90 protein-coding genes, 1 tRNA gene, 1 other RNA gene and 6 pseudogenes are annotated in these 109,185 nt (G+C 45.1%); 39 read left to right on the forward strand and 59 right to left on the reverse strand.

Features of this window, described 5'->3' with window-relative positions; all coding sequences use genetic code 11:
- Window positions 1–75: 75 nt before the first annotated feature.
- From PN466_RS17890 to PN466_RS17895, 3 genes are all read right to left on the reverse strand, one after another.
- Window positions 76–942 (reverse strand): hypothetical protein, encoded by an 867-nt coding sequence (locus PN466_RS17890; RefSeq protein WP_313898644.1) that lies wholly within the window; start codon window positions 940–942, stop codon window positions 76–78.
- Complete coding sequence (locus PN466_RS26035) at window positions 912–1,064, reverse strand: hypothetical protein (protein WP_313898645.1); 153 nt, start codon at window positions 1,062–1,064, stop codon at window positions 912–914. Before PN466_RS26035 ends, PN466_RS17890 begins: the two co-directional genes overlap by 31 nt.
- A gap of 1,217 nt (window positions 1,065–2,281) precedes the next feature.
- A complete protein-coding gene (locus PN466_RS17895) occupies window positions 2,282–3,181 on the reverse strand; it encodes a lipid kinase (protein ID WP_271941863.1) in 900 nt (299 codons plus the stop codon).
- A gap of 177 nt (window positions 3,182–3,358) precedes the next feature.
- Here PN466_RS17895 and PN466_RS17900 point away from each other — a divergent pair, with 177 nt between their 5' ends.
- The 6 genes from PN466_RS17900 (at window position 3,359) to infB (ending at window position 12,473) form a co-directional block, all read left to right on the forward strand.
- Complete coding sequence (locus PN466_RS17900) at window positions 3,359–5,038, forward strand: transglutaminase domain-containing protein (protein WP_271941866.1); 1,680 nt, start codon at window positions 3,359–3,361, stop codon at window positions 5,036–5,038.
- Window positions 5,039–5,053: 15 nt separating this feature from the next.
- Complete coding sequence (locus PN466_RS17905) at window positions 5,054–6,538, forward strand: hypothetical protein (RefSeq protein ID WP_271941869.1); 1,485 nt, start codon at window positions 5,054–5,056, stop codon at window positions 6,536–6,538.
- Between the two features lie 357 nt (window positions 6,539–6,895).
- Window positions 6,896–7,348 carry a ribosome maturation factor RimP gene (rimP, locus tag PN466_RS17910; protein ID WP_271941872.1) on the forward strand — a complete coding sequence of 151 codons (453 nt, stop codon included), beginning with the start codon at window positions 6,896–6,898 and terminating at the stop codon, window positions 7,346–7,348.
- 65 nt (window positions 7,349–7,413) lie between these two features.
- On the forward strand, window positions 7,414–8,742 hold the full coding sequence (nusA, locus tag PN466_RS17915) for a transcription termination factor NusA (protein WP_271941874.1): 1,329 nt from the start codon (window positions 7,414–7,416) through the stop codon (window positions 8,740–8,742).
- A gap of 50 nt (window positions 8,743–8,792) precedes the next feature.
- Complete coding sequence (locus PN466_RS17920; protein WP_271941877.1) at window positions 8,793–9,080, forward strand: YlxR family protein; 288 nt, start codon at window positions 8,793–8,795, stop codon at window positions 9,078–9,080.
- 201 nt (window positions 9,081–9,281) lie between these two features.
- The gene (gene infB, locus PN466_RS17925; protein ID WP_271941879.1) at window positions 9,282–12,473 is read left to right on the forward strand and encodes a translation initiation factor IF-2; all 3,192 of its coding nucleotides are present in this window, start codon (window positions 9,282–9,284) and stop codon (window positions 12,471–12,473) included.
- A 137-nt stretch (window positions 12,474–12,610) separates the two neighbouring features.
- Here the strand turns inward: infB and PN466_RS17930 are convergent, their stop codons facing one another.
- A complete protein-coding gene (locus PN466_RS17930) occupies window positions 12,611–13,510 on the reverse strand; it encodes a LysR family transcriptional regulator (RefSeq protein ID WP_271941881.1) in 900 nt (299 codons plus the stop codon).
- A 407-nt stretch (window positions 13,511–13,917) separates the two neighbouring features.
- Window positions 13,918–15,006: a hypothetical protein gene (locus PN466_RS17935; protein ID WP_271941883.1), complete on the reverse strand. Its 1,089-nt coding sequence runs from the start codon at window positions 15,004–15,006 to the stop codon at window positions 13,918–13,920.
- A 154-nt stretch (window positions 15,007–15,160) separates the two neighbouring features.
- Between PN466_RS17935 and PN466_RS26435 the strand changes: the two are divergent.
- From PN466_RS26435 to PN466_RS17950, 4 genes and pseudogenes are all read left to right on the forward strand, one after another.
- Window positions 15,161–15,328: pseudogene (locus PN466_RS26435) on the forward strand (cation:proton antiporter); the annotation flags it as partial.
- Window positions 15,329–16,069: 741 nt separating this feature from the next.
- Window positions 16,070–16,180 (forward strand): annotated as a pseudogene (locus PN466_RS26640) (IS4 family transposase); the annotation flags it as partial.
- Between the two features lie 211 nt (window positions 16,181–16,391).
- On the forward strand, window positions 16,392–18,752 hold the full coding sequence (gene metE / locus PN466_RS17945) for a 5-methyltetrahydropteroyltriglutamate--homocysteine S-methyltransferase (protein ID WP_271941888.1): 2,361 nt from the start codon (window positions 16,392–16,394) through the stop codon (window positions 18,750–18,752).
- A 118-nt stretch (window positions 18,753–18,870) separates the two neighbouring features.
- Window positions 18,871–19,137 (forward strand): annotated as a pseudogene (locus PN466_RS17950) (hypothetical protein); the annotation flags it as partial.
- A 145-nt stretch (window positions 19,138–19,282) separates the two neighbouring features.
- On the opposite strand, the gene PN466_RS17955 reads toward PN466_RS17950, so the two are convergent.
- Window positions 19,283–20,251, reverse strand: coding sequence for a polyprenyl synthetase family protein (locus tag PN466_RS17955; RefSeq protein WP_271941894.1), 969 nt, complete (start codon window positions 20,249–20,251; stop codon window positions 19,283–19,285).
- Between the two features lie 26 nt (window positions 20,252–20,277).
- Window positions 20,278–21,780 carry an eCIS core domain-containing protein gene (locus PN466_RS17960; protein WP_271941897.1) on the reverse strand — a complete coding sequence of 501 codons (1,503 nt, stop codon included), beginning with the start codon at window positions 21,778–21,780 and terminating at the stop codon, window positions 20,278–20,280.
- 33 nt (window positions 21,781–21,813) lie between these two features.
- Between PN466_RS17960 and PN466_RS26445 the strand changes: the two are divergent.
- Window positions 21,814–21,981: pseudogene (locus PN466_RS26445) on the forward strand (NAD(P)/FAD-dependent oxidoreductase); the annotation flags it as partial.
- Between the two features lie 214 nt (window positions 21,982–22,195).
- On the opposite strand, the gene PN466_RS17965 reads toward PN466_RS26445, so the two are convergent.
- Window positions 22,196–22,570, reverse strand: a complete 375-nt coding sequence (locus PN466_RS17965; RefSeq protein WP_271941899.1) for a type II toxin-antitoxin system PemK/MazF family toxin — start codon at window positions 22,568–22,570, stop codon at window positions 22,196–22,198.
- Entirely contained in the window at window positions 22,563–22,787 is a 225-nt protein-coding gene (gene mazE / locus PN466_RS26450) for a type II toxin-antitoxin system MazE family antitoxin (protein ID WP_278003137.1), read from the reverse strand. Before mazE ends, PN466_RS17965 begins: the two co-directional genes overlap by 8 nt.
- A 72-nt stretch (window positions 22,788–22,859) precedes the next feature.
- Here mazE and PN466_RS17970 point away from each other — a divergent pair, with 72 nt between their 5' ends.
- Window positions 22,860–23,021, forward strand: coding sequence for a hypothetical protein (locus PN466_RS17970; RefSeq protein ID WP_271941902.1), 162 nt, complete (start codon window positions 22,860–22,862; stop codon window positions 23,019–23,021).
- Between the two features lie 52 nt (window positions 23,022–23,073).
- Here PN466_RS17970 and prfC read toward each other — a convergent pair whose 3' ends face one another.
- The 3 genes from prfC to ppk2 all read right to left on the reverse strand — a co-directional run bounded on the left by prfC (window position 23,074) and on the right by ppk2 (window position 26,166).
- Window positions 23,074–24,690 (reverse strand): peptide chain release factor 3, encoded by a 1,617-nt coding sequence (gene prfC, locus PN466_RS17975; RefSeq protein WP_271941905.1) that lies wholly within the window; start codon window positions 24,688–24,690, stop codon window positions 23,074–23,076.
- Between the two features lie 66 nt (window positions 24,691–24,756).
- Window positions 24,757–25,275: a DUF1993 domain-containing protein gene (locus PN466_RS17980; RefSeq protein ID WP_278003138.1), complete on the reverse strand. Its 519-nt coding sequence runs from the start codon at window positions 25,273–25,275 to the stop codon at window positions 24,757–24,759.
- A 75-nt stretch (window positions 25,276–25,350) separates the two neighbouring features.
- Window positions 25,351–26,166, reverse strand: coding sequence for a polyphosphate kinase 2 (ppk2, locus tag PN466_RS17985; protein WP_271941911.1), 816 nt, complete (start codon window positions 26,164–26,166; stop codon window positions 25,351–25,353).
- Window positions 26,167–26,391: 225 nt separating this feature from the next.
- On the opposite strand from ppk2, the gene msrA reads away from it, so the two are divergent.
- Entirely contained in the window at window positions 26,392–27,060 is a 669-nt protein-coding gene (msrA, locus tag PN466_RS17990) for a peptide-methionine (S)-S-oxide reductase MsrA (RefSeq protein WP_271941913.1), read from the forward strand.
- A gap of 155 nt (window positions 27,061–27,215) precedes the next feature.
- Here msrA and PN466_RS17995 read toward each other — a convergent pair.
- The 6 genes from PN466_RS17995 to PN466_RS18020 all read right to left on the reverse strand — a co-directional run bounded on the left by PN466_RS17995 (window position 27,216) and on the right by PN466_RS18020 (window position 32,593).
- Window positions 27,216–27,289 (reverse strand) — tRNA-Asp (locus tag PN466_RS17995).
- A gap of 131 nt (window positions 27,290–27,420) precedes the next feature.
- The gene (gene sipA / locus PN466_RS18000; protein ID WP_271941916.1) at window positions 27,421–27,645 is read right to left on the reverse strand and encodes a regulatory protein SipA; all 225 of its coding nucleotides are present in this window, start codon (window positions 27,643–27,645) and stop codon (window positions 27,421–27,423) included.
- The gene (locus tag PN466_RS18005) at window positions 27,642–28,610 is read right to left on the reverse strand and encodes a sirohydrochlorin chelatase (protein WP_390890032.1); all 969 of its coding nucleotides are present in this window, start codon (window positions 28,608–28,610) and stop codon (window positions 27,642–27,644) included. The genes sipA and PN466_RS18005 overlap by 4 nt, the downstream gene beginning before the upstream one ends.
- 134 nt (window positions 28,611–28,744) lie before the next feature.
- Window positions 28,745–30,007 (reverse strand): dihydrolipoamide acetyltransferase family protein, encoded by a 1,263-nt coding sequence (locus tag PN466_RS18010; RefSeq protein WP_271941922.1) that lies wholly within the window; start codon window positions 30,005–30,007, stop codon window positions 28,745–28,747.
- Between the two features lie 116 nt (window positions 30,008–30,123).
- On the reverse strand, window positions 30,124–30,543 hold the full coding sequence (locus PN466_RS18015) for a YlqD family protein (RefSeq protein WP_271941925.1): 420 nt from the start codon (window positions 30,541–30,543) through the stop codon (window positions 30,124–30,126).
- 73 nt (window positions 30,544–30,616) lie between these two features.
- Window positions 30,617–32,593 carry an AMP-dependent synthetase/ligase gene (locus PN466_RS18020; RefSeq protein WP_271941928.1) on the reverse strand — a complete coding sequence of 659 codons (1,977 nt, stop codon included), beginning with the start codon at window positions 32,591–32,593 and terminating at the stop codon, window positions 30,617–30,619.
- A gap of 554 nt (window positions 32,594–33,147) precedes the next feature.
- On the opposite strand from PN466_RS18020, the gene psbV reads away from it, so the two are divergent.
- From psbV to PN466_RS18055, 7 genes are all read left to right on the forward strand, one after another.
- On the forward strand, window positions 33,148–33,639 hold the full coding sequence (gene psbV / locus PN466_RS18025) for a photosystem II cytochrome c-550 (protein WP_271941932.1): 492 nt from the start codon (window positions 33,148–33,150) through the stop codon (window positions 33,637–33,639).
- A 108-nt stretch (window positions 33,640–33,747) separates the two neighbouring features.
- Window positions 33,748–34,296: a photosystem II cytochrome PsbV2 gene (psbV2, locus tag PN466_RS18030; RefSeq protein ID WP_271941935.1), complete on the forward strand. Its 549-nt coding sequence runs from the start codon at window positions 33,748–33,750 to the stop codon at window positions 34,294–34,296.
- A gap of 15 nt (window positions 34,297–34,311) precedes the next feature.
- Window positions 34,312–35,172, forward strand: a complete 861-nt coding sequence (rsmH, locus tag PN466_RS18035; RefSeq protein ID WP_271941938.1) for a 16S rRNA (cytosine(1402)-N(4))-methyltransferase RsmH — start codon at window positions 34,312–34,314, stop codon at window positions 35,170–35,172.
- Window positions 35,173–35,486: 314 nt separating this feature from the next.
- Entirely contained in the window at window positions 35,487–35,879 is a 393-nt protein-coding gene (locus tag PN466_RS18040) for a response regulator (RefSeq protein ID WP_271941941.1), read from the forward strand.
- Between the two features lie 332 nt (window positions 35,880–36,211).
- Window positions 36,212–36,901 (forward strand): zinc metallopeptidase, encoded by a 690-nt coding sequence (locus PN466_RS18045; protein ID WP_278003139.1) that lies wholly within the window; start codon window positions 36,212–36,214, stop codon window positions 36,899–36,901.
- Window positions 36,902–37,073: 172 nt separating this feature from the next.
- Window positions 37,074–39,785: a hybrid sensor histidine kinase/response regulator gene (locus tag PN466_RS18050; RefSeq protein WP_271941947.1), complete on the forward strand. Its 2,712-nt coding sequence runs from the start codon at window positions 37,074–37,076 to the stop codon at window positions 39,783–39,785.
- Window positions 39,786–39,809: 24 nt separating this feature from the next.
- Complete coding sequence (locus PN466_RS18055; RefSeq protein WP_271941950.1) at window positions 39,810–40,472, forward strand: class I SAM-dependent methyltransferase; 663 nt, start codon at window positions 39,810–39,812, stop codon at window positions 40,470–40,472.
- A gap of 76 nt (window positions 40,473–40,548) precedes the next feature.
- Here PN466_RS18055 and PN466_RS18060 read toward each other — a convergent pair whose 3' ends face one another.
- The 3 genes from PN466_RS18060 to PN466_RS18070 form a co-directional block, all read right to left on the reverse strand.
- Window positions 40,549–42,879, reverse strand: a complete 2,331-nt coding sequence (locus PN466_RS18060; RefSeq protein WP_271941953.1) for a GUN4 domain-containing protein — start codon at window positions 42,877–42,879, stop codon at window positions 40,549–40,551.
- A 68-nt stretch (window positions 42,880–42,947) separates the two neighbouring features.
- Window positions 42,948–43,664, reverse strand: coding sequence for a circadian clock KaiB family protein (locus tag PN466_RS18065; RefSeq protein WP_271941956.1), 717 nt, complete (start codon window positions 43,662–43,664; stop codon window positions 42,948–42,950).
- Window positions 43,665–43,678: 14 nt separating this feature from the next.
- Window positions 43,679–44,962 carry a type IV pilus twitching motility protein PilT gene (locus PN466_RS18070; protein ID WP_271941958.1) on the reverse strand — a complete coding sequence of 428 codons (1,284 nt, stop codon included), beginning with the start codon at window positions 44,960–44,962 and terminating at the stop codon, window positions 43,679–43,681.
- A gap of 239 nt (window positions 44,963–45,201) precedes the next feature.
- On the opposite strand from PN466_RS18070, the gene wecB reads away from it, so the two are divergent.
- Window positions 45,202–46,314: a non-hydrolyzing UDP-N-acetylglucosamine 2-epimerase gene (wecB, locus tag PN466_RS18075; protein ID WP_271941961.1), complete on the forward strand. Its 1,113-nt coding sequence runs from the start codon at window positions 45,202–45,204 to the stop codon at window positions 46,312–46,314.
- Here the strand turns inward: wecB and PN466_RS18080 are convergent.
- From PN466_RS18080 to ssrS, 6 genes are all read right to left on the reverse strand, one after another.
- Window positions 46,311–49,235, reverse strand: coding sequence for a sensor domain-containing protein (locus PN466_RS18080; RefSeq protein ID WP_271941964.1), 2,925 nt, complete (start codon window positions 49,233–49,235; stop codon window positions 46,311–46,313). The two genes, wecB and PN466_RS18080, sit on opposite strands and share 4 nt — an antisense overlap.
- Window positions 49,236–49,287: 52 nt before the next feature.
- Complete coding sequence (locus PN466_RS18085) at window positions 49,288–49,866, reverse strand: CPBP family intramembrane glutamic endopeptidase (protein ID WP_271941967.1); 579 nt, start codon at window positions 49,864–49,866, stop codon at window positions 49,288–49,290.
- A gap of 132 nt (window positions 49,867–49,998) precedes the next feature.
- The gene (locus tag PN466_RS18090) at window positions 49,999–51,051 is read right to left on the reverse strand and encodes a DUF3326 domain-containing protein (protein WP_271941970.1); all 1,053 of its coding nucleotides are present in this window, start codon (window positions 51,049–51,051) and stop codon (window positions 49,999–50,001) included.
- Complete coding sequence (locus tag PN466_RS18095) at window positions 51,048–51,224, reverse strand: hypothetical protein (protein ID WP_271941973.1); 177 nt, start codon at window positions 51,222–51,224, stop codon at window positions 51,048–51,050. Before PN466_RS18095 ends, PN466_RS18090 begins: the two co-directional genes overlap by 4 nt.
- A 50-nt stretch (window positions 51,225–51,274) precedes the next feature.
- Window positions 51,275–51,640 (reverse strand): 2Fe-2S iron-sulfur cluster-binding protein, encoded by a 366-nt coding sequence (locus PN466_RS18100; RefSeq protein ID WP_271941975.1) that lies wholly within the window; start codon window positions 51,638–51,640, stop codon window positions 51,275–51,277.
- Window positions 51,641–51,774: 134 nt separating this feature from the next.
- Window positions 51,775–51,960: non-coding RNA, 6S RNA (gene ssrS, locus PN466_RS18105), on the reverse strand.
- A gap of 182 nt (window positions 51,961–52,142) precedes the next feature.
- Between ssrS and PN466_RS26455 the strand changes: the two are divergent.
- Window positions 52,143–52,660, forward strand: a pseudogene (locus PN466_RS26455) (helix-turn-helix domain-containing protein).
- Between the two features lie 38 nt (window positions 52,661–52,698).
- Here the strand turns inward: PN466_RS26455 and PN466_RS18115 are convergent.
- Window positions 52,699–53,838: a 5-(carboxyamino)imidazole ribonucleotide synthase gene (locus PN466_RS18115; protein WP_271941978.1), complete on the reverse strand. Its 1,140-nt coding sequence runs from the start codon at window positions 53,836–53,838 to the stop codon at window positions 52,699–52,701.
- Window positions 53,839–54,095: 257 nt separating this feature from the next.
- On the opposite strand from PN466_RS18115, the gene PN466_RS18120 reads away from it, so the two are divergent.
- On the forward strand, window positions 54,096–55,829 hold the full coding sequence (locus tag PN466_RS18120) for a diflavin flavoprotein (protein WP_271941980.1): 1,734 nt from the start codon (window positions 54,096–54,098) through the stop codon (window positions 55,827–55,829).
- 308 nt (window positions 55,830–56,137) lie between these two features.
- Here the strand turns inward: PN466_RS18120 and PN466_RS18125 are convergent, their stop codons facing one another.
- A complete protein-coding gene (locus tag PN466_RS18125; RefSeq protein ID WP_271941982.1) occupies window positions 56,138–56,584 on the reverse strand; it encodes a hypothetical protein in 447 nt (148 codons plus the stop codon).
- A 162-nt stretch (window positions 56,585–56,746) separates the two neighbouring features.
- On the reverse strand, window positions 56,747–57,298 hold the full coding sequence (locus PN466_RS18130) for a phycobiliprotein lyase (RefSeq protein ID WP_313898647.1): 552 nt from the start codon (window positions 57,296–57,298) through the stop codon (window positions 56,747–56,749).
- Between the two features lie 191 nt (window positions 57,299–57,489).
- Here PN466_RS18130 and PN466_RS18135 point away from each other — a divergent pair, with 191 nt between their 5' ends.
- Window positions 57,490–59,397, forward strand: coding sequence for an ArsA family ATPase (locus PN466_RS18135; RefSeq protein ID WP_271941985.1), 1,908 nt, complete (start codon window positions 57,490–57,492; stop codon window positions 59,395–59,397).
- Here the strand turns inward: PN466_RS18135 and PN466_RS18140 are convergent.
- Together PN466_RS18140 and PN466_RS18145 are read right to left on the reverse strand one after the other, a co-directional pair.
- On the reverse strand, window positions 59,394–59,693 hold the full coding sequence (locus tag PN466_RS18140; RefSeq protein WP_271941987.1) for a hypothetical protein: 300 nt from the start codon (window positions 59,691–59,693) through the stop codon (window positions 59,394–59,396). The two genes, PN466_RS18135 and PN466_RS18140, sit on opposite strands and share 4 nt — an antisense overlap.
- A gap of 475 nt (window positions 59,694–60,168) precedes the next feature.
- A complete protein-coding gene (locus PN466_RS18145) occupies window positions 60,169–60,561 on the reverse strand; it encodes a winged helix-turn-helix transcriptional regulator (RefSeq protein ID WP_271941990.1) in 393 nt (130 codons plus the stop codon).
- Between the two features lie 400 nt (window positions 60,562–60,961).
- Here PN466_RS18145 and ppsA point away from each other — a divergent pair, with 400 nt between their 5' ends.
- Window positions 60,962–63,463: a phosphoenolpyruvate synthase gene (ppsA, locus tag PN466_RS18150; protein WP_271941992.1), complete on the forward strand. Its 2,502-nt coding sequence runs from the start codon at window positions 60,962–60,964 to the stop codon at window positions 63,461–63,463.
- Window positions 63,464–63,609: 146 nt separating this feature from the next.
- Here the strand turns inward: ppsA and larB are convergent, their stop codons facing one another.
- From larB to hpsL, 9 genes are all read right to left on the reverse strand, one after another.
- Window positions 63,610–64,380: a nickel pincer cofactor biosynthesis protein LarB gene (larB, locus tag PN466_RS18155; protein ID WP_271941995.1), complete on the reverse strand. Its 771-nt coding sequence runs from the start codon at window positions 64,378–64,380 to the stop codon at window positions 63,610–63,612.
- Window positions 64,381–64,386: 6 nt separating this feature from the next.
- Complete coding sequence (locus tag PN466_RS18160; RefSeq protein WP_271941998.1) at window positions 64,387–66,153, reverse strand: ABC transporter substrate-binding protein; 1,767 nt, start codon at window positions 66,151–66,153, stop codon at window positions 64,387–64,389.
- Window positions 66,154–66,239: 86 nt separating this feature from the next.
- On the reverse strand, window positions 66,240–66,818 hold the full coding sequence (locus tag PN466_RS18165; protein ID WP_271942000.1) for a DUF3122 domain-containing protein: 579 nt from the start codon (window positions 66,816–66,818) through the stop codon (window positions 66,240–66,242).
- Window positions 66,815–67,411, reverse strand: a complete 597-nt coding sequence (locus tag PN466_RS18170) for a Tll0287-like domain-containing protein (protein WP_271942003.1) — start codon at window positions 67,409–67,411, stop codon at window positions 66,815–66,817. Before PN466_RS18170 ends, PN466_RS18165 begins: the two co-directional genes overlap by 4 nt.
- A 178-nt stretch (window positions 67,412–67,589) precedes the next feature.
- On the reverse strand, window positions 67,590–67,814 hold the full coding sequence (locus tag PN466_RS18175) for a hypothetical protein (RefSeq protein WP_271942005.1): 225 nt from the start codon (window positions 67,812–67,814) through the stop codon (window positions 67,590–67,592).
- A 435-nt stretch (window positions 67,815–68,249) separates the two neighbouring features.
- Window positions 68,250–69,431, reverse strand: coding sequence for a hormogonium polysaccharide biosynthesis glycosyltransferase HpsP (gene hpsP, locus PN466_RS18180; protein WP_271942008.1), 1,182 nt, complete (start codon window positions 69,429–69,431; stop codon window positions 68,250–68,252).
- A 96-nt stretch (window positions 69,432–69,527) separates the two neighbouring features.
- Complete coding sequence (gene hpsO, locus PN466_RS18185; RefSeq protein ID WP_271942010.1) at window positions 69,528–70,694, reverse strand: hormogonium polysaccharide biosynthesis glycosyltransferase HpsO; 1,167 nt, start codon at window positions 70,692–70,694, stop codon at window positions 69,528–69,530.
- 25 nt (window positions 70,695–70,719) lie between these two features.
- Window positions 70,720–71,712 carry a hormogonium polysaccharide biosynthesis glycosyltransferase HpsN gene (gene hpsN, locus PN466_RS18190; RefSeq protein ID WP_271942013.1) on the reverse strand — a complete coding sequence of 331 codons (993 nt, stop codon included), beginning with the start codon at window positions 71,710–71,712 and terminating at the stop codon, window positions 70,720–70,722.
- A gap of 33 nt (window positions 71,713–71,745) precedes the next feature.
- Window positions 71,746–73,440 (reverse strand): hormogonium polysaccharide biosynthesis protein HpsL, encoded by a 1,695-nt coding sequence (gene hpsL / locus PN466_RS18195; protein ID WP_271942016.1) that lies wholly within the window; start codon window positions 73,438–73,440, stop codon window positions 71,746–71,748.
- A 139-nt stretch (window positions 73,441–73,579) separates the two neighbouring features.
- On the opposite strand from hpsL, the gene ndhM reads away from it, so the two are divergent.
- Window positions 73,580–73,921, forward strand: a complete 342-nt coding sequence (gene ndhM, locus PN466_RS18200; RefSeq protein WP_271942019.1) for an NAD(P)H-quinone oxidoreductase subunit M — start codon at window positions 73,580–73,582, stop codon at window positions 73,919–73,921.
- 12 nt (window positions 73,922–73,933) lie between these two features.
- Here ndhM and PN466_RS18205 read toward each other — a convergent pair whose 3' ends face one another.
- Window positions 73,934–74,296: a hypothetical protein gene (locus tag PN466_RS18205; RefSeq protein ID WP_313898648.1), complete on the reverse strand. Its 363-nt coding sequence runs from the start codon at window positions 74,294–74,296 to the stop codon at window positions 73,934–73,936.
- A 106-nt stretch (window positions 74,297–74,402) separates the two neighbouring features.
- Here PN466_RS18205 and PN466_RS18210 point away from each other — a divergent pair, with 106 nt between their 5' ends.
- The 3 genes from PN466_RS18210 to PN466_RS18220 are packed head-to-tail and all read left to right on the forward strand — an operon-like array spanning window position 74,403 to window position 77,214.
- Window positions 74,403–75,812, forward strand: a complete 1,410-nt coding sequence (locus PN466_RS18210; protein WP_271942020.1) for a NupC/NupG family nucleoside CNT transporter — start codon at window positions 74,403–74,405, stop codon at window positions 75,810–75,812.
- 41 nt (window positions 75,813–75,853) lie between these two features.
- On the forward strand, window positions 75,854–76,639 hold the full coding sequence (locus tag PN466_RS18215) for a hypothetical protein (RefSeq protein WP_271942023.1): 786 nt from the start codon (window positions 75,854–75,856) through the stop codon (window positions 76,637–76,639).
- Window positions 76,639–77,214 (forward strand): DUF3318 domain-containing protein, encoded by a 576-nt coding sequence (locus tag PN466_RS18220; protein ID WP_271942027.1) that lies wholly within the window; start codon window positions 76,639–76,641, stop codon window positions 77,212–77,214. Before PN466_RS18215 ends, PN466_RS18220 begins: the two co-directional genes overlap by 1 nt.
- A gap of 150 nt (window positions 77,215–77,364) precedes the next feature.
- On the opposite strand, the gene PN466_RS18225 is transcribed toward PN466_RS18220, so the two are convergent.
- From PN466_RS18225 to crtH, 3 genes are all read right to left on the reverse strand, one after another.
- Window positions 77,365–77,667, reverse strand: a complete 303-nt coding sequence (locus PN466_RS18225; RefSeq protein WP_271942031.1) for a hypothetical protein — start codon at window positions 77,665–77,667, stop codon at window positions 77,365–77,367.
- Between the two features lie 262 nt (window positions 77,668–77,929).
- A complete protein-coding gene (locus PN466_RS18230) occupies window positions 77,930–79,789 on the reverse strand; it encodes a tetratricopeptide repeat protein (RefSeq protein WP_271942034.1) in 1,860 nt (619 codons plus the stop codon).
- A gap of 70 nt (window positions 79,790–79,859) precedes the next feature.
- Window positions 79,860–81,386, reverse strand: coding sequence for a carotenoid isomerase (crtH, locus tag PN466_RS18235; RefSeq protein ID WP_271942037.1), 1,527 nt, complete (start codon window positions 81,384–81,386; stop codon window positions 79,860–79,862).
- A gap of 78 nt (window positions 81,387–81,464) precedes the next feature.
- Between crtH and upp the strand changes: the two genes are divergently transcribed.
- The 3 genes from upp (at window position 81,465) to PN466_RS18250 (ending at window position 82,996) form a co-directional block, all read left to right on the forward strand.
- Window positions 81,465–82,115, forward strand: coding sequence for a uracil phosphoribosyltransferase (gene upp, locus PN466_RS18240; protein ID WP_271942040.1), 651 nt, complete (start codon window positions 81,465–81,467; stop codon window positions 82,113–82,115).
- Between the two features lie 83 nt (window positions 82,116–82,198).
- Entirely contained in the window at window positions 82,199–82,513 is a 315-nt protein-coding gene (locus PN466_RS18245; protein WP_271942043.1) for a hypothetical protein, read from the forward strand.
- Between the two features lie 198 nt (window positions 82,514–82,711).
- On the forward strand, window positions 82,712–82,996 hold the full coding sequence (locus PN466_RS18250) for a YggT family protein (RefSeq protein ID WP_271942045.1): 285 nt from the start codon (window positions 82,712–82,714) through the stop codon (window positions 82,994–82,996).
- Here PN466_RS18250 and PN466_RS18255 read toward each other — a convergent pair.
- Window positions 82,993–83,439, reverse strand: a complete 447-nt coding sequence (locus PN466_RS18255; RefSeq protein ID WP_271942048.1) for a hypothetical protein — start codon at window positions 83,437–83,439, stop codon at window positions 82,993–82,995. The genes PN466_RS18250 and PN466_RS18255 overlap by 4 nt on opposite strands.
- Window positions 83,440–83,619: 180 nt before the next feature.
- Between PN466_RS18255 and PN466_RS18260 the strand changes: the two genes are divergently transcribed.
- The 7 genes from PN466_RS18260 to PN466_RS18290 all read left to right on the forward strand — a co-directional run bounded on the left by PN466_RS18260 (window position 83,620) and on the right by PN466_RS18290 (window position 94,386).
- Window positions 83,620–87,198 (forward strand): EAL domain-containing protein, encoded by a 3,579-nt coding sequence (locus PN466_RS18260; protein WP_271942051.1) that lies wholly within the window; start codon window positions 83,620–83,622, stop codon window positions 87,196–87,198.
- 193 nt (window positions 87,199–87,391) lie between these two features.
- Window positions 87,392–88,645 (forward strand): chemotaxis protein, encoded by a 1,254-nt coding sequence (locus tag PN466_RS18265; protein ID WP_271942053.1) that lies wholly within the window; start codon window positions 87,392–87,394, stop codon window positions 88,643–88,645.
- A gap of 25 nt (window positions 88,646–88,670) precedes the next feature.
- On the forward strand, window positions 88,671–89,138 hold the full coding sequence (locus PN466_RS18270) for a hypothetical protein (RefSeq protein ID WP_271942055.1): 468 nt from the start codon (window positions 88,671–88,673) through the stop codon (window positions 89,136–89,138).
- 43 nt (window positions 89,139–89,181) lie between these two features.
- Window positions 89,182–91,428, forward strand: a complete 2,247-nt coding sequence (locus tag PN466_RS18275) for a cation:proton antiporter domain-containing protein (RefSeq protein ID WP_271942057.1) — start codon at window positions 89,182–89,184, stop codon at window positions 91,426–91,428.
- Window positions 91,429–91,454: 26 nt separating this feature from the next.
- Window positions 91,455–92,081, forward strand: a complete 627-nt coding sequence (locus tag PN466_RS18280; RefSeq protein WP_271942060.1) for an alpha/beta hydrolase — start codon at window positions 91,455–91,457, stop codon at window positions 92,079–92,081.
- Window positions 92,082–92,244: 163 nt separating this feature from the next.
- Window positions 92,245–92,730, forward strand: a complete 486-nt coding sequence (locus PN466_RS18285) for a DUF4168 domain-containing protein (protein ID WP_271942064.1) — start codon at window positions 92,245–92,247, stop codon at window positions 92,728–92,730.
- Window positions 92,731–93,060: 330 nt separating this feature from the next.
- A complete protein-coding gene (locus PN466_RS18290; RefSeq protein ID WP_271942066.1) occupies window positions 93,061–94,386 on the forward strand; it encodes an AAA-like domain-containing protein in 1,326 nt (441 codons plus the stop codon).
- On the opposite strand, the gene PN466_RS18295 is transcribed toward PN466_RS18290, so the two are convergent.
- From PN466_RS18295 to PN466_RS26645, 13 genes and pseudogenes are all read right to left on the reverse strand, one after another.
- Entirely contained in the window at window positions 94,375–100,086 is a 5,712-nt protein-coding gene (locus PN466_RS18295; protein WP_271942068.1) for an AAA family ATPase, read from the reverse strand. The genes PN466_RS18290 and PN466_RS18295 overlap by 12 nt on opposite strands.
- A 221-nt stretch (window positions 100,087–100,307) precedes the next feature.
- On the reverse strand, window positions 100,308–100,661 hold the full coding sequence (locus PN466_RS18300) for a hypothetical protein (RefSeq protein WP_271942069.1): 354 nt from the start codon (window positions 100,659–100,661) through the stop codon (window positions 100,308–100,310).
- Between the two features lie 52 nt (window positions 100,662–100,713).
- A complete protein-coding gene (locus tag PN466_RS18305) occupies window positions 100,714–101,481 on the reverse strand; it encodes a tetratricopeptide repeat protein (protein WP_271942072.1) in 768 nt (255 codons plus the stop codon).
- Between the two features lie 57 nt (window positions 101,482–101,538).
- Window positions 101,539–102,450 carry a tetratricopeptide repeat protein gene (locus PN466_RS18310; protein ID WP_313898649.1) on the reverse strand — a complete coding sequence of 304 codons (912 nt, stop codon included), beginning with the start codon at window positions 102,448–102,450 and terminating at the stop codon, window positions 101,539–101,541.
- 23 nt (window positions 102,451–102,473) lie between these two features.
- Window positions 102,474–103,256, reverse strand: a complete 783-nt coding sequence (locus tag PN466_RS18315; protein ID WP_271942075.1) for an SAM-dependent methyltransferase — start codon at window positions 103,254–103,256, stop codon at window positions 102,474–102,476.
- A 1-nt stretch (window position 103,257) separates the two neighbouring features.
- Complete coding sequence (locus PN466_RS18320) at window positions 103,258–103,515, reverse strand: hypothetical protein (RefSeq protein ID WP_271942076.1); 258 nt, start codon at window positions 103,513–103,515, stop codon at window positions 103,258–103,260.
- Window position 103,516: 1 nt separating this feature from the next.
- Window positions 103,517–104,293, reverse strand: a complete 777-nt coding sequence (locus PN466_RS18325; RefSeq protein WP_271942079.1) for an SAM-dependent methyltransferase — start codon at window positions 104,291–104,293, stop codon at window positions 103,517–103,519.
- 536 nt (window positions 104,294–104,829) lie between these two features.
- Window positions 104,830–105,699 (reverse strand): S8 family peptidase, encoded by an 870-nt coding sequence (locus tag PN466_RS18330; protein WP_271942083.1) that lies wholly within the window; start codon window positions 105,697–105,699, stop codon window positions 104,830–104,832.
- A 205-nt stretch (window positions 105,700–105,904) separates the two neighbouring features.
- On the reverse strand, window positions 105,905–106,729 hold the full coding sequence (locus PN466_RS18335; RefSeq protein ID WP_271942085.1) for an RNA polymerase sigma factor: 825 nt from the start codon (window positions 106,727–106,729) through the stop codon (window positions 105,905–105,907).
- Window positions 106,730–107,359: 630 nt separating this feature from the next.
- Window positions 107,360–108,436, reverse strand: a complete 1,077-nt coding sequence (locus PN466_RS18340; protein ID WP_271942087.1) for an NAD(P)/FAD-dependent oxidoreductase — start codon at window positions 108,434–108,436, stop codon at window positions 107,360–107,362.
- Window positions 108,437–108,551: 115 nt separating this feature from the next.
- Entirely contained in the window at window positions 108,552–108,893 is a 342-nt protein-coding gene (locus PN466_RS18345; RefSeq protein ID WP_271942090.1) for a type II toxin-antitoxin system PemK/MazF family toxin, read from the reverse strand.
- On the reverse strand, window positions 108,883–109,026 hold the full coding sequence (locus PN466_RS18350; protein ID WP_271942093.1) for a hypothetical protein: 144 nt from the start codon (window positions 109,024–109,026) through the stop codon (window positions 108,883–108,885). The genes PN466_RS18345 and PN466_RS18350 overlap by 11 nt, the downstream gene beginning before the upstream one ends.
- Before the next feature lie 38 nt (window positions 109,027–109,064).
- Window positions 109,065–109,185 (reverse strand): annotated as a pseudogene (locus PN466_RS26645) (IS4 family transposase); the annotation flags it as partial.

Consider the following 109,185-nt stretch of genomic DNA (forward strand, 5'->3'; position numbering starts at 1 on the left):
ACTGGCAAGAAGAAAGAAATCGGGAAAAAGTGAAAATCCAATGGCAATTCACGACGGACGATGCTCGCATTAAACTTAACCACCTTTACCCACAATTTTAAGCTTGCCAGTCCAGTAGCGATCGAGTAGCTCTTGCCGAGACAACTTCATAATGGCTTCTGTTCTCTCTAAAGGCGATCGCTCCATCAAAGGATCGATAATTTGGGCTAGGCGATCGTCAATTTCCCCAAACTTCACTTGCAACATGCTCTCTACCATCATCCGCTCTACTCGTTGAGTAGTCTGTTCAGTAGCCTGTTGAGTAGCCTGTGTAACAGCTTGTTCAACAGCTTGTTCAACAGCCTGTTGAGTAGCAGCTTCTACGTCCCTTTCTAATCGTTGTAAAAAAACGGTTGTTAGATCCATTATTAACTCCCGATCGCTGCGATCTAAATCTTGACGTTTTTCTAATAGTGTCAATAACCCGTAGAGCAATTCTAGCGTCTTTCCTCTAAAAGGATGAACGTCCGGCAAAGCTTTAAGTTCTGCGATCGCCTCTTTCTGAACGCTCCCTCTTCCTAACAATCTTAACCACAAGGTTTCTGGAATCTTGTCGAGTTGATGAATGACCACAATTCCCGCTTTGAACCCTGATGCCAAGGGATAGATCCCTGGGGGATAATTTTCCGGTGCAGGGAAAGCAGCAAAGCTCCTTAAGAGATCTTCCGAAGCTGTTGGAGATAAAATCCATAATTGAGGAATCTGGCGATCGCTAAATTTCGCCTCTTCCCGGTTCGCTTTGCGCTTCAGTTGAGCCTCTAAATCCCAAGCTTTCCCTAGACAACTACGGATATCCTCTGCTTGAACTGGATTCCGAAAAGTTTCAAACACCGTTGGCGCTTGGCTTAGAGTTGCCAATAGTCCCAATTGAGCTATTCCTTCGGGATTCGGAGAAGATGGCATAAAAACACATCTATTTCGCGAACCTCTGAGACCACATCTAAACTGATCTTCACTTCTCCAAAAGGTTTGAGCAACTCTTGGAGATATTCTTTAGCAAACTGGTCATGGGCAAAACGAGTCATAATTTGCTCTTAAAAATTGTGAAACCCAGTATAGTGTAGGGGTGATTCATGAATCACTCCTACATGGCGATCGCCCTACGACTAACTTTAAAAACCGGAAATCCCCTTTTCTACCCTTTTTTTCAGCTACACGACTCTCCATTGAAGCGCATCAGAAATTGCCATAACCTTTATCTAATCTTTCTTTCACCCCCAAGACGATTGGGGTTCTATCCTCCATTTCATCCTCTAGACTTCTTCAGTTTCTCTGTTTTCCCTATTTTTCTGCCTTGGGGTGCGCGGAGGGATTTTTTGGCTTGGATTAGCAAGACATTATGGGCTTGTTTCCCTTACACAGCAAGAGTTATAGAGCAGAGAATGTCGAGTTACTCTTCGATCCGCGCACCTCGACGAATCGTCCAAACCCCTATTCTCTCGTTGACCTGCGTGGAAGCCTTATGGGGTAACGATTTCAGGTGTTTTGTTGCGCTCCGTGCAAAGACAATTTATAGTGTTTCTTGGGGGTGCGTGAAATCAGCGCTTGAAACCCTTACCCCGTCTGACCTCTCAGACGAACACCCTACCGATTGGGTTAAATCGGATTAGTTGGAAACTTTAAGAGATGGTTTTACCAAATCAGGGGCAATCTGGAGGTAACCCTACCGATTGGATTAAATCGGATTAGTTGGAAACTTAAAGATGTCCACGGAAATTTTGTACGCGGTGCCCCCTACCGATTGGGTTAAATCGGATCAGTTGGAAACAGCCCCGCATCTCCTCACAGAATTGCACCCGCTTGGGTGTGTTGGCCCTACCGATTGGGTTAAATCGGATTAGTTGGAAACATCTCTATATACCGTCCTAGTAAGGTAGGCGGTAACCCTACCGATTGGGTTAAATCGGATTAGTTGGAAACACCAGTGACGATACGTTCCCTTCCAGTCACTTCAACCCTACCGATTGGGTTAAATCGGATTAGTTGGAAACCAGACATGATTTTTTCCTCGAGTAATTTTCTGTCTCTAGCCCTACCGATTGGGTTAAATCGGATTAGTTGGAAACCGGGGTGCCGGACACAGTAATGTCAAAAGTAGCCCCTACCGATTGGGTTGAATCGGGTTAGTTTGAAAAAAGCCACGTAACAGTGGCTTTCTTAATGGCTTATTTACTTCGAGAGATGGGTTCAATAGGATCAGTTTCGTTACCTTTCAATTACCCATAACCCATTACCCACCAACCTAAACTTGGTGAGTCAGTTGTGGTTTCGGCCCGGGAATAAAAATCGATAAAGCTTTAGGAATGACGCGGAAGTGAGCGGGGGTAGTAGTCGTAATTTCGCCATCCGTATTGATGGGGAGAGGATGGCGGGTGTAAACCTGCATTTCTGTACCATTGAGGGATAATATCCCCGGCAAAGTATGATAGCGACCTTGGCGAAGAGCAGGGAAAATAGCTAGAATTTGCCACCAATGTTCTAATCCTAAACTGTAGAGATCGAGGCGTTGATCGTCGATCGCCGCATCATGAGCGATCGCCATTCCTCCTCCATAATAGCGACCATTACCAATCGCAATTTGAATCGTTTTCACCTTATGGGACTCTTCCCCCGCTCGAATTTCGGCATCAAATAAACGAGATTGAGTCAACACTTTCAGAGCAGACATCGCATAGGCTAAAATTCCCCAACGTCCCTTAGATTGTTTACTGAGACCCCCCGTAATCTTCACACTTAATCCCAAACTAGCCACATTAAAGAAATACTTGCCATTCACCCAGCCTAAATCAATTTGATGGAGTTTTCCCGTAGCGATCGCCCGACAAGCCGCCGGAATTGACAATGGTATCTGTAACGTTCGCGCCAGATCGTTAGCCGTTCCCATCGGTAAAATACCTAAAGGTCGTTGGATCTCCACCAGAGCATCCACCGCCCCATTCAGAGTACCATCGCCTCCGCCAATAATCACCAAATCCATTTGGGGGCCATACTTGCGAATCACCTGGGGTAATTCTTGATAATTTGAAGGAGAAACTGCGAATAACTCAAATCCATGATGTTCCAAATAGGTCATTGCCTCCTCGCGAGAATGCCTCCCCCGTCGTGAATGAGTATTGACCAAAAATAGCGCTTGCCTAGTCATAAATTTCCCTTACAACCAGAATATAGTATTTTTAATTGATTCCTGTTCAAGTCCACCTCTGCCTAAATCTCTCTCCCACGGAAGAGGGACTTCTACTCCCCTTCTCCCACCGGAGAAGCGCCGCGCTGCTTGTCCTGAGCGTAGCCGAAGGGGGCTAGTGGATGAAGACAACCCTTGATGACTCATGTAAAACTCGATTACCGCAGCATAATCACTATGATTCACCGCACGATTCGACCCATAGGAGTTTACGATCTCCGAGGATTAACCTCTTATCAGTCTAAGTTACTTTCCCTAGACTCCATACGCGGTTATCTTCTCCACATTGATGCCAAAAATGATAATACAACGATCCTCAACCCCAATGAACTCCCTGAAATCAAATATGCTAATGGTTTAGCCATTTGGGAGAACACCCTCTGGTTTACCCGCGATCATAGTGTCTATGCGTGTTCCCTAGACGATTTTCGTCCCCGCTTATTTGCCACTTTGCCCTTCCGCGCTGAAGGAATTGCCGTTTGGGGAACAACCATTTATGTTTCCTGTAAGGAAGGCTGTTATATCCAAGTGTTTAACGATAAAGGGCGGATGATTACCCAGTTGCGTCCCCCAGGCGTTGGAGTAGAAAGTCTAACAATCCGCCATGAGGAGCTTTGGGTAGCGGACAAGGAAGAACAGACCGTTTATTGTATGGATCGGGCAACTGGCGAGATTCAATTTAGCTTCTTAACGCCCTTTGATAGTCCCACGGGACTGGTGTTTTATCAAGATCCAGCCACCTCAGAAGAATTACTCTATGTTTCCTATGCCAGTGAAAAACCCTTTATCCGCGATGACCCCAATTCCGATCCGCCCCTAGAATTAGCTTGGCGCGATCGCACCTTTATTCATCCCCTCTACTATTCCTATAATCCCGACGGCTATTATAGTCTCTCCAATGGTTATCTGATCGAGATGTCCTATGTCGAAGAACTCTCTCCCCTCGATGCCATTGAATTGAAGAATTTACAATGGCGAATTGCTCTGCCTTCAGAAACAGCGCGGCAAAAAGTACGCTCCATAGAAGCGATCGGTTTAGAGTTTACCGAAGAAATTCAAGAAGGGCAAAACGTTGCTGTTTTTAACTTTGACCACCTGAAACCTTACGAAAAACGAATTTTTGGTTGGAAAGCCTTAATCGAAGTTTACAGCATCAAATATAGCCTTGTACCTTTGGATGTAGAAAAAATCCCCACCTTAGAGCCAGACTTACAACAGCGCTACCTGATTGATGATGATAATCTAGCCATGGATACGGCGATCGTCCGGGAAGCCGCTCAACAAGCAGTCAGTGGAGAAACTAACTTTTTACGGCGCATGATTTCGTTGCGCAATTATGCTTACGATCGCCTCTCCTATCGACTAACCACCAAAATAGAAACCCCCGACGTTGTTCTCTCCAGAGGTGCGGGATCTTGTGGTGAATATGTCGGCGTTTTACTCGCTCTCGCACGCTTAAATGGCATTGCCTGCCGTACCATTGGTCGCTATAAATGCCCCGCTAGTCCTGAATACAAAAACGTTCCCCTAGAGCCAGATTATAACCATGTTTGGTTAGAGTTTTATATTCCCAGTATCGGCTGGGTTCCCATGGAATCCAATCCCGATGATATGGAAGATGGTAATCACTTGTCCCGTTTTTTTATGGGGTTAGCCTGGTATCATATTGAAATCGGCAAAGGAATTCCCTTTGAGCGCATCCGCTTAGATGGAAAACCTGTAGACCGAGAACAGCTCTCTGTGGGAGATTTAGCGTTAAATCATGTCCGGTTTACGATTCTGGAAGAAATAGCGCCTCCTGAGTTGAGTAACCGGTAGTAGAACCCTTCAGTTATGAATCCTCTGGAACGGTTAGCACGAAAAAAACGGGGAGCGATCGCTCTGTGGTATGAACGAATCATGGTCGCGATCGCCACCGTTAATTTAGCCTTGGTTGCCTTCGACCTCAGTTATATCCAACTGCGAAACTTTTGGTTGCAAGGAACCATTCAAGTTCCCTTCGTCGGATTTATCATTAAAGTCCCCATTCTCTCCGATTCAATCGATTCTTCTCCCGTTACGGCTTGGTACGATCCCATCAAAGGAATTCAAGGCAACCGCGATACCGAAAACTACTTGCGAGTGGTTCGTGAGCTAGAAAAACAGGCTCAGAAAACCGGTTATAGCTCTCCTCTCTCTAAACAACTTTTAGCTCAATTGCGAGAATTGAGTGAAGAAATGATTAATCAAAATCCGTTCCAGGGAGCTGGGAAAAGCGGAACCTTGGAAAAAATCAAAAACCGAATGCGAGATCATATGGAGGACGACTCTGCTAAGGATGCATTTAATCAGTTTTGGACAGCAGAAAATCTATTATTTAGCTCAGAAGATCAAGTTGAGCTATTTAATGCTACAATCGCTCCATTAATGGCTAGCAACTATTATCGTTCCATTGATGAAACTGGAGGATATACGAATTTATTTGCTGCCATCGATTTCCCCTTTGCTCTTCTATTTTTAGTTGAATTTTTGGCTCGCAGCCTATACATCAGTCAGAAACACGATACCATTACCTTGACCGATGCCATGCTCTGGAGATGGTATGACATTTTCCTGTTTTTACCCCTCTTTCGGTGGTTGCGTATTATTTCCGTTACTATCCGTCTCCATCAAGCTAAACTAATTAATTTAGAACCCATTCGTATCCAACTGAGTCGAGGATTTGTTGCTACGATTGCGGGTGAGCTGACTGAAGTCATTATTATTCGAGTGATTAATCAGTTGGAAAATGAAATTCGGAGTGGTTCCCTAGCGCGACAACTCTTTGAAGGAGCCAACCGTGAATATATCGATCTGAATGATATTAATGAAATTGAAGCCATTACCCATCGATTAACCGAAGTGGTAATCTGCCAAGTCTTACCCACACTGCAACCGCAAATCCAAGACATTATCAACCACAATATTGAGCAAGTGGCTGAAGCGACTCCCTTCTATCAAAACATCAAAAATATTCCCCCACTCGCCCAATTGCCTAGCCAATTTAGTCAACAGGTCTCCGAGCAACTTTCCCGCTTGATTGCTGAAGGCTCCCAAAATCTGTATCAAGCCATTAGAAATGATACGGTAGGCGCAGAATTAATGAGTCAATTGGCAGAAAGTTTTGGTAAATCTCTCAGTGCCGAATTGCAACAAAAACATACCACCCAAGAACTGGAGTCTCTAGTAACAGCCTTCTTGGAAGAATTTAAGATTAACTATGTGCAACGCCTAGCTGAAGAAGACATTGAGAAAATTTTAGAGGAAACCAAACGTCTGGAAAAAAGCAAGAAACGTTAAGCCGCTCTCCAAAATTTGCACAATCTTGAGCGAATCGATTGCCTATTCCCTATTCCCTAGCGTATAGCGCTATAATAGAGTTTGACCGTGCTTGATGGGGAAAGTACACTCTTTTCTCTGCAATCTAGAGTCAAGTGATTTCTTTGAACGTTCAGCTTGGTATTGAAGAAAGTCTATCTTTTCTCCTCAACCCCTGAACCCTAATCCCAGGGAGAGAAAAGAGATCCCTCACCATTAGGTGAGGCAACCTCCAGTCTATGGCTAAGGGCGATCGCCACAACGATCCCTCCCTAAACCAATCTCAGACGCTTGAGTGGGAACTAACCCGCTTTTTTTTATGGCAGTACATGGTGTATTATGGTTCATCCTTTAATCCCACAACTCCTAGAGTTAGCCGCCCCAGTCGCTCAAAAACTGGGGTTGGAAGTCGTTGGTGCTACCTTCCAAACCAACCAAAATCCACCGGTATTACGGGTTGATATTCGGAACCCGGATCAAGATACGGGTTTAGATGAGTGTGAACAAATGAGTCACTTCCTAGAAGCCGCTCTAGAGGACAGTCAACTGATTACCCAATCCTATGTCTTGGAAATCTCCAGTCCGGGTATTTCCAAACGCCTCATCACGGACCGCGACTTTATTGCCTTTAAGGGATTTCCTGCGATCGTTATGACTGATCCCCCCTATAAGGACAAATCCCAATGGGAAGGTACACTCAATAGTCGCGATGAAACCACAGTGTATCTGAACCAAAAAGGCCGCAATATTGCCATCCCTCGTGATGTCATTCGTTGGGTAGAGTTTTGCTGACGGTGAACTCGCTCCCTAGAGGGTAATCTCAAATTTACACTTAGAACAAAGGAAAATAATTAACAATGTCAATGGTTGACTTGCCTGGACTCAAAAATTTAATTGAGAGTATCAGCAAAGAACGAAACTTACCCAAAACGGCTGTTCAAGCTGCCCTGAGAGAAGCTCTGATGAAGGGGTATGAACGCTATCGTAGAGCCGCTCACCTGAAAAGCTTTGAAGAAGATTATTTTGATAATTTTGAGGTGGAACTCGATCTCGATGAAGAAGGGTTTCGGATTCTCTGCACTAAGGTGATCATGGAAGAAGTAAGTAATTTCGACCATCAGATTTCCCTCAAAGAAGTGCAAGAAGTAGTGGATGAAGCCCAAATCGGTGAAACAGTTGTCTTGGATGTTACTCCCGATCAGGGCGACTTTGGTCGCATGGCCGCCATTCAAACCAAGCAGGTCTTGGCGCAAAAATTACGAGATCAGCAGCGTAAACTGATTCAAGAGGAATTTCAAGACCTTGAAGGAGAAGTATTACAGGCGCGGGTACTACGCTTTGAGCGCCAATCGGTGGTTCTAGCCGTTAGCAGTGGCTATGGACAGCCAGAAGTGGAGGCTGAGTTACCCAAACGGGAACAGTTGCCTAATGATAATTACCGAGCGAATGCCACATTTAAGGTTTATCTGAAAAAGGTGGGATCGGGTTCCCATCGCGGCCCCCAGTTGATGGTCTCCCGTGCCGATGCCGGGTTGGTCGTCTATTTGTTTGAAAATGAAGTGCCGGAAATTGAAGATGAGGTGGTACGGATTGTGGCCGTCGCGCGGGAAGCCAATCCCCCCTCTCGTTATGTGGGGCCGCGAACCAAGATTGCGGTGGATACCTTGGAACGGGATGTAGACCCAGTAGGCGCTTGTATTGGGGCGCGAGGATCGCGTATCCAGGTGGTAGTTAATGAACTGCGAGGCGAAAAAATTGATGTGATCCGGTGGTCTCCCGATCCAGCAACCTATATTGCTAATGCTCTAAGTCCAGCCCAGGTGGATGCGGTCTATTTAATTGACCCTGAAGTGCGACAAGCCCATGTATTAGTAGCCGAAGATCAGTTAAGTTTAGCGATTGGTAAGGAGGGACAAAATGTACGTTTAGCGGCTCGATTAACGGGCTGGAAAATTGATATTAAAGATGGAGCGCTCTATGATGCCACGGCTGAACATCAGAAGATAGCCGCGATTATTGAGGCTCGCCATGGAGCAGAGGAGATGGATGAGCCATTAGAGGCATCCTCAGAGGAAGAAGAGACAGTAGTCGCCCCAGAAGACTCGACTTTAGACTTCCAGGAAGAGCGCTCAGAAGACTCAGAATTAGTAGAATTAGAGGAGGACGATCCAATGACACAAGAATAGAGGAGAATAAGAAACCCTAGGGGTCAATAAGATGAGATGAGGGAGAGGGAATGGAGCCGAATCAACGGCGTTGTGTAAGTTGCCGAAAAGTCGATCGAAAAGAAGCCTTTTGGCGAATTGTCCGGGTTTATCCAGATAGTAAAATCCAATTGGATCGGGGAATGGGGCGATCGGCTTATTTATGTCCACAAGCCGACTGTTTAAAAGCAGCTCAAAAAAAGAATCGATTAGGGCGATCGCTCAGAGCTTCTGTTGCGCCATCGGTTTATGAAGCTCTATGGTCTCGCTTACAGGCAGTGGATAACCCCCCGCCATCTCTCCCCAAATCTGAGCCATAAAACCCGGTTTTTGAACTCATTGGGTAGCGAGATTTCTAAAAATCCTAACAATCCCTCCAGTTGGTTAACAATTTGTGCAAGATTAAATAAAGAAGTATTGATCGACCGAGTGGCGATCGATTTCTTCTGTCCCTGTAGTTGTCGTCGAAAGGCAGGCCACTATGTAAAAACCAGTAGATATCACAGACGAGGCAAGTGTGGATGAACAACGGCAAAGTCAGAATATACGAGCTATCCAAGGAATTGAATTTGGACAATCATTACGTTTTAAATCTTTGCGATCAATTGAATATCACCTACAAAAGTCATAGCAGCACCATATCCGAATCGGAAGCCGAGCGGATTCGCGCTTGGGCTGAAAAACATCCCCCCAGCGAAACACCAGCGGGAAAACCGACTCATCATCGCTCCAAATCCCAGGGGAGTGAAAAACCGATTAAGAAAAAACAGCAAATTTTAGAAATTCGGAGACATCCTTCTGAGGGAGACAAACCTAGTGGCTCGACACCAGAGGCACCCCGCAGTTCCTCAGAAGATGCTGTATCCCTGCAATCTCCTCCATCGCGACCTTCACCTTCACCTGTATCTGAAGTGTCTAAACCGACGACTCTACCCGTTGCCCCTGAGCAGAACGCTGAGGAACAGTCCGTTGCCTCCCGTCCCCCTGAACAACCCGCAGCCGAAAAGAGTGCTGAACCCTCTCCCCATTCACCCTCTAAGGACGTGACCCCGCCCCCATCCATGCCTGATGCAGATCAAAAAACTCAATTGATGGGCCCTCCGGTTCGCCCGTCCCAACCCACTAAGCCCTCAAAAGTTGAGGCAAAAACAGCTCCAGTAACGACGGAGGGAATGGTGAGCGCTCCCTCTGCGCCAGCCAAGCCAGCTAAACCGAATCGATCGCCGAAACCGCCTCGACTCAAACGCTCTGGAAATGAGGCGAAACCAGAGACTGGAGAGGTGAAAAAACCTCAAGGAACCAAATCGATTATCCTCAAAGACAGAGAGGCTGGGAAATCGGAAAAACTCAATGGTGGTAAAAAACGCCCCTCAGGATCGGGAGAAGCTACTGCCACTAGTTCTAAACCGAGGAAGCCCGCGAAACCTGAGGCGATCGCCGATAAAGACAAAGATAAAGCATCCGATCCTCTGCGTCCGCGTCCAGTACGACCGGGAGCATCCACGAAAGGTAAGACTGAGGAGATGGATGATGAGGATCTGGTAACTACTCCTCTAGATAACGCAGAACCAGAGGAAACACTGGAATTAGAATTAAGACGGCCCATGCCTCGACCCACCAAAAAGGTGAAAAAACGGTCAGAGGAAGAGGATGAGGATGACCGCCAAAAGGCCAATGCTAAAGCCGGTAAAGGGGTAACCAAAAAACGCCGTCCTCAGATTATTGAGGATGATTTGGATGACGATCTCGATGACGATCTCGATGATGATAACGCCACCGAAGTGAGTCTCTCTCTCGTGCGTCCAGCTAAACCGAAAGGATTATCGGCTCCTGCGGCTAAACCCACAGGAGTACCCGCCGCCAAGAAGCGATCGTCTAATCGGGATCACAGAGGACGACGGATGGCCAATAAAGGGCCAGAGAAAGTTGAGAAACCGGAAAAAATTACCCTCAAGGGTGAATTAATGGTGCGCGATTTAGCGGCCTTGCTGGTGGTTCCCGAAACTGAGGTGGTTAAACGCTTATTTACTAAGGGAATTGCGGCCACGGTGACTCAAACCTTAGATCTGGAAACGGCGATCTGGGTGACTGAAGATTTGGGCGTAGAAGTGGAAACGGTGGCTGCCCAATCAGAAGCGACAAAAACCCAGATGCTGGAAGAAGAGGACTTAGAACACCTCCATCGCCGTCCTCCAGTGGTGACGATTATGGGCCATGTGGATCATGGAAAAACGACGCTTCTGGATGCCATTCGCCAAACTAAGGTCGTTGATTCAGAAGCTGGTGGGATTACCCAACATATCGGGGCTTACCATGTGGATGTGGAGCACGATGACAATAGTCAGCAAATCGTATTTTTAGATACTCCTGGACATGAGGCGTTTACTGCCATGCGGGCTAGAGGAGCAAAAGTTACCGATATTGCCATTCTCGTGGTGGCGGCGGATGACGGGGTTCGTCCTCAAACCATTGAAGCCATTAGCCACGCCAAAGCCGCTCAGGTTCCGATTGTGGTTGCCATTAACAAGATTGATAAGGAAGGAGCTTCTCCCGATCGCGTCAAACAAGAGTTGATGGAACATGGCTTAGTTCCGGAAGAGTGGGGCGGAGATACGATTATGGTTCCCGTGAGCGCCATTCAGGGGGAAAACTTAGATGGCCTGTTGGAAATGTTGATCTTGGTCTCCGAGGTGGAAGAACTGTCCGCTAATCCCGATCGCCTAGCGAAAGGAACCATTATTGAAGCCCATTTGGATAAGGCCAGAGGCCCGGTAGCCACCTTGCTGGTCCAGAATGGAACCCTGCGAGTCGGCGATGCGGTAGTGGCTGGAGCAACCATGGGTAAAGTTCGAGCAATGATCGATGACCGAGGCGATCGGGTGGAAGAAGCACTTCCGTCCTTTGCCGTCGAGGTCTTGGGTCTCAATGAACTGCCCTCAGCCGGAGATGAGTTTGAATGTATGGCGGATGAAAAAGAAGCGCGGGCGATCGCCAATTCCCGTGCAGATGCCCAACGGGAAACCCGCCTTCAACAAGCCCTCGCCTCCCGTCGAGTTACCCTCAGTTCTCTGAGCGCCCAAGTCAAAGAAGGCGAACTTAAGGAACTCAACCTACTCTTGAAAGCCGATGTTCAAGGGTCTGTAGAAGCCATTCTCGGCTCCTTGCAACAATTGCCTCAAAATGAAGTGCAACTGCGGATTCTCCTAGCTGCGGCAGGTGAAGTCACCGAAACTGACGTAGATCTCGCTGCTGCCTCCAATGCTGTGATTATTTCCTTCAATACCACCTTTGCCAGTGGCGCTCGTGCAGCTGCCGATCAAACCGGTGTCGATGTTCGCGAATACGACATTATCTATAAACTCCTAGATGATATTCAAGGGGCAATGGAAGGTCTGCTCGACCCGGAACTGGTGGAAGAAGATCTTGGCCAGGTCGAAGTCCGGGCTGTATTTACCATTGGTAAAGGAGCAGTGGCTGGATGTTATGTACTCTCGGGTAAAGCCATTCGTAACTGTAACTTGCGGGTAATGCGCGGCCAAAACCTAATTTATGAAGGCTTCCTAGATTCCCTGCGTCGGGAACGGGATGATGTCAAAGAGGTCAATTCTGGTTTTGAATGCGGAATTGGGGTTGATAAGTTTACCACTTGGGAAGTCGGTGATGTGATTGAAACCTATCGCATGGTGACCAAACGGCGGACGTTATCAAGTTAATGGAGGATAGGTAGGGGCGAAAAACTTTTCGCCCCTACCTATACCGTTACCGTTATTGTAGACAGATTAGAGTGTCTCAGTGTTAATTGAATCAACTATAGTTACCCGTCTGTTTCTCATCAACAATCTGCATCGATTCAAGGATGCTCACTGTAATTACGAGCCAGTTCCATAAATGCATTGAGATAATCAACTTCGAGATCGGTGCGACGGACACCCAAGAAGATTTGCTTTTGGATACCCCTGGAACCTAGTCGCACTGCACGCACAGGATATTTTTCAGAGAATTCCTCGACCAGCCAGCGGGGTAGAGCCGCCACTCCGCGTCCGCAGGCAACCATTTGCAGCATGATGTCCGTACTCTCGACCACTTTCTGTTTTCTGACTGTCCTGCCCGCGGGAGCGAGGAAGCCGGTGTAGATATCTAGGCGATCGCGAGAAACCGGATAGGTAAAAAGTACTTCCTCGCCAAGCTGCCGGGGCATGACGTGATCCTTCTCGACCAGTGGATGATCCGAAGAGACCACCAGAACCTGCTCGTAGTCAAAGACTGGCTCAAAATGCAGTGACTTTTTTTGCAGTGGATCGGGTGTCACCAACAAGTCGATCTCGCGATCGAAGAGTGCCCCAATTCCCCCGAATTGAAACTTCTGTTTGACCTCAAAATCCACCAACGGCCAGGCGCGCAAGTAGGGGGCGATGATTTTCTGTAGCCACTGATAGCAGGGGTAGCACTCCATACCAATTCGTAAGGTTCCCCGCTCGCCACGAGCGAACTGTCCTAATTGTTCTTCTGTGTGGACGAACTGCGGAATCAGGCGGTTAGCCGTGGCCAGCAAGTGGGTTCCCGCCGGAGTGAGGCGAAGGCTGCGTCCTTCCCGATACCAAAGCTTTACCCCTATCCGATCTTCGAGCTTACGCATACTGTGGCTCAGGGCCGATTGTGTCAGGTGTAGCGCATTTGCGGCGGCGGTCATAGTCCCATGCAGTTCAACTGCGCGGACGATCTCAAGGTGGCTGCGTTCGAGAAATGCCATCAGCTTTTCATGAGTTTAGTTCATTATTTCATGAGTAAATACCATTTTTCTTCATCGGTCAAGGCTGGTATGATAATTTTCATGCCAATAAGCAACAAGGAAAACAGCAAATTTCTTTTGCTGAAATACCCTCACATCGGAGCCAAGTTCTATGAGTAAAAGCCATATCAAAACATATTCGCTGGGATACCCTTGCATTGGAGCCAAGCATGAATTGAAGACAAGGTAGCTCAAAGGTCGCTATGGCGACCTTTTTCGGTGGTATTTTGCTGAAAACATCAACTCAATGGTCGCGATCGCATAACCATAGCATCAGTTTAGAGAGTTACTTGCCCAAAAAATCGCTGAGATTTTTTGGGCATCTTAAAGGCTCAAAGCCAAGCGTAGCCTTAGATTAACGCCTGTTGTCATCCTCTGAGTAGTTTTTGGTTTACCGTATGGATTGCTTGATCAAAACTATTCGGTTTGTTTTCTTTTCCATTAAATTCCTCGAACTGATACAGGAAATATTGTTGTACAAAAGTATTTTGTACATATTTTTGTACAAGAGACCATGGTGTTTCTTCTGACATTTTACTCTCTCTATTAATTACCTCATGAGTGACTTTATCCAGACCAGAACGGCTAGCGTTGGGATGAGTTAGCACAATAAACTGTTCATTCTGTTGTGTAATATCGTTCCCACAATAAAGTGATTCAGGTCCGTGTTGTGTAACGTGAGTATAAATAGGTATTTGTTGAGCTTTTATGCAGTCCAGAAGCCATTGGGGAATAATTTGATACATATTCGATCCAGCTTCTTGATGCTTTACTACATTAAAAACTCCAATCTTATCCTGTCTTATACTTTGTTTTGTAACCCCCACCAGAACAAGATCCCAATCGGCTAAGTACGGGCAAGATGTATTTCCAAGGAAAGTGCATAATGTTTTCCCGTTAGGATTCATCGTATTTTCCCATGAAAATTGACGATCTGTATTTCCACAACATAAGTATGATTTTACATTTCCTGAACTTGTGTCTGTTTTGACAATTCTGTACGCTCCCTCTTGATTTGTTAGAGCAATACATGAAGGATCATCTTCCTTGCCTTTTTTTCCAAGTTTTTTTTGAATAGGAACCAATCCAGTTAAACGATTAAAATCATCATTGCCTTGAATTATTGCAGGATCAATGCTTTTCTCTTTTACAGTAAGAGGCTTGGATGCAAACCCACCTAATCCATGCTGCAATCCACCAATCGCTACTCCTCGGTAAATAAAGAAAATACCAGGAAATCGAGTTCCTATCACTGTTGTTTTTATGTAATTTGTACATGCTTCAACAAGTTTTTTTGCATCAACCAATCGCTGATTACCGTCTCCAATACCTGAAAAAGTTGGTTCCTCAACATTCCCACCAATAGGTAGTAATTTTACCGTTATAGGATTAGGTTCGTTAGGTTCAATAGGGGGCTGGCCGAACTTTTGGTGTGGCTCAATGAATATCTCAATCATATTTAAGTCTCCAATTACTCATTTAAGTTGACTGTAATCTTTAGACGATTTTCCAGAGAGAATTCTGAACTTTTAGAGTTAGATATTTTTTCCTAAATTTATATCCTATAATCCAACTCGATCGGAAAACAGAGTATCTTGATAGAGAGAAAACGCCACTCAATCCATATTATTCACAGCACCCTTAGGAGCTTGGGCAATACCTACGTTTGCACCTAAACTCTTACAAACAGAAGAAGTCGATCCGACAAAAGTAGCGATCGCTCGTCCTATTGTTTTATTAGCTGTCGTTGATACTTCACTCCTTGGTGGATATGTTGTTAAAAGTTATCGACACACCTTATAGTGATCCACAAATTTCTAGCGATATATTCTGAATGAAGAAGCTCTTGATAGAAGTCAAATAAACTTCTGGCGCAACACTTCCAATATCGAGCGATTGCTCCAATACAGCCTTTCCATCCCACACCCTGCATAAAACTCTGCCAAAAAACAGAAAGTCTGGACATGGGTCTCTACTAACATTAACAACACCAGTAATATTTAAACAAACCATCGCCTTTAATATCATCTCCAGTTGAATAATTATCAATAAGGGAGCGGGTAAAGGAGAAAATAGAGAGATTTCTCCTGTGTAACGAAGATCTGTTTCTTCATCACTAATTATCCGTACTCGATCTAACTCTTCTGAGCTATCAACAGTCTCTGACTTCTCTACCTCTGGTTGTGATGGAGAAATAGGGCGATCGCCTGATGGATTAATGGAATGGCAACTAAATTCGGTTAAAATTCATCATCTTGAGACAGCAACGATAAAGCTGGTCTCGACTTTCTTGCCATTGCTACCAAAACTGAGAGATTAGATGGGAGTGATCGTTCTCTGTTCCCGCATTATCTATTAAGTTTTGTTCTGTATTTGCTGTTCTGGAAGCCATAAAAAAATGAAGGCAGAAAATTATGGAGTGGACTAGTATTACAGCTTTAAAACGATCTCAAAACTCCATTTCTGAATTTTTAGAGTTAAAAGTTTTTTTCCTAACTTGATGCATTCCACCACACATAGGGTAACTCGAACAGCGACGAGCGCATGGACTTGCTCGACCGTTTCGAGAGACTCTTCAGTCACGTCAAGGTTGATTGCCTGACCGCAGAGCGAGATTTCATCGGTGAGGATTGTTCTCGTGCCTGCTCCTTTCGCGCCTCTCTTTCCGTGGCTGCGTTCGAGAAATGCCATCAGCTTTCCATGAATTGTGTTCATTATTCCATGAGTAAATACCATTTTTCTTCATCGGTTAAGGCTGATACCATAATTTTCATGCCAATAAGCAACCAGGAAAACAGCAAAAGAAATTTGCTGAAATACCCTCACATCGGAGCTAAGTTCTATGAGTAACAGCCATAAGACCCCTATCAAAACACATTCGCTGGGATACCCTCGTATTGGAGCCAAGCGTGAATTAAAAAAGGCTACGGAAGCTTATTGGAAAGGCAACCTACCTCTTTCCGAGCTGATTGCCACGGGCAAGACCTTGCGCGAAACCAATTGGAAAAAGCAGCAGGCCGCCGGAATCGATCTGATCCCGGTCAACGACTTCTCCTTTTACGACCAAATACTCGACATGAGCTGCCTGCTTGGCAATGTGCCGTCGCGCTTCCAGTGGCAAGGCGGGCAGACGGATATCAACACCGTTTTCACCATCGCTCGTGGTACGGAGGGCGGCGCTTCTTTGGTTGAAGACGAGAAGGACTGCCAAATCAACAAAATTTCCACTTTCGCCAGCGAGATGACCAAGTGGTTCGATACGAATTACCACTTCATCGTGCCTGAGTTTCGGGCGGACACGAAGTTTTCCCTGAGCAGCACCAAAGTCTTCGATGAGTTCGCGGAAGCTAAGGAGCTGGGGATGAATGGGAAGCCGGTACTCATTGGCCCCGTAACTTACCTCTCCCTAGGCAAGGTACTCGATTCTAGCAACCCAGATTTCGATCCGTTGACTCTCCTCAATCGCCTTCTCTGCATTTATGAAGAGATTATCAACAAGCTTGCAGCCGCCGGAGCGCAATGGATACAGCTCGATGAGCCGATTGTTTCCACCGATCTTAGCGATCTCCAGCGCGACGCTTTGAAAGCAGCATACGATCGCCTCTCCAAGGCCAAAGGTTCCGCTAAGTTGCTCGTCACCACCTATTTCGGTGGTGTGAGAGATAATCTTGATAACTACCTCGCGTTGCCCGTTGATGCCTTGCACTTTGATTTCGTCAGGGGTTCGGAAGACATCGACGCTGTTTTGGCCACCTTCCCAGAGAACAAAATTCTCTCCGCCGGAATCGTCGAAGGTCGTAATATCTGGAAGAACAATTACGATGCTTCACTAGAAGTTTTGAAGAAGGCCAAGGCCGCTGTTGGTGCAGATCGGCTCTGGGTCGCACCGAGCTGCTCGCTGATGCATTCGCCCGTTACCCTGCAAAACGAACAAAAGCTTGATGACGAGCTAAAAAGCTGGCTAGCCTTTGCCGACGAGAAACTGACAGAAGTCAGTGAACTCCGGCAGCTTCTCGATCAAGTCGGCACTGTGGAGAAAGCTCTGGAAGCCAACCGTGCCGCCGCTGCTTCCCGGAAGTCCAGCAAGCGCATCCACAATGATGCCGTGCAAAAGCGCCTTGCTGCGGTTAAACCCAGCGATTTCGATCGCGCCTCGACCTTCGTCGAACGCCAACCCAAGCAACATGCCAAGCTGAATCTGCCGGAATTCCCGACCACAACCATCGGCTCATTCCCTCAAACAAAAGAAGTGCGTTATGCACGCGCTCAGTGGAAAAAAGGGAAGCTCAGTGATGCCGACTACGACCAGTTCCTGAAGGACGAAATCGCTAAATGCGTTGCTTTCCAGGATGAGATCGGAGTCGATATGCCCGTCCATGGCGAGTTTGAGCGCAATGACATGGTGGAATACTTTGGTGAAAATCTCGAAGGCTTTGCCTTTACCAGCACTGGCTGGGTACAAAGCTTTGGTACTCGCTACGTGAAGCCACCGATTATTTTTGGTGATGTCAACCGTCCCAACCCGATGACGGTCTACTGGTCTGAGTATGCTCAGTCGCTCACCGATCGCCCGATGAAGGGAATGCTCACCGGCCCGGTTACAATCCTTCAGTGGAGCTTCGTGCGCGACGACCAGCCGCGCTCTGTCACCACGCATCAGATCGCCCTAGCCATTCGCGATGAAGTGGTAGACCTCGAAGCCGCCGGAATTGCTGCCATCCAGATCGATGAACCGGCTTTCCGCGAAGGCTTGCCGTTACGCCACAGCGAGTGGGATAACTATCTCGACTGGGCGGTTAAGGCTTTTCACCTCAGTGCCTGTGGCGTGAAGGATGATACCCAGATCCACACTCACATGTGCTACTCCGAGTTCAACGACATCATCGACTCGATCGCCGCTATGGATGCCGATGTGATCACGATTGAGACCTCGCGCTCAAATATGGAGCTGCTCGATGCCTTCGTGGACTTCAAGTATCCTAATGAGATCGGTCCAGGTGTCTATGACATCCACTCGCCACGAGTACCCCCCACCAATGAGATGAGCAACCTCATGTCAAAAGCGGAAGCTGTGATCCCGCGTAAAAACCTCTGGGTCAACCCAGATTGTGGCCTCAAGACCCGTCAATGGTCGGAAGTGAAGCCTTCGCTCATCAACATGGTCGAGACTGCATCAAAACTTCGTGCTACGGCCTCCAAATAGGTTGTTGCTCCTAAAGTAGCGAAGCTGCGATTTGGGGCAATTTAGCATAATTTCCGATCAAACCCCTATTGTAATCTTTGATTCAATAGGGGTTTGATCGGATAAAAAGAGATCTCTAATGAGTGAAACCAACGATAGATCGAATTGGCATCAAGATTTTATTGCCAGTCATTTGCTGGTCATTGGCTATAATGCTTGGGCTGGTCATCTCAGTCAGAAGCGCGGCGCGATCGTTTGTAGCACAAATTCTCCAACAGTGGGGATTGGCGGAGAATCTTTCAAAACCCATTTTGTCGGACTCTCTCGCCTGGCGCCGTTCCTGAATGCCTGGGCAGCGACTCTCACTGCAATTTTGCCCCATCACTTTATGAATGCTCATACCATTCTGCATTTCTGTATGAAGATACGCTTTATTGCTTTCTACCGACGTTGTAGGGGCGATGCGCGAATCGCCCCTACATATGTTAGGCCGTGAAAGTTGCAGTTTCATAAAGAATTGGTCTCAGTCATCGTCTGTTGTCACTTGTTTTCTATGGACTAACACTATCGGGTTCAATGGGTTGCAATAACCGTTCTCCCTGACCCAAATACCAATCAATCCAAATTTGTAAGATTGCTTTTCCTTCTGAATTGGGTAAATTCTCAAGAGATTTAAGGGCTTCATCTCGATGATTTAGTGCTGAATGAATTAAGCGAGTCCGAATATCCATTTCATCCAGCAATGTGCAGATTGTCTTCCTGTGGTATTGTTTTTGGTGAAACATCTTTTCTAAACGTTTTGCGTTAGGATAATCGAGGGATAAACCCAAAAGAACTGGAAATGTTTTTTTTTCGATTTCTCGTTGATTTTCCACAGTGGGAAACCAAATCGATTCAATATCATCTAACATTTGGGTCATCCATCCTAAATGTTGACCACATTCAGCAGCAGCATTCAGTTGTTGGGGGTCAGCAGCAGCTACACAAGTACCGATAACGGTGGCAAATTGATAAGCAGGTAGGGTTTTGAGTTTAATCAGGTCTTGATACTCTTGCAAGGAGTTGACATTGGTTTTTAAATCTCGATCTTGTCCTTGGCAAACTTGCAGGAATGATTGAAAATAATATGGGATTAAGTCACTGGAACTGGGTTGCGCGATCGCAAAATTCAATAATTCCTGGGTGGCGATCGCATTGATTGCCATTGCATAATGAATTGCCCGACCCATACCCACCTGACAATCCAAAGAAGTCGGATCGTCGCGATCCGCGCAATCATCCATAATTCTAAAAGAGATATCCAACAACGTCACCACAGCAGCAGTGCGAGTCAGTTCCTCTCGTTTCCCATGACATCCTATCCCAGTCACCATAGGAAGCAGAAAAAAGGGGTTAAGGGGGTTGGGCAGAAATTTGTCGATCGCATCCCCCAATTCCTGCCACTCTTGTTGCGCGATCTCTATAGCATAATGACGAATTTCCGCCAAAATCTCCTTTAAATCCACAGAAAGTTGATTCATCTTTGACTAAAATTCTCCCACCCTCTTTACATTCCTTTTTTATCTTTCTTTTTCTGTTTCTTTCGAAGTCTTGCCAGTGTTAGTGCGTCCCGTGAATCATTTGGATCCCACTCAAAGGGACGACCCTCCTTAATTCTTTTCTCTAGAGGCATATATCCTTCAAAACTATAAGTATCAGCGAATTCTGTTATATTCGTTAACTTAGCTGTTGTTCTGACAGCACTGGTCATATCTGGATCTCGAACAAAGAGAATATCTGGAGTAATAGTGACTGCCAAAACTGTCATTTTTCCATCGTAACCCCCGAAAAAGTTCTGAGCCACCTGTTTAGCGGTCGACATATTGTGGCCTAAATAAATATAATGCGGTGCATTGGCCTCTCCTGCTGTTCCCACCGCTCCCTCTTTACCGCCAAAGCTTGGATCTAAACCTTTAGACAGAATAGAATCGACATACTCTTTTTTTGTTGTGTGATAGACGACAGTTTCTGATTTCGGTCGATAGACAACAGTCGGTACATCTTTTTTCTCGAAGTGTGTCCCTAAGTCAAACCAAGTGGTCACTTCTTCCGTAGCAACAGGTTCGAGATTGAAGCATTCTACAGTCTTTGAGGGCATCTCTGCACCTTTGGGGTCTTTCTCCACTTTATCGATCAATTTACTGTAACCGGATGGAAATTTTTGCCCGTCCCGGTCTATATCAAATTCTCTTTTCTTTGGTGGTCCGCTTTCTGTGCCACTGCTGCTACTACCCCCATTTTTAAATTGTTTCACAGGTTGAGCTTGGATCGGTGACGGTTGTCCTAGCTTTTCCCGACTCAATTCTACTTGATTACGATCGGGTAAACGAGAAACGACATTGGAAAGACGAGCCGCTTTTGCTCCCATGACATCGGCTTCTTGCTCTAACTTAGAATCTACATTGGCTTTAATCCCTTTCAGTTGTACAGAAGGTTTGACCCTCGCTTGCTTTTGTTGTACAACGTGCCAGGCTTCGTGAGCAAGGTGTTTTTCCTGTTTTGGGGCTACATGAATGTCTGTACCTTCTGTATAGGCAGCAGCCTGTAATTTAGCAGGTTCAGGGGAATTATAATGCACTTTGACATCATCCATAGAGATGCCAGAAAGTGTTTCTACCCCAGCTTTCAAGCGATTGGGTAATCCGGTTTTATTTTCTGGTGGTTCTTGGCTTTCTTTGCGTTGCAGTAGGGATTTCATCTGCAAATTATTTTCCTGTGTTTCCTGGGGTGCATCAGAAACAGGCGAATTAATCCGCTGTACTACATCTTTGGCTACTGCATCTGCTTGTTGTTCATACTGATCGTTAGGTTGACCGATGGTCAACTTAGCTTGCGCAACTTTGCTGTCAATCAGCCGTTGCAGAGGACTTACGGCACCACTCCCCCCGGGTTTCCACTCTGGAAGTTCTGGTTTCCTCTTCTTCGTTGCTTTCGGCTGAATGACAGGAGGTGCAGCAAACTGGGGTTTTGCCTTGTGAGCGGAAGTCTTTGGTTGATGTTGGCGACTCATGGCAGGTTTTGGCAAGCATCCCCTTAATTGTAAGGTAAGGGGCGATCGTTATGGATACAAGATTTACGTAACTATGCGGGACTCGATCCCGATACCCCCGGTCGAAATATTCTTAATCATGGAAGCAAACAGGCGATCGACTGGGGTGCGGATCATCTCCGAGGCTTTGTTGAAGAGGTGACAGATGAAGGAGACACCTTGATTTGGAGGCCCTAACACAAGGTCAATGCTAAGAGCAAGTCCGTAAGACTTGGGATGAATTCTAGCCAATATTTTGCCCTTATCGAAGATTGCCGATGAACATCAACCGATCTGCATCGCCTACTCCAAATGACTTATAGTCCTAAGGTTCATCTCCGTTGGGTTTAACGATAGTTTAACAACCCGTTCCGCGTGCAGCCGCTTGTTAGGCAAGCTACAAAGACCTAAATGCTAAACTAAAACCAAGCTCAATACATACTGCTTTCTCAATCTCTTCCCAGTAAATCTCCTCTAAATCACCCTGTTTATTTTTAATTCTCTGGGCATCCACAGCTCTCATTTGACTTAAGTTGATGTGTCGATCGTTATCTAATCCATTCTTGGCAGTCGGTGTAACATTCACAACAAACGGATAAGTCCTTGCCCCAGGCAACAATGGAGCAACTATTGTCGTTGCCCCATTTTGGTTGCCAATATCATTTTGCAAAATCAGACAAGGTCGCTTTTTATCAGTCTCATGACCAACAACAGGGTGTAGATCGACCCACCATATCTCCCCTCGCTTGTAGGTTAAGTGTCCGTTAGGCATTTAAACCATCGCCCACTGTAACATCCCATACGGAAATTTCTTGTTGCAACTCTGGGTCATTAGCCTGATCTTTGTAAGCATCTTCTAGCTCCTTCATAAAAATCCTCCTCTTTTCTTGCCAGAGAATATCATTTATGAAACTGCTACGATTGCTTGCTAACCGATCTACAAACTCTAGAATTTCGTCATCCAAGGTTATGCTGACTTTCTTACTCATGGCTGCAAATCGTATACGACGAATTGGTATGACTACACTATCATACTGGCTAATCCTACGCTAATTGTCAAGATGGTACTGTTTCGCCTACCACCTGAAGCTGCTGCCCAACAACTTCAAGAACAAAGCTTTCGGGCAGAGGTTGACGCGAGAGGCGATCGCATCCGTAATGAATTGCAGGCAGTGGGTGTTACCTTTAACCTAAATCTCAACTGGATTTACTTTCATACATAGAGATCTTTAAAACGAAGTCGGGTTTGCTGAATTCATAGATGAGAGTGAATTGTTAATTCATTCCAGAGGATAAGGGCGCGATCGCACTCAATCTCAGATCTTGATGATCTCCCTGCACTTGCTGAAAATTCCACTCATTCTTAAACAGCAACACCGGTCGATCCCAATTATCCTTGACTGTCATCGTATTAAATAAGCGGCCAATCTTGTCCAAAATTTCCCAGCCATTGAGTACCCATCTAGCGACAGAATAAGGTAATAACTCCGTCCGAGTTTCCACCCCATATTCATTCAGCAGTCGAAATTGCACCACCTCAAATTGCAACTGTCCCACAGCAGCTAAAATCGGGTCGCGCTTGGACTCATCACTCGAATACATAATCTGTACCGCTCCCTCTTCCCGCAATTGGGTTACCCCTTTATGGAATTGCTTAAACTTGGAGGGATTGGGATTTCTCAAATAGGCAAATAATTCTGGCGAAAAACAGGGAATGCCTTCATATTCCAACTTTTTACCTGTATAAATCGTATCTCCGATCGCGAACACGCCGGGATTATTCAAGCCAATCACATCCCCGGGATAAGCCACATCGACCGATCCTCGGTCTTGAGCAAACAGCTTTTGCGGGCGCGAGAGGCGTACCGTTTTCCCAGTGCGAGCATGACTGACTGTCATATCCTTTTCAAACTTACCCGTACAAACGCGCACAAATGCCACGCGATCGCGATGTTTCGGGTCCATATTCGCCTGTAACTTAAACACAAACCCCGTAAACTCTGGATACTCTGGGGACATCAAACCCTGAGTACTCTTGCGATCGCCTGGTTTGAGCGCATAATCTAAAAATGCATCTAAAAACAACTGAACGCCAAAATTAGTCATAGCGCTGCCAAAAAACACAGGGGTCAGCTCTCCCGCATGGATTTCATCTAAGTCAAACTCTGACCCCAATCCATCCAACAATTCCAAATCTTCCTTAAGCTGATAATACAAATCCTGGTCTAACAACTCCTCAATGCGCGGATCGCCCAAGCGAATCATGGTATCCTTTGCCGCTTGTTTACCATGGGCATTGCGTTCAAACAAATGGATTTCCTGAGTACGACGATCGTACACCCCTTGGAAGCGATCGCCCGTACCAATCGGCCAATTAACCGGATACGTTTTTAACCCCAACTCCTGCTCAATTTCGTCCAACAATTCTAGAGGTTCGCGGGTGGGACGATCCATCTTATTAAAAAACGTAAAAATTGGAATTTTTCGCATTCGACAGACTTCAAACAACTTGCGGGTTTGTGGCTCCAAGCCTTTCGCCGCATCCTCCAGCATCACCGCATTATCCGCAGCCGCCAACGTGCGATAAGTATCCTCACTAAAATCCTGGTGTCCCGGAGTATCCAACAAATTAATCTGACAGTCCTGATACTCAAACTGCAACACCGTTGAGGTAATCGAAATTCCCCGTTGTTGCTCCATTGCCATCCAATCTGAAGTTGCTCGGCGCTGACTTGCCCTTGCCTTTACCGCCCCCGCTTCATGAATTGCCCCTCCATAGAGGAGTAATTTTTCCGTTAACGTGGTTTTACCCGCATCAGGGTGAGAAATAATTGCAAAATTACGCCGGCCATCAACCGCATTTTGTATTTCTGTAGATAGATCAGTAGACATTAGGGATATAGCGCTTCGCGCTGGTAATGGGTAAAATAATGGAGTCAAGGGGTAAGCACTGCCACCCTACTGGCTTGGCAACTTGATCAGTGGAACTAAGTGCATCATGTAATTCTGCTTGCCAATGGGTACACCAGCCATGCGAAGAATATCGTAAGCTGTCACCAGATGAAAGTAAAAGTTTGGCATGAGAAAGTCGTTCACATAGGCATCACCCGACAGCTCGATGTAACGACCCTCATTGAGATCGATGCGCGCCAACTCACTTAGCTTTTGATCTTCAACGTTAATGCCAGAAACAAGTCTCTGGGTATTTGCTATATGTTCGTATGCCTGTGCCAGAGAGATAACGTCTGGATCGAGATTATCCATCGGTTTGCCCTCACACCATAAGGCAAAGTTCCGGGGTTGATTGCAGGTGAAAGCAACTTGTGTACTGAAGGGAAGCATATCCGTTGCAATCCGCTTGTGAAGAAACGACTCACTGCCACTAAAATGATCCGATGCTGACTTTAGGAGGTGTTCGAGAGTGGTTAGGCGACTTTGGAAGATCGTTTTGATCGAATCTATATTCTGACTAGGCATTTGGCGCTCCTTTAAGGCTGAATGAGTTGCGTTTCGTTGCTCAACCCAACTAAGAGATCCATCATAAGCCATCATCTAGAAGTTTTGAGGAATAAACCTTCTACCCTTCAAGGATAAATGATCGTCATATTGATGGCTCAGATCTCGCTTGCCCAGTTTCACCGGTTTAATCGGCAACTCTTCATAGGGAATCAAACTGAGGAAATGGGAAATACAATTGAGGCGGGCCCGTTTCTTGTCATCAGCCGGCACAATATACCAAGGAGCAAAATCGGTATCTGTTGCCCTTAACATTTTATCCCTAGCCTGGGAATAATCATACCAGCGTCGATAGGATTCTACATCCATGGTGCTTAATTTCCAGATTTTACGCGGATCGTCAATTCGGTCTTGAAATCGACGCTCTTGTTCTGCCCTGCTTGTATCCAACCAATACTTGATCAGTTGAATTCCGGCATCGACAATCATCTGTTCAAACGTTGGGGTATAGTGCAAGAAACGCTGATATTCCTTATCGGTGCAAAACCCCATCACTCGTTCAACTCCAGCGCGATTGTACCAACTGCGATCAAAAATGACGACTTCTCCGGCTGCGGGAAAATGTTGAATATAACGCTGTAGATATAATTGGGTTTTTTCCCGTTCTGAAGGAGTGGGTAAGGCAACGATGCGAAATACCCTAGGACTGACGCGATCGACTATGCGCTTAATAATACCGCCTTTTCCGGCTGCATCTCGACCTTCAAAGACAACAATAATCCTTAGCCCTTTGGCTTGTACCCAATATTGCAACTTGACCAATTCAGCATGAAGCTGAGTTAATTCAGATTCATATTTTTTCTTGGAGAGTTTACACGGTTTTTGTCCACTCGCTTTCTTCTTTTTTCCCATGCATTTACTCATGGCAATCTACTTCCCTAGCCTATCATCCTGAACGAATTAATCAGTATCAGCAATGAGTCATACCTCATGAGTTGAGGCGAGTCTATCTCTGAGTCTGGAGTGTCTTCGTTTCCCTACATCTTCCTGTCTTCACCATATTCTCAACTCCGCATCATGCCAACTTCACAAAGTTTTGTAACAATAGAAGCAGTCCCTTAATGTCAGAATTGATCTATGTTTCTATTTGGATTAGGCAAGAAAACCACCCTCCCCACTCCTGAAGAAGCCTTACCAGGGCGTAAAACCCCCATGCCTGTACCTGACACACACTTTGTTAACGGTAACCCCCTTCAACCTCCCTACCCAGAGGGATTAGAAATGGCGGTGTTTGGCCTAGGCTGTTTTTGGGGAGCAGAACGCTGTTTCTGGAAACAACCAGGAGTCTTTAGCACTGCTGTGGGTTATGCAGGTGGATATACCCCCAATCCCAACTACCATGAAGTGTGTACGGGTAAAACGGGTCATAACGAAGTCGTGCTAGTGGTTTTTGACCCTCAGCAAATTAGTTATGAAAGTCTCCTCAAAGTCTTCTGGGAAAGCCATGATCCTACCCAAGGAATGCGCCAAGGGAATGACGTGGGAACCCAATACCGTTCTGGGATTTATGTCTATTCTGAAGCTCAGAAAGAACGGGCTGAAAAATCCCGCCAAGTCTACCAAGAGGCGCTTAAGAAAGCTGGATATGACGAAATTACGACGGAAATTCTTGACGCGCCTGAGTTTTATTATGCTGAAGACTATCACCAACAGTATCTAGCCAAAAATCCTGGTGGCTATTGTGGGTTAGGAGGAACGAAGGTTTCTTGTCCAGGGGTAACGATGGGTGAGGGAATAGGGAATTAGGGAATAGGGCATGGGCAGGAGAAGGCTGCAATATGCATTCACATTCCACCAACGATATCCTGCCCACCCTATCGGTTATGTGAGACTTAAAAACTCCTAGACATTTTGCCGGGCAGTGAGTCTAGGAGAAACGTTTTTCTATTCAGAGGGGTTAACGGGACTGACGGGGCTCGAACCCGCAACTTCCGCCGTGACAGGGCGGTGCTCTAACCAATTGAACTACAGTCCCTTAATCAAGCCAATATCCATAGTTACATGAATTTTTAGGTTTGTCAAGAGAATTGAGAATTTTTTTTGGGGAATGGAGAAGATTGGGAAGATTGGGCTGTCTCCCGATCTTCCCAATCTTCCTCATCCCTGTCAGGAGACGACTTCGATGTATTGGCTATCCATCAGAAATGCGCCCCCAGTAAAGCGAACGCCCCAATAGCCTCCGGGACGACAGTCGAGAATTGTGCCTTCTTCACCGAGTTGAATGACATCGGGAGGGCGAAGCATGGGCATGGGTTCGGCAGTTTTGACGTAGGGCGGAAGGGCAACCACGCGCACGCGATCGCCAACTTGAAAGGTTTTTGATTCACTCATGGGACTTGCCAAATGCGTTGATGATAGGCTTGAGGATCGGCATAGGGATCGACTGGGGGATGGTCGTGATCGTGATGATGATGGTGATGATGACTGTGATCGTGGGAATGATCGCCATCACCGAGAGCAGCTAACCGGAATTTGCATAACTCACAGTTCATCTGCACTTGTCCCAATTGGGTTTCAATTTCGCGATCGCGCACCAGATGCATTAAATGAGGATCGATTCCCATCTCAGATAAGCACACATGGTTAATCTCTGGAAACTGTTCCTGTTGCTCGGCAGTGATATCGGCAATTTTCTTCACCAATACCCCAGTGAATAAGAAATAGGGTAACACGATAATTCGCTTCGGCTGATAGAGGCGAGCGCGACGAAACCCTTCTTCTAGGCGAGGATGGGTAATACCGATGAAACAGGTTTCGACGGTTTGATAACCGCTTCCTTCCCACACCATACGGGCTAACTTGTAAACATCTCCATTGGCATCTGGATCGCTCGATCCGCGCCCCACAAAGAGGAGTACGGTGTCAGCGCGGGGATACTCTGGGGTATCCAGGGCAGTTAGGCGATCGCCCCATAACTCTAAAATACTGGGCGTAATCCCAAAATGCCGACCATAGTGAAATTTCACCTGCGGATACTCTAACCGCGCTGCATCCAAGGCATTGGTGACATCAAACTTATTATGGCGGGCAGCAAATAACAAAATCGGCAGCGCAGATACTTCCGTATATCCTTGCTCTATACAGCGTTTAACGCCTTCTAGAATGGTGGGTTCTGTTAACTCCAAAAAACAAGGAATTACCGGTCGAGAAGGGTCTAGAGCTTCATAGGCAGCCGCAAAATCGATAAATGCCTCTCGCCCCTCGCGATCGCGGCTCCCATGGCCAATCATCAACAACGGACGGTTGATGGGCAAGGGAGATAATTGAATTGAAGACGGTTTAAGTTGAAGTTGCATGATAGCTCGTAAGATACGATAACCCTCTGGCATAGTACGTTAATCCTATGGCAGAGGGCTATGCAGGGATGGGGGATAAGGTCGAGTTATTCTAGGTGTAGACGTTCCCTCGCGATCTAGAGGGAATCGCCCTCCTACAGGGTTAAAGATTCGGGATTATTTTCAATTAAATCGGCTAAATCTTTAAGGAATGCGGCTGCATCTGCACCGTAGATAATACGATGATCGCAGGTAATATTCACTGTCATTTGTCGGCGCACACCCATTAAACCATTGTCCATGGCTACTACTTGGGGTTTAGAGGCACCAATGGCGAGAATTGAACCTTGACCCGGGGGTAAAATAGCGTCAAATTGATCCACACCAAACATCCCCAAATTGGAGAGGGTGAAGGTTCCGCTATTGTATTCTACTGGTTGTAACTGCTTGGAGCGAGAACGAGCAACCAAATCTTTCCAGGTGCGCGAGAGGGAATAAATATCGAGTTGATCGGCATTTTGTAGTACTGGAGTAATTAAGCCGCCATCATCCATGGCAACAGCGATCGCTACATTAATATTGGAGGGATATTGGATGCCTTCTTCGGTATAACCGGCATTAACGATGGGATGTTTAGCCAGAACCACAGCCACTGCTTTAGCTAGCAAAGCGGTCATGGTAACGCCCTTAGACTTAATCTGTTTATAGAGCCGATCCAGGTTATCAGTGGTAATGCTGTAAGCAACATGGAACGTGGGCACTGCTAAACTCGCCACCATGTTGCGGACAACAGCCTGTTGCAACGTATTGAAGCGTACCACCTGACCGGGGGTAACTGCGGGTTTCGGAGCTGGAGCTGGAGCAGCCACAGGTTTGGGAGCGGCAACAGGGGCAGGAGCAGCAATAGGCGCTACACTGGGGGCCACACCAGCCGCACTTTCGACATCTTGGGCTACGATGCGTCCATGGGGGCCACTTCCGACTAAAGTCGCTAAATCCACCTTTAAGTCTTTAGCCAATTTCCGGGCGCGAGGAGAAGCAATGGTACGGCCATTGCTGCGAGCCGTTGCGGCAACAGGAGCGGGTGCGGCAGCAACAGGAGCTGGCGCAGGGGCTGGGGCTGGGGTAGCAGCGGCAGGAGCGCTTTTGGCTTGTTGTTTAGCAGTTTCAATTTCAGCTTCGGTTTCGGCAATGAAGGCGATCGCTTCTCCTACCGGTGCAACCCCACCTGCATCTACAATAATGGTGGCAAGATAGCCTTCATAGAAGGATTCCACATCCATGTCTGCCTTATCGGACTCGACAATAACGACGGTTTCTCCTTTCTCAATTTTGTCCCCTAGGGACTTTTCCCAAGAAACAATTTTGCCTTCAGTCATGGTAGAACTGAGGGCAGGCATGAACACTTCATGAATCATGGCACTGTTATCCTTAAAATTTAATTGGGTAATAGGGAATAGGAAAAACCAGTGGCTCCCTATTTCCTTTTGCTTTTTGCCTTTTGCCTGACTTCTTCCAGAAGTCTATATTTCGGCTAAATCTGACCTCGAATTTCTTCGACCACCCCATCTCGGAGGACAATTTCCACCTGCATTTTCTGGATCAAGTTTTCTCCTGGGGTAATGGTAAAGAAGCTATCCATTTGACCTTGATCGACTTCCTTATCTAACTCTAGGGTTTGTACCTGATTCAGTTGGTTTAGAAGTTGATTTTTTTGTTGCAGCAACTCGTTTTTCTTCTGATTCAACTGGGCTTGAATCTGGGTAACCTGTTGGGGATTTTGGGTTTGCATATTGGTAATCATGCTCTGGCCCTGCATCTCTACCTGTTGAATTTGTGTATCCATTTGGTTGAGTTGATTTTGGAGTTGTTCTTGAACTTCTTCCTTCCATCGAGAAGTCACAATGACTTTAATCCGAACGGGTCGTTTGAGCAGCAGGTTTTGGGTATCCATGTTTAGCAAATTCACGCTGTGTAAGTCCAGTGCAATTGAGGGTCAAAACAGGCGATCCTGTTTCTGAAGATGATTAAGTGAACATCCCGTTAATCATATCGCGATACTGTTCTCTCACAATGGGACGTTTGATTTTCAAGGTTTGGGTCATCATGCCATTGTTAATGGAGAAGGGTTCAGTAATCAAACGGAAGGGGCCAATGCGGTCATCGGGGCGATACCCTGGGCGATTTTTGACTTCCCGGTTGAGTTCGGCTCGGAACAGCTCTTGAATGGCTTCATGATCGAAGTTGAGCTGCAAGGTGCTATCCTCAAGGGTTTGGGCAATTGCCCGATCGCCAGGATGATGTTGTTTGACCCAGGTCTCTAGGGCTTCGACATTGGGCACAATTAAGGCTCCGAGCGATCGCTGATCTTGCCCCACAAGCATCATTTGATCGATATACGGACTGCGGGTACAAGCATCTTCAATGGGTTGGGGTTCGATATTTTCCCCATTGGTTAAAACAATGGTATCTTTAGCTCTTCCGGTAATCACCAGTTGTCCCTCTGGGGTGAGGAAACCTAAATCTCCGGTGTCAAACCATCCGTCAGAGTCAATGGCCTTAGCCGTGGCTTGAATATTCCCATAATAGCCTTGCATAATTTGGGGGCCTCTAGCCACAATTAATCCCCGATCGCCTTGGGGCAGGGGTTGACGTGTGTTTGGATCGACAATTCGCACTTCAGTACCCGGTAGGGGTGTACCGGACGATCCGCGTAAATTGCGATCGCACCGCCGAGCCGTGAGTACTGGAGCCGTTTCGGTTAAACCATAGCCGACTAAAATCTCAAAGTTAATCATTTCAAAGAATTTATCAATATGCTTGGCTAAGGAACCGCCTCCACTAATGACTTGTTTCATCTGTCCACCTGTGGCTTGGCGAACTTTTTGATAAATCAGGCGATCGCCTAAATAATGTAAAGGAGCCAGCAGCGCCGCCTTAATGGTAGCCGAGGTGCGTTCTGAAGCAGATGGGGTGAGATTCTCTAACTCTAGTTGTTCCTTTATCCGTTTGGCGGAAACATACTGGTCAGAAAAGTCTAGAAAGATTTGGATTAATTTTTGCCGACTTGGGGACTGTTCCCGAAATTCTTTCTGAATGCCTTCATAAATGGATTCCCACAACCGAGGGACACCTACCATGTAATGGGGTTTATAGTTCTTCAGGTCTTGTTTGAAGTTGCGGATATTGGTGTATCGCTGGGAACAACCTTGGGAGAGCAGATAGTATTCAATCGTGCGCTCGTACACATGCCAAGAGGGAAGAATGCTCAAGACGCGATCGCCCGGATTGGGAGCCACCACGACTGCCAAGGTATTGACTTGATAGAGCAAATTACTATGGGAGAGCATTGCACCCTTGGGTTTTCCCGTGGTTCCAGACGTATAAATTAGGGTTGCTAACTGCTTGGGGTTGTGTTCTACCGGTTGGTAGGATTCTCCCTGGGCACGGTCGCATAATTGCCCAAAATTAAGATATAGAGGAGCCTCACCAGAAGAAACGGGGGGGTCTTCATCACTGAGGAGGATAATCGCTTGTAGGGTCATCGAGTTTAAGCGAGGAGCCAGTTTATCGAGGGTTTTGAGGTTTTCCACAATCAGAAAACTGCATCCGCTATCTTGGAGGATATAGAGCAGCTCGTCGATATCTGCTTGGGAACTTCGCACCGCATTGGCGGCTCCAGCCATCTTAATTCCTTGGTCAACCATAAACCATCGGGGGCTGTTATCGGCAAACAGGGCAATGCGATCGCCCGGATTAACCCCAATTTGTTGCAGAGCGATCGCCACCTGTTGCATTTGCTCGTACATCTGGCTATAGGTTAGGCTGACCTTCTGTTGGCTATGGATATCTTCGAGGGCGACAATATCGCCAAACTTTTGGGCGGCGATCGGCCAAATTTGGGCGATCGATCCTAAGTGACTATAATTCACGGCATGACTTAAATTCGCCTTTTCTAGCACTGACAGATTCGGATAATCAGATGCCACAAACCCATTACTCATCTTTTTTCTAATCCCACACTCAATTTGTTCCAGTTTATAAGACAGTGGGGAGTCGGCAGTCGGGAATCCGGAATAGGAAAAACCGCGCGATCAAAGGCTCAAACCCTGGGTAGGAGCTTGCCTATTTTTCGCCCCTACTGCCTACGCCCTATCTATTGACAAAATATCTAGACTATGCATTAACCTATTTTCGTTTAATGTTGGTGAAAATCTGACAGGAGAGTTGGTCTAAAGACCCCGCAGTGGCATGATATTCATATTGCGCTTTTGGCGGTGGGACACACCGTTTCAGCCTGTGGAGCGAATGTCAGACTCGAAAGGCATTGTGCCCTAGAAAGCTGTTGCGAAAAACCCGCAAGGGACAGAAGCAGGAACCCAAATCGTGAGGTTTGGGAATCACCGTCCTTCCAGGGCGGTGAGGATGTCAAAATGAAGATCGACATAGAAGGTAACAATCCCAAGTCCAGTAGGTACTTTAACTACTCATGGGTCTTGGGTAGGCCAAAGTGTTGAAAATTCCAATAACAAAATGTCATAGTCTTTGAGGGAGAACCATGCTGAAACGATACATTGTGCTGATATTAGCCACTGTATTTCTGGCCCTGAACGTTGTTGTCGGGAGTGCGACGGCTGCCAATATTTCGGAAAAGAACCGCACTATTCCCGTTGATCAAGCAGGCGAGACCACAACAATTACTCAAGATGAGTATGTGTTAGGGAAGAGACTGTTTGTGGATACCTGTTCCCAGTGTCATGGAACAGGGATGACCAAAACCAACCCGAATGTGGGATTGGGTGTTGAGGCGATGGCTGGAGCAGAACCCCCCCGTGATAATCTAGCGGCTTTAGTTGACTATATGCAGAATCCCACCACCTATGATGGAGAGATTGAAATTTATGAACTCCATCCGAGTACCCGGAGTGCGGATATTTTCCCAGAAATGAGAAACCTTAGTGATGAGGATTTAAAAGCGATCGGCTCTTATATTCTGGTGGAAATGAATGTGCGTCCGAATCAGTGGGGAGCGGGTAAAAATACTCGTTAATTCTCAAAAGAGTCCCTCCGACTCCTGGGGATAGGAGTGGCACTTTTTCCAATTCAATAGCAGCAGTCTTGAGTACTGCTGCTCTTAATGTTGATTTATCTAAAGTTCATGATTAATTTCCCTCGATTCAAATTCGGTTTAAACGTTTTTTTGGCTGAGAGTGGGCGACAATGGAGGTGTTGGCTGCGTCCAGTGATGGCGATCGCCTTAACCATCGGTTTACTCTGGACTCTAGCCACCCCTTCAGCTTTCGCTTCAGATCGCTATGTAATCCGTTTCCTAAAAGCCTTAGAGCCGGTAGAAATTCCCTTAGATACGGCAGGTAATACGAAAACAGTGACCCCGGATCAGTTATCAGAAGGCAAAACTCTATTTAACAAAAATTGTGAAAATTGTCATTTAGGGGGCACAACCCTGCTGAGTGACTATGAGTCTTTGTCTTTAGAGTCTCTGCACAATTCTACTCCTCCCTTGGATAACATCAATAACATGGTGGGTTATCTACGTGCTCCTTTAAAACAAAAAGGGGACTATCAAAAATATGCCTGCCGTGAAGTGAGTCCAGAGTGGATGTCTTCTGAAGAACTGGAAGATTTATCGGCTTTTCTGATTCGTGCCGCTCAAAAAGTGGAAGGTTGGGGAGCTGGAGAGTTTTAGATTAGGGAATAGGTCATGGGGCATGAGTTTGTACATATTCCTGTTTTAGGGTCGGAGTTAATTGAAGGTCTAGACGTGCGTCCAGGGGGCAAATATCTGGACGCGACGGTGGGAGGAGGAGGCCATAGCTTGCTGCTGTTTGACCAATGTCGAGATATCTGGGTAACTGCCATTGACCAAGATACGCAGGCACTAGATGCGGCTAAACTGACGTTATCGGAGTATGGCGATCGCCTAACATTTTGGCATGGCAATTTTGTTGATTATCCGGGTAATGCTGAACAATTTGATGGCATTATCGCCGATTTAGGAGTTAGTTCTGCCCAATTTGATATCCCAGAACGGGGATTTAGTTTTCGCCATAGTGCCCCCTTGGATATGCGGATGAATCAACAGCAATCCCTGACGGCTGCGGATTTGATTAATCATGGGGATGAGAAGGAATTAGCCGATATCTTTTATCAATATGGTGAGGAGCGCTTGTCCCGGCGTATTGCTCGCTCTATTGTGGCCAAACGTCCCTTTAACACGACGACTGAGTTGGCCCAGGCGATCGCCTCCTGTTATCCCCCTCGCGCCCGTCATGGGCGGATTCATCCCGCTACACGAGTGTTTCAAGCCCTACGCATTGCAGTTAATCAAGAGTTAACCGTTTTGCCCCAGTTTCTGGATCTCGCTTCACACTGGTTAAAGCCTGGGGGAATCATTGGGGTGATTAGTTTTCATTCCCTAGAAGACCGATGCGTTAAACATTACTTTAAGGACTCCGCAGAACTTACCGTTTTGACCAAAAAACCGATAATTCCTCACGCAGAAGAAATCCAAAACAATCCCCGTGCGCGATCGGCAAAATTGAGATTGGCAAAACGTCTATAGTTCTACGTACGGGTAATGGGGAATGAGTTCATTATTGTGCCCTATACCCTCGATCGAGTCCCTTAAGCTGTTTCAACTTTCGATGTAATTCTTTATAAAACTTAGAATAGTTGTAAGTTTTTCTCTTGTAAGCATCTTAGTAAATGTTTATGATTGAATTTTCGCGGGGTAAAACCGAAAAAAACTGGAAATTATGGGGGATCGATCGAGATCCTCTGAAATGATAGGGTCAGAGGATCAATTACATATCTATCTCAAGAGAATCGGAACCGTTAGCAGCTCTTGAGCCACCAGTTATGGGATTTAACGGGAATATGGAAACTTTAAAAAATAATGTTTTAGTCTTAGGGCAAGAGTTAGACGATTTCAACCTCTTGCAATCGCTGCTCAATCATGTCCCTTGTCGAGTCGCGATCGCCAAATCACCCGAACAAGCAGTGACTCTATCGAGTCAAACCCTTCCGTCCTTAGTCATTCTATCAGGAAATTGCCATCAATGGTCGGCTGATTTTGTAAATCAATTACGAAGGCAAGCCCAAAAATGTGGTGTGACTATTATTGCCCTAACCGATTGTCATGCTCCCAGTTGGCTACATCAAGAATCCCATCTAGGGGTAGATGGATATTTGGTCAAACCGGTAGCTACAGATATTCTCATGTCAGTAGTAGAATCCGCTAGACTACGGCAGTTTTGTTGTTTTCAATAACAGCTAGAGGGGCGGTTTCTCACTAGATCTTTCCTTTAGCATTCCGCTTTTAATCGGTGATTCGGTTCACACTCCAGAAAACCGTATCTACCTTACAATGCTGTTTTCAAACGTTCAAGACTATACTAGATTCAATAGCCATTCTGAGATTGAGGCACTCAAACCCTTACAGCAGTTTCTGTTGTAGCTCTCTCCCTTCGACTGCGCTCAAGGCGAGGAGGGAAAGCCTTAGAAACGGGGGGTTTTAAGGTAAAAATGGGTTTCCCATGATCGATTCCTCCTTACCAGTTCGTCGTGCTATTACTTTGAGCATTTTGGAGATTGATTCTTGTATGTCTTACTATAGCTCCTATCTAATCCTGATCCCAGGAATACTCTTAATGTTCTGGGCGCAAAACCAAATCCGTAGCACCTATCAGCGTTATGCCCAAATTCCCTCTAGTATGGGAATGACTGGTGCAGAAGTGGCTCAAACCATTCTCTATCAAATGGGAATTACAGATATTAGTATTGAACCGGTTGCTGGAGAATTAACCGACCATTATGACCCTAATGCGAAAGCGGTACGCCTTTCTCAAGGGATCTATAATTCTTCTTCTTTAGCTGCTGCTGCGGTGGCTGCCCATGAATGTGGTCATGTGCTACAAGATAAGAAGGGTTATAGTTTTATGAATCTGAGGGCGAATTTAGTGCCCGTGGCTAATTTAGGCTCTCAGTTTGGCCCGATGCTCGTGATTTTAGGGTTATTTTTGAGCAGTTTAGGTACAATTTCTAGCTTAGTCATTAATTTAGGAATCGGATTATTTGTCGGCGCGATCGCCTTTCATGTGGTTACTCTACCGGTAGAATTTGATGCCTCTAGTCGCGCCCTGAAGTTAATTGATAATCTAGGGATTCTGCAAGGAGAAGAAAATCGAGGCGCTAAGGCGGTTCTACAAGCTGCCGCTTGGACTTATGTGGCCACAGCCTTATATGCAGTGTTGCAACTAGCACAGTTGCTACTGATTAGCCGCAATCGCTAATCAGAATTTAGGAGAGTTGATAGAATGCAACTCTCCTAATTGAACTTGAATAAAGAAAAATCTAACCGACTTGAGTCGTAATCTAGATAACATTTACAATCCCCCCTATAAAGTTAGTATACTTGAGTAAATATCTATAATTAAGTTATTACTAAAAACTGGAGACCAACCCATGAGCGATTCTAAAGCCTCACCATCGCTTCCTCTTCGTCTGGTTCTGGTTGTTCCTTTCCTGATACAGATTTTTGCAGCAGTTGGACTAACCGGTTATTTTTCTTTAAAAAATGGAAAAAAAGCAGTGAATAATGTCGCCTCTCAACTGCGAACTGAAATCACTGGGCGCGTTCAGAGCTATCTCGACAACTATTTAGCCATTCCTCATCAAATTAATGCAGCCAATGCTCATGCCATTCAACAAGGATGGCTAGATTTGAATAATATTGAAGCTTTAAATCGCCAATTTTTAAATCAAAGCTATGCCTTTGGTCAAAATTATCCCCTTTACATTTATGTAGGAAACAAAGTTGGAGGATTTGTAGGTGCTGGTCGGTATGAGATCAACGATGCTTTTGTTTGGGAATTTACGGAAAATCTGGAACCTGGAGAATTGATCAGTTATCCAGCCAATTCTGAAGGTAACTTAACAGATGTACTGACCACCTACAATTTTTTTGATGCCACTACACGACCCTGGTATCAAAAAGCAGTTAAAGAAAATAGCCAAATTTGGAGTGAGGTCTATACCTACGCTGATAATATTTTAGGCGTTACGGCTGCTCAACCTATTTTTGATCTAGAGGATCAATTCATCGGTGTTGCTGGTGTAGATATTCCCTTAGATGTAATTAACCAGTTTTTAGCCTCGATTAAAGTAGGGCAATCCGGTCAAGTTGTGATTATAGAAAGATCCGGCTATGTGATTGGATCTTCAACCCAAGAATCTCCTTATCTTAAAGATGAGATAAACCAAGAACTGAAGCGATTAGAAGCCAGCGAAAGCTCAAGGGTATCCATTCGCGAAGCCAGCCAATTTTTAGAAGCAAAGTTTTTACAACTGAGTCAAATCGATCAAACCCAACAATTAGAGTTTTGGATCGATCGAGAAAAGTATTTTTTACAAGTTACTCCATTAGGGAATGAGCAGGGATTAGATTGGTTGATTTTGGTGGTGATTCCTGAATCAGATTTTATGGCTGAAATTGATGCTAATACAGTGAGAACGATATGGCTGTGTTTAGCTGCATTAGGAGTTGCTATAACCCTGGGAATTTATACATCTCGTTGGATTCTTCAACCTATTTTAGCTCTTGTTCAATCTTCAGAATTAATGTCTCATGGCGATTTAAATCAACAGGTTAAAAATGGGAATATTACGGAACTGCAAACCTTAGCGAATGCGTTTAATCGCATGGCGAGTCAACTGAAAGCCTATTGTACAGATTTGGAACAACGGGTACAAGAGCGCACAGCAGAATTGGCGGAAGCGAAAAAAGTGGCTGATAGTGCAAACCAAGCTAAAAGTGAATTTTTAGCTAATATGAGCCATGAGTTGCGTACTCCCTTAAATGGCATTCTCGGTTATGCTCAAATTATGGATCGTGCTCAGAATCTTAATAACCATCGTAAGGGAGTGACGATTATTCACCAAGCAGGGTCTCACTTATTGAACTTAATTAATGATATTTTAGATCTGGCTAAAATTGAAGCTAGGAAAATGAATTTGGTGAACAGTGATTTTCATTTTCCATCTTTTTTGATAGCTGTAGCAGAAATGGCAAAAGTAAAAGCAACCACCAAAGGGCTTGATCTCAAGATATTGATCGATGATTGCTTACCAGTCGGAGTAAAAGCAGATGAAAAGCGTCTACGACAAGTGTTATTGAATTTATTAGGCAATGCGATTAAATTTACCGATGGAGGTGCGGTGACGTTTAAGGTCGATGTGTGTGAGCACGATCTAGAGTCTCATCAGGTTAGAATTTGCTTTGGGATTGAAGATACGGGTATTGGCATGACTCCTGAACAATTGGGGCAGATTTTTTTGCCGTTTGAACAAGTGGGATCTCAGTCTAAGAAGTCACAGGGAACGGGTTTGGGGTTAACTATTTGTCGGCAAATTGTGACGATGATGGGAAGTAACCTTGAAGTAGAAAGTGAATTTGGGCGGGGGAGTAAGTTTGGCTTTGAAGTAGAGCTAGAGGTTTCTGATGAATGGGTGAGCCGCGCTACGATTTTAGAACAAGGTAAAATTATCGGTTATCAAGGGGAACCGAAAAAGATTCTGGTGGTTGACGATCAAACCCTGAACCGAACCGTTGTTTATGAAATTTTAACTCCCTTAGGGTTTGTGATATCAGAGGCTAAAAATGGACGAGAAGGATTAGAAAAATTGGTGAAAGTAGCTCCTGATTTAGTGATGACGGATATTATGATGCCAGAGATGGATGGCTATGAATTTGCTAAAGGGATTCGTGAATCCTATTCACAAGATCTGCCGGTATTGGCGGTAAGTGCAAGTGTGTCTTTAGGAGATCAGAATTTGGCGATCGCGGCTGGATGTAATGAATTTCTAGATAAGCCGTTGGATATGGAAAAGTTGTTTACTGTTTTAAAGCGCTATCTCCACTTACAATGGATTTATGAAGAGCAGCCATCATCGCTTTCCTCTGATCCGTCTCCGATAATTGTGCCGAAGCCAGAATATTTACAACCCCTCTATAAAGCGCTGAAAATCGGAGATATTGATGCGATTGAGGAGACAGCTTATCGGCTCAAAGAGGAGGAAAGCGAATATGAAGCGTTTAGCGATCGCCTCTTGGAGTTAACGGCTGAGTTTGATGAGCGTGGTATTCTAGAGTTTCTGGAGAGCCAGTCTAAAGTCTAAAGTTCTTAAAGTGATGATTTTGGTATGTCCCTAAAGTCGTTAAATCTAACCCCTGAATTGTATGATTATCTACAAAAAGTTTCCCTAAGAGAACCGGAAATTTTAGCCCAACTGCGAGCAGAAACGGCTGCTAATCCTAGGGGAGGGATGCAAATTGCCCCAGAACAAGGTCAGTTTATGGCGTTTCTAGTGCGGTTGATGGGGGCGAAAAAAACCTTAGAGATTGGGGTGTTTACGGGATATAGTAGCTTAGTTGTAGCCTTAGCATTGCCTCCAGAGGGTCGGATTGTGGCTTGTGATGTGGATGCAGAAGTAACGAATATAGCGCGTCGCTATTGGCAAAAGGCAGGAGTTAGCGATCGCATCGACTTACGCCTTGCTCCCGCTCTAAACACCCTAGATCAACTCATAGCGAACGGAGAAGAACATACGTTTGATTTTACCTTTATTGATGCGGATAAACGCAACTACATCAATTATTACGAAAAAGCCTTAACCTTGGTGCGTCCAGGAGGAATGATTGCCATTGATAATGTGTTATGGTCTGGAAAAGTCGCCGATCCGCAAGTGAATGATCCGCGTACCGAATCCCTTCGAGCGTTTAATCAAAGTCTACAGAAAGATGAGCGCATCGAGTTAAGTTTAGTCCCTATTGGCGATGGGTTAACTTTAGCCTGGAAACGCTAAATTTATAGTGTGAGCATCTTGCTCGCTTTGAACCTCTCGCGAGCGAGATGCTCGCACTCACTGAATCCCTTATGTACTAAAGTTTAGAGAACAGAAAAGAGGCAACTATGCCCTCAATTCCACCTACACATACCCCTACCAACCTTGGGAGGTGTCCTTGTAGCCCTTTTGTATTAAAAGTGTAACCATTAGGATACCTCAACCATCTGTTCTCTTTTATCCAACCGATACGATTGCCAAATTCCTTCCACATATTGTCATCATATACTCCTAATTTTCCTCCTAAGTCCAGCCAAATTTGCTTTTGCACACTGAAGCCAAATTTACCCTTGCTATACTTTACCCACAACTGGTCTATCCCTCGTAATTCATCGCGAGGAAATTTTCGTAAATCATTACTATCTAAATAACCTTTATTTTCATCATCGCCTAGCTGCAACATTAAACGAGTCGTTTCCTCATCTGCTTTTTGCCATTCTCCATTGCGGAGATAACGTTGCAAATCTTGAAACAATAAATTACTAACATTCGCTTCTAGCTCTTGTAACTCTTTTTCTATTTCCGGATTAATTTTACGAGGTGTTTCTTTGATGCAATCATAAGCCAAAGCTACGGCATCTGCTGTTCCTATATTAATTAAAGCTTTCAAAAATTGATTGGGATTCACTTGTGCCGCATACAATAATATAGTTTCTCTCCACAAAGACGCTTGCCAATTTTGGATTAACAACTCCTCTTGCTTAGTGCGAATAATTTCTCTCGCTGCTAAATAACCCTGAAAACTTAAATGAGCAAACTGATAATCATCATCTCGTTTTACCAATAGTTCACTTACTTCAACTATTTGTTGAATCAATATCATCACATCCACTGAACAATCAAATCTGGCCACTGGATCTTTGATGCAATTATATAATAAATAGTAATCAATTTCTGGCTTGTTTTTTTGCACCATATATAAAGCAAATTCTTGTAAAATATGCTCCGCTTCATCCGCAGGCAACAGCAAAGACAGATTTCTAGCTAAAGGGCGATTGACTAATTGTAAGTTGATCACTTGTCGATATAAATCACTGCGCCTTCTGGGTAATTGTTCACTGGGATAAGTTCGATGAACATTGACAATTAAATTTAACAAGAGGGAAATTTTAGCTAAGTCATCTAGTTCCGGACGGCTCTTTAACTGTTCTAATAAATTATCCGCTTTTGTTCTTGCTTCAGCTTTTACTTTTGGAGTATTTCTTCCTCCTCTCGCATATCTCTCTTGATGCCAATACCAATTCTGAACAAATCTCTCTTGCTGATGGCGATTAAACGGCTGAATAAATAATTCACCCTTGAGTTTATATTTATAAGCAAATAATTTATAACCTGATGGACGGGAGGTAACAATAAAATAAGCTTCTGGATACTGTTTCATTTCTTTTCCAAGCCATTTACTTATCGTTATCCTCCAGATTTCATTGACCTCATCAAAACCATCAATCATTACCAAGATATTGCCATTTTCTAGATGTTTTTTTGCCCAATTATGTGGCAACTTCAATTGATCATAACCTGGAAGACTAGGGATGTGATGATTTTCAATTAGTTGAGGCAAAGTTAAGTTTTTTTTATTAACAATTAGTGATTGCCATTGACGCAGTAATAATAAAACAGGTAATACTTTAGGCGCTCGATATCTTCCTTCTTTCTTCTGAGTATAAATATAAGTAATGTGTCGCAGTAGTGTCGTTTTTCCATATCCTCCCCAGGAAATAATTGCTAACCGGCGATAGGCTTTGATTTTATTAGCTTTTCTTAAAATATCCCAAATATCTAAACTTTTTTTTTGAATTATTTCAAGTTTCTTTCGATCCCACTTCATTCCCGGAAAAAGAGGTAAAGATTCTCCTGCTAAATTCTGAATAAAAGAATTACTTAAACCCAATGAAACAAAGACTTCATTTAATAATGGAGTATAAGTACCTAATGCCGGATTAAAACCTTCCATTTCAAAGTCTGGCCACATATTCCCTTGCAACGTTAAGCATTTGTCCTCAACTCCCGCCAACTGCCATTGAATTGCAGAAGGAATTCTTTGATTTGTCTGGTCTATCCAGGCAATTAAACCTTTCGCGTCTTCTGTTCCTCTCTCTTCGTAGATCTCGGCTAGGGTTCTCAAAAAACTCTTAGAATAAGCAGCCCAAACGACACTAACCGCATTCACTGGCAAGAGTAACAGCGCTATCAACCACTCTTGTTGAAACAGGAAGGCAATAAATGCGCCGCCACTCCCCCCTAATGGCATCCACCGCACAAACGTCAACAGCGGTCCGCGAATCCATTGGCGAGCGGATGCGTTATCAATTGTTACTGATTCCGATCGCTGTTCTTCTTGTTGCTCTTCTCGCGTTTCCTCTGTCATAGCTCAACCTCAGAAACTCACCCCTATTATATTTAGTATTATATCTAGCTCTCCCTATTCCCCATTCCCTAATGAATCAAGCGAAATAGTTGCTCCTGATATTCAATTTCTCCGACCACGCGACGCATGGGTTGGGGCCAAACCCGGAGTAGGGTGGGAGTCGCTAAGACCTGATCTTGTTCGGCGAGATCGGGATGTTTGAGAATATCAATCACTTTTAGGGTGTAGGGTTGAGAAAGACTTTGTTCTAAAAACAAATGAACTTTGTGTAACAGTCGCTCTGTTGTGTTGTGATTTCCAGAGACAAATAAGCGAAAAATATAGCCGTGGGGATTAAATTCTTCTAGGGATAAGTCCGGTTGCATCTCTTCTATAGAGCGATGTTGGACTCGCACCACCCAATCATGATCTTCCCAGAGTTGGGGAAATTGCTCGTAATAGGAGGCGATCGCGATCGGATCGCACAGCTCAGTATCACAAGATACTCGTTTCCACTCAACCTCTAAGCCAAATAGGGCATTTAACAGCGGTGCATAATCAAACACCAGGGGGTAAGCTTCAGCCACACAATGGATTTGCTGAGTGTAGGGATCAATCCATCGATCTAGGGTTGCCGTATAACAGGGGACTAAAAAATGGGGGGGGGCACAGAGATCCAAAAGGGTTTGTAATTTAGCACACAGATCGATATGCCATCGATTCCGTTTACTTGGATCGATACAGTAAACAATATCCCCCCCAGGAGTGAACAGGGCGATCGCTTTGAATGACTCAGAACCCATCATTCCCTTGGTCTAAATTAAATCCGACCTCGGAGGAATTGAGCCATTTCATTTGGCGTTGGCGATTTCTCTAGGGCTGTTTCTTCCGTGATCCGACCTTCTTGATAGAGATTATACAGAGCCTTATTCATCGTCGTCATCCCTTCAAACTCTGACCGAAGCATGATTTGGGTAATGGCCTCCAAGTCATTTTTGATCACATACTCCTTCACCGCATCTGTAGCAATCATGATGTCATGGAATGCTGCCCGCTTACCATCCGTTGTTTTACATAGACCTTGAGCAACAATACAGACTAAAGATTCCGCCAAGGACACTCGCAGAGCGGGCTGTTCTGCCGGGGGAAACATCCCCATGATCCGCTCAATGGTTTTTACCGCACTATTGGTGTGCAGGGTTCCCATAACCAAGTGACCGGTAGAGGCAGCTTTGAGAGCAATTCCCATCGTTTCCTTATCCCGAATCTCTCCCACTAGCATCAAATCGGGGTCTTCCCGCAGAGCCGCTTTCAGGGCATTTTTAAATTCGCGGGTATGGCGGCCAACTTCCCGGTGTTTCACCAAAGCTTTTTGACTCACATGGACAAATTCCACCGGGTCTTCAATCGTAATAATATGGTGGGCCATGTTCCGATTGATATAGTCAATCATCGCCGCCATGGTGGTCGATTTCCCAGAACCCGTGGGCCCTGTCACCAGAATCAGCCCCTTGTGATAGTGACAGATATCCTTGAACACTTCTGGAGATTTCAACTGTTCCATCGTCAAAATATTCGATGGAATCAAGCGCAACACCATAGCTGGCCCGGCTAAGGAATCAAAGACATTAATCCGAATTCGCACAAAGCCAAAATCAAACGCACCGTCAAAATCGAGGTGGTCTTGGAATTGACGAATTTCTTCATCCGTCATACATTCTCGCAACCAGCTCATGAAGGTATTCAGGTCAGTTTTGGGATATTCCAAACTGGTAATATCACCCCGTTTCCGAAAACGGGGAATCTCATTGACCCCTACATGGATATCGGAGACCCCTTCTTCATCGGCTCGTTTAACAATTTCTTGGAGGGTGGGATTACCGGGACTCGGCCCTGCTTTGGCCGCTGACCGCTTGGCGGCTTTGGGCACTGCTCCTGGAGGGGGAGCTGCCTTCGCCTTCGCCTTCGCTGCCTGCGGATTCATGGGCATGGTTCTGGCCGGCATTTGTTGGGTGGCTCCATCCGCACTAGCGGCTGCACGCGGAGGAGGAGCTGGGGGACGAGGGGGAGGAGAGGGGGGTTTTTTCTGGGGAGATTGGGTCATAGCTAAGTCCTGTACAATACATCAGTATAGAAAAAGCATCAAGCTTCGGGCATCGGCGATCGATGCATCAAAAGGTTAAGCTGTAAGATGGCATCCAAGGGGTTCTGGACCGAAGAACGGTTGGACTTATTGTACTCTTTATTTTCAGGTTTACTGTCTCCTGGATTAGCCCAAGAGAGAGCAAGCAATTTGTATTGTACTTATTGTACTCCCCTTTTTCTGTTTTATTTGTATAAAGTATGTCTAAAGTTTGGCGAATTGGGATTATTATGGGCACTCGCCCAGAGGCGATTAAGTTAGCGCCTGCGATCGCACAGTTTAGAGCGGCTCCAGAGTTTGAAACTGAAGTGATTTTAACGGGTCAACATCAAGAGATGGTCGCCCAAGTGATGGAGTTATTTGGGCTAACGGCTGACCATAATTTGCAGATTATGCAGCCGAAACAGACACTTACGGATATTACGTGTCGCAGTTTGCAGGGTTTAGAAGCTCTGTTTATGGAGTTGGGGTTAGATTTGGTCATTGTACAGGGAGATACGACCACGGCATTTTCAGCGACGTTAGCGGCATTTTACCAGAAAATCCCAGTTGCCCATGTGGAGGCTGGATTACGGACGGATCAGCTTTGGAATCCCTATCCAGAAGAGGCGAATCGACGCTTGATTTCCCAGTTGGCCCATTTACATTTTGCCCCGACGGAGTTGGCAGTGGAGAATTTACAGCGCTCTGGAGTGGTGGGAGAGATTCATCAAACGGGAAATACAGTGATTGATGCGCTCTTGAAGGTGGCTGAATCTCAGAGTGGGTGTGAGATTGGGGGGTTAGACTGGTCTAAATATCGGGTGTTATTGGCGACGGTGCATCGGCGGGAAAATTGGGGCAGTCCGTTAGAGGCGATCGCCGATGGATTCCGACAAATCTTAGCCGAATTCCCGGATACCGCCCTAGTTTTGCCCTTACACCGTAATCCCACAGTGCGCGAACCCTTACAGCGAATCCTCGGCAACCACGATCGCATCTTTTTAACGGAACCCTTAGATTATGCCCAGTTAGTGGGGGCGATCGCCGCTTGTCATTTTGTGTTAACCGACTCTGGAGGACTTCAGGAAGAAGCCCCCTCGTTAGGCAAACCCGTATTAGTGCTACGGGAGACCACAGAACGTCCAGAGGCGATCGCCGCTGGCACTGCTCGCTTAGTCGGTACAGAGTCTCGCTCTATCTTGAATGCTGCCTCTGAACTGCTCTCTCAAACCGACCTCTATCAGCGCATGGCAACCGCTATTAACCCCTTTGGAGATGGTCACGCTTCCGAACGCATCTTAGAACAAGTCAGAAGATTCCTGAACGCTTAGAAAACGGGATTTTGCTGTAACAACTCTCTCACCGCCTCCTGTGTCAAGGGTTTCGCAAACAGATACCCTTGTCCATAATCACACCCCAATTCCGTCAACTTCTGTTGCTGTTCCACTGTTTCCACCCCCTCAGCCACCACATGCATCGACAAACTATGGCCCAAATTCACAATCGATTTCACCAACTCCCAATCTTTTTCCACCTCAGAATTTAAGGGAATAAACGACTGATCGATTTTCAGGGTATCAATAGGAAACAACTGGAGGCGACTTAAACTCGAATGTCCCGTGCCAAAATCATCAATACAAAGATTGACCCCTAACTCTTGCAGTTGGCATAATTGCTTCACCACAGAGTCCAAATTTTCCATCATTAACCCTTCCGTAATTTCCACTTGGAAATAATTGGGGGGTAATTGATGTCGCTGCAAAGATTGCATAATAATATCGACCAAGCCCGCTTGAGAAAACTGGCGACCGGCCACATTCACATTCACATAGAAGGGATCGAATAACAAGCCATCGATTTCCCACTGCTTAATTTGTCTACAAGCCTCATCAATCACCCATTCTCCTATGGTCACAATCAAACCCGTTACTTCCGCTAAAGGAATAAACCGACCCGGACTAACCACTTGATTTTCCTGGGTTTTCCACCGAATTAACGATTCAAATCCACTAATTTTTCCGGTATGTAAAGAAATAATCGGTTGATAGTACAGACAAAACTCCTGTCGTTCGATCGCCCGACGCAAATCCATTTCTAGCTGAAACTGACATTCATCGACCGATCGCATGGTACTATCAAACAATTGATGATGATTTTTACCCTTGCGTTTGGCATGATGAATCGCCGTATCTGCATCTTTGAGTAAACGTTCGGCATTCTCATAAACCAATCCGGTAGATGCATGATGGGATAAAACAATGCCTATACTAGCACTGAGAAACACTTCATGACCTTGCACCCAAAACGGCTCATGGGCGAGTGCTTCTTCCATACAATCTGCTAATTCCATAATTTCCTCATAATTCTGGATTTCTGGAATCAGAACGGCAAAATCATCCCCATTCAATCGAGATACAATTCCGCAATTAGCCACATAGGTTTCTAATCGTCTCGCCACGCTAATTAAGAGTTGATCTCCTACAAAGTGACCTAAACTATCATTAATGATCTTAAAGCGATTGAGATCGATCATTAAAACCGTAAAAAAATGTCCTGTTTGTCCCCGTACTTGAGTTAAACACTCTTCAATTTTACCCACTAATGCTGAACGATTACACAGGCCAGTTAATGGGTCATGAAATGCATGGTACTCTAGTATATCTTGGGCTTTCTTGCGCTCCGTAATATCTTCAATTGTACCTTCAAAGTATAGTAAATGACCTTTGTTACTTCGCACGGCATGACAATTTTCCGAAATCCAGATTTGGCTCCCGTCAATACGATAAACTTGAGATTCAAATCCTAAGACTTCTCCCTTTTCCTCAATGAGGTTAATCAAGCGATCGCGCTGTTGTGAATCCACATACACTTGTTGTTGAATACTCTCAATGATTTGTATCAGATTTTCCGGTGAGGCATACCCTAAAATCTTGGCAAATGCAGGATTAACATTAATAAAGGCACCATCTAGAGTGGATTGAAAAATACCTTCAATGGCATTTTCAAAGATACTATGATATTTCTTCTCCGCTTTAATCAAGGCTTCTTCAGTCGCTTTAAATTCGGTAATATCAGTCCCTGTCCCCATTAACTGAATAGCTTGATTTTGCTCATTTCTTTGCACACTTCCGCGCAACAGAAACCAACGAATAGTCCCATTTTTATGGACGAGTCTTTGCGTAATTTCGTAGTGTTTAATTTCTCCATTAATAACTCGATGAATTTGTTGAACTAAGGTTCTTTTATCTTCGCTATAAATTCGTTTTGACCAGTCTTTTAACTCCGGCTGCTCATCTTCAGTCTGATACCCTAATAACTGTTGCAAACTAGCATCTAATTTAAAGGTGTTTTCGATAAAATCCCATTCCCAAATGCCCATTCTACCTGCTTGAGTTGCCAATTCATAGCGTTTTTGACTTTTTTGCAGAGCTTCTAAAATACTGTGACGCTCAGTAATATCTAAACTCACGGATTGAGTGCCAACAATATCCCCATGGGCATTGTGTATGGGTGTTTTAATGACATGAAAATAATGGGGGCGATCGCTAGGGGGAAAGCATTGAGAATCAATCCGATCTAACACCTTTCCTGTATCTTGAACCCATTGATCTTCACTCATAAATTTTTGGGCTAACTCTGGAGGGTAAACTTGGTCTAAGCGTTTATTAATAATCTCTGTTTCTTCATGACCCAGGGTTCTTAAAAAGGCTTGATTGACAAAGGTTAACTTTCCTTCGCAATCGACCCGATAGATAATTTGGGGTAAAATATCAGCTAAAGATTGATAGTAAACATGGCTTTCCCGGAGTAGCTCTTGAAGCAGAATATTATAGCTCGTGAGTCTATCTAAACTTTTGTCTAAGGAATTTTGGGTATTTTGAAGCTTGCCGATCAATGATTTATTTTGATCCTGGGTATGACCGATGAAAAGGGCAAGACTAAACATGAGGAACCCCGATAAACCCAATTCCAAAGGGGTATAGGGGAAAAAAAGGCGATCGCCAGGAATAAAATGATTATAGATAAGAACGAGATTCGCTACTATAGCACTCCCTAACCCTACTTTCAATCCTCCCCAGTAGGAGAGGAGCATCAGAGATAGTAGAATGGTAATTAAAGGATAAATCTGCTGTAAGCTGTTGACACCCTCTAAAGGTGCAAACACTAACCCAAACAAAAGTAGGCAACTCCATAAACCTAAGGCTGTTAGAGCTACCCTAATCTGATGGGGGTTGTATGGGTACGGTTTCACCTGAACCTCCTAGCTGAATTCAAAAAGCTGGAGTGAGTAGAAGATTAACTGCTTAAGTTGGATTGCCCATTTTCCAGGTGAAACTAGAGACTAGATTCGTGAGAATATGGGCTAAAATCGGAACCAGTAAGTTACCGGTGGCTAAAGCACTATATCCTAGGGCTAGTCCGACTAGGGTCGCCCAAATGACATACGGCCATTGATTGCTACCACTCAAGTGTAAAACACCAAAACAGAGGCTTGATAAGATCAAACCAGTAAAGTTCAATCCTAGGGCAGGGAGCATCACCCCTCGAAAGAGAAATTCTTCGCTTAAACCCGGCAGTAAGCCTAACCAGAGAATATCAGGATAGGTTAAGGGTTTGAGAACAAGACCGAGGTAAACATCGGCACTTTGGCGATAGGCTGGCCATACACTATAAACTAGGGCACTAGCAGCAGTAATCCCTAGACCAAGCAAGATACCGATCGCCAGTTTACCTAGTTCCCATTGAGCGCGAAGATGCACGATCGAACCGATCGCCAACCACAGTTTAGCGATAATCAGTAGAATAACGGCAGTCACTCCCATGGCAATCAGGATTTGCGATCGGGTCATGGGTTCCAAGTCTGGATTATGTTGGTCACTCACAGGCGTTTAGGTGAAGAAAGGTCAATTTTGGGGTCGCTTATCCCTTCCCCTATATAGCGCTTCGCGCTAGGCAAAAGCTTGCCTTGCTTAGGCTCTAAGCCTTTACGCTGTACTCCATAGAAGAGCGAATTGCTATAAAGGCAACAGGTTCGGCCCAAGAGATTCTAGGCTTACCCCAGACCGATGGGCGACTAAGACTCCAAGGGCTTCTAAATAAGAGTTTACTCGCACCACTGGGATTTTGAGTAGTTCTGGAGGCGATCGCATCTCGGTTGTATTCTCACTCACGGCAATGATGCAAGTCGAGGTTTGACTTAATTTTAAGATAGCACTCCCGCCACAGGCTGTTGCGGGAATCACCACTGCATCGACTTGATCGGCCCAAATATCGGTTGGTTGGGGGGAATAGGGAGCCAGGGGAGTCAGGAGTTGGGGGGCATGACTGAGTCCGACTAAAACACAGGGCAAAAAAGTATATCCAAGTTCCTCAGCCGCAGAACGGGGCGAGAGCTGAGGGTTGAGGGGGAGGGGTTGTAGGGCAGGAGCATGGGCACAGGGGATGCCCAAGGTGCGAACCACCAGATGGGAGATAATGGCTTCTAGGCCAGCAATGGGGTCTACACCTTGCCCTTGGCGATAATCGTGTAAGGCTTCACTGTCGGTATCGTCGGGAAACCTGGCAATGACGGCGATCGCCTCTGCTCCCTGTTCCTCTTTCAGTTTTTCCGCCGCTCTGAGTAAGCTATCCGGGTTGCCGAGGGTTCCCCAACTGGCATGACTTTCTCCCTGGGTTAACTGCACTTCTAAGGGGAGATCGGTAATGACATATCCAGTAATGTTTAATCCCAAGGTTGCCCGTGCTGCATCCGCTACTTGTAGATGACGAGTGCGCAACTCTGGCTCGATCGCCCGATCTAACAGTAAGCCAATGCGGTTACTGTTTACGGGGCGCAGTCCCCAGTCTTGGGCGGCAAACCGGTCTAGGGCATAGCCTTCCACATACAAGCCATTGGGGATATTCCAATAGAGAGATGCGCCATTCAGGACATTGGGATGGGAAATGAGGCGATCGCTGATGGAGGCGATCGCTTTAGCTACAGGTAGGGCATCTCCTGCATAGCCCCCGATGGCTGCACCAATGCCCGTCGGGATAATTAAAACAACCGTATAGGGACGATGATTCACGCCTCTTGGATCACCACCGCTTCTACCGTCGCCTTTTGCTGCTCTTCATCCACAGCAGTCACTGCCCAACGCAAAGGTTCCCCCCGCTTTTCGAGTTCTGCTTCAATGTCTTGATGCAGTTGGTTGGGCGTAGCTTGTAAATCAATTTCGGCTGTAATAAAGTGAGTCGTCATATCTTTATGGCGCTTCGCGCTGGTAATGGGTCATTGGTGTTGAGACTTTACTATTTCACAAATTGGAGGTCATAGACTTCATCCTCTTTCTCTGTCACCAATTTAATATCCGATTGAGGGTAAGCGGAACACAACAGAGCATATCCTTTCTCGCGCAACTCAGGACTCAACCCCATTGCATCATTCTCATCGCCATAGCGTACTGTTCCTTCTGTCAGTAATACAGCGCAGGTTTCGCAGACTCCAGCTAAACAAGACTGAGGGAGTTCGGGGCACTTTTCTTCTTCTTTTTTGTCAGAATTTTTGTCTTTTTCATAATATTCATTCGCCACTTCCAGAATTTTTCGATCTTCAGGAACTTCAATCGTATAGCTTGTTCCTTGGTGATTAATTTCAACAGTAAAGGTTTTCGTCATAGGAATTGCAGTAGAGAAAAATACAAGTGCGCTCCTTTCCAGAGCATCCTTGATTTTATCATCACTCAAGTCCCTTGTGGCGTTAATTTTCTTAATTCCCTATTGCCTATTGCCTATTGCCTAATTTCCCGGTGAGATAGACCGCAACGCCGTCTTGCCTCAGCTTTTGACCTGGGGTTACCAGGTGGGTACTGAAGTCCCCGCATTCGTTTCCGAGTACTGGCTCGGTTTACTGCTGCTAGGATCTCGGTTCAGTTCCCTTATTAAGTCAAGCATAGATCATAAAACGTTATTGGCAGTCACCAACGCCGCAGCCTATCTTGAGAGCTATTGTAAGCCAATTTTCAGGGGGCGGCTAGGGGAGATTAAAGATTCTTATAAGAGATATGCCGAAAACCCCGGTAATTCGTTCCGGGGATTCTGGCTGAGGGTAAGTTTTAACTTGCCCGTCTTACACCCAACTGGCTATAATGCCAACCCCAGGGTCATTAAATCCTTACCTATGGAGAAAGCCTTTAACTACCGATTTTACCCCACCCGCGAGCAAGAATCCCTCTTGCGGAGGACTTTGGGGTGCGTAAGATTAGTTTACAATAGAGCGCTCCACGAAAGGACTCAGGCTTGGTATGAACGACAAGAAAAAGTGAGCTATGGGCAAACCTCTTTCCTGCTAACCAGGTGGAAAAAACAAGAAGAATTAGATTTCTTGAATCAAGTCAGCAGCGTTCCCTTACAGCAAGGTTTAAGACACTTACATAGATAGATGGTTCCCTAGCTCTAAACGGTGTAGTAACTGTGGGTATATTGTGGAAAAAATGCCGTTAAATATTCGGCAATGGGATTGTCCGAAGTGCCAATCTCACCACGTTAGCGAAGCTTTCCGGAGGAATCGCGATATAAATGCAAGTAAGAACATTTTGGCCGCAGGACTTGCGGTGTCAGTCTGTGGAGCGAGTGTAAGACCGGAGCCTTTGTAAATCGGCGAAGGCAACTGCTATGAAGCAGAAACCTAAATTGTGAGGTTTAGGAATCCCCGTGTCTTTAGACCGGGGAGGATGTCAACCTGGATACCAAATCGATTCAATTTTTTCGGCGATCGCTACCAACGCCTCCCGTTCTGTGCTATCGGTACAGACGGTAACATGACCTAACTTGCGTCCCGGTCTCACTTCAGGTTTGCCATACCAATGGACATGACTCCCCGGAATTTGGGCTAATACCTCCCGTTTTTCTACATAGTCACTCTCTGAATCTTCATAGCCCAATAAGTTCACCATCACTGCTCCGGCAGACTTCAAACTCGGATCGCCCACGGGTAAATCTGCCACCGATCGCAAATGTTGGGCAAATTGGGACGTTTGGCAAGCATCTAAGCTAAAATGCCCCGAATTATGGGTACGAGGGGCAATTTCATTCACTAATACCTGGCGATCTGTTGTCAAGAAAAACTCAATGCCAAAAATTCCAATCACGTCTAACTCATTGAGCAATGTATGGGCAATTTCTTCAACTTTTTGTCGCACCTTTTCTTCGACTTGAGCCGGCACTAACACCCAGTGGCACACCTGATTCCTTTGTTTCGTTTCCACCACTGGATACACAACAACTTCCCCAGAGGAAAATCGAGCTGCCATCACTGCTAATTCTCGTTCAAAAGGTACAAATTCCTCTAATAAAACGGGGATATCAGCAAAGGTTTTTGTCGCTTGATGGAACTGATCCCAATCTTTTAAAATTAAAGTTCCCTGGCCATCATAACCCTGTCTTCTGGTTTTCAAAACCAAAGGAAAACGTAGATTTTCCGGAATCTGATGCCAATCTAAATTCTGAAACCAGGGAACCGGAAGCCCTAATTCTCGAAGAAAAGAGCGCTGATCGTACTTATCTAATAAGGGTTGGAGAGCTGACAAACTAGGACGAAAACAGACCCCTGACTTTTCTAGAGGAAAGAGAGCATCTAAATCAATAAACTCATTTTCAAACGTGATTGCCTCACAGCGCTGTGCTAACTGCTCTGTAGCGCCCGCATCGGCGATCGCCCCGAAAATAACATCTGAAGCTCTAGAGACGGCTGGATCGCTCGATTTAGGGGTTTGTACAATCAATTCAATCCCCAATGCTTGGGCTTCTAAAGCCATCATCCAGGCTAATTGTCCACCTCCGATCGCCCCCACACGAGTTTTCTGTCCCACTTTCATCTCTCTCTATCCGTTATTAGCCAGCCCATCATTATAGCGCTTTGTGCTTCAGTTTTTTTTTCGATTGCCTATTCCCTATTCCCTAATTGCACCCATTATGCATGGTATTTTAGTACAAGTTACGGTTACAGTGTTTTGGCCTATTGCGGACATAAATCCGCTGCCCGTCAAATACAAGGTTACATCCCCAAAGCCATGTACCATAACCCGATTCCCTATTTCCTATTCCCTAGCGTGAAGCACTCCACCTTGAGCTTATGTCCTCCCTAATCAAACCCCGTGATGTCCAAGTTGTTTACCTCGATCGCCAAACTACCCTATTGCGATCGCGCACTTGGGATCGTTTAAAATTTGAAGTCGAATATTCCCTACAAAAGGGAACAACGGCAAACTCATTCCTGATTCAAAGCGATAAGATAGCCCTGATCGATCCTCCTGGAGAATCCTTTACCGAGAACTATATCAAAGCACTTCAAGAGCGACTCGATCTGGCCTCCATTGATTATGCGATCGTTCAGCATTTCAATCCCAATCGAGGTGCAACATTAAAAGCACTCCTCAAACTTGCTCCTAAACTCACCTTAGTTTGCTCAAAAGCGGCTAAGTTAGCCCTGGATAAACTGTGGCAAGACGAGGATTTAGAGGTCAAGGTGCAACTGGTGAACCGATCGGATCTAGACCTAGATCTAGGACAAGGCCATCACCTTCAGTTTATCCCTACCCCTACCCCACGATGGCCCGATGGCATCTGCACCTATGACCCTGTATCACAAATCTTGTTTACCGATAAGTTTTTCGGTGCTCATGTCTGCGGAGATCAAGTGTTGGATGAAGGCTGGAAACTTTATAGTGAAGACCGACGCTATTATTATGACTGTATCCATGCCGCCCAACCTCGACAGGTGCTGACCGCCCTAGACCGGATCAAAGATAAACCCACTCGGTTTTATGCTCCTGGCCATGGCCCCTTGGTACGCTATGGAAAACAGGAGTTAACACAGCTCTATCGCAGTTGGAGCGAGAAGCAAAGCGGACAGGAGCTATCCGTAGCCCTAATCTATGCATCGGCTTATGGGAATACAGGAACATTAGCTCAGGCGATCGCCCGTGGAATTACGAAATCGAGTGTCGCGGTTGAGTTGATTGATTGTGAACTGGCCGATCCGGCTGAAATTCAGGCCCAGGTAGAAAAGTGTGATGGCTTTATTTTAGGTTCTCCAACTTTAGCGGGCCATCCCCCCACCCAAGTCCAAACCGCTTTGGGAATCGTCTTATCAACTGCGGCGAAAACGAAATTAGCGGGTGTATTTGGCTCCTTTGGTTGGAGTGGAGAGGCGATCGATATTTTAGAGAGTAAGTTACTCGATGCTGGATATAAGTTTGGCTTTGAGCCAATCCGGGTCAAGTTTGCTCCGACGGATGCTATTTTGCAGCAATGTAAGGAAGCTGGGATTGATTTTGCTCAACAGTTGAAGAGGGATCTCAAACGACGCACTCCCAGGCAGTCTGTCAATGTATCAAGTAGCGATCGCACGGCTCAAGCAGTCGGCCGGGTTGTTGGATCGCTGTGCGTGGTTTCGGCCCATCGAGGAGAGTTACATAGTGGAATGCTCGCCAGTTGGGTGTCTCAAGCGACATTTAATCCGCCAGGGTTAACCGTTGCAGTAGCCAAAGATCGGGCGATGGAGTCTTTAACCCATTCGGGCGATCGCTTTGTGCTGAATATCTTGCCCGAAAATAGTCCCTTAACTCGCCAATTTACACGCAAGTTTGCCCCTGGAGAAGACCGGTTTGTGGGCTTGGAAACGGAAACGGCATCAAATGGCGCTAAGATTCTCAAAGATGCTCTCGCTTATCTCGAATGTACGGTTGGCGATCGCATGGAATGCGGTGACCATTGGATGGTTTACGCCACCGTTCAGAGCGGTCAAGTCTTTGATAAAACTGGGGTAACCGCCGTTCACCATCGCAAAACTGGCAGTTATTATTAATTCCCGGTAGGAGTGGGTTGGAAATCCACTCCTACTAGCGGTAAGTTACAGCGCTTTGCTTTGTGGTAGGGGGATGGGGAGATCAGGGGAGCAAACAACAGATTGGGTGGAGCGTTTCGCTGTTCTCGCGATCGTTAAAAACAGTCGTTAATGTATCTGATATAGCAGAGAAAAGTGCTTTATATTTCCTCCGTTGTTGTACTTTAGCGCTATTAGGGTAGATCGGAGCGCTAAAGCACAACAGCAACAGGAGGTTTCTAATGCACTACATTAACTATCATGAGTCGCGATCGCCTCTCCTTGTCGCTTTATCGGCCTTGTGAGTCCGGGTTAATCGGTGCGATATACTCTCTATTGGCACGAACATAACAAATGTAAGTGTCTAAACGCTCACCAGTATTCCGAGTTTGGATATCAAGAAAACTGGCAGAAACCCTAAGCCAGGGATTACCATCGATCAACCTCATCGCATTGTCTTGGTTACTGCTAAAAACAGCATCTACCACTGAACCATACCTAAGGGTCACGACAACAGAAAACTGGTTATCACGACAATTTAAACCCTTTGGATCGGGATCGACTACCAACCATTGTTTCTGTTGATAAGTTCCTCGATTGCCAAGCACACGAGATGATTGAAAGTCACCATTATTGTCGAAAACTGGTACATCAGCCACTTGAGCCTCAGCAACAGTCGTCCCTGAACCGAAAAAGATAGGGAATGAGAGAAGGGATAGAATTAGGGTTCGCCACACTATATTTGTACTCCTTACGACAGTACCCCAAGTATTATTATCACTCACACCTTATGCTTCATGATCGTGGGTCAACAGATTGGGAATGTGGGTCAGGGGTGATGATTGATAATGGCGGGTCGAGGCAATTTTGAGTGCAGGTTACCCCCCTTAGTAATCGGTTTAATCAAGCCGTTTTTCTAGATATTGACCAATCATTTGTTCTTCTCCTGCACGGGAGATAATGGTTTGTCTCGTGCGATACTGCTGACCCACTAGTTTAATTTCTTCTTCAAATACCGACTGGTTGTATTCAGTGCGTAAGCACAAGGTGTGGGGATTAGGGAGATAATAGTCTGCTGTAACGGGTTTAGAGGTGGCAAAACCGCGATCGCGATATAACAAGTTTCCTAAAACTCCAATCACTGTTTCTCCCTTAGACTGCTTTTTCCCTGTAACAGACTCTTGAGCATCCCAACTCACTACAGAACCGAATGACAGTAGGGTCTCATCTTCCAACTGATGTAACCTAGCCAAATGCCGTAGGGGTTCACTTCCTTGGGGTAAATAGGTAATTTCAATAATACTGGAAATTTCTTGGGGGTCTCCATCCGGTAGCGTATAGTAGCGTCGCTGGGAAGACCAACGCCCTACTGTTTCTCGGAAAAACCGCTCAGTGTCTCGTTCCTGGGTTGTTTGTAGGGCAGTTGGGGCTAAGTTTACTTGGGATATCACTACGGTTGCTCCTTATGCGAGAGTCGGTTGACGCAATTTCAACCCATATTTGGGAACTTGTGTCAAGAATTTTAACTTTTCTTAATGTTATCCTAGGATTAGCGATCGCGCAACCTTGCTGAAACCGTACCTAAGCTGTAGCAGGGTTGTCGAAAGTTGTACCATAGGGGATTAGGACGCAAGAAACTCATATGAATCCATACGATCGCCTAGAATTATTGCTCTTGAGTGGTAAAGGGGGAGTGGGGAAAACAACACTCTCCTGTGGTTTTGCCCGGTATTGGGGTCAGCGGTTTCCCCAAGAGAAAGTGTTGCTGCTCTCAACAGATCCGGCTCACTCCCTAGGGGATGTGTTGCAATGTCCAGTTACCGGCGATCGCCTTTCTCTGCCAGATTTGCCCAATTTAGAAGTGCAAGCTCTCGATGCAGCAGCCTTATTACAAGAATTCAAACAGAGCTACGGTGAAGTCCTACAACTGCTTGTTGAACGAGGAAGTTTTGCAGCGGCCGAAGATTTAACCCCCGTCTGGGATTTAAGTTGGCCGGGACTCGATGAATTAATGGGAATCTTAGAAATTCAGCGCTTGTTGCGGGAGAAAGAAGTAGACCGGGTGGTGGTGGATATGGCTCCTAGTGGTCATGCGCTCAATCTGTTGGGATTAATGGATTTTCTCGATCAGTTTTTAGAAGCACTGGATTTATTCCAGGAAAAACATCGCGCTATCAGCCAAGCATTTACCGGCCGCTATCAAGGGGATCGAGGGGATGAGTTCTTACAAGAGATGAAGTCCGATCTGCAAACGGGACGGGCCTTATTACAAGATCAAGACCGCACCCGTTGCGTAGTCGTGGGAATTGCTGAAGCTATGAGTTTAGAGGAAACTCGGCGCTTTGTGACTTCTCTGCAAAAGTTGCAGATTCCCTTGGGAGGGGTTTGGGTGAATCGGTTGGTCGCGAGATCGGAAGATTTATCACCAGAGGATCGAGACCGCTATGCAGAGCAGCAACAGATTCTACCGCAATTTCAGAAACTTGCAGAAGGTTTACCCCTGTTGGGCATTACTCAGTATGCGAGTCCTCCGTTGGGAGGTGCAGCGTTAGATGGGGTCATTGCTCAGATGTCACCGGTAGAGGTGCAGGATGCAAGGATTACCTCGACTGAAGTGATTTGGCCCGATCGCATCCCACCGGGTTTACCTGATTTTATCGCTCAACAACGCCGTTTGATTATCATTGGTGGGAAAGGAGGAGTGGGTAAAACAACGGTGGGGGCGGCGATCGCCTGGGGAATGGCTCAAACCCATCCTGAAAGCCAAGTGCGGGCAATCTCGATCGATCCGGCTCACTCCTTGGGGGATGCATTTGGACAGCCTTTAGACCACGATCCCCAGGCGATCGATCTCCCCAACCTCACAGCCGCTGAAATCGATTCTCAAGTCCTGCTCAATCAGTTTCGCGAAGCCTATCTGTGGGAACTCGCGGAAATGATCAGTGGCGATTCCCCGACCCAAGAGAATTTACAATTACTCTATGGCCCAGAAGCTTGGCGTAAACTGGTCTCCCTCTCCTTTCCTGGGATTGATGAAATTTTAGCCCTCTTAGCAGTAATGGAACTCCTAGAGAATCAAGAGCAAGACTTAATTATCCTGGATACCGCTCCTACAGGGCATTTACTCAGATTTCTAGAAATGCCAACAGCTTTAGCAGACTGGTTAGCTTGGGTGTTCAAATTATGGATTAAATACCAAGATGTTCTCGGACGTACCGAGTTTATGGGAGAACTCCGTACCCTAAGAAAACGGGTAGTTGCAGCCCAGAAAAAACTCAAGGATGCTCGGCATACTGAGTTTATTGGTGTGGTTCAGAATCAACCAGCGATTTTAGCCGAGCATCATCGATTAAGTCAGTCTTTAAAGGATCTAGAGGTTTGTCAACCTTATGTAGTGTGGAATTATGCTTCTAATTGTCATGACCCGTTGGGTTGTAATAGCGAGCAAACTGTAATTCATCTTCCTCCCTTGCCTCGCTCTGTTCAACCTCTCCTGCGGATCCAAGGAGCTGCGCGGTTACTGTTTGAACCGTTTTCGAGCGAGGACTAGGAAAAAGCTGGGCTGAAGTTCAGGTTTTGATTGGTCTCTAACTGATGATTCGATACGCACTTGAGATTAACCCAAATCTTGTAACCTCCCTCTGAGCAAGTAATGCAGCTTTTGATGTTTTGTTCAGCCATGTCACAGGCATAACTATAGGCTTGTAGGCGATTCTCTTGGCTGTAAGAACGAACATAGGTATACATCTCGTTCTGGTAGGACATAGCGTCCTGAACACCATTGTTCCAGTATTTGAAGGGTTGCACCAATTGCTCTTGGATGATTGATGGTAGACTTACGGACATAATCAACTCCTACAAATTCCTTGCTTGTGTGTTCCTTGATATGAATGATCATAGGATGTGAATGTGAAAAACCTGTGAAACCAAGGCTTCACATCACTCTATAAAGAGTTTACATAAATTTACGCTCTTTAGGAAATCTTTATTTTCTCTGTTTTTTGTATATATGAATACAAAAAAAGCCCGAAATGATTAGGATTCCTGACTGGAAAGTTCACAAATTTAATTGAGGATTAATTTGGCCAATCAAGAGGGCAACCTGTAGTGAATAGGATTTGACTTTCAGATTACCATTGATTGTGCTTTGGGGGATAAGGGGTTTAACCCCTTCTTTTTCGGAGAGTGACAGAAGAGGAAATCCAATCCTTAAAAGCTTGCTACGAATGAGGGTGAAAAAGATGATAGTCACCCTGTAGCTCCGATTTAATTGAAAGTGAGTGTTTACAACAGTCCCTAGGAAATTAAAAGGTGATGTTAACTAACCGTTACGGATGCGATCGCATGAACATGATGTTTCTAACCATCGCTCTCCGAGTTCTTTGATAGAGAGTAGAACTGGTTTGAGTTCTCGGCCTTTTTCCGTAATTGAATATTCAACATGGGGCGGGATTTCAGGGTATACCGTGCGTTTGACTAACCCATGGTGTTCCAATTCTCGCAAACGCAGGGTAAGGGTTTTAGAGCTAATACCGGGTAAGGCATCCAGAAGGGCATGGGTGCGGCGATCGCCTTGGAACAGTTCCCGCAAAATCAACACTGACCATTTAGAACTAATCAAGTCCAGGACAAACTGAATCGGACAGCTTGGTACAAAACAGGCAGACTCTGGGATAGAGACTTCTGTTTCTATGGGGTTCCGTTGATAGTTCATAAGCGAATACTACTAACCTTAATGTTTATTTAAATATGTTTGTATCCCTGACTACATCCTATTTTTTCCCTTTAGGTAACTAAGGATTCAGGGCGTACCTACCTTGTAATTTTAATAGAAAGTAATAGGCTGTGAGAAGAGTGAATCCAAAGCCACTATCACGGGCAATTGCCCAGCAGGAAACGCTAAAGTCTTGGTATATCAAGGTTTCAAGCGATCAATAACTGTTAGTTGATAGTCCAAAATTACAGAAGTTGACACAAATTGAGAGAGAACTTAATCTCTCGTAACTTCTCAGGCAGTATGTGGAAATAAAACTCCATTAAAAAGTATTACTTTACTGTACTGTGCTGCCTAGCTAAGTCGAATTGAATTAAAAATCCATGGAGGATATTGAACCATGACTCAAACCTTAGCCCTAGGAAATGTAACCAGTGAAGCTCAAAAAAATGAAGCTTTCGTTCTTTGGTTTGAACAAGTTGGCATCAGCGACATTCCCTTAGTTGGCGGTAAAAACGCCTCTCTAGGCGAAATGATCCAACAATTGACTCCCAAAGGTGTGGTTGTGCCCAATGGATTTGCTACCACAGCCCATGCTTATCGCTACTTCATTCAATCCGCAGGTTTAGAAAGCAAACTGCGGGAATTATTCTCCGATCTAGATGTCGAAGATCTGAGCAACTTACGGCAACGGGGTAAAAAAGCCCGATCGCTGATCCTCGATACCCCATTCCCAGAAGATCTTGAGCAGGCGATCGCCAAAGCCTATGAAAGAATGTGCCAATGGTATGGCAATCCAGACAACGGTAACCTCAACGAAGTAGACGTAGCAGTGCGATCGAGTGCTACGGCTGAAGATTTGCCCGATGCCAGCTTTGCCGGTCAACAAGAAACCTACCTCAACGTCTATGGTGTAGATGCGGTTCTCAAAGCATGCCATAAATGCTTTGCCTCCATCTTTACCGATCGCGCGATCTCCTATCGGACAGTAAAAGGCTTCGATCACTTTGATGTTGCCCTCTCCGTTGGCGTACAGAAAATGGTACGTTCTGACTTGGCTTCCTCTGGTGTAATGTTCTCCATCGACACCGAAACCGGATTCAAAAACGCAGCTCTAGTTACGGCTGCCTATGGTTTAGGGGAAAACGTCGTTCAAGGAGCCGTCAACCCTGACGAATACTTCGTCTTCAAGCCAACCCTCAAAGACGGCTATCGTCCGATCCTGGAAAAACGCCTGGGTACTAAAGAACTGAAGATGGTCTATGACTTGGGTGGATCGAAACTCACTAAAAACGTTTCCGTTCCCGAATCTGAGCGAGGCAAATACTGCCTGAACCACGATGAAATTCTTCAGTTGGCCAAATGGGCTTGTATTATTGAAGACCACTACTCCGAAGTCCGGGGCACTTACACCCCCATGGATATTGAATGGGCAAAAGATGGGGTGACTGGCGACCTGTTCATCGTGCAAGCGCGTCCCGAAACCGTTCAATCTCAGAAATCTGGCAGTATTCTCAAGAACTACAAACTCAAAGGAACATCCAACATCGCCGTTCGCGGTCGTGCCGTCGGTGAAATGATCGGTCAAGGCAGTGCCAGAGTGATTCTTGATGTTCACCGCATCGACGAGTTCCAAGCCGGTGAAGTCTTGGTGACCAACAAGACTGACCCTGACTGGGAACCGATCATGAAGAGAGCCAGTGCAATTGTCACCAACCAAGGCGGTCGGACTTGTCACGCAGCAATTATTGCACGGGAAATGGGTATTCCAGCGATTGTCGGTTGTGGAGATGCCACCCAACTGCTGACCACCGGTCAAGAAGTCACCGTGTCGTGCTCTGAAGGTGAAGAAGGACGGGTTTATGACGGTCTAGTTCCCTTTGATGTCATTGAAACCCAACTCGACAACCTACCCAAGACCCGCACCCAAATCTTGATGAATGTGGGTAACCCCGAAGAAGCCTTCGGTTTATCCTCCATTCCCTGTGACGGTGTTGGACTAGCCCGGTTAGAGTTTATTATTGCCAACCACATTAAAGCTCATCCCTTGGCCCTGCTGCGGTACAACGAACTCGAAGACGAGTTAGCCAAACGGGAAATCGCCAAACTCACCGCTCTCTACGACAACAAGCCTGATTTCTTCGTAGACAAACTGGCCCATGGTATCGGCATGATTGCGGCTTCCTTCTATCCCAATCCAGTGATTGTACGGATGTCTGACTTCAAGAGTAATGAATATGCCAACCTCTTAGGCGGTCGTCAGTTTGAACCCAAAGAAGAAAACCCGATGATTGGTTGGCGTGGTGCATCCCGCTACTACGACCCCAACTATCGCGAAGCCTATGGTTTAGAGTGTAAAGCGCTCAAACGCGTTCGGGATGAAATGGGCTTAACCAATGTGATTCCGATGATTCCCTTCTGCCGCACACCCGATGAAGGTCGCAAAGTGTTGGCTGAAATGGAAAGCAATGGCTTGAAACGCGGCGAAAATGGTTTGCAAGTTTACGTGATGTGCGAATTGCCCAGTAACGTGATCTATGCTGACGAATTTGCCCAAGTCTTTGATGGCTTCTCGATTGGTTCTAACGATTTAACCCAGTTAACCTTGGGATTAGACCGTGACTCTGCCTTGGTTGCTCACATCTTTGACGAACGGAATGAAGCGGTTCGTCGGATGGTACAAATTGCTATCAAAGCAGCGAAGAAACACAATCGCAAGATTGGTATTTGCGGTCAAGCGCCTAGTGACTATCCAGAGTTCGCCCGCTTCTTGGTTGAACTTGGCATTGATTCCATGAGTTTGAACCCGGATTCTGTTCTCAAGACTATCTTGGATATCAGCAAGATGGAACAGTCGGGAACCATTATGGATGAGGTGTTGGAGGTAGCTCAGGCTAACTAACAACAGGTTTGGATTTTGGATTCACTCTATCTCAGCAATCTAAAATCCACACAAACTGCCCTGGGGAGGAAATAACCCTGGGGCGGTTTTGTTTTGGGATTTACAGGGAATAGGCAATAGGGAATAGGCAATAGGGGAAACCCAGATTACCTATTGCTGATTACCCGTTGAGCAGTTCTGAGGATTTGGCCGGCTAAAATGGCGGCTCCAAAGCCATTATCGATATTGACGACTCCAATGCCTGCGGCACAGGAGTTGAGCATGGTGAGCAGGGGGGCTAACCCGTTAAAGCTGGCTCCATACCCGATACTGGTGGGGACGGCAATGACAGGAGAGCCGACTAAACCGGCGACGACACTGGGGAGAGCGCCTTCCATACCGGCGACGACAATCAGGACATGGGCTTGGTCTAAAACAGCACGATTGCTGAGGAGGCGATGGATACCGGCAACCCCAACATCCCAGAGTCTTTGGACGTGAAAGCCTGAGAGTTCAGCAGTGATGGCAGCTTCTTCAGCGACGGATAAATCGGCGGTTCCGGCAGAGAGAATACCAATTGTTCCGGGGTGACGAATATGGGGAGTGCCGATCGCACAAATCCGAGCTATGGGATAGTAGATCAGATGGGGCAGGCGATCGTCCAATTGATGATAGACATCGGGTTCAATGCGAGTCGCCATGACGATAGGATTGTCCTGACGCATGGTATTCATAATCTGGGCGATTTGATCGGGGGTTTTTCCTGGCCCCCAGATGACCTCTGGAAAACCGGTTCTTAGGGCGCGATGATGGTCAATCCGAGCAAATTCGCTCACCGGTTCAAAATCAAAGTATTTGAGCTTGTTTAGAGCCGATTCTGGGGTAATTTGCCCCCCTGCTACTGCCTCTAAAAGGGCGCGTAAGTCTTCATTAATCATTACTCATTACTCATCAACAATCTGTAGTTCATCGAGATTCCACAATGCCCCACCGAGGGCAGAATACTGAATGGGTTGAATGTGATCGCGCACCGCCGTCATCGAGAGTTGATTCACTAAATAAATATAGGGTAAGTTTTCCTTGATTAATTGTTGAACTTCTCCATAAATTTGCCGACGCTTATTTTCTTCTAATTCTTGCGCCCCTTGGATATACAAATCGGCAATTTTCTGCTCCCAAGGGTCAGGTCTCCATCCTTGAATCGGGGGTTGTCCCGGTTGAGGTTGTTGATTAAAACTATGTAATGAACCATCAAGTGACCAGACATTGGCGCTATTATTGGGTTCAACTCCACCCCCGGCAAAGCCAATAATATGAGCATCCCAATCCAGGGTATTACCGAGTTTATCGACTAAGGTACTAAAGGCGATGGGTTGGAAATCGACTTGAATGCCAATTTTGCTTAAATCTTGCTTAATTTGTACGCCTAATGCTTCCCTAATTTTATTGCCAGCATTAGTCAGAAGGGTGAAGCGAACCAGATTACCACGATCGTCTTCTAATTGTCCTGCCCTGTTATATTGAAAACCGGCTTCTTCTAACAGGGATTGGGCTTGTTCTTGATTAAATTCATAGATTTTTAAGCCCTCTTCCGGGGAGAAATAGTAGGGACTTTGGACGGGAATATTAGAATATTGGGGTTCTCCTAAACCACGATAGATGTTATTCACCATGGTTTGTCGGTCGAGAGCATAGGCAACTGCCTGGCGAAACTTCACGTTATTAAACCATCGGGATTTGACCGGATCGACCAATGGCTTGCCATCGCGACTGGCTTTATTTAAATTAAAGGTGATAAATACAGAACTGAGGGTGGGTTGTCGTCCGTGGATGATAAATTTTCCTCGGTCTTCTTCTTTCTTTAAAAGGGAAAAATATTCTGGCGAAACATCGACTAAATCTAAACTCCCGGAACGAAATTGGAGAAAGCTGGTGTCGGTGGACTCGACAATTTGCCAAATGATGCGATCGATATTGGGGAGGCGATCGCCCCCTTCGTCTTTTTTCCAATAATAGGGATTTCGATTAAAAATGACCCGTTGGGTGGTATTATACCGCTCTACTTGATAGGGGCCATTGACGACAATTTGCTCGACTGGGGTGTCGGTTCCCCAGGTGGAGAGAAAGATGGGATTCCCTTCGGAGTCTTGGTTGTCTATGGTCGGTTTAAGGACATGGGCAGGTAAAATTGGTAAGCCGGTACTGCGTAAAAATGGGGCGAAGGGTTCGGGGATGGTAAATTCAACTCGGCGATCGTCTAATTTTCTCACCGTCGGTAGGGCGCGACTTTCACCGATCATCAGTACAAACCGAGCGGAGGTGGGAATGGCTTCATTGAGATAAACATCGTTGTAGCTAAAGACGACATCATCGGTGGTGAGGGGAGAGCCATCGGACCATTGTAAATTCTCCCGGAGGGTAAAGATGATCCGCTTACCTTGGTTGGAAATTTGCCAAGATTGGGCTAATCCGGGTTCAATTTCTCCAGTTAAACCATTGGTCTCAATCAGTCCTTTGTAGGTGAGTCCAAAAATGTTGGGAGACTCTTGACTGAGGGCGTAGTTAAAGGTTTTGGGATCGCTGAGAATGGCTTGCACCAGTTGGGGTACTTCAGCGGCAGATGTGCGAAACTGGGTAGGGCTACAGGCGGATAAAGCGATCGCCATGACCACCAGTAGCACTCTTATCCATCGACTATATGCGATCGCCATATATCTGTGTCTGTCTTAAGTTGCCTATTGATTGTACAGCACAGCCAAGTTGCTCAAGACCCTCGTTAAAGCATCCTCATAAACAATTAATATTCATGGGCTAAATATTGCCATTCCAGAATAATCACCGCAGGAACCGAGATCTGAGTTTCTCCATTTTCCACGGGTAAAGATAGCTCTAGGGAACCAGAAGCGGAAACGGAATCCAGAATATCGGTTAGCTCGTACTGTCCCACATTGGGGGCAGGGGCTTTATCTGCAAAAACATCGGAGGCACTCAACTGCTGATTCTGGCTATCTTTGAGGTTAAGAGGAGCGGGATGTTGAAAAACCGTTTGCTCGGGAAATCCGACTAAACGTAACTGAACATTAGCCAATCCTCCCACTTTGATCCGCTTAAAGAGAATCACTTGCCAGGTTTTGCCACTCCTATCTCGCAAGCTATGGCGAGATTGATAGAGGGTTTGTCCTGGTGCTTCGAGTTGTTGGCGAATCAGAGCCGATGCGGGTGGGGAAACCAAAAGGGTAGAGGGGAGGAGGAAGAACAGCAGGGCAACGAGAAAAGCAATGACCCTGTATTTTCCTGGGTGAGTTGGACACGATTTCCTTAAATCTCCCCGAGAAAAGGGGACTTTAAGGAGAGAAGGGTGAGTTAGGGCGTTCATTCAGATTCAGAAGCGACAGGATTGGGAATAAAGACAGCGTACATGCCTCGAAGATCTCCTACTTTAAAGTCATAGGCTAAATCTTGGGGATAGTTTTGTTTAACAAATTCTGGCCGTGCTGCTTTTGCGCCATGGCAGCCTAAACAGGTGGCTTCTACATTAATTCGGCGATAGTAGTGCTGTCCTGGTTGACCATTAAGGGTTTCATCTTGCCAGAATCCCATCAGTTTTGGATAGCTATCTAGCAGTTTAAGGGCTGCTTCTGCTTCTGGGGTGTCTGGAGCATGGGCAGGGTTGCGATATTTGACTGCCATTTGTTTCACTTGCCATCCGTTTTCTTGGCTCAGTTGTTTGGCTTTCATACCCACGGGTTTACAGACTTGCTTGAAGGTTTGTGGAGTAATGGCTTCGGTTCTGTCTTTGAGGGTGGAGGCTAACCCAGAGCGCATGGCATCTAAGTTTTCAATTTCTTCGATAGCATGGGAGAGTTGACTAGGATCGGGGTTTGCCAGGGCTGTTTGGGGAGCGCAGAGGCTCAGGACAGTGAGGCACAGGAGCAGAGTGCCCATGGCGAGGAGTTTGATCGGTTTCATGAGTCAGATTAAAAATCATTACTTAACTTTATAGTAATGGATTGCAGTCAGAAAATCCAGGTTTGGAAGCCAGGCAAGAGGGCAAAATCGCCCAAATGTAACTGACTTTAGCCGATCGCCGGAAATTCACTTAATCCCAATTTATGATCGCTGTCCAAAAGGTATAACGTCATTGAGGTTACGATCTGCCCCCGTCCGATCCAATTTCTCGATCGATTGCTTGTCGATAGGCTTCAATTTCCACCTGTAGATCGTCAAACGTGGGGTCATCCTGAAAGCATCCAACTTTGTCTAGCCAAGGATTTCCAGTCTTAGTGGTTAGTGGAATCTCAACTTGAACCACTTCAACTTTATTCGTTAGATAGTCAAATTGTAAATCATGAATCATACTGTTGCTTTTCATCTGGTCCATTGACAAAAGGAGTTAGCAGCTCAAATTGTTATAAATTCTCATGACCCCATTACTAATGTAGCGACACTTTTCTTTTCCAAGACATACTCGCTGTAATCAGCGAGATGATCGAGTCCTAAGCAACTAAGAACGATTTCTAAGGCTAACCATAGGGTGATCCTGGGGATTAAGGTTTTCCATCGTACTTTCATCGGTTGAGTTCCTCGACAGGAAATACAAAAACATACGAGAGGTTAGAGGTTTCGTCTGGATGATTTCGGCTATAGTTCTAGGATGCTCTAGAGATGCCGGTGATGACGGTGAGTACAGAGGGCGATCGCATGTGAGAGATATCCTAGAAAGATGTGATCTCGGTTTTTTCTCTAACCTGATGTTCGTAATATAGGTAGGCGATGGAGAAGGGGGTGAGAAAACCAGGACAGTAATTTAATTGGACGATCGCGCGAACTGTTGGTAAACGCCGATGGTTTGTTGGGCGATCGCCGACCAGCTATAGTGAGTATTAGCGTATTGTGCCGCTGCTGCTCCTCGTTTCAGTCGTTCTTGGCGATCGCTCAGAGCCAGTCGTAAGCTATCCGTTAACGAATTCACATCACAACCACACACCCATCCAGCCGCCGCTTTTTGGATATCTTCCCAGATATAAACGCCTGTGGAGATGACGACAGGGGTTCCGGAGGCGATCGCTTCAGCAACAGCAATGCCAAAATTCTCATAGTAGGACGGCAATACAAACAGATCTGCATCTCGCAACAGCGCCGCTTTCTCCGCTCCCCTGACAAACCCCGGAAACTGGGTACAGGAGGCTAAAGTCGAGGATTGGATCTGCTGTTTAATTTGCTCCACATAGGCGGTATTTTGGGGATTACCACCCGCTAAAACGAACTCAAAGTCAAAATTTTCATTTATCAAGGTTTCCAGGGCAGGAATGAGCAAATCCAAGCCCTTTTTCGGGTCAATTCTCGACATATAGAGAATTAAGGGTTTATCGGCAGGGATATTCAGGTTTTCTCTAGCCATACCTGGTTCTGGCAATTCGGGCAGTTGCACGCCTAAAGGTACAATTACGCCTGGGGTATCAGTGCCAAAGCGATCGGAAATTTTCGCTTCAATGCTGCTGGTAAAATGAATGGCTGCGGCTCCTTTAATATTGCCCTTTTCCCACAGAGCCGTATAGATGCGTTTCAGTTGCCGTTTTTTGCGTAAGTCCGCCGGATCTAACGTTCCCAAAGGACGCATAATATACGGGAGTCTTTTCTGTCTGGCGATCGTTGCAGCAGCCGAACTGACCGGAGAAAATAGGGCATGAATATGGGCAATCTCGTATTCTGAGGCATGTTCGGACAGCCATTGTAATAAATCTAGGGAAAATTTGTAGCGTCGGAATGGGGAGCAGCGAAAGTAGCGAATCTGATAGCCATTTTCCTCCACAGGGCGGTCTAGGGGCACATCTAACGGCGCTTCACCCGTATCACCATTAGAATCTGTAGTTAAGATAGTCACTTCCATACCAGGCTTATTACTTAAGGCGGCAGACAACCCTTTGACCATCTGACTCGGACCACCATAGACGAGAGAAATGGAAGGAACAATTTGTAAAACGCGCATTATGGTTACAGCGCTTTGCGCTAGGGAATAGGGAATGGGGCAAGATCTACGTTTCGGGAAATCAATTGAAAATACAAGAACTAAACGTGAATGAATCTACAGCAACTGTTCATAAAAAGAGCATTGTTCTTTAGCCAAAGCCGTATTGGTATAGTGAAGCATCGCCCGTTCATAACCTTTTTGCGCCAAATCTTGTCTGAATTCTTGATTTTCCATTACTTGACGCAAACTGTTTCGCAAACCATCCACATTCCCTTCTGGAAATACCAATCCCGCTTCATCAATCACATGGGGAATTTCTCCAGAATCAGAACCAATGACCGGCACTTTACAAGACATCGCTTCAATGAGAACATGGCCAAATTGTTCTTTCCAACCGGCTGCGGTTAGTGTCTTAAATTTATAGGTGGTCTCAGACGGTAAAACCAGGACATCCATTAAATTAATATAGCGATAAACCTGGTCATGGGGAACACTGTCCACACAAATCAACCGGTCTCGCAATCCAACTTCTGAAGCCTTGTTTAAAAGATCTTGCTTCAAGTCACCTCGACCGAGCAACAGCCATTTCCACGGATAATCTGTAATTTTTTTCAAGGCATTGAATAAAGTCAAAAGTCCTTTTTCTTCGACAAATCGCCCCACAAAACCCACGACAAATTCATCAGGCTTAATGCCCAAAGATATTCTCAATTCCGGTTGCTCTTGGGGCGAAAATAACTGCTCATCTACTCCCAGTTGAGGCATCACTTTGATGGGACCATCATAGCCATGATCGCGCAGTACATCTGCTCCGTCTTGGTTGCCTGATATAATACCATGGGAATGTTTAAGATTAAATCCCTCTAACACAGAAATGGGGAATTTGACTTCATAGGGTAAATTCCACCAAGTAAAGAATACATTTTTGGCGTTCAAGTTGAGTTGCTTATTGAGGGTAATTAATTCCGCGTGGCTAAACGCTTTTGCTCCTTGCTCAGTCTGCAAAATATGGGGTTTGAAGCTTTTGAGCAATTGCACTAAATCCAGCCCAAAAGTCAATAATCCTTGGTTGTTTTGACTAAAGTTGGATAGGGGGACAACTCGAAAATTTCCCTCATCAACGGGTTGGGTTTCAATAATTTTGTTTTGCACGCCTCCCGGTCGCCATCGCTTGGGGACAACCACGGTTACTTCTATGCTTGGATCGAGTTGGGCTAATTTTCTTAATTTCTCTCGATTGAGATCGACAATGTAGGTGTGGCTGGCGATTAAAATTTTCATGATTGTTTAGACTCTAATAACACCATTAAACCGATTCAGAAGCTTGCCATTGTTCATCTTGTTGGCTATAGGTTTGCCCTGTTTTCCATACTGTTTTGAGCCGAGTCTGCCAAGCACTTAAGTAACCCATGGTGTAGAACCCTGCACGACTAACAATTTTGATGGGGGAGCCACTTTTATTGCAGGGAGGATGACCTAAAACGTGACAGTCAAATAACTTGCTAAAGAATCGGACTTGTTGACCTACAGTCAAATTCTTGAGTCCCATAAGAAAGTGGTTATGGTAGAAGGTAATCTGATATTCTAGCGATCGCGTGGAAATATCGTGACATCCTCCGGTTTCTTCCCCCAAATGCACCAAATTGGCTTCCGGATCGTACCAGATTTTGTATCCCGTCTGGCGCAAGCGCAGGCAAAAATCGGACTCTTCCCGTACGGCACTGCCGCGAAATCTCTCGTCAAATTCCAAGCCATGTTTGCTAAAAATATCACGGCGGAAGGACATATTACATCCCCGTGCAGAAATGACTTCCTGGGCTTTGGTCGTATGGACTAAATCAATGTGATACCAAGCAATTCCAGGGTCAAAAGCTTGCGGCGGTAACTCTTCAATAGTATAACTATTCTTGGACTCGCCCAACTTCATGCGGTCAAAAACACGACCAGCTACTGCCCCAATTTCTGGGCGATCGTAATTGCGAGCATGGGCCATCAAATAGCCTTCTGGTAACACCACATCATCATCAATAAACAGCACCACATCTCCGCTAGAGCGCCGTACTGCATAATTTCGCGCTCCTGGTAAACTCGCCCAATTGACCCGAAACAGCTTAATTTTGCCTGAATTAGCCATCTCATCCAAGAAGGCTTGAATTTCCGGCTTATGCTCGGCTGTTTGATCGACTACTAAAACCTCAAAATTGGGATAATCCTGCTTCAGGACATCCTGGATACTATCGAGTAGAGGTTCCTCTCTCCCATAGGTAGGAATAATCACAGATACAAAAGGTAAATTCATTGTTGATTTGGCGATCGCTTAGGGATGATAGTTCTATTTCTTCTTTTTACTCGATTTACGCCCATTTTTGCCAGATTTAGCCGGTTTAGATTTAGATTTCTTGCGTTTTTTCGGATCGGCTTGTGCTTCCAGAAGCGCTTGTAGTTCTTCCTGTTTCTTTTGTTCTTCTTTATCAATATCAGGTAACTTTAAGGTAATACCAGCAAATAACCAGTAGTAGACACATACCGGATCAGTATCTAATGGATACCAGTAAGTTTGGTAACTGATAATTAGAATAAATACCCAAAAACAAGCGCCAAAATTGCGTAAGCTTTTATCTTTGACCGAACGATAAGCTTTAAACGTTTCCCAAGTCAGAGCAGTAACGAGCAGTAAAAATAAGGCAAGCCCTGGTTTTCCTAATTCAAAAAGGATTTTGGGGAACCAAGTTTCCACTAAAAAAGTTTTCCCAAATATTCTAGCAGAATTAGTTGCCCGTCCTAATCCATTGCCAAAGAAACCGGCTCTCTTAGCAGAACTCTCTGCTTGTTCAGCAATAAAATCTGCTGGATTAGAGGCACCCACTCGACCGACTAAACTATCCCATCTTTCTTGTACAACATCGGGGAAAGCTATAGCCGCACCTCCCAAGAGTAAGGTTAATCCAACTGCAATCGGAATGAACCGTTTTAGGTTAGCAACTTGACCGGTAAGCACCAGTAAAATGACGGTTACCACAGGGACAAGCATTGTCGCAATTCGTTGTCCTGAAATCACAGAACAAACAAAGTTTAATCCCATTCCAGCAAATCCTGCCATTTGCCATAGAGGAGACGGATCGCAAAAAGCAGTTGCAAAGGTAAAGAAGGCGCTACAAATCATATACCAACCCCAGTGCCAAGGGGAAGGTAAGGTACTGGGGAGACGGATCTGACCAACCTGGGGACTGTAAGTTAAAGATCCTCCAACTAGGCATCTGGCTTCAATACTTGCTTTGAATAAATCCTCTCCTGTTGCATTACGGGTGCCTTGACATGCACCAGATAAGAGCGATCGATATTGCATTACACATAATACACAGGTGATCAGGGCTAAAATAGTCGTTATCCGGGTAATCCAAAGCAATTCTTTTTTCCCCCGAATCATATAAAATCCACAACTGATTAAGGGGATGTATCCCATGAATACTTTTAAGCCTAAAAGCCCTAATAAGATCGGTTTATCTCCTCCGTAAGTTTTTCCAGTTGTATTAATAGCTAGGATGACAAAGATACAATAAGCTAATAGGGCAAATATGAAGGGAATTAGGGGTTTAGGTACAAGGAATGGCAAACGATATCGTTGGCAGTATTGATAGATGCCCATTAATCCAGGAATGTAAAACGCATCTTTGGCTAACTGGAGGAGTGCATTTCCTCCTCCCACTCCATAAACAATAGTGCCGCTAAAGGGCATATAGATATAGAAAGCCCATAGAGCTTGAATGGGATAATTCAAGGAAAATATAAGAACACCAATCCCAAATAATCCGGCTACGAAAAATGAAGGTTCGCCCATAACTGCGAACCCAATTAAGCCGAAAACCGAGCCAATTCCGATCGCCTGACCTAGGACTCCATTGAACTTTTTGCGCGCATTGGCAGCTTCACGTTTTTTGGCGGCTAGTTCTTCTTTCGTCGGAGGGGGTTTGACCAGGGTGGCTAGATTCGGTGCTTTTCCTTTGGATTTGAGTTTACTTTTGGCCATGGGGGAAGCGGGAACTGCTCTGAAGTTATTCTTTCTGGGAGATCAATACAATGGCACCTTTGCCTAAGATAGCTTAGAGATTGCGTCCTTTGCCTAGCAATGACAGAATACCTATAGGCTGTTTTTTATTGACTATTATATGTTACTCAAGTCTACGACCCGCCATATCCGCATTTTTACGGCTGTTATTGAAAAGGGAGAACTTAATCCATCTGACAATATGCTGACTCTGGATGTTGACCCAGATAATGAATTAAATTGGACGGATTCGTCCCTAAAAGCGGTCTATGGTAAGTTTGAGGAGTTGGTTACAGCCTATGAAGGACAGGATTTAACCGAGTATAATCTGCGTCGGATTGGGTCGGATTTGGAGCATTTTGTCCGATCGCTCCTCCAAAAAGGGGAACTCAGCTATAACCTGGAAAGCCGGGCAGTGAACTACAGTATGGGCTTACCTCAAGTCGCCGTCGATCAACCCTAATTCCAATTCCCGTTAAAGACGATCAAATGGATTCGGGGGTTGGGGTTGGGGGCGATCCTCCCCCGCCAACTCTGAGGGAGGACGTTCGTTGCTCCAGCCCCACCAGGCTTGTCCGCATTCACATAAATAAAATTCTTGCCATTTACGGCGATTGCCTTCTGTGTAAACGGGCGATCGCCGATTTAACCACACCCGTTCAGCTTGCCTCGAAGTCGCCGCACAGCGAGGACAACAGAACTTGAATGCATGGGTAGCTTGTTCTGTCCAAGCCGGTGGATGAATATCAAACGCTTCCATAAACCTTACAATTCTCCCTAAACCAACGGAGTGCTTATACCCTAAGCTTAAACCCATGAACACCAATTTTTCATCCATGATGGCTATCCTAGACTTGACATCGGTGTAATTCCGGAGTCTGATAATAATCAACGTGGTGTGACATCACCGGATTGGCTGGCTACTGTGAGGAAGCACTCTGCCCATGAATCCCATCTTAAACCTAATTTCTGCCCTCGGAATAGTTATCTTATGTCTGATTGCTTGGGTTGGTTCCGAAGACCGCAAAGTGGTTCCCTGGCGAACGATCGCCGTTGGCATTACTCTACAAATGACGATCGGACTCTTAGTCTTTGTTCTCCCCACGCGCGATCTGATTGCCCAACTCAATAATCTGCTCAATGCCCTTTTAGATGCTTCAGAAGCAGGTGCTCGCTTCCTATTTGGTGGCGATACTTCTGCTTTTGTCCCCAATCCTAACCGAGTGCTTGGCCCGGGGCCGGCAGGACGGTGGATTATGCGTGCAGTCAGTCAACCCTATGTGGCGATCCCTGGTGATAAACTCGGCTCAGATAATCTCAATCCTGGTTATATCTTTGCCTTTCGCTCCCTGCCCCAAGTGGTTTTCTTTTCGGCATTAGTCGCCCTATTATATCGATTGAATATTATTCAACCGATTGTGAAGATTTTTGCCCAACTGTTCCAGAAAACGATGAAAATTAGTGGGGCGGAATCTTTATCCGGAGCAGCCAATATTTTTGTCGGCATTGAATCGGCGATCGCCGTTAAACCCTTCCTGGCAAAAATGACGCGCAGCGAAATCTGTGCCATTCTCACCAGTTGTTTTGGTTCGATTGCTTCCTCTGTTCTTGGACTCTATGCTGGTTTTTTACGCCCCGTCTTTCCCTCTATTGCCGGTCATTTGGTCTCCGCTTCAATTATGACCATTCCCGCTTGTTTCGTGATTTCAAAAATCTTGGTTCCGGAAACTGGAGTGCCTGAAACTCTGGGCAAAATTCCCGAAGAGCCAGAGCAAGACCCCGAAAAACGACCGAATCCCATGGATAGCCTGATTATGGGAGCCTTAGATGGGGTGAAAATGGCCGTTGGTATTGCGGCTGTAATTATCGCCATTTTGGGTTTAGTGGCGTTAATTAATATGGGCTTTGATAGCCTATCCGGATTACCTGCACCAGTCGGTACGGTGTTTCAAGTGGTTACGCTGCAAAATATCATGGGATTTTTGTTTTTCCCCCTAACTATTCTGACGGGGGTATCTCTGGATATTAATGAAATTTGGCAAGCTTCGGTGATTATCGGTCGTCGGGTGTTTGAAACCAATGTGCCGCCCTACATTAGTCTCGCTAATCTGAGTCGTGCAGGAGCCATTAGCGATCGCGCCATGCTCATCGTTAGCTATGTTCTCTGTGGGTTTACTCACTTTGCCTCCTATGGTATTTTCGTTGGCGGACTCTCTTCCCTGATTCCCGAACGGCGATCGGAAGTTTCCTCCCTCGGCTTCAAAGCCCTCTGGGCCGCTACTCTCGCCACCTTAATGACCGGTTGTATTGCTGGACTCTTTGACTTGGGTAACCCGGCTACATTAGGACGATAATCGCTAAATTCCCCCTTCCTCCATTTCCCTAGTTTCTACCCATGCTCAAACTCAAACTCCATCGACTCTGGTTCATTAGTTTAATCGTTGTGACTGCCCTAGGATTAATCTTAGGTAACCCTCACTGGTCTGCATCTAACACACCAGTTGCCCTAGAGCAACCCGCGATCGCCCAAGTCCCCAGTCCTCCAACCCCAGAAACCTTACCGGAACCGCCTCCTTTACCTTCTCCGGACGCTTCTCCATCCCCTCAAGCTTCTCCGAGTCCAGACACTCCGTCAGCTCCCACCCCCCTCGCCTCCCCTTCTCCCTTACCTCCCCCTCCTGCTCCTCCGAGTCCAGAACCGACTCCAGCCATTCAAGAGCCAACTGCATCCCCGTTAGAGGTGGGTGGGACGTATGAAGATCCCAATGGCTTTTATCAAATCGCGATCGTTCAAGACTATAAGGTGAGTTCCACCGGTAAAGATCCTCTGTTTGAATCCCCAGATGGACAAATGGCTTATACCGTTGTGCGTTTACCTCGACTGACCAAACAACGACTCACCAATGGCATTTTGGCCCAAATTGCGGTTGAAGAATTGCAAGGCGGTGAGGGTTTTCTAGCTCAAAGCTATATCCCCCTAGGTGAAGGCATCGTACAAGTGCCTTGGACAGGAAGCTTAACCCAAGGACGCAATAGCCAACCGATGAGTGGGACACTGATTTCGACTCAACAGGAACAGGATGTCTATTTGGTTTTAATTGCAGCGACAGAAACAGGAGCCGAGCAAGTGCCGAATCTGCTGGCAACTTTGGTTGATGGTTTGGAGGTTACCCCACAATAATGTATCGCGATCGCGACCCCGAACTGTCTCGACTCATGGAACTGATGCCCGCTTCTGGGCGCATGTTTGTGCAATTGATTGGTAAACCGGAACAACCCCAGGTGATTGATGCACCGTTCCCTTTGCCCTGGAAGCGATCGCGGCCGATTTATATCAATTTTGACCTTTTGCGCCAGTTACCACTGCCAGAGCAAGATTTAGCTGTCTTACAAGCCGTTTGTTGGGTTTGCCAGGTAGAATGGTTTAAGCCTAATCTCTATCAAGGATTAGTGGCAGTAGGATTCCTGGGAACAATGATAGAACTGATGCAAGCTGATGCCGTAGGAATGGTCGCCGGAGGAGGACTAACAGCTATGGCAGTGATGCAAATCCGACGCAAAAACCGCCAACGGGATGTGATGATTGAAGGCGATAAAGCAGCTATTCGGGTAGCCAGTCGGCGCGGATATACGGAACTCGAAGCCACTGAATCCTTGTTAAAGGCGATTGAGCATATCGCTCAAATTGAAGGGAGAAATGGTTTATCTGTAGTGGAGCTACTGCGATGCCAAAATTTGCGGGTGATGTTAAATTAGGGAATAGGATGGAACCCTCTGTCCGTTTTTCTCTACTCTGCAATGGGAAAAACTCATTGAGTCAAATTGTCCTGTTCCCTAGAGTAAATACCCAAAATAAAGAAGGTTATGGATTAGAACATCAAGGGAAATGCTCATCTCTACCCTCCCTTATTGCTCGTCAATAGAATCTTCTTGCAACTGAACATCCAAGTTTCCAGGAAGCTCTAGATCCTCTTCTTCTGAAGCAAACGCTTTCAATTCTTCAATTTCAGATTCTTCCGTAATCCCTAACTCAGCCCTTCTTTGTTGATCGATAGGACGATTAAGAACGCACCCCGAATTATCTGGACTAATCGAGCAACCATTAGGGTCAAAGTCCACTTTAACTAATTCAACTGTTGTAGAAACCATAATCAGTCCTAAGGTTAGACTAGCAGCAGAAATAGAGATTTTTTCGTAGATGCTTTCCATCGTGTTTTTGGTTCCCTTGATGCATGAGACAGCTATATAGAAAGCTTAGTGGTAAATTTAGGGAATGTCTGTCAAGCTTTGATGAAGTTTGACCGTATTTTTATGAAGATTTCATGAAGAAGCGCTGAAACAACGCAATTTCGTTTTGTCAGGCACGGGGAATCTACTGAATCGAACCATGAAACCCACATTTAAGACGACACAATGTAGTACAAAAGTCGTTCTCAACGTTCCTTATACGTGAGATTTTATAATAACTCTTTTATTCGATAATATAATCAAATCCATCTAGGCCAATCCTAGCCATAATTTGCGATCGCTGTTGTTGAAGGATCTGTTTAAATGCTTCTTCCCCTAAGTTTCCCTTTAGGATGGCGACTAAATTCGCTACTTGCCGTTTCTCTATCGCATTTTTTTGCTCTAATAAATACAGTCCTAAACAAGCGTGAAATACAGCTAAGGAAAGTTGACCGAGTTGATAGTTGACTTCACCAAGATTGGCATGGCTTAAGCCTTCCAATTCCAAATTTCCTAATTGAATGGATAGGGCTAGACTTTTTTCTAAATAGGATTGGGCATTATTGCTCCGATCTAAGATTAAATGAGCAATTCCCATGCCCAAATAACAAAAGACTGCTGAGATCAAATCTTGATGCTTTTCTAATAACTTGATTCCGCGTTGAAGCCTTTCGATACAAGCTTCTATGTTGGAGATAGAAACATGTTCTTGTTGTTGAGCTTGACGGACTTCTGCATAGCCTAAATTGGCGATCGCATTAATTTCCCCCAATGGATCGCCCATCTGACGAGCAAACAAGAGTGCCCGTTGTCCGAAATCGATCGCCTCCGGAAATTTCCCTAGACTGAGCTGCAAGCGACTCAAATGGTTCAAATTTGCCACTTCACAGTTGCGATCGGACTCTTGACGGGCTAAATCGAGGGCTTCTTCATGTAAAATGAGGGCGCGATCGCGATCGCCCATCCACTGTTGCGAATAGCCCAATACCGTCAGGATACGTGCCTTTTCTTGCTTTTTCTCAATCGTTCTCAGGGGGCGATCGAGATAGGCAATGGTTTCCCGAAACGTTTTACCCGTAAAGGAGGCAAAGACACCGCCATAGATGGGAAAATTATCTCGTTGAGCAAAAGAGCGTAAAATTTGCAGCCCAATTTGAAAACAAGCATCCGCAAGGCGATCGCGATCGGAGGCTGAAAGCTGCTCGGCTTGACGAAATCCATGGCTTAACTCGCACCAGATAATCGCAAACGCGATCAAGGTTGAGGCGGCTGCATCATTGCCCGCTTTAATATTGTAGGGTTGTTTGTCAAACCAGCCCACTAAACCCTCTTGGATACCTCGCAATAAGAGTATGAGTTCAACCCAAGCACTTAAATCTAACCGGGTTTGTTGTTGAGCCGCAGATGCAGCCGATTGATTATTGGACTGTTCGGTGAAGAACAATTTAGACAATGGACTGCTCACTTGTTTTGCCCAATAACCCCAAGGATTATTCGCCCCTACTTTGGACGCAAATCCCAATTGACGCTGCTCGTACAACCATCCCATCAAGTCCAGAGAACTATAAGCTAACAATCCTTGTTTCAATCCTGTTGCCAGAGTGTGAAGTTCGGCAACCGTCTTGTCATCAGATTCTTGAACTTGTTCTAACTCTTTTGCCAGGGATGCAATCTCCTTACTGCTGAAGGCATTCGTTTGGTTGGGATCGAGAATTTGCAGGAGAACAGATAAGCGATCGCCCTCATCTGCATTGATTAATTGGGTGACAGCATCGCTACAAGCATTTTCCGTCCTTTGAGTCTCTTGATATCGATTCCATGCTTCTTCCAAAGTGCGAAGCGCCCTCAGTTGACGCTGGGCTTTTGCTTGCTTTAACTCATCCTGTTCAGCCTCCACTTTATTTTGAGTCAGCGTTATTTTTTCGATTAAACATCGTTCAAAAATCTCCCCCGTACCCCGTGCCAATCCTAGCTGTGCGACCAATTGCCGATAAACATATTCTTTAGATACAATCTTTCCTTTGAGGGTATCGGTAACGATTTTCTCGATAAACGCTGAGTAGCGATCGCTTAAAGATAAGGTTTCTGGATCTTCTGATGGCATTTCTTCTTTAGGTTCTTGATGATGTTCTGAATTATAGCCAGTTCAATGAAAGAGTGGAATCTGGTTTTCCCTATTCCTTATTCCCTGATAAACCTAAATCGACTGCTATTCGGTGGGCACAAGCAAATCCAGAAAAGGCGACTGCATTCAAGCCTTGTCCAGGAAAAGTGCTATCCCCGACACAATATAATCCTGGAATACTTGTCCGATTAAAAGGCATTCCTAACAATCCTAATAACTTACGTTTGGGAATGGGGCCATAGGTTCCATCTTGGCGGTTTAAGAAGCGGCGATGGGTGCGCGGCGTACCGACTTCTTCATAGTCTAATCCCGCTTCTAATCCAGGGAAAATAGTCTCTAATCGCTCAATGATTTGATCGGCAATTTCTTCTTTTTGGGCTTCATATTTTTTCGGCGTTAGTCCTTGCCATTGGTCAATCCAACTGGGGGTAAAGGTGTGGATAATATGATGACCGGGAGGGGCTAAATCGGGATCGAGTAAGGTCGGAATGGAGACAAAAATTGTCCCGTGGGAGGTTTCCATTTTATCCCAATCTTCAAGCAAAATATGGTGGCATTCTGTTCCTTCTGGTAAGACGGAAGCTTTTACTCCTAAATGTAAACTGACGAAACTGGGGGATTTTTGGTAGCGTTCTTGCCAGCTTTGTTCGGCTGGAGGTAGGGTTTCGGAAGGTAATAAGGATTCAAAGGTGTTCCACCGGGTAGCATTGGAAACAACACGGCGAGCAGTATAGCGTTTGCCATTGACTAATTCTACCCCGATGGCTTTGTTGTTCTTGAGGAGAATTTGTTTCACTCTGGATTTATAGAGGATTTGACTGCCTTTTTTTTCCAGTCCTTCAGCGAGTTTTTCCGCAATTTGTCCGACTCCACCTTTGGGATAGTTAATGCCTCCATAATGGCGGTCAGAAAAGACCATCCCGGCGTTGATCATGGGGGTGAGTTGGGCAGGGACAACGGACCAACAATAGCATTCAATATCGATGAATTTGAGCAGTTGTGGATCGCGGATATAGCGACGGGCAATATCTCCCACGTTTTGTGGGAGATATTTCACTAAACCTAAACAAGCCAAGGGATGCTGGAAAAATACCCGCATTAAATATCTAGGTTCCTCTAAGGAGAGGAGTTCCATGGCGTTGAGGCAGTTAAACACGCGCCAACATTCATCATAGAATTTACGGATGCCTTGGCGTTCGTGGGGGAAGCGATCACCCAATTCTTGTATAAACGCCTCGTACTCCCGATGGACTTTTAGCTCTAACCCTCCTGGCAAATGATAATGGATTTGTACGGGATCGGGATAAGTATCTAAACTCATATCCACTGCATCCAAGGCACGGGTGAGTAAATTGGTCGTTCCCTGTTTACCGAAGCCAAAAATCATTGAGGCTCCGACATCAAACCGATAACCATTGCGCTCAAAATAGCCCGCACTTCCCCCTGGAATTAAATAACTTTCCAATACTAAAACGCGAGCGCCTTTAGCAGCGAGTTGGGTCGCGGTGACCAGTCCACCAATACCGGAACCAATCACAATCACATCACAATCGGGGGAAAAAGACTCAACAGACATGACTATAGGAAGGGAAATAAATATTTAGAAGTCCAACATTTAATTGTAAACTATTGTTTGGTTTATCCTCACACACCCATGACTTTTCAACTGCACGTTCATGTCCCCCCCCATCCCCTGATTCAACATTGGTTGGCTGTTGCTCGCGATCGCCAAACCCCTAGCGCCCTATTCCGTACTGCCATGACCGAACTGGGACGCTGGCTTACCTACGAAGCAGTGCGAGACTGGTTACCCACCTTCCAAACCACCATCGAAACCCCCCTAGCTCCCTGTGCAGCGACTCTGGTTAACCCAGAAATTCCTGTGGCTGTCGTTCCTATCCTCCGGGCAGGTTTGGCTCTGCTGGAAGGCTCCCAAGCCCTGCTCCCTTTAGCGAAAGTTTACCATCTGGGTCTGGCTCGCAATGAAGAAACCCTAGAAGCAAGCTGTTACCTGAATAAACTGCCCCCAGAGTTTGCTCCGGAAACTCGGATCTTAATTCCAGAACCGATGCTTGCAACAGGAGGCAGCATTACCTTGGCCTTACAAGAACTCACCCAACGAGGTATTAATCCGGCATTTGTCCGTATTGTCTCCGTGGTTGCTGCCTCTCCAGCCCTGCAAAAGCTGAATGAAGAGTATCCGGCTCTTAAGGTGTATACCGCCTGTATTGACCCTGAATTGAATCAGCAAGGATTTATTGTTCCGGGATTAGGGGATGCGGGAGATCGCACCTTTGGAACCTAACTTAAAGGCGTACTACTGTAAAATCGCTCATTCATCCCCCATAACCGTTAACCTAGAAATAAAGCTTCACCTCACCCGATCCTATGACTCAATCTAATAACAACTTTGCCAGCGGATTTCTCCTCGGCTCCATTGTCGGGAGTGTTTTAGGCGGTATCTTAGGGGCAACCCTAGCCAATCGTCGGAATGAAAACCTAGAATCTGAAGAAATCTTAAATGGTAATAGCCAAAATCAGTTCCAAAACCCCAATCTTGATTTTAGAGCCGATGCCGAGATTGAAGCGGCTCGTCGCCGCCTAGAAACCAAAATCGCCCAACTCAATGAAACCATTGATGATGTGCGTGACCAACTGGGAACCATGAATAAGGTCCCATCTGACCCGGAAACCAATGGGTAATCGGGAATGGGGAATGGGGAATTAGGGCATCTCTGCGTCCCCCCATCTTCCCCGTCTCCCCATCCCCGCGTCTGCATGTCGAACTGTTCTCATCTCCCCATCCCAACCGGTTCGGGAATTGCTCTGCCACTTCTGGGAAGCGATCCGGTACATTAGAAAACAAGTGATCCTGCAAATCTTTAGAGGAATAACATCCCCATGTACTTGCTTGCCAGCACCCTAGCGACATTTTGTAACATTTACTTTGTCCTGCTGATTATTCGAGTTTTATTGAGTTGGTTTCCCAGTATCAACTGGTTTGACCCCCCATTTTCTCTGTTGAGTCAGCTTACCGATCCCTATCTGAATATTTTCCGGTCGATCATTCCGCCTCTGGGGGGATTGGACTTTTCCCCCATTTTGGCGATCTTCTTGCTCCAGTTTTTAGCCAATGTGTTTAACACCCTTGAGGTATCTTTTGCACAAGGTTCATTGGGCTTCTAGCGCCGAACTCGACCCCCAAACCCCGCAGCCTTGAATTGCTCTAGGATTAGGGGAGTCGGTTGATCGGCGGCCACTGAGATTCTCAGTTCAAAGTCACTGACTCCCGGTGGCACTTCTTCAATTAACCCCAAACGAGTCCGATTTTGCATGACAGGGTTGCGGTTGGCATCGTAGACGCGACCAAAAATATCGGCATCATAAACCGTTTTTCCGGTTGGATTCGTTGCTTTTCCATGGATGAGAAAGCAGTTGGCCTTTTGAGAGAAACCTCCACTGGTGACGGTTCCTTCACCAATTTCTGGAGGGCAAGTTTCGTAAGAGAGGTCAGAGAGTTTAATTTGAGTGAGTGCCAAGGCATCAGGGGCGATGCTCCAAGAGGTAAGGATAAGAAGCAGCGCCACTAGAGCGAGTTGCACAGAACGAAGTAGAGAAGGCGATCGCATAAGTGATTACATCATAGACTTTATCTGATCGATTATTTAGCTTACCCTGGATTGAGCATCAAGCCCAAGGTTAGCCTTAGCCTTGGATTAGAGTTTCAATGGGCCATTTTGGCTAAGGGTGTATTGATATTGGCTGAATAATCGGAGATCTATGGGGGAATAACAAGGATGATGGGGGAAATGAAACCAATCCATACAAAAATCAAAGAAGCTCAATTCCGTTTCTTGATGGAAACTACAACGGATGGGGTTTGGATCTGGGAGGTGGAAGCTGACCAGGTGGTATGGAACGAAAAAATGTATACTCTGATTGGTCTTCCCCCTCAAGGAATTGAAGCCAATTTGGAGAGGGTTCAATCTCTGATTCATCCAGAGGATCTAAAGAAGTATCAAGAAATGATTGATGCAGCTCTAGAAACTGGCAATAGCTATGAACTAGAGTTTCGTATCCGTCGTAGTGATGGTCAATATATTTGGGTACTCGATCGCGCAACCGTATTGAAAGATAATGATAATCGTCCTTATCGGATGATGGGAACGATCGCAGATATTAGCGATCGCAAATATAATGAACTGTGGTTAAATGGGCAAAAACAGATTCTAGAGGCGATCGCCAAAAATGCTCCTCTTCAAGAAACCCTCAGCTTACTCATTCATACTTTAGAAAGTCAAGCCTCAGAACTGTTCGGATCGATCCTATTGACCGATCTACCAAACAACTGCTTAAGGTTAGGGGCAGCTCCTCACTTACACCCGGATTATAACCAAGCAGTTGATGGCGTACCTATTAGTGAAGGTACTGGATCTTGCGGTACAGCCGCCTATCGAAAGGAACCTGTGATCGTAGAAAATATTGCAACCGATCCCCTCTGGAAAAACTATAAAGATTTAGCCCTATCCTATGGCTTACAAGCTGCTTGGTCAGTTCCTGTATTATCGTTACAAGATCAAGTGCTGGGCACATTTTGTTTTTATGCTCAATCCCCCAGTCTCCCCAAAGAGAAACATCACAAACGGATGGAGTCTGCCACCCGGTTAGCAGCAATTGCTATTGAACGATGTCAAAGTGAAGCGGCTTTAAGGGAAAACGAGCAACGATTTCGTTGCTTATTTGAAGAAGTGCCTTTAATTCCAGTACAGGGATACGATCCAGACCTGAATATCTTTTTCTGGAACAAGGCAAGTGAAAATTTATATGGATATTCTCCTCAAGAGGCGATCGGAAAAAATCTAGAAGAGCTAATTCTTACCCCGGAAACAGCCGATTATCTACGCCAAGGGTATCATAACTGGATTACCCAAGGAATTCCCATGGCTCCAGGAGAATTAATTGTCAAAAATCATAAGCAAGAATCGATCCGTATTTTCTCTAGCTATGTCCTCCTTTACAATGCCAAAGGAAAACCAGAATTATACTGTGTTGATTTAGATTTAACTGAACGCTACCAGCAAGCCGAAAAACTTTCTGAATTGAGTACCCGGCTTAAATATCTCCACCGTCTGAGTACCGGTAATTATCAAGATTTTGAGGAACTGTTTGCGGCTTACTTACAGGCTGGATGTCAACTATTTCGATTGACAACGGGATTTATTGCCAATCTCAATCAAGAGATTATTTGCTTAGAATTTGTGCAAAGTGATTTGCCACTAAAACCGGGAATGTGTTTTAAGGTATCCGATACATATTGTTCGGAAGTGGTCGATCATCAGGAGACCATTAGTTTTGGGAAAATTGAAGACTATCCAAAACTGAAAGAATATTTTCCCTATAAAACGTTCAAGCTAGAATCTTATCTAGGAACTCCAATCATTGTGGAAGATAAAATTTATGGAGTACTGAGTTTTCTCTCTCCTGAAGTCCGTACCCAACCCTTTACCGAAGCCGATCGCGAGATGATTGAGTTAATGGCTAAGGATATTTCTCGCTTTATTACAGACCATCACCAGGAACTGAAACGCCAAGAAGCAGAATTAGCCCTGCGCGAGAGTGAGTTAAAATATCGCAGTATTTTTGAAAATATTAGTCAAGGAATTTTTCAAAGTACACCCGATGGCTATTATTTAAGTGCTAATCGGTTTCTAGCTCATCTCTATGGATATGATAGTCCAGAATCCTTGATCGAGTGCTTGACCGATATTGATCGTCAACTTTATGTCGATCCGACTCGTCGTCAACAGCTCAAAATCCTGACTGAAGAGCAGGGGATTGTTTATGATTTTGAGTCTGAGGTTTATCGACGAGATGGTGAAATAATCTGGGTTTCAGAGACTCAAAGAGCGGTTTTAGATGAGGAAGGAAATATCATCTATTATGAGGGAACTGTAGAAGATATTAGCGCTCGTCGTCAAGCGGAGGAACAACTGCACTATGATGCCTATCATGATAAACTAACGGGTTTAAAAAACCGGACTTGGTTTATCGATCATCTGGGTCAAACGATCCATGCCTATCAATTGCAAGAGACTGGCTTATATGCCATTCTATTTATTGACTTAGACCGGTTTAAAATTATCAATGATAGTCTGGGGCATTTGGTCGGTGATGATTTATTAAAACAGGTGGCTCAGAGATTACAAACTTCCCTGAGTGGAATTCATGGAGAGTCTTTTTGTAACCTGGATCGGGAGATTCCTAAAGATACATTAGCTCGATTTGGGGGGGATGAATTTGCGGTATTATTAACGTCCCTGAGCGATCCTCAAGAGGCGATCGCCGCTGCCGAACGGTTAGTCTCCCTGATGCGAACTCCCTTCCGGATGGGAGATTATGAGTTTTCCTTGGGCGCGAGTATTGGCATTACCTTAGGGCATCACGATTATCACTCCCCAGAAGAACTCTTACGAGATGCCGATCTGGCCATGTATCAGGCGAAAGGACAAGGAGGAGGGCAGTTTGTCTGTTTTGAAACAGTCATGCATCCCCGCGCCCTAGCTCGGTTGCAGTTAGAACACGATCTCACTCGTGCCCTAGAGTTAGAAGAATTATCTTTATGCTATCAACCGGTAGTCTGCTTAAGGACAGGGGGATTAAAAGGATTTGAGGTCTTGTTGAGATGGAAACATTCTAAGAAAGGATGGATTTCACCGGGAGAATTTATTCCCGTGGCCGAAGAAATTGGTTTAATTAGCACCTTGGGATGGTGGGTTTTAGAGCAAAGTTGCCGTCAATTGCAGCAATGGAGAGCTGAGATCTCCCAGGGGTTAGAGATCGTATTGAATGTGAATTTGTCGTTATTGCAACTGAAACAGACGAATTTAGTTGAGCAAATTGAAAAATTATTGCGATCGCATCATATTCCCGGTGATTGCTTAAATTTAGAGGTTACCGAAACGAGCTTTCTGGAAACTTCTCAATTTGATGCGTCCATCTTGCATGAACTCAAAGCATTGGGCTTACAACTGTCTATTGACGACTTTGGCACCGGATACTCCTCCCTCAGTCGGTTACACCAACTGCCCATTGATATGATTAAAATTGACCGAGAATTTGTTGATGGTATAGAAACGGATATTAGCAAAGAGGCGATCGCCCAAACTATCATCACCCTCGCCCATAACCTGGGGGCACAACTCGTTTGTGAAGGGATCGAAACCCCAGCTCAATGCTGCAAACTGCAACAGCTTGGGTGTGAATACGCACAAGGTTATCTCTTTTCTCGCCCCCTGATCCCCCGATCGGCTACCCAATTACTCAAACATCCTCATTTTCAACAAGCCATCAATTGGTCATCTTGTGGTTGCTCTGTAGCCTCGAAATAGGGAATAGGGAATAGGGAATGGGAAATAGGTTTAGAGTCGCTAAGGAGTCGGAATTTAAGGAACTCCTAACTGCCTTGGCCGTTGCTATAATGCTTATCACCCTACCAGAACCCCAAGATCGGAGAGTATATTAAAAACAACCCTATGATCCATTACTTATTACCGATTCCCCCTTACCAACTCCCCATTACCCATGAGCCATTCTGCTCAACTCACCCTCAATTCCTGTTTACTTGACTTAAATCTCCAAGATTTTCAAGTCAGTCCGACAACTTTAACTCAAGTTGTCTTAAATCAGTTCGATCAACGTCCAGACCTTGCCGGTGTAATTATTGCCAGTCCTGAGCGACTGTTGGGTATGATTTCCCGGCGTTTATTTTATGAGCATTTAAGTGAAAGCTACAGCACACAAAAAATCTTAAAAACTCCTATTCAATTTTTTTTGAATAATATGAAAACCCAAGGGAAATGTTTGCAGCTTTCCTATACTGAAAAAATTGGTACAGCCGTTAATATTGTTCTATCCCGCGATCCCAAAGTTATTTATGAACCCATTGTGGTTGTTTTCCAAGAAGCTAGTGTACCGGGGATAGCTGCCTATTTTTTGTTGGAATTTCAAACCCTTATTTTAGCTCAATCTCAAATTTTATCTGACTTAAACCGGGAAATAGAAAATAAACAACTTGAAGGTCAACGAAACACGATAAAACTAGAACGGGAGCATCAAAAAGTAGAAGCCTATGCTCGATTACTTGAAGATCAATTAGCGACGATCCATGAACGCAATCAGCTCCTGGAATTACAGCAGCAAGAATTAGTGCAAAAAAATCAAGAGGTTGCTGATTTAAATCATCGATTTATTCAAATTGGAAAACTTTTATCCCAATCCGGTAAACGAGCCTTTCGGGCCACCTCCTCTGGTGTAGGTGTGATTTGTAATCAAACCGATAAAATTGTGAAAACTGGAGACTTGTTAGAAGAAGAACTTAAAACGATTGATGAAACCTCAAAGTTGATTGAAAGAGTCAGTCAACAGGTGCGACACCTAGCCGTACAACTAGCAATTATCGCCAATCAAATGAGTTCAGAAATGAGAGGCTTTAGTAGTGTTAGTTCGGAAATTAGTCAATTGGTTACCCAAACTTTTGAAGCTGGGCAACAAATGAAACGGTTCGCAAATCGATTTCGCCAAAGAATTCAAGAGTTTACCGAATTTGCCCAAACGGGAAGTCAAGTAGCTACTTCTTTAGTAGATAAAGTAGAGAGTGCTGAAAAATCCCTCAAAGATTTAGAATTGTTAGTTCAATTTCAAGCGAATAAAAAAAGATCGGTTCCTAGACCTGCACCCCCAAGATCTCGCCCCGATCCAACTGAGAGTAAGTCCAGGGCTTCTGAAGAGAAAAATCAGAAGAATGGCTCTGAGTCCCCTAGGAGTGATAAACTATAGAGGAGTGTTACCTCATGATTAGAATATGATTAAAACGGGAATCAAAATAGCTTTAAGTTTATCTTTCTTTTTATCTATGGGGATGAATGTGGTCAGTCAAACCCCTCCTGCAAATACTTATCAGGAAGGATTTTGGCAACCGATCGCCCGGGTTGACAATCCCCAATTTCCGATGACTGTTGAGCTGGTCAACCAAACGGGTCTCAATCTAGATTATGGATTGACTACTGACTCGCCGATACAAGTACCAGAGTACTTACGTCCAGGAGCAACAACGAGTATAGTTCTTGCCGATCCAGAGGCGAATATTTCCATTGGTTATATTCCTCTAGATCCCAGGAATGAAGAGATTAGCTTTGAATATAACATTACCATAAACTCTAATTCATCTATTCGGTTTGAAATTCTTCGCACGGACAAACCAGATCGGGTAGGCGATGGCATTGGTCGGGTGATTGATATTCAAAGTACGGGGGGGATTTTTATTTATTAATTTCATAAAATTCGCTCACCCACCTCTCTCAAATATTAGAAAAATGGCAGCCGATCATCACTTTATCCTAGACTTAACTCTTGTTTTAGGTGCTTCTGCTCTTGGAGGATATGTAGCTACTCGCCTACGACAACCGGTACTGTTAGGATATCTGGTGAGTGGGTTTGTAGTGGGGCCTTTTGGCTTGCAATTGCTGGCAGAAACGGAACAGATTAAACCCTTAGCAGAGATCGGGGTTGCATTTTTATTATTTGCGTTGGGGGTAGAATTTTCCCTGGCAGAATTAAAGCGGGTGAAAGAAATTGCTATTCAAGGGAGTTTATTGCAAATTGGCTTAACCTTAAGTTTAGTGGCGATCGCCTCAACGGTCCTTGGTTGGGTCAGTGGTTGGACGCAAGGAATTTTCTTAGGGTCAATCTTATCACTTTCTTCAACGGCAGTAGTACTGAAAACACTCACTGAGCGAGGAGAAGTCAATACCCTTCATGGGCAGGTGATGTTAGCGATTTTAATTGCCCAGGATTTAGCTCTGGGGTTCATGTTAGCCATTTTACCCGCATTAGATTCCCCCGAACACGTCTGGCCCACATTAGGAGCAGCCTTACTCAAAGTATCCATCTTTTTAGGGTTGGCGATCGCCTTGGGACGATGGGTTGTTCCTCCCCTGATCAAAAGCATCGCCCGCACCGAAAGCAGCGAACTCTTCCTCTTAACCACCATTGCGCTGTGCTTAAGTGTTGCCCTGGTTACTGCCCATCTGGGATTATCCATTGAAATGGGAGCCTTTGTGGCTGGCTTAATGATGGCCGAAATTGATTATGCCGATCAAGCCCTGGCTAAAGTTCTCCCCTTACGCGATACCTTTGCCAGCCTCTTTTTTGCCTCTATTGGCATGTTAATCGATCCGCAAATTTTGCTCGATAACTTCGGCATTATTTTAGGATTAGTGCTGATGGTGATGTTCGGGAAAGCCCTGATTATCTTCCCCATTGTCCTCAAATTTGGCTACTCCTTAAAAACCGCCGCGATCGCCGCTTTGGGCTTAAACCAAATCGGTGAATTTTCCTTTGTCCTCGCCTTAGAAGGATTCGATCTGGGTCTGTTAACCGAGGAAAAATATCTCCTGATCTTAGGCACAACTGCCATTACTCTAATCCTCACTCCTATTAGCATCCGCTTTGCCCCCCGGTTAGCCCAATTTATGGATAAAATCCCTGGCCTCAACCAACTCCTACGTCAACAAGAAATCAAAGCACTATCCTTACCAGAAACAATTAAAAATCATGTTGTCATCGCTGGCTATGGGCGAGTCGGACAAGCCCTAATTAGAATTTTGCATAATCAAGGACATCCTCTCTTAGTTATTGACAATAGTGAAGCTGCAATTCAACGATTAAGACATCAAAATATTCCCTATATTTTTGGTGATGCCGACTCCGAATTGGTCTTAGGCAAAGCTCATTTAGAAACGGCCAAAGCCTTGGCCATTACCCTCCCCGATCCTGGCACGACCAGACTCTTGCTCAAACATGCCCTAGAATTTGCACCAGAATTGGATGTGGTTGCCCGATCCCATAATAATAGTGAAATTGATGTCCTCACCCAACTAGGGGCCCAAGAAGTCGTACAACCGGAATTTGAAGCTGCCCTAGAAATGGGGGCCCATTTACTGTCCACATTAGGTGAATCTCAATGGGCGATTCAATCAGTCATTCAAGCAATTCATCGCGACCATTATCGCAGCGTCCGTCCAGAAAATTTGGTGGGTCTGCAACAGAAATGGCTGGATGATGCCACTGAATCTTTGCACCATGAATGGGTAAAACTTTCAGAAACGTCATCCTTAGATTGGATGACCTTAAGTGAAACCGATATCCGTCATTTAACCGGAGTGACAGTAATGGCTATTCAGCAAGGTGACGATCGGGTCTATTATCCGAAAAATAAAATGACCTTGCGTTCCGGTGACCAATTATTAGTCGTCGGAAAACCAGAAGAAATCTTAGCTTTTCGAGATTTAGTTGAGGGACGTAGCGCCCTTGCCGAGGGAATCAGTCATTGGTTAACCCTTTCTGAGCTATCCCCGCTGATTATGCTCACACCCCGTGACATTTGGCAAAAATATCAGGTGGTCATTCAAGCGGTACGTCGCCATGGAAAACTTTATAATCCAGTGGATTCAGCCATGCAATTAGAAGCAGATGATTGTTTATTATTGCGAGGAGAGAGCGATCGCATCCAAGACGCGATCGCCGATGATATCCTCTTGAACCCAAACGAGTTAAACTAATTTCTATTACCGATTACCGATCCCCTATGTCCCTCGATTATCTTGAATTTGCTTCTTCTAGCCAACCTCCCCAGGGTTTAGTAATTTTTCTCCATGGTTGGGGGGCAAATGCACCCGATTTATACCCCCTAGCTGAAACTCTGAATTTACCGGAATATCAGTTTATCTTTCCCAATGCTCCCTTTGCCCATCCCGAAGTTCCAGGAGGGTTAATGTGGTATGGTTTAGACTTCAATAATCCTGAAAAAATGTTTAGCGATTCTCAAAGAATTCAAGTCTCCTATGAAAAACTTAAAGCATTTTTAGAAGGGTTATCTCAACAAACTGGAGTCCCCTTAGAAAAAATAGTTTTAGCTGGATTTTCTCAAGGGGGAGCAATGGCGCTCCATGTGGGATTAACCCTGCCGTTTGCAGGGTTAATTGGCTTGAGTGGTTATTTGCATTCAGAAGTAGAATATTCCTATGAGCCTCCAGTGTTTCTCTTTCATGGTCGTTTCGATCCGATGGTTCCCCTGGAGAAAGGAAAACAAGCCAGAGATGAGTTACAAAAACAAGGAATTGCAGTAACCTATGAAGAGTTCGATATGGCTCATCAAATTATTCCAGAAGAGTTGGAGCGGGTGCGCCAAGTTTTGGTGGATATGTTGGCATAGAGCGCTAGGTGTTAGGGAATGGGGAAGAGGGAATCGGGAATGGGGAATTGAGGTGGAGGATCATCGAGCCTAAATTATGAATCATACCCTTGTAAGATTCCCCTATCTCCCTATCCTCTCAACGGTTATAGTAGCTAGGTTTCTCTCATTGAAAGACAGTCCTATGGTGAACTTAAGACAAAGAATCTGGAATTGGGGCGCGATCGCCACTTTAGCGATCGCCATTACCGCTTGTGGTTCTTCTCCAGAGGAGGTTGCCTCCTCTCCTTCTCCGGTTGATCCCGTAACTCTCACGCCAGAAGAAGTACAAAATTATGCCAGGGTTATCCTAGAACTTGAACCCATTCGCCAAGTTGCTCTCGGCCAAGTACAAACTTTAGTGGATAGCGGTGTAGCGCCGATTATTATTTGCACCGATCCCCAGAGTCTTGCCGGTGTATCTTCTGAAGTGACGGAAGTGGTGGTTAATTTCTGTACTCGAGCTAAAGAGATTAATGACAAATATGGCTTTACCCCTACACGCTTTAATGATATTACCCGTAATTTACCGACGAATGCAGAATTGAAAGCACAAGTTGATGAAGCGCTGTTAGCACAGGTGATGAATCCAGAGACAACTGCACCGGAAACCACTGACTTAGGACAATAATTTGTAAGTTGGGAATGGTTCCATTAACCAACCAAGAGTGGCTGACTGGTTTTGTTGGCGCGATCGCTCTAAAACTTGGATGGGTATTTCTAAGGATAAATCAGGAAAATCTTAATACTTTTAAAGGGGTCGAGAATTGCGATCGGGGGCGATCGTCAACCCAAACATTTTCCCCTGTTGCACATTCACAATCCAATATTCTCGAATCCCTACTTTCGTTCTCAATCACTGAATCCTTGAAAACCTCCAGCTACCCTGTCTTGCATCTTGTCTACAAAATTGGTATAAGATAGGCGCTAACTCCTTAAAAACAGATAACTCTCGCCTTTTATGACTATTGATGAGCTATGGGTATTGATAGGCGCTAAATACCACAAACAATTAAGACCCGTACAAAAAATAGTGCTTTATCAATCCTGGGAGGGATATTCCTTTGCTCAAATAGCCAAACAATCTGGATTTACACAAGATCACCTCAAGAATATCGCATCCAAGTTGTGGTCGTTGCTTTCAGACCTGTTTAACGAGACCCTGACTAAAAAGACCTTCCGTGCCATTCTAGAACCGCGCCCCCTGAGCGTCCTCGAACGAGAACTCATCGCACAAGCGACTCCTCTGATGCGGGAATACCCCCTAGAATCCCCCGATGGTCCCGTTCCCCTCGAGTCTCCGTTTTACATCCAGCGTACCCCGATTGAAGAATTGACCTGCACAGCTATCGCAACACCGGGAAGCCTGATCCGACTCAAATCACCCAAACGCATGGGAAAAACCTCCCTGATGGTGAGAGTATTAGCTCATGCTCGGCAGTTAGGCTACCGCACCGTCTCTCTAAACTTGCAGCAAGTCGATCGGGCGTGTTTAACAGACCTAGATTCTTTCTTACGCTCGTTTTGCCTGATGCTCTCGCGCCCACTGAAGTGGACATCCAACCTCGACGATTACTGGGACGATTTTTTGGGGAGTAAAAGTAATTGTACCATCTATCTTGAAGATTATTTACAAGCTCACCACAATTCGCCTTTAGTCATTGCTTTAGATCGGGTTGAGGAGCTATTTTTATATCCAATCATTGCCGCTGAATTTTTTGCCATGCTGCGTTATTGGCACGAAAAAGCGAGTTTTGGAGATAGCGAAAGTGAACTCTGGAAAAACTTACGTTTAATCCTGGTTTACTCTACCGAAGAGTATCTCGCTTTGAAGACGAATCACTCGCCGTTCAATGTTGGTTTTGTGCATAAGTTGCCGTTGTTTACGTCGTTTCAGGTTGAAGAATTAGCGGAGCGCCACCAACTCGACCTCTCAGTGCAACAGATAGAGCAATTTATGGAATTAGTTGCAGGTCATCCCTATCTCGTGCGACTGGGATTTTATCATCTTGCTCAACAGACCGTCACTTGGGAAGAATTAATGAAAACGGCAGCAACCGATACTGGTATCTATCACAATCACCTGCACCAACATCTGGCTAGCCTGAAAGCCGATCCCGATCTCGCCGTGGCTTATAAAGAGGTATTGAAGGCAAACCAACCCATAGAGTTAGAGCAGCAATTAGCGTTTAAGTTGCACTGTTTGGGATTGGTGAATTTGCAAGGTTCTGTTGTGTGTTCTAGTTGTCAGTTATATACTGACTATTTTCGAGACTTAAAGTTTTAGTCGATGCAAGGTTTTGGCTATCCAAGCTCGATCAAAAATTGATTCGTAAATGCGGTTGCCCACTTGGAGAACACCCCTTTTGTTGATGACTAACCCAGACATGAGCAAGTCTGCTTGTTCGACATTATCAATAGCGATCGCCTCTGTTTTCTCTAAGATTTGCCCATAAATTTCGAGTAGTCTAACCGCTTTCTGTTTATCTTGGAGGAGGTAATCGCGAATCGTTCTTAAATGTTGGGGTTCGTCTTGAGTTTCCCAGTCGGTGAGAATGTGCGATCGCACTAATTCTTCTACCCATTCTCCTTCGCGGTTACTTGGAAGAGTGGAAGAATCGTTGCGGATTAGCCGACAGAGTTTTTGGGTGAGGAAGGGTTGACCTCCCGTCCAAGCTAAGATTTCTGTCAGTAGGGTTTGGGGGTTGGTCACCCGTTCGCTTAACCCATAGAGTAAGGGTTGAACTTCGTGCTTTCTAAAATAGGCGAGTTCAATTTTTTGACCGATGTTAAATGGGGTGCTGCTTTTGGATTGAATGAGTTGATAAGGAGAGGCGGCACCGAGTAAGATGAAAGTGAGGCGATTATAATCGGGAATTTCAGCTCTTTGATTATAGCAGTAACGGAGGATTTTGAATAAGGGATCGGTATCAAAATCCAGGTTGAGGACGGTATCTATTTCGTCGATGAAGATGGCAATTTTTCCCGAAATGTTGGGGAGTAAGACCGTTTCGATGAATTCAGAAAAACGTTGGCTGGAGGATAAGAGGTCGCGATCGCGCCACCAACTGCGAAGATTAACGCTATCTGATAGACGAAATGCTTTGACTAATAAATAGGCTAAACCAGCATACCAGTGTTCCGGACGGACTTGGCGATCGCTAATTCCAGTCAGATCGATCGCCACGCAGTTAATACCTGTATTTTTCAACTGTTTCACCATTTGCACGCGCAAGCTAGACTTTCCCATTTGCCGAGAATTAAGGATCGTGCAGAATTCTCCTTTGATTAAGGCTTTGTAGAGTTGTCTGTCGGCAGAACGGACGACGTAAGTTGGAGCATCTATTGACAGGCTTCCACCGACTTGATAGTCAAAGGTTGAGGGTTCTTCTCCACTTTTCAGTAACTCGTTTTCGATTTTTAGTTCCGCCTGAGTTAATTTCAGAACTTCTACAGTTTGAGACAGTTCTTGAGTGCGTTCTTCTACTTTTTGTTCGAGACTTTCGCTGTAGTCTTCTAATTGGGCGTAGAGGCGAGCATTTTCAATGGAAATCGCGGCTTGGGATGAGAGAATTCTTAACAGTTCCAGGCGATCCTTTGTAAAGGTGTTAGTCGCCAGGTTATTTTCCAGGTAGATAATGCCGCTAATATTGCTTTGGTTGATGAGGGGAGTACAAAGAATCGATTGACATTGATACTGTTGAGTATAAGGATCATTGGTAAAGTCTCCTTCATTCATAGCATTGTTCAAAACCACCGTTTCGCCAGTGCGGGCGACATAACGCACTATTTTTGAGGATAGCTTTGGAAACGCCTCTATGGGAATAGACTGCAAAACTAAAACATTCTCAGAATCCGTTTCTTTGATCGCTTCGATTAATAAATCTTCGTTACTAGGTAAAATTAGAATTCCCCGTCCTGCTCCAGCATTTTCAATGAGAATATTCATTAAATTTGCTAGTAACTTTTCTAAAACAATTTCACTGGAAAGGGCATTGGTAGATTTGATTACTGTAGCGATGTCTAGCAACTCCGTGCTACCCGAACTAGTATCTCTGCTCGAAGTATTGGAGATGGTTAATGTTGAGGATTTTGTCGAAAGAAAAAATTCTGAATAGCGAGTTTCTAGATCTCGTACTTTGGCTACTGCACCCCAGCGCTGGTAGGCATAATGGGCTTCTTTGAGGTAGAGTTGGGCAAGAGAATTTTGGTTTCTACTCAGATAGTATCTGCCTGCGAGTTCGTTGGCGAGGGCTTCTTCGTTCAGGTATTCGTTTGCTTTAGCTAAGGCTATGGCGCGATCGTAGTATTCTCGGGCATCTCCGTTTTTGTCAAGTACTCGAGCGCGTTCGGCTTCTACTAGATAGTATTTGTGCTGATAGTTCATGGGGGCGTGGTGCGCCCAGTTTTCCATTTTGGTTTGATTGGTTGCGACTGTTTCGAGTATTTGTTGGCGATCGTCTTCGCTGGCACTAGGATATACTGCTAGGCGAGCCAAAGAGTCATACATTTGATATATTCCAGTCAATATTCCTGCTGAAATATCTTTGTATTCTTCTAATTTTACAGCATATTCTAAAGATTTTTCTTCTTTACAAAAGACAAAGTTAAGCATTAATTTATTGAAATAAATATGAAGAAATGAAGCACCATCTTTTGCTTCTATATGAATAGGAAGCATTCTATCTTCATCGTATGCCTGTCCCTTTAAAATCGTTGTTTCTTCACTTTTTTCCATCAAATTTAGAATGCTTTGCCAGTATATTTTTTGCCAGTTCAAAACTATTTTTTGCTCAATTCTATTAATAGCATGAGCATATTGAGCGAACTCTCGTTCCAAGAGATTCAATTCCAAACCAATTACGTAGGAATGTAGGCAATAGCAATAACCTGACATTGCTGCAAATGGAAAATCTCCTATTTCTACTCCTGTTTGATAGCCTAAAACCATGGGAGATAAGGTTGATTTGATATGCTCTTTTAAAAGGATGACATGATCGTAAACCATCAGCATTACTCTTGATGCTATTTTTTTTACATTAAAATGCGACAGAAAATCTAAGGCTAATTGACCATATCTATAGCCCCGATCTATATCTCCCCAAGCATTACAAAGTCTTTGAGCATAACAGGCATAGACAAAACCAGTCTCAGTAGAATTACCATATTTTAGAGATAGCCTTATTTTTTGCAAAATGATTAAAGAGCAGAGATTTGGATCTGTGATGTAACTAGCAGCAAATGATGAACTTAGTACCTTCATCGCTGTCAAGCATAATTTATCAGTCATTATCGGCATTCCCAGCAAATCCGAGTAGTTGTAGTTTTCCAATACAGATTGCGTTTCCTGAAATGCTTGCATAACATCCGACTGACTCGGATTTTCTGGAAAGTAAATTTCTAATAATTTCAACAGGTATAAAGCGGTATTAAGAGCTTCTTGTGGTTGATTACGAGCGTAGTATGATTCTATTTTAACTTCATAAACTTTAGTTTTATCTAGAAGTGTTTTTGCTTCTTGTTTGACGGTTTCAGCTAATGACTCCATATCATCAAAACTGCCAGATAAATAAGCTGTTTCAGCAGCTTCTAGATATAGCTCTAATGTCAAATCGTAATTATTTTGCCAGCTATCATGTTCTAGCGTTGTCAGACCGATTTGTAGATAGTTAAACGCAGGTTGATAGGCTGCTGAGGCTTTCGCTTTTTTCCCTGCAAGTAGATTCAGTATCGCTAATTCATCTAGACTCGATCGTTCGTCGATTAATATGCGACCCTTATTCAGTTGGTTAACAATATCGAATATTTTCCGATCGCGCTCTTCATCACTTATATTTGCTAATAGCAACTGTCCCAAGCGCAAATGCACGGCTTGTCGATCCGCTTCGGCAATTAAGGAATAAACAGCTTGCTGGATGCGATCGTGAACGAACTTATATTCTGCGATGAGACGATCGGAGAGACCCTCAACCTCAATTTCCATAAGCTTGTAAGCATCACCGATGGGAAGAATAAAACCCTCTCTAAGAGCAGCTCCTAACAGAATTGCTGTTTCTCTTGGCGATTTTTCAGAAACGATCGCGAGAGTTTCCAAGTCGAACTGGTTGCCCGTGCAAGCTGCCAACTTCAAAACGGCGATGGTTTCTGGCGGCAACTTTTGTACTTTAAGAGCCATCAATTCGACTACGTTATCTGTTATTTTTCGACCTTGTATTTGTTCTAAATCCCATTGCCACTCACAGCAATCTCTATTGAAACCCAGTAATAATTCCCCATACAAATTCTTTAAAAATTCAGTAATAAAAAATGGATTACCTCTTGTTTTTTTCTGTACTAATTTTGCTAGAGGTTTGACTTGCTTTGCTGCTAAATTTAAGGTATCTCCGATTAGCTGAGTGACTTCTTGCAACTCTAAAGGTTGTAGAGAAATTTTGCTTACTAATACTTCTGCTTTTTTGATCTCTTCTATAGTCTGACTCAACGGGTGCGTTTCACTGACTTCGTTATCTCGATACGCTCCGATGAAGAAAAAATATTGGATATCTGCGGCAGTTATCAGCCGTTCCAGCAGTTTCAGAGATGCTCTATCCGCCCATTGTAAATCATCTAAGAAAATGGCTAGGGGATGTTCGGGTTGAGTAAAGACTGTAATGAAGTTTTGGAAGACAAGGTTAAAGCGGTTTTGGGCTTCGGCCGGTGGCAGTTCTACTACAGGGGGTTGCACGCCTAATATTGCTTCTGCTTCGGGAATCACTTCGATTATAACCTCTGCATTGACTCCCAAAGCATCCATAATTTTCTGCTTCCACTGAGCCAATTTTTCCTCGCTTTCGGTGAGGAGTTGTCGCATCAGCGATCGGAATGCTTGAATAATAGAAGCATAGGGAATGTTGCGTTGAAACTGATCGAATTTACCTGCGATAAAGTATCCATGAGTTTCGGTAATAGGCTTATAGACTTCTCGAACTAAGGCGGATTTGCCGATGCCAGAATAGCCAGAAACCAGCATAATTTCGCTAGTACCCCGACCAACGCGATTAAATGCATCTAACAAACTGTTAACTTCTCTTTCCCTTCCGTAAAGTTTTTGGGGAATCTGAAATATGTCGGAAAAATCGTTGCGACCCAGAAGAAAACTGTCTATCTTGCCTTTTTCTTCCCATTGCCTTTGACATTCCTCTAAATCTGCCTTAAGGCCGGAGGCTGAGTTGTAGCGGTCTTCAGCATTTTTTGCCATCAGTTTCAGGACGATATCCGAAACAGTTTGGGGAATTTCTGATTTGATTTGATGGGGAGAGACTGGTTGTTTGGCGATGTGTGAATGTACGATTTCTAAAGGATCGTCGATGGGAAAAGGTAATTGTCCTGTTAGTAACTCGTAGAACGTCACTCCCAAGGAATAAAAATCAGTTCGATAGTCTATCGCTCGGTTCATCCTCCCTGTTTGTTCGGGAGAAATATATGCTAAGGTTCCTTCCAATGTATTGGGGTTACAGAACGTTGTCGTTTCTCGCGACAGCACTGTAGAAATGCCGAAATCAATTACCTTAATTTCGCCAGTCGTGGGATTGAGGACGATATTTGAGGGATTAAGATCTTTGTGAATAACATATCTTTGGTGAATTTGCCCTATGATGTCAGTAACTAGAGCAGCTATAGTAAAAAAGTGGCTGACCTCGACATGACCGGCTAACTTCAGTTGCACCAAAGATTGACCCCCGAAGTCTTCCAAGACGATCGTTAATCGGTCGTTACTTTCTAAGTTATAAACTCTTACTACTCCTTTTAATCCTTCTGCGTTCAGATTTTTGATAATTTCATACTCTCGCTTAAACCCAGCAATTGTTTCTGGTAGAGGATAAGCATGCTTCAAAATTTTGGTGATAACGGGTTGCTGATTTTGTCGATCGATAGCTGAATAAACGATTGAGTTGCTACTTTCGTATAATTTGACTTCTACTTTATAGTTAGACAAGACGAACATCATAATCTTTTCCTATACTATATTTAAATCTGTCTATCAAAAACAACACCCCCTAGATCTGCGGTGAATACGATACCCAATAATTTGCATACGAGCGATGAAACCATCGAGATCGCATTAAAAAGGTATCGTATTACCAACATAGATTTAGGAGGATCGAATAAACCCAAAAACAGATAAATGTTATTAGGTTTTGATAGTTTTTAGAGTTGTCACCTTGACTTTCACTCTGTCTCCGACTCCGATGGCTCCGGATCGGATGGATCCGGATCTGGAAATGGATCTTCGACTGGGTCTGCAGCAGCTATAGCCAACACAGATAGTTCGCTACCTAAAGCGATAGCAATGTCGTCCTTATCTCCTCTCTCGATTAGCTGTCTATCCAATTCTGCTAACCCTGATGCCCCCAGTAGTTGCTTTGGAGTGCCAGCAAAAGCTAACTGTTTTTCAGGAGCTACAGCTAAATCTGCCAAGAAATTCACTAAATTGTTCAATGTTATGTCTCCTTGTGAACGGTTTAAACACTTGGTATTTTTTTGTTGTAGGATACCATCGATATCAATGCTTAAAGGGGTCATTATTGGGTTAACTTTTTTGGCATTGTAAGTCTAACCCCTCTTTCCTACCTTCTTATGGAGTTTTTTGACTCCTTGCAGCATCCTCAATTGCTCTTACTTCCTCTAAGAACCTCAGAGAGAATTGATGGCTGCCGACGGCTATCCCTCTTGTCTTCATATCGTTAGTAAATCTGGACAAATCGAGGCTAGTTCTTGTACGATCGTATATGTTTTTGTTTAGGAAAATAGCCTGAAGGATATCAGCCGTCACAGAATGATATTTTTCTAGTATGAACTTATAGGCTTCTAGCTTTTCTGTATCACTTCTCATCTCTGGAATTTTGCTTTCCTTCTGCGATATTATTTTCCCTGAAGTTGCAGCCCGCATGGCATAAGCAAATGCATATTCATTATCTGTGTTCTGAATAGCTGCTGTAAAATCACGATATGCAGGCTCATACTGACTGTCACGATAGTAAGCCCATCCCCGATGAGCTAGAGCCCAAGAGTAACCAGGAGATTGTTTGAGAGCTTTCGTGTATTCCTCTATGGCTTTTGGGTAATTACCCGACTCGAACCAATATTGACCCAGCTTTGCTATTGCCCAAGGATAATGGTCTTGCCTGAGTGCGATGGCTATTTCTAAATTTTCTCTGGCATCTTGCGAAGGAACTTCACGGCCGTGTCTGTTTAGCTGGGCTGACCCAAGATGTGCGTAAGCCCAAGCATACTTATCGTTTTTTCGAATGGCCTGCCTAAAAAAACTTATTGCTTTACGATAGTCTTTACGTAGACGACACGTCTCGCCTTCTATTGCCAAATCTAATGCTGTTTGCGACATTTGCGACATCACATAATCTCCTTAATGTAATACTTACCATTATTCTACTAGCTATATTTATAATATATTTCGGCTGTTAGAACAAACATTTGTAACTTTTTGAAAACGGGGTTCGAGATGCAAATCAAACCAAGCTAGATCGTGAAGAGCCCTGCGCCTAGGAAAATAATCTAGGGATATAGCCTCTTCCAAAAATGCTAGGGCTTCGTCGTTCCTTCCCTCAATAGCGGCCAAGCCACCAAGCTCGTAAATAGTAGCACTGGTTTCCGAACTGTCCGCAGCCAGTTTGGCTTGCAACACTGACTTGGCTCGTTCTATTTCCGGTCGAGCTTCCAGCAATCCCTTCCAACGAGCTTTAAGAGTTGCAATCCAATAAAGAGTTAAACTATCTTCGGGGTCTGTTTCTAAAGCTTGTTGGTAGTGTTCCATGGCCTCAGCATATCGTTCTATTAAAGTGAGAAATAATCCTCTTTCGGCAAGCCAACCTTCCTTGATAATGGTCTTGTCGAGGGCTATGGCCCGGTCGAATTCCACCAGAGCTTCCTCGTAGCGCCTTAACATTTCGTAAGTTCGGCATCTGTAGGCGATCGCCCAAGCATAATCCGGTTGCAATTCGATCGCGCGATCGAGGTCTACCAAAGCGTCCTCATAACGTTCGATTCGCTCGTAAGTTACGCCGCGATGGGCCAAAGCCCAAACATAATTTGGCTGTAGCTCTATTGCTCGGTTAAAATCCTCTAGGGCTTCCTCAAAAGCGTCCAGTAAAAAAGAAGTTTCTCCTCGGTGAGCCAACGCCCAAGCATAGTTTGGGTTTAGCTCTATTGCTCGGTTAAAATCTTCCAGAGCTTCCCGATAACGCTTCATCAACCGATAGTTCTCACCTCGCCCCGCCCATGCCCTAGCATTTTGGGGGTTGCTAGCGAGCTCCCTATCTAGCTTCTCTAAAGTTTGTCCGTTGTTTCTCATCATATCTTTCTAGGTCTATTGTGTACCTAAAGGTGCATCCCCAAACGCTCTACCATCTCCATATCTATGGCTAATGGTGGGTTTGGTGGCATGTATAGAGTCGAGCTTTCCGTCACTTTCGCTTCCGGTAACTTCTCCAAAGGCATTCTTTGGATCGATGGCTCGCAAACTGGGTGATAAACTGCTGCTTCATAGACAATCGCCTCACTATCGGAAGCGTAGTAATTTTGCAAAACCTCCGTTAACACTTGTAACCCACGTACATGCCCTCCTTTCTCATAAAAACCACGATTTCCTACCAAAGCAATCTGCCACAAAATCAGAGCGCTAGTGGGGTCAAATTTGCGCTGCCGGATCAGGAAGTCTGTTGCCTCAAAACTCTGACACCCGCGCTTGCCCGGATCTAGACCCAAGTCAGCAAACAAGCAATCTTCTGCTGAAATACCTGGTAGCATCTGTGTTCTAAATCCTTCTTGTCTGGCTCGTCTGAGAGCGTTATGAGCTGGATCTGCAAAAACACCAGGGTGACCGTAAAAGACGGCGCAAACATTTAAGCCTCGATGCACTTCTGCCAAAATGCACTCTACCATCTGAGCATAAGTCTCTTTGCGCTGCCGATTGCTCCGATTGTAAGGTAATGGTTCGGCTGTAGAGTTGAGAGAGACCAGCCATTGTGCCGTGGCCGGATCGGCTATAGCATATAAGACTTTATCAGCCTGTTCGATCCAAGCTTTTGCCGCCAACGTGACTTGACCGACAAATTGGATTCCTGTCCCGACAATAGTTAAACACCCTGATTTCAAAGTCAACCTACCTAGTTATTTTTCCGTATAATTTTGCTGGGGAGGCGATCGCTCGATTAAAATCAACCAACGCTTTCTCATAGCATTTCATCTGTCTGTAGACTTCTCCGCGATGGGCGATCGCCCAACTATAGTCTGGTTCTATGTCTATCGCCTGACTAAACTCAATTAACGCTTTGTCATAGCATTTCTGCAAGCGATACTTTTCTGCCTTTCTCGCCAGTTCTCGCGCCTTTGCTCCGACTTCAATCTGCCGATTGTTCATCTTAATTCACCATCCCCAAACGTGCCATCATTTCCCGATTGAAAGGAATTTGTCCTTGCGGAGGAACGTAAAGAGTGGACACCTCACTCACCAAGGCTTCTGGTAACTTAGATAAGGGCATCGGCTCAATAATTGGCTGACAAACTGGATAATAAATAGCGGCTTCATAGACAATGACTTCATGGTCGCGATCGTAATGCTTTTCTAACACCTCCGTCAAAACCTTGAGACCCGGAAAAACTCCTTGAGCATCAAAAAAGCTAAAATTCCCAATCAATCCAATTTGCCACAAGATTAACGCGCTCCTGGGGTCAAAACGGCGATCGCGAAGCAGAAAATCCGTCGCTTCAAAACTCTGACATCCATACTGTCCTGGATCAACTCCCACATCGGCATATAAACAATCAGATGCCGATATTCCCGGTAGCATTTGTGCCCGGAATCCCTCCTCTCGTGCCTGCCGAATCGCCTCACGAGTAGGATTAGCAAAAACTCCAGGATGACCGTAGAAAACTGCACACACATCCAATCCTTGACGAACAGCATTGAGGATCACCTCCACCATTTCACCATAGGTTTGTTTGCGCCATTGATTGTTGGTATTGTACGGAAGACTTTCGGCAGTTTCGTTGAGCGATCGCAGCCATTCAGCCGTTGCCGGATCGGCAACTGCATATAACACTTTATCGGCCTGTTCGATCCAAGCCTTTGCCGCCAAGGTTACTTGACCAACAAATTGGATTCCCGTCCCGACAATCGTTAAACAACCCGATTTCAAACTCGACCTACCTAATCATTATTTCCATATCATTTTGCCTGGGAGGCGATCGCCAGAGGGCCAGCGATAGAACCGAAAGCGAATTGAAGCGCGATCGGATTTTAGTTTTAACAGTGTCTCCTCAACCTTGTCACTCGAACGCTTAAAAAATCACACTAGGGTCTGATTTTTAGCCAGTGATGCCACTCATTTGAACGTTAGTCACTAGCTGTATAATTGCGGTCGCGAAGTGTTCTTTATCTATCTCAGCACAACCTTCTAAAAATTGCAAGATCTTTTCCAAATTATCTTTTTTTAGCCTCAAAAGTATATTGAAATACTCTTGCTTGCGTACTTATACTTGCGTTACCTTAAATTCGTTTTTCGATCATATTTTTCTCCTCATAGTCGATATCCAAATTTCTGATGACATAATTTGGTCGTACATTCTAAAGACGATTCTATTGATCAGTTTCTGACAAGAATTCTAGAATTCACTCAGGACAAGGGTTTTCTGACAACCGAGAACCGTCTACCTATAGGGACTGTAAAGCTTTTTAGTCATTTGCCCTGCTTGATAGCGCTTTCCAGCTAGCCTCAGCATTCAATAAAGGCGGGATCATACTGGTTCGGCGGATATCCGGACGGAGGATCGCTCGACGGATTTCCTCTGCTGTAGCCTGGGGAAAAAGAGACCATAGCAAGGCCGCCGTTCCACTGACAAAAGGTGCGGCTGCGCTAGTACCAGTCATTGGCATATATCCGCCACTCGAAGAAGTACTGATCGTATTCACCCCTGGTGCCCTAAGTCCCGATTTCCCTACCGATATACCGCTATTCGATTTGAAATGCCAGTCTCCTTGCATATTGCAGGCAGCGACTGGAATCGTCCAAGGATGATCAAACAGAGCCATTTGCCCAATTCGACCTTGATTGCCAGCCGCTCCAACGATTAAGACTCCTTTTTGAAGGGCATAATCGAACGCCTCTTGGAGAAAACGTTGCTCTTGGAGCGACGTGGTGGGTAGGCCCAAACTAAGATTAATAATCTTAGCTCCAGCGTCGATCATTTCCCTAAGGGCACAGGCAAGATTCTCGGGCGTAACTTTGAGGCATTGCTCAAAATCGCCTGTATCGCATAAGATAGGCTTCACCAATACCGTACAATCCGGGCACAGCCCTGGAGCTTGAGAACCCCGTTGGGCACAGATAATTCCTGCGACAAAAGTTCCATGCACGCAGCCGATGCTCTCTTTCGTTTGGCCAATCACCTCTGATGCGGCGGGGAGCGTGCGTAGGGAAGCCGCTTGCAAATCTTCATGAGATCCTTCTACAGGGCCATCAATTATTCCTACTACGATTTCAGGTCGCCCAGATGTAGCAGCCAATAGCGGTTTGATATTAATAAGTTCTAAATAATTAGCCATTTTTTTAGACAACACTTTAACGTATTAAACTGCTTGCTTAAACCTGCACCCCATTGGCAAAATTAGTCTTAACTCTCTTCATATCTCTTCAGCAAATCGGAGTTTTTTGTTGCCATTGATGTATTTTCTTTTGACATCAACGCCTCTTTAGCTGAGGAAAAGCGATCGCCTCAAATTAGTCAATTTCATTACGAACAAGGTAGTACTAGCTTTTGCCAACAACCGCAGGGAACTTCCGAGAAAAGCCTGCAAGAGGGGAATCAAGGTGCGATCGCACTAAAGTCAAATCAGTAGTCCTGAAATCTACGTAGGTATATTTTGTCTGTGTATTAGTGCTTTTAATCGCCCTACTGTTCTTCTGACTTACCTCCCCATCCGTCCCCAGAAAATAGCTACTTAACTTCTCTTTGAGGATTTTCCGCGCCAAAGATATCCGCTTGCAAACATTCTCGTAGGTTATACCTTGTACTTCAGCAATTTCTGTATGGGAGAGCTGTTGATAAAAATGCAGGATAAATGTATGGCGCAACCGTTCCGGTAAAGAAGCGATCGCCTCCCGAATCACCATCGCCTTCTCTTCGTTCTCCAAAACCTTTTCCGGGGTATCCACCGCACTGGTAGGGCCCCCATTCTCCCTTTCTCCCACCCATTCAAGACTATCTACACCCGCCGCTTCCCCAGAGCGTTTGCGAATAATATCGATACATAAATTGCGAGTTACCTGCATCAGCCAAGCTTTCAAATTGTGGATTTTCCCCACATACTTCAGCACCTTTTCCCTAGCCTTCAGCATCGCCTGACTCAAAGCATCTTCCGCATCCGTAGAATTATAATTCATCAACTTCAGACAGCAGCGATACAATGGGTCGTGCATTTCCTGCCAGAGTTGCCAAAACTGGGAGACAATATCATCGAAGCCCCTAACAGCATTACGATCTTGGCGCGACTTTCCCGTCAGTAAATCGCGCTTTTTTCGTCTCAGTTGTACAGGGTTATCCGAGCCAATTTCACTTGCTTTGGCATACATCATAAGTCTTCTGTTTTTCTGGAATTTGATTAATTTTGGCTAGATTTGGGGAGGAGGGTCAAGATGGAAAAAGTAACATCTTAAAAGAGCTAAGAATTGGTGAGTTCGTTTGACGGGTCTGGGGCGCACTGCTTCTGAACATAACTCCCTAAGAACTGCTTGTTTGCGGTATTGATATGAAATCCGCATGGGTTACTTTTTACCCCTTTTTCCTGGAAACCAATCGGGCCAAACTCGACAGAATTCTCAAAAGAACGGACAAGACCCGTCTATATATAATTGGAAGTTATGTTTTCTCTGTTTTTTGATTACTTTAGTCGATAGCAGACTGATTTTTTCAGGGGTCAAGATGAAAAAGGTAATTTATAGTTGATTCAATGAACACTCAGACACTCTAAGAGAGTCTACAATAACGGTATATGTAGGGGCGAAAAATTTTTCGCCCCTACAAAAATGTCTCACTGTTATTTGAATTGACTATAGGTGTAGCGACCTGCAAGCACGATGAAGTGAGGTTAATTATATAGCAGAGGAAGGGAGAGTTACGACACTTTCTATTGCTATTCGGGCCTATTGCCTCAAACCATAACCTAACCGTCCTAAGCAACTTATTCCGTGCTATAGCTTCACTGCTTAAGATTGGAGCAATGGAATAAGAATCTGGGCAGTTGCTGGAGCGAGTAGTACCCCATTACGGTAATGGCCGGTGGCAAGCCATACCTGTTCGTGACCGGGAAGTTGACTAATAATGGGAGCCGGTTGGTTGTGGGGACGAGGGCGTAAACCTGACCATTTCTCAGTCATATTTAAATGTTGCAGACCCGGACAAAAGCCGATCGCTACTTCAATCATTTCATTGAACAACTGCTTATCTGCAATAATCTCATCCTGTTCATCGGGAAATTCCACTGTAGCGCCTACCCAATAGCTACCAACTCCTGACGGCACGACATGCACATCACCAGAGGTAATGGCAGGTTGAAAGTCCGGATCGCCTAAAATTTCCCCTTCATAGGCGATCGCCTGGCCCAAAACTGGGCGAATATCTAGAGGAGTCTGTAAATATTGAGCCAGGAATGGACTGCCTAAACCCGCCGCAATAATCACTCGATCGGCTTGCCATTCCTGGGATTGAGTTTGCACGCGATAACCAGAATTATCTGCGACTAAGTTAACCACGTCTTCGCCAAACTTAAACCGCACCCCTCGCATTTGAGCGGCTTTAATCAAACATTCGGTTAAAATTTTGGGGTGAACCTGGCGATCTTGGGGAGAATATACCGCTCCCAGACACGGCTCAACTGCCAAATGAGGACAACGCTCTTGCAGGGTTTCTCGACTCCAAAGTTGCAGATCCCATCCTTGAGATTGGCGAGTCTCGGCTAATTTCTGTTTTTGCTGCCACTTTTGTTCATCCCTGCACAGCATCAAAATCCCTTGGCGGTTATAGGGAATCGTTTGCTGGCAGAGGGTTTCGAGTTCTGGGATTAAGGTATCATAGCGGCGAATACTGGTTTCTCGCATTTGCCAGGCTCTACCCTTGGTTTTCTGGCTAATGCATCCCATCATCACTCCCAACGCAGCGCTCGTACAGCCTTGAACTCCAGATGTGCGATCGATCGCGGTAATTTGAACGCCTGCCATTGAGGAGAGTTCATAGGCGATCATTGCCCCAATTACACCACAGCCAATAATCAGAATTTGCGTCATAATATCGTATTTTTCTCTTTTTTATGATGGTTAGTTATAGACAATCGCAATTAGAAGCACACAAGAAAGGAATCGCTAAGAAATTTCTCTTCTAGCTCCTTGGGTAGTTATGGCATCATAAATCAAGCGACTTTCTTAAAGCTGAATTAACCGGTTCAACTGATTCGGGTAATTTATTACCCAACTTTCTTTGAAAAACAGCTTCATTTACTGTGGCTATTTTATCAGCTCTAATTAATGAAGTCTTTTTGAGTCCAGTTCGCTCAAAACTTTTATCTTTGTCAGACACTAATATCCACGTTTCTGGTAAATCACCATCAGGAATTTTTGAGAAGATTCCTAAAATAATCGCTTCTTGCCGGTGAACAGCAAGGACTAATGCTGGTCTAAGCTTATGACTCGCAAGATTACTAAAAGGAAAAGCAACTAACCAGATTTCATGAATCTTAGGATTCATAAATATCTTCCTCTGGATCATTCCATTCTTGAAAACCCGTTTCAGCCAGTTGCATGAATTCTTTAGTTTCCAAAGCTTTTCTGATTTCGTTCATGAGTTGATTAATTTTTTCTACTGGTAATTGTAGAATCATAGATTTGATGTGTTCTTGCTTAAGGGGTGAGAAGGGGGCTAAAGAGTAGACCGTATAAGGGATAGAGCCTTTAATCCCTTCTGGAAAAATAAGCGCTTATGAGGTTTAGAATCCATCAATTCTTGAGCCAAAGAAGACCAACATTGAAAGGAGTGAACC

This window comes from Roseofilum reptotaenium CS-1145, from assembly GCF_028330985.1.
GTDB classification, from domain to species: Bacteria; Cyanobacteriota; Cyanobacteriia; order Cyanobacteriales; family Desertifilaceae; genus Roseofilum; species Roseofilum reptotaenium.

Excerpts from the sequence above, each read along its gene's own strand:
- PN466_RS17890 (WP_313898644.1), bottom strand. The coding sequence starts at position 942 with ATGCCATCTTCTCCGAATCCCGAAGGAATAGCTCAATTGGGACTATTG.
- PN466_RS26035 (WP_313898645.1), bottom strand. The coding sequence starts at position 1,064 with ATGACTCGTTTTGCCCATGACCAGTTTGCTAAAGAATATCTCCAAGAG.
- PN466_RS17895 (WP_271941863.1), bottom strand. The coding sequence starts at position 3,181 with ATGACTAGGCAAGCGCTATTTTTGGTCAATACTCATTCACGACGGGGG.
- PN466_RS17900 (WP_271941866.1), top strand. The coding sequence starts at position 3,359 with ATGACTCATGTAAAACTCGATTACCGCAGCATAATCACTATGATTCAC.
- PN466_RS17905 (WP_271941869.1), top strand. The coding sequence starts at position 5,054 with ATGAATCCTCTGGAACGGTTAGCACGAAAAAAACGGGGAGCGATCGCT.
- rimP (WP_271941872.1), top strand. The coding sequence starts at position 6,896 with ATGGTTCATCCTTTAATCCCACAACTCCTAGAGTTAGCCGCCCCAGTC.
- nusA (WP_271941874.1), top strand. The coding sequence starts at position 7,414 with ATGTCAATGGTTGACTTGCCTGGACTCAAAAATTTAATTGAGAGTATC.
- PN466_RS17920 (WP_271941877.1), top strand. The coding sequence starts at position 8,793 with ATGGAGCCGAATCAACGGCGTTGTGTAAGTTGCCGAAAAGTCGATCGA.
- infB (WP_271941879.1), top strand. The coding sequence starts at position 9,282 with ATGAACAACGGCAAAGTCAGAATATACGAGCTATCCAAGGAATTGAAT.
- PN466_RS17930 (WP_271941881.1), bottom strand. The coding sequence starts at position 13,510 with ATGGCATTTCTCGAACGCAGCCACCTTGAGATCGTCCGCGCAGTTGAA.
- PN466_RS17935 (WP_271941883.1), bottom strand. The coding sequence starts at position 15,006 with ATGATTGAGATATTCATTGAGCCACACCAAAAGTTCGGCCAGCCCCCT.
- metE (WP_271941888.1), top strand. The coding sequence starts at position 16,392 with ATGAGTAACAGCCATAAGACCCCTATCAAAACACATTCGCTGGGATAC.
- PN466_RS17955 (WP_271941894.1), bottom strand. The coding sequence starts at position 20,251 with ATGAATCAACTTTCTGTGGATTTAAAGGAGATTTTGGCGGAAATTCGT.
- PN466_RS17960 (WP_271941897.1), bottom strand. The coding sequence starts at position 21,780 with ATGAGTCGCCAACATCAACCAAAGACTTCCGCTCACAAGGCAAAACCC.
- PN466_RS17965 (WP_271941899.1), bottom strand. The coding sequence starts at position 22,570 with ATGCCTAACGGACACTTAACCTACAAGCGAGGGGAGATATGGTGGGTC.
- mazE (WP_278003137.1), bottom strand. The coding sequence starts at position 22,787 with ATGAGTAAGAAAGTCAGCATAACCTTGGATGACGAAATTCTAGAGTTT.
- PN466_RS17970 (WP_271941902.1), top strand. The coding sequence starts at position 22,860 with ATGGTACTGTTTCGCCTACCACCTGAAGCTGCTGCCCAACAACTTCAA.
- prfC (WP_271941905.1), bottom strand. The coding sequence starts at position 24,690 with ATGTCTACTGATCTATCTACAGAAATACAAAATGCGGTTGATGGCCGG.
- PN466_RS17980 (WP_278003138.1), bottom strand. The coding sequence starts at position 25,275 with ATGCCTAGTCAGAATATAGATTCGATCAAAACGATCTTCCAAAGTCGC.
- ppk2 (WP_271941911.1), bottom strand. The coding sequence starts at position 26,166 with ATGGGAAAAAAGAAGAAAGCGAGTGGACAAAAACCGTGTAAACTCTCC.
- msrA (WP_271941913.1), top strand. The coding sequence starts at position 26,392 with ATGTTTCTATTTGGATTAGGCAAGAAAACCACCCTCCCCACTCCTGAA.
- sipA (WP_271941916.1), bottom strand. The coding sequence starts at position 27,645 with ATGAGTGAATCAAAAACCTTTCAAGTTGGCGATCGCGTGCGCGTGGTT.
- PN466_RS18005 (WP_390890032.1), bottom strand. The coding sequence starts at position 28,610 with ATGCAACTTCAACTTAAACCGTCTTCAATTCAATTATCTCCCTTGCCC.
- PN466_RS18010 (WP_271941922.1), bottom strand. The coding sequence starts at position 30,007 with ATGATTCATGAAGTGTTCATGCCTGCCCTCAGTTCTACCATGACTGAA.
- PN466_RS18015 (WP_271941925.1), bottom strand. The coding sequence starts at position 30,543 with ATGGATACCCAAAACCTGCTGCTCAAACGACCCGTTCGGATTAAAGTC.
- PN466_RS18020 (WP_271941928.1), bottom strand. The coding sequence starts at position 32,593 with ATGAGTAATGGGTTTGTGGCATCTGATTATCCGAATCTGTCAGTGCTA.
- psbV (WP_271941932.1), top strand. The coding sequence starts at position 33,148 with ATGCTGAAACGATACATTGTGCTGATATTAGCCACTGTATTTCTGGCC.
- psbV2 (WP_271941935.1), top strand. The coding sequence starts at position 33,748 with ATGATTAATTTCCCTCGATTCAAATTCGGTTTAAACGTTTTTTTGGCT.
- rsmH (WP_271941938.1), top strand. The coding sequence starts at position 34,312 with ATGGGGCATGAGTTTGTACATATTCCTGTTTTAGGGTCGGAGTTAATT.
- PN466_RS18040 (WP_271941941.1), top strand. The coding sequence starts at position 35,487 with ATGGAAACTTTAAAAAATAATGTTTTAGTCTTAGGGCAAGAGTTAGAC.
- PN466_RS18045 (WP_278003139.1), top strand. The coding sequence starts at position 36,212 with ATGTCTTACTATAGCTCCTATCTAATCCTGATCCCAGGAATACTCTTA.
- PN466_RS18050 (WP_271941947.1), top strand. The coding sequence starts at position 37,074 with ATGAGCGATTCTAAAGCCTCACCATCGCTTCCTCTTCGTCTGGTTCTG.
- PN466_RS18055 (WP_271941950.1), top strand. The coding sequence starts at position 39,810 with ATGTCCCTAAAGTCGTTAAATCTAACCCCTGAATTGTATGATTATCTA.
- PN466_RS18060 (WP_271941953.1), bottom strand. The coding sequence starts at position 42,879 with ATGACAGAGGAAACGCGAGAAGAGCAACAAGAAGAACAGCGATCGGAA.
- PN466_RS18065 (WP_271941956.1), bottom strand. The coding sequence starts at position 43,664 with ATGATGGGTTCTGAGTCATTCAAAGCGATCGCCCTGTTCACTCCTGGG.
- PN466_RS18070 (WP_271941958.1), bottom strand. The coding sequence starts at position 44,962 with ATGACCCAATCTCCCCAGAAAAAACCCCCCTCTCCTCCCCCTCGTCCC.
- wecB (WP_271941961.1), top strand. The coding sequence starts at position 45,202 with ATGTCTAAAGTTTGGCGAATTGGGATTATTATGGGCACTCGCCCAGAG.
- PN466_RS18095 (WP_271941973.1), bottom strand. The coding sequence starts at position 51,224 with ATGACGACTCACTTTATTACAGCCGAAATTGATTTACAAGCTACGCCC.
- PN466_RS18100 (WP_271941975.1), bottom strand. The coding sequence starts at position 51,640 with ATGACGAAAACCTTTACTGTTGAAATTAATCACCAAGGAACAAGCTAT.
- PN466_RS18115 (WP_271941978.1), bottom strand. The coding sequence starts at position 53,838 with ATGAAAGTGGGACAGAAAACTCGTGTGGGGGCGATCGGAGGTGGACAA.
- PN466_RS18120 (WP_271941980.1), top strand. The coding sequence starts at position 54,096 with ATGTCCTCCCTAATCAAACCCCGTGATGTCCAAGTTGTTTACCTCGAT.
- PN466_RS18135 (WP_271941985.1), top strand. The coding sequence starts at position 57,490 with ATGAATCCATACGATCGCCTAGAATTATTGCTCTTGAGTGGTAAAGGG.
- PN466_RS18140 (WP_271941987.1), bottom strand. The coding sequence starts at position 59,693 with ATGTCCGTAAGTCTACCATCAATCATCCAAGAGCAATTGGTGCAACCC.
- PN466_RS18145 (WP_271941990.1), bottom strand. The coding sequence starts at position 60,561 with ATGAACTATCAACGGAACCCCATAGAAACAGAAGTCTCTATCCCAGAG.
- ppsA (WP_271941992.1), top strand. The coding sequence starts at position 60,962 with ATGACTCAAACCTTAGCCCTAGGAAATGTAACCAGTGAAGCTCAAAAA.
- larB (WP_271941995.1), bottom strand. The coding sequence starts at position 64,380 with ATGATTAATGAAGACTTACGCGCCCTTTTAGAGGCAGTAGCAGGGGGG.
- PN466_RS18160 (WP_271941998.1), bottom strand. The coding sequence starts at position 66,153 with ATGGCGATCGCATATAGTCGATGGATAAGAGTGCTACTGGTGGTCATG.
- PN466_RS18165 (WP_271942000.1), bottom strand. The coding sequence starts at position 66,818 with ATGAACGCCCTAACTCACCCTTCTCTCCTTAAAGTCCCCTTTTCTCGG.
- PN466_RS18170 (WP_271942003.1), bottom strand. The coding sequence starts at position 67,411 with ATGAAACCGATCAAACTCCTCGCCATGGGCACTCTGCTCCTGTGCCTC.
- PN466_RS18175 (WP_271942005.1), bottom strand. The coding sequence starts at position 67,814 with ATGAAAAGCAACAGTATGATTCATGATTTACAATTTGACTATCTAACG.
- hpsP (WP_271942008.1), bottom strand. The coding sequence starts at position 69,431 with ATGCGCGTTTTACAAATTGTTCCTTCCATTTCTCTCGTCTATGGTGGT.
- hpsO (WP_271942010.1), bottom strand. The coding sequence starts at position 70,694 with ATGAAAATTTTAATCGCCAGCCACACCTACATTGTCGATCTCAATCGA.
- hpsN (WP_271942013.1), bottom strand. The coding sequence starts at position 71,712 with ATGAATTTACCTTTTGTATCTGTGATTATTCCTACCTATGGGAGAGAG.
- hpsL (WP_271942016.1), bottom strand. The coding sequence starts at position 73,440 with ATGGCCAAAAGTAAACTCAAATCCAAAGGAAAAGCACCGAATCTAGCC.
- ndhM (WP_271942019.1), top strand. The coding sequence starts at position 73,580 with ATGTTACTCAAGTCTACGACCCGCCATATCCGCATTTTTACGGCTGTT.
- PN466_RS18205 (WP_313898648.1), bottom strand. The coding sequence starts at position 74,296 with ATGGATGAAAAATTGGTGTTCATGGGTTTAAGCTTAGGGTATAAGCAC.
- PN466_RS18210 (WP_271942020.1), top strand. The coding sequence starts at position 74,403 with ATGAATCCCATCTTAAACCTAATTTCTGCCCTCGGAATAGTTATCTTA.
- PN466_RS18215 (WP_271942023.1), top strand. The coding sequence starts at position 75,854 with ATGCTCAAACTCAAACTCCATCGACTCTGGTTCATTAGTTTAATCGTT.
- PN466_RS18220 (WP_271942027.1), top strand. The coding sequence starts at position 76,639 with ATGTATCGCGATCGCGACCCCGAACTGTCTCGACTCATGGAACTGATG.
- PN466_RS18225 (WP_271942031.1), bottom strand. The coding sequence starts at position 77,667 with ATGGAAAGCATCTACGAAAAAATCTCTATTTCTGCTGCTAGTCTAACC.
- PN466_RS18230 (WP_271942034.1), bottom strand. The coding sequence starts at position 79,789 with ATGCCATCAGAAGATCCAGAAACCTTATCTTTAAGCGATCGCTACTCA.
- crtH (WP_271942037.1), bottom strand. The coding sequence starts at position 81,386 with ATGTCTGTTGAGTCTTTTTCCCCCGATTGTGATGTGATTGTGATTGGT.
- upp (WP_271942040.1), top strand. The coding sequence starts at position 81,465 with ATGACTTTTCAACTGCACGTTCATGTCCCCCCCCATCCCCTGATTCAA.
- PN466_RS18245 (WP_271942043.1), top strand. The coding sequence starts at position 82,199 with ATGACTCAATCTAATAACAACTTTGCCAGCGGATTTCTCCTCGGCTCC.
- PN466_RS18250 (WP_271942045.1), top strand. The coding sequence starts at position 82,712 with ATGTACTTGCTTGCCAGCACCCTAGCGACATTTTGTAACATTTACTTT.
- PN466_RS18255 (WP_271942048.1), bottom strand. The coding sequence starts at position 83,439 with ATGCGATCGCCTTCTCTACTTCGTTCTGTGCAACTCGCTCTAGTGGCG.
- PN466_RS18260 (WP_271942051.1), top strand. The coding sequence starts at position 83,620 with ATGAAACCAATCCATACAAAAATCAAAGAAGCTCAATTCCGTTTCTTG.
- PN466_RS18265 (WP_271942053.1), top strand. The coding sequence starts at position 87,392 with ATGAGCCATTCTGCTCAACTCACCCTCAATTCCTGTTTACTTGACTTA.
- PN466_RS18270 (WP_271942055.1), top strand. The coding sequence starts at position 88,671 with ATGATTAAAACGGGAATCAAAATAGCTTTAAGTTTATCTTTCTTTTTA.
- PN466_RS18275 (WP_271942057.1), top strand. The coding sequence starts at position 89,182 with ATGGCAGCCGATCATCACTTTATCCTAGACTTAACTCTTGTTTTAGGT.
- PN466_RS18280 (WP_271942060.1), top strand. The coding sequence starts at position 91,455 with ATGTCCCTCGATTATCTTGAATTTGCTTCTTCTAGCCAACCTCCCCAG.
- PN466_RS18285 (WP_271942064.1), top strand. The coding sequence starts at position 92,245 with ATGGTGAACTTAAGACAAAGAATCTGGAATTGGGGCGCGATCGCCACT.
- PN466_RS18290 (WP_271942066.1), top strand. The coding sequence starts at position 93,061 with ATGACTATTGATGAGCTATGGGTATTGATAGGCGCTAAATACCACAAA.
- PN466_RS18295 (WP_271942068.1), bottom strand. The coding sequence starts at position 100,086 with ATGATGTTCGTCTTGTCTAACTATAAAGTAGAAGTCAAATTATACGAA.
- PN466_RS18300 (WP_271942069.1), bottom strand. The coding sequence starts at position 100,661 with ATGACCCCTTTAAGCATTGATATCGATGGTATCCTACAACAAAAAAAT.
- PN466_RS18305 (WP_271942072.1), bottom strand. The coding sequence starts at position 101,481 with ATGTCGCAAACAGCATTAGATTTGGCAATAGAAGGCGAGACGTGTCGT.
- PN466_RS18310 (WP_313898649.1), bottom strand. The coding sequence starts at position 102,450 with ATGATGAGAAACAACGGACAAACTTTAGAGAAGCTAGATAGGGAGCTC.
- PN466_RS18320 (WP_271942076.1), bottom strand. The coding sequence starts at position 103,515 with ATGAACAATCGGCAGATTGAAGTCGGAGCAAAGGCGCGAGAACTGGCG.
- PN466_RS18330 (WP_271942083.1), bottom strand. The coding sequence starts at position 105,699 with ATGGCTAATTATTTAGAACTTATTAATATCAAACCGCTATTGGCTGCT.
- PN466_RS18335 (WP_271942085.1), bottom strand. The coding sequence starts at position 106,729 with ATGATGTATGCCAAAGCAAGTGAAATTGGCTCGGATAACCCTGTACAA.
- PN466_RS18340 (WP_271942087.1), bottom strand. The coding sequence starts at position 108,436 with ATGACGCAAATTCTGATTATTGGCTGTGGTGTAATTGGGGCAATGATC.
- PN466_RS18345 (WP_271942090.1), bottom strand. The coding sequence starts at position 108,893 with ATGAATCCTAAGATTCATGAAATCTGGTTAGTTGCTTTTCCTTTTAGT.
- PN466_RS18350 (WP_271942093.1), bottom strand. The coding sequence starts at position 109,026 with ATGATTCTACAATTACCAGTAGAAAAAATTAATCAACTCATGAACGAA.